Genomic DNA, 98,073 nt, shown 5'->3' on the forward strand with positions numbered 1-98,073 from the left:
CGGGCGACGCGCCCGCGCACCGACGGAACCGGCGCCGGAGGCGGCCCGGCGCGCGCGCATCGGGGCCCCGCGCGCGCTGCGCGCGGGGTGGCACGGTTCTCGCTGAACCGTCCTCCGTCGCCTTCGCCATTTCACGAAGGGCCAACCAGAAAGGACGCCTCATGAGACGCACTCCGCTCCTCTTCACGCTGGGCGCGGCCGCCCTGCTCGCCGCCGCCGTCGCCCCTGCCCCCGCCGCCGCCGCCGGGCGCGGCGGCGGGACGATCAAGGTGGGCGTGCTCCACTCGCTGTCGGGCACGATGGCGATCTCCGAGACGGCGCTGAAGGACGTGGCGCTCATGGCCATCGAGGAGATCAACGCCGCGGGCGGCGTCGGCGGGAAGAAGCTCGAGCCGGTCGTGGTGGATCCCGCGTCCAACTGGCCGCTGTTCGCGGAGAAGGCGCGCCAGCTCGTCGCGCAGGACAAGGTCGCGGTCGTGTTCGGCTGCTGGACGTCGGTGTCCCGCAAGTCCGTCCTGCCCGTGTTCAAGGAGCTGAACGGGCTCCTCTTCTACCCGGTGCAGTACGAAGGCGAGGAGCTCGAGAAGAACGTCTTCTACACGGGCGCCGCGCCGAACCAGCAGGCGATCCCCGCGGTCGAGTACCTGATGAGCGCCGACGGCGGCGGGGCGAAGCGCTTCTTCCTGCTCGGCACCGACTACGTCTACCCGCGCACCACCAACAAGATCCTCCGCGCGTTCCTCCACTCGCGGGGTGTCAAGGATCGCGACATCGAGGAGGTCTACACGCCCTTCGGCCACGCCGACTACCAGACCATCGTCGCGCGCATCAAGAAGTTCGCGGCGGGCGGGAAGACGGCGGTGATCTCCACCATCAACGGCGACTCCAACGTGCCCTTCTACAAGGAGCTCGGGAACGCCGGGCTGAAGGCGACCGACGTGCCGGTGGTGGCGTTCTCGGTCGGCGAGGAGGAGCTGCGCGGCATCGACACGAAGCCGCTCGTCGGCCACCTCGCCGCCTGGAACTACTTCATGTCGCTCAAGAACCCGACCAACGACGCGTTCACGAAGAAGTTCCGCGCGTACGCGAAGCGCAAGGGGCTGCCGAACGCCGACCACGTGGTGACGAACGATCCGATGGAGGCCACCTACGTCGGCATCTACATGTGGAAGCAGGCCGTCGAGAAGGCGAAGAGCACCGACACGGACAAGGTCATCGCCGCGATGGCGGGCCAGACCTTCCGGGCGCCCTCCGGCTTCGTCCTCGAGATGGATCGGACGAACCACCACCTGCACAAGCCGGTCTTCATCGGCGAGATCCGCCCCGACGGCCAGTTCAGCGTCGTCTGGAAGACGAAGGCGCCGATCCGCGCGCAGCCGTGGAGCCCGTTCATCCCCGGGAACGAGGCCAGGCAGAAGCTCTAGCCCACTCACACGGGCGGCCGGCCCACGAGGCCGGCCGCCGGAGGTCGCCATGCGCTCGCCGTCCGTCGTCGCCACCGCGCTCTGTGCCCTCGCGCTCCCCGCGCTCGCCGCCGCCCTCGATCCGGCGGCGGTGCGCCGGCTCGGCGCGGAGGGCTCGGAGGAGAAGCTCGCCGCGGTCCGGCAGCTCGTCGCCGACGGCGATCCCGCGGCGACGCCGGTCCTCCAGGCGCTCTCGGAGGGGACCCTGGCGCTCGCCGGCGAGCGCGTGGTGCGCCCCGTCGAGGGCCGGACGGTGGACGCCGCCACCGGCGAGGCGATCGATCCGCCGCCGGCGGACGCCGCGACCATCGACGTGAACAACCGGGTGCGCCGCGAGGTCGAGACCGGGCTCGCGGCGCTCCGGCTCCTCGATCCGGCGCGCGAGGTGCGCCGCGCCGCGGCCGAGGAGCTCGCCGGCGCGGCCTCCCCCGAGCTCGCGCCGCTCCTCGGGCGGGCGCTCGCGCGCGAGAGGGATCCCGCCACGCGCGCGCTCCTCGCGCTCGCCCACGCCCGGGCGAGCCTCGAGAGCCCCGATCCCGCGGCGCGGGCCGCGGCCGCGACGGACCTCGGCGCGAGCGCGAGCTCGGCGGTGCGCGCGCTGCTCGCCCGGCACGCGGGGGAGGAGGAGCCGGACGCCGCCGTCCGGCGCGCCGCCGCCGCCTCGCTCGCCGCCGTCGATCGGCGCCTCGCCCTCGGCGAGTACGCCGGCCGCCTCTTCTCCGGGATCTCGCTCGCCAGCATCCTCCTCCTCGCCGCGCTCGGCCTCGCCATCACCTACGGCGTCATGGGCGTCATCAACATGGCGCACGGCGAGCTCCTCATGATCGGCGCGTACGCGACGTTCGCCGTGCAGTCGGTGTTCGCGCGGCGCTTCCCCGGCGCGCTCGACTGGTACGTCGCGGCGGCGATCCCGGTCGCCTTCCTCGCCGCGGCGGTCGTCGGGATGGCGATGGAGCGCACCGTGATCCGCTTCCTCTATGGGCGGCCGCTCGAGACGCTCCTCGCGACCTGGGGGCTGAGCCTCGTGCTCATCCAGGCGGTGCGGAGCCTGTTCGGCCCGCAGAACGTGGCGGTGGCGAACCCCTCGTGGATGTCGGGCGGGTTCGAGCTCATGCCGGACGTGGTGCTGCCCTGGAACCGCATCGCGATCGTCGGCTTCTCGGCGTGCGTGCTCGCGCTGGTATGGCTCTTCATCGGCCGCACCCGGCTCGGAATGTTCGTGCGGGCGGTGACGCAGGACCGCGTCATGGCGGGCTGCACCGGCGTCCCCACCGGGCGCGTCGACACCCTCGCGTTCGGCCTCGGCGCCGGGATCGCGGGGCTCGGGGGCGTCGCACTCTCGCAGATCGCCAACGTCGGGCCGGAGATGGGGCAGGCCTACTGCGTGGACTCCTTCCTCGTGGTGGTGCTGGGCGGCGTCGGGCAGCTGGCCGGCGCGGTCTGGGCGGCGCTCGGGCTCGGGCTCGTCACGAAGCTCCTCGAGGGCTGGTCCGGCGCGGTGATCGCCAAGATCGCGGTGCTCGTCCTGGTGGTGGTGTTCATCCAGAAGCGGCCGCAGGGGATCTTCGCCCTGAAGGGCCGGGTCGTGGAGGGCTGACATGACACCCGCGCCCAGGCAGCCGATCGTCCTCCGCCTCCTCGCCGCGACGCCGCGCGCGGGCTGGCTCGCGCTCGGGGCGTTCGCCCTGACCGCCCTCGTCGTGGTGCCCGGCCTGTACCTCTTCACGCCGCCGGGAAGCCCGCTCCACGTCCCGGATCACGTCCTCACCGTCGGCGGCAAGATCATGTGCTACGCGATCGTCGCCGTCGCGATGGATCTGATCTGGGGCTACGCGGGGATCCTCTCCCTCGGCCAGGGGCTCTTCTTCGCGCTGGGCGGCTACGCCTTCGGCATGTACCTGATGCGCGGCATCGGGCGGGACGGCGTGTACCAGTCCGACCTCCCCGACTTCATGGTCTTCCTCGACTGGAAGGCGCTCCCCTGGTTCTGGCGCGGCACCGATCACCTCGCCTGGGCCCTCGCGCTCGTGATCGGGGTCCCGGCGCTCGTCGCCGTCCTCTTCGGCGCGTTCGCCTTCCGGTCGCGCATCAAGGGCGTCTACTTCTCCATCATCACGCAGGCGCTCACCTACGCCGCGATGCTGCTCTTCTTCCGCAACGAGACCGGCTTCGGCGGCAACAACGGGTTCACCGACTTCAAGCGGATCGCCGGGTTCTCCATCGTCGCCCCGGGGACGCGGGCCACCCTCTTCGCGCTCACCGCGGCCGCGCTCGCCGGGACCCTCGTGCTCGTGCGCTTCGTCGTCACGTCGAAGTACGGCCGCGTCCTCGCGGCGATCCGGGACTCGGAGGAGCGGGTGCGGTTCCTCGGCTACGATCCGCTCTGGTACAAGCTCCTCGCCTGGACCCTCGCGGCGGTGCTCTGCGCGATCGCCGGCGCGCTGTACGTCCCGCACGTCGGCATCATCAACCCCTCCGAGATGTCCCCCGCGAGCTCCATCGAGATCGCGATCTGGGTCGCGGTGGGCGGCCGCGGGACCCTGCTCGGGCCGGTGCTCGGGGCGGCGCTCGTGAACCTGGCGAAGAGCTGGTTCACGGTGGCGTTCCCCCAGCTCTGGGTCTTCTTCCTCGGGGCGATCTTCGTCCTGGTGACGCTCTACCTGCCCGACGGCGTCCTCGGCCTCGGGCGGCGCGTGCTGCGCCGGGGGGTGTCCGCGTGACCGCCGCTCCCTCCCTCGCCATGGCCCGCGAGCCCGCACCGCGGGTCCCGGCGCTCGGCGCGCACGGCGCCGCCGACGTCTCGCACCGGGTGATCCTCTACCTCGAGGACGTCACCGTCACGTTCGACGGCTTCCGCGCGCTGAACGCGCTCTCCCTGTACGTGGACGCGGGCGAGCTGCGCTGCATCATCGGCCCGAACGGCGCGGGCAAGACCACGATGATGGACGTCATCACCGGGAAGACCCGCCCCGACTCCGGGACCGCCTTCTTCGGCCAGGCGCTCGATCTCACGCGGCTCAGCGAGGCCGAGATCGCTGCGGCCGGGATCGGCCGCAAGTTCCAGAAGCCGACCGTCTTCGAGCACCACACCGTGTTCGAGAACCTCGAGCTGGCCCTGCGCGCCGATCGCCGCGCGCGGCGGACGCTCTTCGCCACGCTGGACGGCGCGGCGCGCGACCGGATCGCGGAGATCCTGGAGCTCGTCCGGCTCTCCGGCGAGGCGGGGCGGCTGGCCGGCCAGCTCTCGCACGGCCAGAAGCAGTGGCTCGAGATCGGGATGCTGCTCGTCCAGGAGCCGCAGCTCCTCCTCCTCGACGAGCCGGTCGCGGGCATGACCGACGAGGAGACCGAGCGGACCGCCGAGCTGGTGGTCGGCCTCGCGAAGGAGCGCTCGATCGTGGTGGTCGAGCACGACCTCGCGTTCGTGGCGCGGCTCGGCGGGAAGGTGACGGTGCTGCACGAGGGCGCGGTCCTCGCCGAGGGGAAGCTCGACGACGTGAAGGCGGATCCGCGCGTGGTCGAGGTCTACCTGGGGAGGTGACGCGATGCTGAGGCTCGAGGACGTCCACCAGCACTACGGCGGCAGCCACATCCTGCGCGGCGTGTCGCTCGAGGCCGCGCCGGGCGAGGTCACCGCCGTGCTCGGCCGCAACGGCGTCGGGAAGACCACGCTCCTCAAGGCGATCATGGGCGTGGTCCCGATCTCCTCCGGCCGGATCACCTTCCGCGGCGAGGACCTCACGAGGACCCCGCCGCACCGGCGCGCGCGGGCCGGCATCGGGTACGTGCCGCAGGGGCGCGAGATCTTCTCGCGGCTCACCGTGCAGGAGAACCTGCTCATGGGGCTCGCGGCGCGGCCGCGCGGCGCGCGGATCCCCGAGCGCGTCTTCGAGCTCTTCCCGGTGCTCCGGACCATGCTCGGCCGGCGCGGCGGCGATCTCTCCGGCGGCCAGCAGCAGCAGCTCGCCATCGGACGGGCGCTCGCGATGGAGCCCTCGCTCCTCGTCCTGGACGAGCCGACCGAGGGGATCCAGCCGTCGATCATCAAGGAGATCGAGCGCGCGATCCGCGCGCTCGCGGCGGACGGCCGGATGGCGATCCTGCTCGTCGAGCAGTACTACGACTTCGCGAGCAGCCTCGCCGATCGGTACCTCGTCCTGGAGCGCGGCGAGATCGTGAAGCGCGGCGACGGCGCCGCGATGGAGCGCGACGGCGTGCGGGCGCGGCTCGCGGTCTGACGATTGTACGGAGCGAGGGCGCCCCGCCGCCGGAGCCCCAGCCCACCCGAGGCTCACAGTCAGCCGGGTGCGAGGCTCAGCCGTGTGGTGCGGAGACGAGCGCCGGGACGGAGATCCGCACCCGCACGTCCGGCTTCACGCGGATCGCGCCGAGCATGGCCGAGTAGGGGCGGATCCCGAAGTCGGGCTGGTGCAGCGGGACCTCCGCCTCGAGCCGGCCCGCCGCCTCCCGGACCGCGACGACGAGCGGGCGGGAGCGGCCGGCGAGCGCGAGCGTGCCGCGCAGCTCGTAGCCGCCCTGCCGCGGCGCGGCGCCGGTCGAGGTGAACCGGATCTCCGGGTATCGCGCCGCGAGCAGGACCTTCTCCCGGATCGCGCGCTCGATGTCCCGGACGTCGGCGGCGCTCAGGGCGCCGGGGAGAGGGCGCCCGTCGCGCAGCGCCGAGACCACGCGGAGCGACCCGGCGTCGAAGGTGGCCTTCACGGAGACCGCGGCCGGATCGACCTCGATCGCGAACGCCTCGACCCGCAGCACGAGATCGTGCGCGGCCGCGGAGAGCAGCCCCTCGCGGAAGGTGAGGACCTCGCAGGTCGCCATGTCCGGTCCGAAGGTTGGCATCCGTCCTCCCGGCGGCGCGTCCGTGCGTGGCGCGCCCGGGCGATGTCTTAGCGCAAACGTCGGGGCGGGCGCACGGCGAAGGGCTCGTCGCTGCTCGGTCGGAACATCCGGAGGGGGCGGCGAACGGCGAACGGTGAACGCTCGACGTGCACGAGATGGCGCGCCCCCGCCGCAGCTCATCATCGGGTTCGGATCAGGGCCGGTCCCACCGCCGCGCCGAGCTTTCGCTCGACGGCGCGACCCGCGCTTCCGCCGAGCTCGACCTTGGCGCCGATCGAGCGGATCTCGAGCCGAGTCCCGCGGAACCAACCGCGCACGCCTCCGGGGCTGGGCGCCAGGAGCCGAACCTCGCTCCACGGGATGCAGGGCACGCCGGGCCAGAGCAGCGGCCGGAAGGGCCACGACGGGGCGAGGTGGAGCCCGCGCCTTCCGATGCCCACACGGAGCGCGTTTCCGAAGCCCACGCCCCTCATCGAGCCGCTCGCGAAGCGGTGCAGCGCTTCGAGTGGCTCGTCGACGGGCGGGTGGCGGGCGAGCAGGGCCGGGTGGCCGGCGATCGCCGCGAGGAGGTGCGTGAGCGCGATCAACATGCCCGCGACGAACAGCGGGAACCAGGTCGGGGCCATCGCCGTGATTCTATCCGACCGGCGGGGCGGCGGCTTCGCTCGCAGAGTGAGCGCGCGCCGAAGGCGCAGCGTCACCAGGCGCGCTGGGCCCCCTGCGCTGGGCGAGACGCAAGCACGGTCGCACGGTTCAGTGACGAATCGTAAACAGGTTGCGGGTCGATTGCTCGAGCTGCGCGCTTCCGGCGAACCATCGCGCCGACCGGCGAGGTCGCCGTATAACCGCGATCGGAGGTGATCATGGGCGAGCGGGTGGCGCGGATCGTTCGTGTGCTGGAGGAGAACGGCGTGTTCATCGTGGCGTTCGGGGATCATCCAGAGTCGCCGGAGCGATGCATCCTGCTCCAGCGCACGCTGGAGCCGACCGCGGCGGATCGCGAGCTCGGCCACGATCGCGTACACCTCTCGGACGAGAGCGGCGCGGGGATGTACGGGGGGATCGTCGGCGCGTCGCTGTCGCCCGAGGCGTTGACGCTGACGTTGACCGACGCTGCCAAGGAATGCTTCGGTTTCGCGGAGCCGCTCGTGATCGATCTGCATTCGGCGGCGTACGAGCACTCCGCGCTCGCAGAGGCGCTGCGCCGCGTGCTGCAGCCGGTCGAGGTGGAGCTGCGGTGAAAGACGCGCGGGGCGCTGCGCGTCCGCGCCAGGTCGTCGCGCCTTCGTGGTTCACCTGGATCGCGAGTCGAACACGAAGATCGCCGTGGTCCGGACCGACGCGTTCTCCTGCGGCGTCCGGAGTCGCTCGAGGCGCGAGGGGCTCATCGTTCACTGCGTCGTCACGGCGCCGGTCGCCGACCGAGTTGCGGGACGGCTCGTCGCGTTCGCGTCACCACTGAACGGATCGTCAGACCCCCCGGGTAGAACTTCGGGCCGAGGAGCACACCATGCCCGAAGCCGCCCGCCGCGCCGCGCCCCCTCGCGCCCCGACCCTGGTCGAGCGCCTCACCCCGGAGGCCGTGCACGCGGCGTTCTCGGAGGCGGCGATCGTCGAGGGGCGCGACGTGATCGAGGAGGGGCGCGCGTCGCGGCCGGAGATCCGGCCGTCGAGCGTCGAGGCGATCGTGGTCGGGGAGGACCGGATGGCGCGCCGCGTGGCGCTCGCGTGGGGCGATCGCGGGCTCACCACGAGCTGTAGCTGCGGGCGGCCGCGCTGCGCGCACGCCGCGGCCCTCGCGCTGCTCCTCGCCGGCGACGCGCGCCCGGCGGGACCGGACGCGCGCCCCGTGGCGTCGCTCCGCGACGAGGAGCGGCGGCGCCGGCAGGCGCGCGGCGCGAGCGAGCTCTTCGACATCCACCGCGTGGGCGGCTCGCGCCTCCTCGGCCAGTACGAGGTCGCCTCGCCGTCCTCGCAGGCCTACCGCGTGACGCTGCGGTCCCTCGACGCTCCGCACAACGGGTGCACCTGCCCCGACTTCGCGACCAACCTCCTCGGCACCTGCAAGCACGTCGAGGCGGTGCTCCACCACCTCCGCCGCGACGCGCCCCGCCGCCTGGCGCGGGCGGCCGGCGAGGGCGCGCCGGCGAGCTACCTGCACCTCGTCTTCGAGCCGGAGGAGTCGATCGGGCTGCACCAGGCGCCGGAGGCGCCAGCGCGTCGCTTCGCGGCCCGCTACTTCGCGCCGGACGGGCGGCTCCGCGGCGCCGTCGCCGAGGTCTGGCCCGAGCTCTCGCGCGACGCGGTGGAGGCCGGGGTGGAGGTCCCGGCCGAGGTGACCCGGCTCGCCGAGCGCGCGATCGACGCGGCGCGCCGGGAGCGACGGCGGCGGCAGGTCGAGGAGGAGGTCCGCGCCGCCGGCCGGGACCAGCCCGGCCTCCGGCTGCCGCTCTACCCGTACCAGGTGGAGGGCGTCGCCTTCCTCGCCTCGCGCGGGCGGGCGCTCCTCGCCGACGAAATGGGGCTCGGCAAGACCGCCCAGGCCATCGCGGCGATGGCGGTCCTCGCGCGCCGCGGCGAGGTGCGGCGGACGCTGGTGGTCTGCCCGACCTCGCTCAAGCACCAGTGGCTGCGCGAGCTCCGGCAGTTCGCGGACCTCGCCCCGGAGGAGGTCGTGGTCGTCTCCGGCGGGCGGGAGGAGCGGCGGGCCCGCTACGCCGACCCGCCGCGCGTCCTCGTCACGAGCTACGAGCTCGCCCGCGCCGACGAGCGCGAGCTGCTCGACCTCGCCCCGGACCTCCTGGTCCTCGACGAGGCGCAGCGGATCAAGAACTGGCGCACCCGCACCGCCTCGGTCGTGAAGCGGATCCCGAGCCGCTTCGCCTTCGTCCTCACCGGCACCCCGCTCGAGAACCGGCTCGACGACCTCTACAGCCTGATGCAGGTGGTGGACCCGCACCTCTTCGGCCCGCTCTGGCGGTTCAACGAGGAGTTCACCACCCTCGATCCGTCCGGGAAGCCGGCCGGCTACCGGAACCTGGACCGCCTGCGGTCCCGGATCGCGCCGGTGGTGCTGCGCCGCCGCAAGGAGGAGGTGCTCGCGGACCTCCCCGAGCGGCTGGTCTCGCGCCTCGTCGTGCCGCTCTCCCCGGAGCAGCGCGAGATCCACGACGACGCCGAGGCCGGCGCGGCACGGCTGCTCTCCGTGCTCCGCAAGCGCCCCCTCACGCCCGCCGAGGAGCAGCGGCTCATGCGCGCGTTCCAGCGGATGCGGATGGCGTGCGACGCGGCGGCGCTGGTGGACGGGGACACGCCCGGCGCGCCCAAGCTGGACGAGCTCGAGCGGCTCCTCGAGGAGATCTGCGTCGAGGAGGGGCGCAAGGTGGTGGTCTTCTCCGAGTGGGAGAAGATGCAGGCGATGGCCGCCGAGGTCTGCGCGCGGCTCGGCGTCGGCCACGTCCGGCTCCACGGCGGCGTCCCCTCCGAGGCGCGCGGCGCCCTCATCGATCGGTTCCGGGACGATCCCGCGTGCCGGGTGTTCCTCTCCACCGACGCGGGCGGCGTGGGGCTGAACCTCCAGGTCGCGACCCACGTGGTGAACCTCGACCTCCCGTGGAACCCGGCGGTGCTCGCGCAGCGCATCGCGCGGGTGCACCGGCTCGGTCAGCGCGAGCCGGTGAACGTGGTCACCCTCGTCTCCGAGGGGAGCTTCGAGGAGCGGCTCGAGGCGTCGCTCGACTCCAAGCGGGCCCTCTTCGCCGCGGCGGTGGGGGACGATCCGGACACGGTGACCGTGGAGCGGTCCTCGCTGGCGCGGCGGCTCGCCACCGTCCTCGAGGAGAGCCGGCCGGTCTCGAGCGAGCGGCCCGACGGCTCGGCCGAGCCGGACGCGGAGCCGGTGGAGGCGCTCCGGGCGAGGGTGGGCGACGCGCTCGAGCAGGTGGTCCGGCTCGCCGACGGGCGGATCGTAGGGGTCGTCCGGGGCGAGGTCCCGGACGCGGCGCCGCAGGGGGCGGTGCTCCTGCCGGCGCGCGTCGCGGAGGGGATGGCGCCGCTCGGAGGTGCTTCGCCGCTCGCGGGCGCGGAGGTCCTCTACCGCGCCCCCGCCGTCGGTTCCGCCGACGCGCGGGCGGCCGCCCGCCGCGGCCTCGTCGCCGTCGCCGCCCGGAAGCGCGCCGCGGCCGAGGCCCTCGTCGCGGCGGGGCAGCCCGCCGAGGTGCTCGGGCTCTGCCGCGACGCCATCGCCTTCGCGCTGCGCGCCCTCGATCCCCGCGGCGATCCCGGGGAGGACCCGGCCGCGCTCCTCGCCGCGGTGCACGGCCACCTCGTGCCGGCCGGCCTCGTCTCCGAGGGCGAGGCGGGCGCACTCGCGCGGGCGAGCGAGGCGGCGAGGGCGTTCGGGGCGGCCGCCATCCCGCCGCCCGAGCCGCTCGTCGCCGCGGTGGTGGCGGACGCGCGGGCGCTGGTCGGGCGGGCGCGGGCCGCGATCGAGGCCGGGTAGACCTTTGCCTACGGCGGCGCGAACTGCACCGTCCGCAGCCAGGCGGGCAGGTCGGCCACCTTCGCCGAGCGGACGCCCGCGTCGCTGATGGCGTAGACGAAGTCGTCGGCGAGCACGCTGCGCCTCACGGAGGGCGACCAGGCGAAGCTCCAGCCCGGCCCCGAGGCGGTGGCGAACACGTCTGCCATCGAGAGGCGGCCGGCCGGCGTGATCCCTGCGGCCGGGTCCACCTTGAAGAGGCGCAGGTCGCTCACGAAGGCGTCCGCGGCGAGGTCGGTGAAGGGGATGGCGAGGAGCCCGCGCGCCGGGAACCAGGTGAACGCCCTGGGGTCCCAGAGCGACTCCGACCACGACGCCCCCTCTCCCACCAGCACGGTCGAGAGGGGGCTCGGAGCCGCCGGATCGGCGACGTCGAGCAGCTGCACCTTCACCTGCATGGCGCCGCTCGCCGCGAGCTCGCGCCCGACCCCCAGCAGGTGGGTGTCGTCCAACGGGTGGAGGTAGGCGATGAACCCCGGGAGCGTCAGCTCGCCGAGCTTCCGCGGCTGCGCCGGATCGGAGAGGTCGAAGGTGAAGAGCGGGTCGATCTGTCGGGCGGTGATCGCGAAGCCGCGCGATCCCACGAAGCGCGTCCCGAAGAGCCGCTCGCCGTCGCCGAACGGCTCGGTCTTCCCGAGGGTCCGGAGCGCGCCGCCGGAGAGCCCCAGCACCGCGATCTGGTTCGAGAGCTCGATCCGCCCCCAGGGCTGGGTGGGGTCCTCGACGCGGGTGGAGAGCGTGCTCGCCACGCGCAGCGCACCGTCGAGCTCGTCCAGCTGGTACGGATCGTCCAGGGTGCCGTCCACCACGCCGGAGCCCAGGTAGGCGGCGCGGTCGGGATCGCGGAGGTCGAAGGCGTGCAGGTAGGTGGCGTCGCCTTGCCCCGGCATCGGCCACCACCACCAGTGCCCCGCGGCCGCGTAGAGGGTGTCCTTCGAGGCGTACACGACGTCGGCGCGCGCGAGGACCGACGTCCGCGCGGCCAGCGCCTGCCGGTCGAGATCGAGCGTGGCGAGGGTGAGGATCCCGAGGTGGACCGGGGCCGAGCCGATCGCGAAGTCGCCGCAGGCGTAGCCGAGCTCCTCCGTCGAGCCGTCGGGCCGCTCGACCGCGCCGCGGCGCAGCCAGTCGTCGAGGGTCCGCGCACGGATGAGCGCCTCGTTCCGGGTGACGAGGTCGTCGAACGCCCGATCGCGATCGGCCTGGCTCGCGTCGGCGGACAGCTCGGGCCAGAGGGCCACGCCGTCCGGGAACGGGAGCTCGTCCCTCATCACCAGGCGGACCCGGGTGCCGATGCGGCGGGCGGCGAGATAGCTCCCCGGCAGGTAGATCTCGGAGGTGACCCGGGGGGCGGAGAGCGCGGACACGTCCACCGTGGTGACCTTGGTGACGTTGCTCGCCTGGTACCCGCACCACATCGAGCCCGGCGCCGTGCCGGCGCCGGCGAGCGGCTCGGCGCAGATCGGCTGAGTCCCCTCCAGCGCGCGCGGGACGTAGACGGTGCTGAAGACCACCACCTGGTCGCCGGACAGGAAGAGATCGCGGGGCCAGCCCTCGATCGCGAGCGAGGCGGTCTCCGTCATGGCGTCCGCCGGCCAGCTGCTCACGAGGTGCAGGCGGCCGTCGGCCAGGGCGGCGATGCGGGTGCCGTCGTTCTGGACGAAGTCGGCCTCGTCCACCCCGGCCACCTGCGCGTTGGTCGTGGTGAAGCTCTCCGGCCCGGCCGCGCCCGCGTAGTTCGCCCAGCCGCCGACCACCGGGACGGCCACCCCCCATCCCTCCCGGAGCTGCTCGACCCGGCTCTTCATCTCGAGGACGAGCGCATCCTCGATCGCGCCCTCGAGCTCTCCGCAGCTCGCCGCGTAGGTGAGGCTGGGGCTGCGATCGACCCCGATCGGCGCCGGGAGCCTCGACGAGGTGCTCCGGTTGCAGGCGACGGTGGAGGCGAGCGTCAGGACCGCGAGGGTGCGCAGAAACGTCATGGGGGCCGCTCCTTGGCAGCCCCTCTGTATCAGGGCCTGCCGAGCTCGAGGAGCACGCAAGTCGTCGCACGGCGCCCCCGGCGCCCCCCCGGCCCACCGGCCCACCGGTCCACCCCGGATCGTCCCCATGAGGGCCGCCTCGTCCAGCTCGTCCGCGCTGCGCAACGCGCGCCCCGCCCGTTACGGAGATCGGCGTGACCGGCGAGCCCGGTCGCGGGCGTTTGGAGCAGCACGCGGCCAGCCGAGGAGCGAGCCGTGTGGAGCGAGCAGATGGCGCGGCGAACGCGTCGGGTCGGCCGATGGGCGGCGGCGGCCTTGCTGGGCGGCGCGAGCCTCGGCTGCCGATCCGACGCGGGCGCGCTCGAGGAGAGGGCGCGCCCGGTCCGGGGCGAGGAGACCGCGAACATGTCCGGGTTCACGAAGCCGTCCGACGAGGCGCTCCAGGAGCGCCTCACGCCCGAGCAGTACCGGGTCACGCAGCTCGCGGGGACCGAGCCGCCGTTCGAAAACGCGTACTGGGACCAGCACGCGCCCGGCGTCTACGTCGACGTGGTCTCCGGCGAGCCGCTCTTCAGCTCGCTCGACAAGTTCGACTCCGGGACCGGCTGGCCCAGCTTCACCCGCCCCCTCGACCCGAGCCACGTCACCACCCGCGAGGATCGCGCCCTCTTCTTCGAGCGCACCGAGGTCCGCTCGCGGCTCGCCGGCTCGCACCTCGGCCACGTCTTCCACGACGGGCCGCCGCCGACGGGCCTGCGCTACTGCATCAACTCCGCGGCGCTTCGCTTCGTCCCGGCGGCGCGGCTCGCGGCGGAGGGCTACGGCGACCTCCTTCCGCTCTTCGAGAAGGGCGAGCACGCCTCTCCCCCGGGCGGCGCGAGCCCATGATGCTGAGGGGCCGGCCGGCCACCCGGCTCATACTCCCGCGAACCACTCGTATCCCTGGTCCTCCCAGTACCCGCCCGTCCTCACCGGGAGGAAGCTCACTGCGGTGAGGTACTTCACCATCTTGTAGCCGAGCTTCACCGCCGAGTAGAGGCGGACCGGCGCGCCGTGCTCCGGCCCGAGCGGCGTGCCGTTCATGGCGAGGGCGAGGATCGTCTGCGGGTGAAGCGCGCTCGCGAGGTCCCAGGAGGACCAGTAGCCCGAGTCGAACGAGCGGAACTCGACGTAGCGCGCCCGCGGGTCCACGCCCGCGAGGCGGGCGAGCTCGGAGAGCCGCACGCCGTCCCAGGACGCGACCGCCGACCACCCCTCGACGCAGTGGTGCCGGACCCGGGTGCGCGTCTGCGGGAGGCGCCGGAGGTCCGCGAGCGAGAGGGTCAGGGGGCGCGCGACGAGGCCGCCCACGGCGAGCGCCCAGCCGGCGGGGGCGAGCGGGATCCGCTTCGAGATCCGGTAGGCCGGGAAGGCGTCCGGGGGGCTCTCGTCCTCCGGGGGGAGCTCGGGGGCGAGCCGCGAGGGGTCGAACGTCGCCCGCTGGAACCGCTCGTTCACGCGCTCCATGAGCCCCAGGAAGCCGGCGTGCGGCCGGTCGCTGTCGCAGGCGAGCCCGCCGAGGCCGAGGAGCGCCGTCGCGCGGACGCCGGTGGCGAGGAAGCGGCGTCGGGTCGAGCCGGTCACGCCCTCTCCTCCGGCCGCTCGTCGCGGCCGACGGTCATGTCCGCGAGCGTCCGCGGGTGGAGCAGCACCTGGATCACGTGGACCGCGGTGAAGAGCGCGAGCGCGGCGAGCGCCAGGAGGTGGATCGCGCGCGCCGCGTCGTAGCCGCCGAGCAGCGCGGTGAGGCGCGGGAGCTGGACCGGCTTGTACATCGCGAGCCCCGAGAGGACGAGCAGCGGCGCCGTCGCGAGGACGCCGGTGTACGCGAGGCGCTGCATCCCGTTGTACAGGCCGACGGGCGCCGGGGCTTCCTCGCGGAGGCGCAGATCGTGGAGGAGGGTGCCCCAGGCGTTCCGGGCGTCCCGGCGGGGGAGGAACAGCCGTCGCCGCCACTCCCCGCTCGCGAACAGGTAGGCGGCGTACACGAGCGCGTTCGCCACGAACAGCCACGCGAACGCGAAGTGCCAGTGTCGCGCGCCGGCGAGCCATCCCCCGACCGTCAGGGCGGCCGGCGGCCTCGCCCCCTGGAGCGGGTACCACTCGTAGGGCTCGCCCCTCGGGCCGAGGAGCGGATAGGCGACGAGGATCCGGAGGCCGCTCCCGGCCATGATCGTGAAGAGGACGAGGTTCGCCCAGTGCGTCACCCGGACCAGCCACGGCTGTGCAGGGCGCGGCATGCCAGATCAGGCCTCACGGCGCTCAGGTCGCGAGAGCGGCGTGAGCATGACCGTCATATCCTCCGAGCTGCAACGCGTCCCGACATCTTGCTGACCGATCCGCGCGGCCGGCTACCCGTCGCGGCACCACGCGCCCGTCCGCGACCGCGGTGAGGGGGCGGCGCGGCTCGGCTCGACTACCGACCTGACCCGTCGCCCCGGGTCCCCTGCATCGCCGGGAACCCGCCGGGCTCGGAGTCCTCACCGCGGCGCAGGATCGCGAGCCGCCGCCGCATCGCCGCGATCTCGGCGTCCTGGGACGCGATGATCTCGCTGGCGAGCTGCCGCGTGAGCGGGTCCCTACCGTGGACGAGAAGCAGGCGCGCCATCTCCACCGCCCCCTCGTGGTGCGGGATCATCATGGCGAGGAAGTCCACGTCCACGTTCCCCGTGTAGCCGGGGGCGTGCATGTCCCTCATCATCCGATCCATGCCCGCGTCCATCTCTCTCTCGAACGCGCGGAACTCCGGCGAGAACGCGGCGCCGCCGCGCTCCGCGGCGGGAGGATGGGCATGCCCAGCGTGCGCGTCCGGAGCGGCGACTCGCTTCCCGTCTTCCATGGCTTCGCTCCTCAGGGGCGACACCGCTCGCGTCGGGCTGCCGGTATCACGCCGGTCATGGCTCGACGCGACAGGGTGCCCTCAGGCCGTCTGGCTGCGCGCGCCGGGGCGTACGTACACCAGGTTGATGCTCTTCTTGTTGCGGAGCTTCCCCGACGGCAGCGCGAGCTCGCCGAGGGGGATCTGTGCGACGAAGCGCGGGTCCAGCGGATCGCTCACGTCGAACGCGCTGCACACCGTCTGCCCCGCGTTGGGCGTGCCCGGGAGCTCGTCCTGCTCGTGCGCCACGTAGAGGAGCGTGTTCTCGGGGTTCGTCCACAGCCCGTGGGACTCGCGCCCATGGGTGAAGAACGTCTTGATGACCTTCCGATGCCCGGGCGGCGGCGCGCGATCGATCACGGCGAGCTGGCTCGAGGCCACCCCGCCGGGGCCGCCATCGTCCACCCGAGCGAGCGAGGCGTAGATCACCTTGCCGCGCGCGTTCTCGACGAACTCGAGGTGGTTCGGGCGGGCGAGCTTCCCGAGCCGGACGGTATCGAGCGCTCGCGGCTGCGGCTCCACCGACCAGGCGGAGAGGGCATCCGCGAGCTTGTGCGAGAGCCACAGCTCCTTCCCGTCCGGCGTGGTCTTCTGGAACGGCGTGAAGCCGAACGGATCCTGCGCTTTCAGATCGATCACCGCGCGACGTTTCGGCTGGCTCGCGCCGTCGGCCCCGAAGCCCGTCTCCATCACCTCGAGCTGCGAGAGCTTCTGCGAGATCACGAACGCCAGTCGCCCGTCGGCGGAGAACCAGACCTGCGCCGGCCCGTTCAGGCACTCGACATACCTGCGGACGGCGCCCGCCGCGACCCCGCCGGCCTCGCGGATCGCGGCGGCGACGTCGAGGATCGCGATCCGGCTCTCGCCGCGGATCGTCACCCACAGCTCCTTGCCGTCGCGGCTGAAGGTGGGCTCGTGCGGCTCCCGGCCCACGAGGATGCCGCTGGTGAGCCGCTCCGGGTTCGTCTGGCTCCCGGCCTGGGGGTTCGGCGCGTTCCCGACGGGCTTCAGCGTCACGAGATCCACGAGGTAGACGTTGCTCGAGCCGCGGCCGGTGCACGCGAGCAGCCGGTTGTCGGGCGAGGGCGCTGCGCCGTGGACGTACACGGCGCCATGGTAGAGGGGCTTGTTCATCATCGCCGCGTGGGTGGGCGTGACGCCGCCCGTCACCAGCCGGAAGGGCGGACGGGGATCCTCGTCGAACGAGGTCAGGTTGATCGTCGTCGAGACGGTGTTCGTCCCCGGATCGATCACGGAGAGCGTATCCGAGTCCTCGTTGCAGAGGATCACCCGGTCGCCCGCGCGCGACGCGCGCTGCGGCTGGGCGCCGCCGCGGTCGAGGGGCAGCGTCGCGGCGATCGCCGCGACGCCGGTCCGGACGACGAACTCGCGCCGAGTCCACCTCATGGCCTCGCTCCCTTCGCAGCTCCCCGCGTGTCTATTCGTCCGCGCGGCCGCGATCCGAGCCCGGTCGGGGAAACGCCCGCAGGAGCGTGGCTCGGCCCGGGAGGCGCTCTTTGGACGAAGCTCGCTCGCCGGGAGCGGGGCGGAGCGCCAGCCCCCGCGGCGCTCGCCCGTTCCCCCGACTCACGCCGCTACTCGTTCCCGTGCTGGAAGTCGATCCGGCCGAAGAGGCCGTCCGACTCGTCGTTCGGCCCGGCGGCGAAGAAGAGCACGTCGCTCGGCCCGGCCGCGGCGTCGTTCCCGAAGCCGAGCCCCCAGAGGCCGTCGATGGTGATCCGGCCGCCCTTGCCGGTCAGGTAGGCGCCGCCGTCGCCCTGTCGCTGCTCCTCCTCGACCGCGTAGCCGACGATGTGGCCGTCGCCGAAGTTGCCGACGAGGAGCTTGCCGCTGAAGCGCCCGAAGCCGGAGGCGGGGGCCATCGCCAGCCCCCACGGCGAGTCGAGCTTCCCGCCCGACGCGATCCGCGCGAGGAGCACTCCGTCGGGGGTGAAGGCGTTCACGAAGCCGTGGTGCTTGCCGGCGACGTCGTCGTGCTTCGCCGCGTCCTGCAGGGCGTAGGTGACGTAGATCGTGCCGTCGATCGCCCGGATCCCGAACGGCGCGTAGCCGGCCGGGAGGCTCGGGTCGGCGAAGCCGCCCGTCGTGGACACCGGCGCGAAGGTGTCGTCGAACACGTCCACCTTGGCGCCGCGGAAGTCGGTGGCGTAGAGCCGCTCGCCGCTCTCCGCCGAGGCGATGGTGATGCCCTTGTAGACGGCGCCGCCGAGCGGGTTCGGCGAGGAGTTGTCCACCACCACGATCGTCGTCGTGGAGCGGGTGGCAGGCGGGACCGGCGGAGGCACGTTCGGGTTCCAGCCGCTGATCGTCCCGTCCTCGCTCGCGAAGATGAAGAAGGCCGGCCCCTCGGCGCCACCGCTCGACACGACGAACCCCGTGCCGGTGTTGGCGACGACGCCGGTGGGAGCGGCGGGCGCCCCGCCCGCGCCGGTGACGTTCACCACCAGCGGCGGGATCCCGAACTGGGCGACCCCTTCGCCGTCGTACAGGGTCGCGACGCCCGTGCCGTTGTCGGAGACCCACCACGGGCTCGTGCCGCGATGGGTGATGCCCCAGGAGTTCACCAGGTTCGGGTCGAGGTGCTCGGCGAGCCCGGCGACGTTCGACACCAGGTTGCGCTGCACGTAGAGGCCGCCGGTGGTCCCCGCCGCCTCGGAGCGGGCGGCGGCCTGCGCCGCCGCCGTGGCCTGGGTCGTGCTGCTGGCGGACGGGCGATCGGCGCCGCAGCCGGAGAGCGAGAGTGCGCCGGCGGCGAGCGCGCCCGAGAGCAGGACATGTGGCTTCATGCGTTCCTCCCCCCCGGAGCGTGAAAGCCCGCGGCGAGCGGGCGTCGAGCGAGAGCTCACGGGACGCCGGACAAGCTGGTGCTCCGGGGCGCGACCGCCACGGCGCTTCCGGGCGTGTCGTGGGGGCGCCTCGACCTGGGCACGGCGGATGGCCACGCCAGGCGGCGCGCGCCGCGGAAGCTCGACGCGAGTCGGGGGCCGCCGTCAAGCGGCCGGGGCCGGCGCGGCGCGCGGCCCGCGCTGCCGGCGGGTGAAGCGATCGAGGGCGAGGTACACCACCGGGGTGGTGAAGAGCGTGAGGAGCTGCGAGAGGAGGAGCCCGCCCACGATGGTGATCCCGAGCGGCTGGCGCAGCTCGGCGCCGGCGCCGTGACCGAGCGCGAGCGGGAGGCCGCCGAGGAGCGCCGCCATCGTGGTCATCATGATCGGGCGGAACCGGAGCAGGCAAGCCTGGTGGATCGCCTCGCGGGTGGAGAGGCCCTGGGTGCGCTCCGCCTCGATCGCGAAGTCGATCATCATGATCGCGTTCTTCTTCACGATACCGATGAGGAGGATGACGCCGATGAGGGCGATGACGCTGAAGTCGCTCTTGAAGAGCATGAGCGCGAGCAGCGCGCCGACCCCGGCGGAGGGCAGGGTGGAGAGGATCGTGAGGGGGTGGACGAGGCTCTCGTAGAGCACCCCGAGCACGATGTAGACCGCGACGAGCGCGGCGAGGACGAGGAGCGGCTCGCTCGCGAGCGAGTCGATGAACGCCTGCGCGGTGCCCTGGAACGCGGCGTGGACGCCCGCCGGGAGGCCGATCTGCTGCTGCGCCCGGCGCACCGCCTCGAGCGCCTGCCCGAGCGACACGCCGGGCGCGAGGTTGAAGGAGAGGGTGATCGCGGGGAACTGCCCCTGGTGGTTCACCGACAGCGACGTGGCCGACGGCCCCCAGTGCGCGATCGCGGAGAGCGGGACCTGCCCGCCGGTCGGCGTCGAGACGAAGATCTGGCGCAGCCCGTCCGGCGAGCGCTGGAACTCCGGCTTCACCTCCAGGACGACGCGGTACTGGTTCATCGGCCCGTACAGGGTCGCGACCTGCCGCTGCCCGAACGCGTCGTAGAGCGCCTGGTCCACCGCCTGCGGGGTGATCCCGAGGCGCGCGGCGGTGTCGCGATCGATCTCGATGGAGAGCTGCAAGGCCGCGGACTGCTGATCGGTGGCGACGTCGCGGAGCTCCGGGAGCCCCCGGAGCTTCTCGAGGAGGCGCGGCGCCCACTCCTTCAGCTCGTCCAGGTTCGCGTCCTGGAGCGTGTACTGGTACTGGGTGCGCGAGGAGCGGCCGCCCACCCGCACGTCCTGGACCGACTGGAGGTAGAGCGCGATCCCCGGCACCTGGGCCAGCTTCGGGCGCAGCTCGCCGATGACCTGATCCGCGGTCTGCGTGCGCGCCGACGTGGGCTTGAGCGCGATGTACACGTTGCCCGTGTTGAGCGTGCCGCCGCCGATGAAGGACACCATGTGATCCACCGCGGGGTGGGCCATCACCACCTGGTTCACCCGCTCCTGCCGCTCCCGCATCGCCGGGAAGGAGACGTCCTGCGGCGCGTCCGAGATGCCGGCGAGCTGCCCCGTGTCCTGCTGCGGGAAGAGCCCCTTCGGCACGACGACGTACAGGTAGACGGTGAGCGCGGCGGTGCCGGCCGTCACCGCGAGCATGAGCGGGGCGTGGTCGAGGACCCAGCGGAGGCCGCGATCGTACGCACGGAGCATCCCGGCGAAGATCCGCTCCGACGCGCGGTACGCGCGCCCGTGCTCCACGTCGCGCGCGGGCCGGAGCAGGCGAGACGCCATCATCGGGGTGAGGGTGAGGGAGATGATCGCCGAGAGGGCGATCGCGAGGCTCAGGGTGACCGCGAACTCGCGGAAGAGGCGGCCCACGATCCCGCCCATGAGCAGGAGCGGGATGAACACGGCGAGGAGCGACGCCGTGATCGAGACGATGGTGAACCCGATCTGGCGCGCGCCCTTCAACGCCGCGGCCATGGGCGGCTCGCCCGCCTCGATGTAGCGCGTGACGTTCTCGGTGACCACGATGGCGTCGTCCACCACGAAGCCGGTGGAGATCGTGAGCGCCATGAGCGACAGGTTGTCGAGGCTGTAGCCGAACAGGTACATCCCGCCGAACGTCCCCACGATCGCGAGCGGCACGGCGACGCTGGGGATGAGCGTGGCGCGGGCGCTGCGCAGGAACGCGAAGACGACGAGCACCACCAGGAGCACGCTGATCCCGAGCGTCCGCTGGACCTCGTCCACCGAGGCGCGGATGGTCCGACTCCGGTCCATCGCCACCCGGACGTCGATCGCCGGCGAGATCGCCCGGGTGAGCTCGGGCAGCAGCGCCTCCACCCGCCCGATCACGTCGATGATGTTCGCGCCCGGCTGCCGGCGGATGAGCATCACCACGCCGCGCCGGCCGTCGATCCAGCCCGCGACCCGCTCGTTCTCCACGCCGTCGCGGACCGTCGCCACGTCGCCGAGCCGCACCGGCGCGCCGTCCCGGTACGCGAGCACCAGGGGCCGGAACGTCTCGGCGCGCCCGAGCTGGTCGTTCGCGGCGATCACCTGGGTGCGCTCGGCCCCCACGAGCGCGCCCTTCGGCTGATCGAGGGTGCCGCGGGCGAGCACGCTCCGGACGTCCTCCATCCCGAGCCCGGTCCCAGCGAGCGCGACCGGGTCCACCTGCACGCGGACCGCGGGCTGCTGGCCGCCGCCCACGAACACCTGCCCGACGCCGGGCACCTGGGCGATCTTCTGGGCGAGGATCGTGTTGGCGGTGTCGTAGACCTGGGAGAGCGGCAGGGAGTCCGAGGTGACCGACAGGATGAGGATCGGCGCGTCCGCCGGGTTCACCTTCCGGTAGGAGGGGCGCGTGGGGAGGTTCGGGGGGAGGTCGCCCGCCGCGGCGTTGATCGCCGCCTGCACGTCGCGCGCGGCCGCGTCCACGTCGCGGTCGAGGGCGAACTGGAGGGTGAGGCTCGTCGAGCCGAGCGAGCTCACCGAGGTGATCTCGGAGAGGCCGGCGATCCGGCCGAAGCGCCGCTCGAGCGGCGTCGCCACCGCCGAGGCCATCGTCTCCGGGCTCGCGCCCGGCAGGCCGGCGCTCACGTTGATGGTCGGGAAGTCCACCCGGGGGAGCGGCGCGACCGGGAGCTGCGTGTAGGCGGCCGCCCCGCCGAGCAGGATCGCGGCGGCGAGGAGGGTGGTGGCGACCGGGCGCCGGATGAACGGCTCGGAGAGGGTCATCGCCCGCTCGCGGCAGCCCGCGGGGGCGCGCCGGCCTCGCGCGGAGGCTCGCGCCGCCGGCGCCGCAGGAGGCGGCCGAGGCGCTCCATGTAGAGGTAGACGACGGGCGTCGTGTACAGGGTGAGGAGCTGGGACACGAGCAGCCCGCCCACGATGCTGATCCCGAGCGGACGCCGCAGCTCCGAGCCCGTCCCGGAGCCGAGGGCGAGCGGGAGGCCGCCGAGGAGCGCGGCCATCGTCGTCATCATGATGGGCCGGTAGCGGAGCAGGCAAGCCTGGAAGATCGCGTCGCGCGGCGCGAGCCCCTGCTCGCGCTCCGCCTCGAGGGCGAAGTCGATCATCATGATCGCGTTCTTCTTCACGATCCCGATGAGCAGGATGATCCCGATGAGCGCGATGATCGTGAACTCGGTCCGGGTGAGGAGGAGCGCGAGCAGCGCGCCGACGCCCGCCGAGGGGAGCGTGGAGAGGATCGTCACGGGGTGGATGTAGCTCTCGTAGAGCACGCCCAGGACGATGTAGACGGTGACGAGCGCGGCCAGGATGAGGAGCGGCTCGCTCGCGAGCGACTCCTGGAACGCCTGCGCCGCTCCGGAGAACCCGGCCCGCATCCCGGCCGGGAGCGCGAGCTCCGCCTCCGCGCGGCGGATGGCGCCGACCGCCTCGCCGAGCGAGGCGCCGGGGGCGGTGTCGAAGGAGATCGTCACCGACGGGAACTGGCCCTCGTGGCTGATCGCCAGCGGGGCGGTCCGGGTCTCGAACCGGGTGAAGGCGGAGAGCGGGACGAGGTCGCCCGTCTGCGACCGCACGTAGAGGTGCGCGAGCGCGTCGGGGCTCTGCTGGAACTCCGGCTTCACCTCCAGCACGACGCGGTACTGGTTGAGCTGGGTGAAGATGGTCGAGACCTGGCGCTGCCCGAAGGCGTCGTAGAGCACGTCGTCGATGGCCTGGGCCTGGATCCCGAGCCGCGCGGCGGTGTCGCGGTCGATGGTGAGCGCGAGCTGGAGCCCGCCGGCCTGCTGGTCGCTCGCGACGTCGCGGAGCTCGGGGAGGCCCTCGAGCTTCGCGACCACCCGCGGCGCCCAGGCGGAGAGCTCCTGGAGGTCCGGATCCTCGAGCGTGTACTGGTACTGCGTGCGGCTCACACGGGCGTCGATCTGGAGGTCCTGGACCGGCTGCAGGTACAGGGAGATCCCGGGCACTGCCGCGGCGCGCTCCTTCAGGCGGGCGACGATCTCGGCGGCGCTCGCGTCGCGGGCGTTGCGGGGCTTGAGCGCGATGGAGAGCCGGCCGGTGGTGGGGGTGGCGTTGGTCCCGTCCGCCCCGATGAAGGAGGCGACCGTGACGACGTCGGGGTCGCCCATGACCGCCTCGGCGAGCGCCTGCTGCCGCGCCATGACGCTCGGGAACGACGCGTCCGCGGGGGCCTCCGTCACGCCCACGACGAGGCCCGTGTCCTGCACCGGGAAGAAGCCCTTCGGCACGACGACCGCCAGCGCCACCGTCAGCGCCAGCGTGGCGAGGGTGATCGCGAGCGTCAGCGGCTGGTGGTCGAAGACCCAGCGCAGCGTCCGCTCGTAGAGCGCCACCGTGCGGTCGAAGCCGCGCTCGAACGCGCGCGTGACCGGGCCGGGCCGGGGGGGCTTCCCGAGGAGGAACGCGCACATCATCGCGGTGAGCGTGAGCGACAGGAGGGCGGACACGCCGATCGCGATCGCGAGCGTCACGGCGAACTCGCGGAAGAGCCGCCCGATGATCCCGCCCATGAAGAGGAGCGGGATGAGCACCGCGACGAGCGAGACGGTGAGGGAGACGATCGTGAACCCGATCTGCTTCGACCCCTTCAGCGCCGCCTGGAGCGGCGACTCGCCCTGCTCCACGTAGCGGGCGATGTTCTCGATCATGACGATGGCGTCGTCCACCACGAACCCGGTGGAGATGGTGAGCGCCATGAGCGAGAGGTTGTTGAGGCTGTAGCCGAACAGGTACATCACCCCGAACGTGCCGACGAGCGAGAGCGGCACCGCGACGCCGGGGATGATCGTCGCGCGCAGGCTGCGCAGGAAGACGTAGATCACCGCCACGACCAGGACGACGGAGAGGACGAGGGTGAACTGCACGTCGTCCACCGAGGCGCGGACCGTCTCGGTGCGGTCGCTCAGGACCTTCACCTCGAGCCCCTGCGGGAGCGCCGAGGAGAGCTTGGGGATGAGCGCCTTCACGCGCTCCGCCACCTCGATGACGTTCGCGCCGGGCTGGCGCTGGACGTTCAGGATGATCGCGCGGTCCCGGCCCGCCCAGCCGGCGAGCTGCGCGTTCTCGACGCCGTCGATCGCGGTGGCGACGTCGGCGAGGCGCACGGGGGCGCCGTTGCGGTACGCGAGCACGAGCGATCGGAAGCTCTCCGCCCGGTAGAGCTGGTCGTTCGTCGCGAGCGTGTAGTCCTGCCGCGGGCCGTCGAGGTTGCCCTTCGGCTGGTTCACGTTCGCCGCGACGAGCACCTGGCGCACGTCGTCGAGGGTGAGGCCGGCCCCGGCGAGGGCGGCGGGGTCCACCTGGACGCGCACGGCCGGCTTCTGCCCGCCGTTGATGGTGACGAGCCCCACCCCCGACACCTGGGAGATCTTCTGGGCGAGGATCGAGTCGGCGAAGTCGTCCACCTGGTCGAGCGGGAGCGTCTTCGAGCTCACCGCGAAGGTGAGGATGGGCGTGTCGGCCGGGTTGCTCTTCGCGTAGGTCGGCGGGGCGGGCAGGGTGCGGGGGAGGAGGTTCGAGGCGGCGTTGATGGCCGCCTGGACGTCCTGCTCCGCGGCGTCGATGTCGCGGTCGAGCGTGAACTGGAGCGTGATCTGCGAGGTGCCGAAGCTCGACACCGAGGTCATCTGCGCGAGCGACGGCATCTGCCCGAACTGCCGCTCGAGGGGCGTGGTGACGGCGGACGCCATCGTCTCGGCGCTCGCGCCGGGGAGCGCCGTCGAGACCACGATCGTCGGGTAGTCCACCTGCGGGAGCGCCGAGACCGGGAGCTGCCGGTACCCGGCCACGCCGGCGAGGAGGAGCCCGACCGTGAGGAGCGCGGTGCCGACCGGCCGGCGGATGAACGGCTCCGAGATGCTCATCGCGCCCCGTCCGCCGCCCCGCGCCCGCCGCCGTCACGCGCGACCGGGGCGCCCGCCTTCTGCTGGGCCGCCCCGCGGACGACGACCCGCGCGCCGGGCCGGAGCTGGTTCTGCCCCTCCACCACCACCCGCTCCCCCTCCTCCACCCCCTTCGCGACGACGGCGAGATCGCCCTGCGTCGCCTCGAGCACGACCGGCCGGAGGGCGACGGTGTCGTCGCGGCCGACCACGTACACGTAGGGGCCGCTCGGCCCGCGCTGCACCGCGAGCGTCGGCACGACGAGCGCGCCCTTGCGCGTGCGGAGGTGCAGGCGCGCGTTCACGAACTGGTTCGGCCAGAGCACGCGGCGGGGGTTGGGCAGGAGCGCCTTGAGCCGGATGGTGGCGGTGGCCTGGTTGATCTGGTTGTCGATGAGGGCGAGCTCGCCGGTGCCGAGCAGCGTGGAGCCGTCCCGGCTGTACGCGTCCAGCGCGAGCCGGCCGCCGGCGAGGGCCTCGGCGACCGGACCGAGCTCGTCCTGCGGGAGCGTGAACAGGACCGCGATCGGATCGAGCTGGGTCACGACGACGATGCCGTTCTGGTCGGTCTGGCGCACCACGTTGCCGGGGTCCACGACGCGGATGCCGGTCACGCCGTCGATCGGCGAGGTGATCCGCGAGTACTCGACGTTGAGGCGGGCGGTCTCGATCGCCGCCTGGTCCATCCGCACGGCGCCCTCGAGCTGCCCCTGGGCCGCGAGGTCCGTGTCGAGCTGCTGCTGGGCGATGAGGCTCTGGGCCACGAGCTGCCGGTCGCGTTCGACGTTGAGCCGGGCGTTCTGGAGCTGGGCCCGGTCGCGGGCGAGCGCGCCCTCGGCCTGGTGGAGCTGGGCCTGGAACGCCCGCGGATCGATCTGCGCGAGGACGTCGCCCCGGCGCACCGCCTGGCCCTCCCGGAACAGGACGGCCTCGAGCCGCCCGTCCACCTGCGGCCGCACTGTGACCGTCTTGTTGGCGACGACCGTCCCCAGCCCCTCGAGGAAGATCGGCACGTCGCGCCGCGCGGCGGTGGCCACCGCGACCGGGATCGCGCGCGCGGGCTGCCGCGCGCCCGCCGCCGACCCGGCGCCCGCCGGCCGCACCTCGCTGCGCCGGTGGACGCCCCAGAGCACGCCCGCGATCGCCAGGGCGCCCACCGCGGCCATCACCCACCGCCTCCGCGTCATCGTCCCGTCCTCTCGCCGCGGCGCGCGATCGCCGCGTGCCCGTTCCGGCGCCGCACCTCGGTCTGCCTCGCCGCCGCACCGCCGCCGCGCGCCGCCACGAACCGCAGCGCTCCGCGGCGCTCCCTCGCGCCCGCGCGCCGCGCCGGCGCGGCGGTCGTGAGGCCACCCGTGGAGCCCGGGCTCCCCGCTTCGCGCGCGAGGCGATCCTCGACGTTCGCGATCACGCGCCGCAGCCCGCGGCGCAGCCGGTCCACGTCCGGCGCGGACATGCCCTCGGTCGCGGCGTCGCGGATCTCCCGCGCGCTCGGCGCGAGCCCGGCGGCGAGCTGCGCGCCGTCCGCGGTGAGGGCGAGCAGCGTGCGGCGGCGGTCGCGCGGATCCGCCTCCGTCCGCACCAGCCCCTGCCCGGAGAGCGCCGTCACGAGCCGCGACACGGTGGGCGCGTCGTGATGGAGCCAGGCGCACAGCTCCGCCTGGGACGCGCCGGGATGCTCCGCGACCGCGACGAGGAACCAGAACTGTGGCATCGAGAGCTGGTGCTGCGCCGCGCGCGCCACGGCGAGCTTCTCGAGCCGGCGCCGCGCGATCGCGATGAGCAGCCCGACGTGCTCCTCCATCGAGGACCTCCTCGCCCCCCGGTGGGGGCGCGCGGATCTTGTGCGGGCAACCATTGAGAGCGCAAGCAATTCCGACGGCGGGCAGGCCCGCGCCCCGCATCGGCCGTCCCGGGCGGCGGACGCCGGGCCCGGCCGACCCGGGGGCCGGCGTGGGGGGGAAGGTCCTTTCGAAAGGATCTTGTGACACGGCGCCGCGCCCGCCAGGGCGGCGGCTCGGCGGGCCCCGCATCCGGCCTGTTCCGCGGGGGCGGGGGCAGGTACGACTCTGGCACCAGGGTTGCTGGGTGCGCGCGCGATGTGTCGGGTCCAGTCGCTCGCAGCCGCGATGCTGCTCGCCTCCGCCGGCCTGCCCGGCCCGGCGGGAGCGTTGCCGGAGGTCCCCCCTCCGCTCGAGCTGCCGCCGCGGCTCGATCTCGACCGCGCGCTCGCGCTGGTCCGCGAGCGCGGGCTCGACCTCCTGGTGGCCGAGGCCGCGGTGCACGGCGCGGAGGGCGACCTCGCGGCGGCCGGCGCCATCCCGAACCCGACGCTGGGGCTCGGCTACGGTCGGTCCTTCCTCACCGGGCGCTGCACGAACGAGGTCGGGGCGGAGGTGGCGTGCCCTTCCTACCCACCCGCCTACTCGGCCTCGCTCTCCGACGGCGGGGCGGTCTTCGACAGCCTGACCGGCAAGCGCGGGCTGCGGACCCGGGTGGCGCGCGAGGCGCTCGCCGCCGCGCGGCTCTCTCGCGACGACGCCCTGCGGAGCCTCGCGGCGCAGGTCGAGCAGCGGTTCGTCGAAGCGGTCCTCGGTACGCAGAGCCTCCAGTTCGCGCGCGAGGTGGCGGCCGCCCAGGCGCGGACCGTGGAGCTCACGCAGGCCCGGTACGACGCCGGCGCGATCTCCGAGGCGGACCTGGCGCGCGTCCAGACCGCACGCCTGGAGGCGGATCAGGCCGTCGACCGGGCGCAGGCCGATCTCCGGACGGCGCGGGTGGCGCTCGCGTTCCTGCTGGGCGTGCGCGGGCCGGTCCCCGACTTCGAGGTGGTCCCCGGAGAGCTGGGGCGCTCGACGGCGCCGGCGCGGCTCGCGGCGGAGACGCGGGAGTCGCTGATCGCCCGGGCCCTGCAATCCCGGCCGGACGTGCTGGCCGCGCGGCGGCAGACGGAGCGCGCCCGCGCGGCGGTCGACCTGGCGCGCCGGCTGCGGTTCCCCGACGTGACGCTCTCCGCCTCGTACGCGCAGGAGGGGAACACGCCCACCGCGGTCACGCCGCCCACCTGGAGCGTCGGGGTCTCGGTGCCGCTGCCGATCTTCTACCGGCAGCGGGGCGAGATCGAGAAGGCCGAGGCCGACCGGCTCACGCAGTCACTCACGGTCGCGAAGGCCGAGGGCACCGCGGTCTCCGACGTCGAATCCGCCTGGGCGGCCTACGAGGCCTCGCGTGCGCTCGTGCAACGGATGGAGAAGGGCGGGCTCCTCGAGCGCTCCAGGACCGCCTTCGACCTCGTGACCATCCAGTACCGGAAGGGCGCCGCGTCGCTGCTGGACCTCCTCGACGCCCAGCGGACCTGGATCGCGACGCGGCTCGAGTACCTGCAGGACATGGCCGGCTACTGGCAAGCGATCTTCCGCCTCGAGCAGGCCACCGGAGCGTCGCTGCGATGAAGGGCTCGAGGGCGGTGGCGGCCCTGGTCATCGGGGCCGCGGGGCTCGCGGGTCTCGCGGGTCTCGCGGGGCTCTCGGCGTGCGCGCGCCAGGGCGGCGGGCCCGCGGGGCCGCCGGAGGACGAGCTCTGGGTGGCCGCGGACTCGGTGGAGGGCGGGCCCACCATCGCGCGGGCGGAGCGCGCCGAGCTGCAGGAGCGGGTGGCGGCCGGCGGCCGAATCGCGTTCCACGACCTGCACGTCACGCACGTGTTCTCGCCGGTCACCGGCCGGGTCACGCGGGTGCTCGCGCAGCCGGGCCAGAGCGTCCGGAAGGGCTCGCCGCTCGTCGCGATCCAGTCCCCCGACGTGGGCAGCGCGTTCTCGGACGTGGTGAAGGCCCGGGCGGACCTGCAGCAGGCCGAGGCGGAGCTCGGGCGCCAGCGGCGGCTCGCGCGCGTGGAGGCCGCGACGCAGCGCGAGCTCGAGGCCGCCGAGGACGCCGCTCGCCGGGCGGAGGCGGAGTACCACCGCACGCAGCAGAAGGCGGCGCTCCTCCGGTCCGGCGGCCTCGACGCGGTGACCCAGGAGTACACGCTGAAGAGCTTCATCGACGGGGAGGTCATCGCGCGGCAGGTGAACCCCGGGGCGGAGGTGCAGGGGCAGTACTCCGGCGGCCAGGCGGTGGAGCTGTTCACCATCGGCGACATCCGCCGGGTGTGGGTCCTCGCCGACGTGGCCGAGGCCGACCTCCCGCGCGTCGCGATCGGCGCCGACGTCACGGCCGAGGTGGCCGCCTACCCGGGGCGCGTCTTCCGCGGGCGGGTGGACTGGATCGCGCCGGCGCTCGACCCGGCCCTCCGGACGGCCCGGGTGCGGGCCGAGATCGCCAACGACGACGAGGCGCTCAAGCCCGAGATGTACGCGCAGGTCTCCATCGCCGCCGCGCCGCGGCGCGCCCTCGCGATCCCCCGCGGCGCGATCACCCGCATCGGGACGGCGGCCTTCGCCTACGTGGACGTCGGGGTGGCGCCCGGACGCCGCCGGGCGATGAAGCGCCGGCTGATCCGGATCGCCGATCACGGCGGGCCGCTCGTCGAGGTGACCGGCGGCCTCTCGGAGGGGGACGCGGTGCTCGTGGAGCGCGACGGACCGTCGAAGCAGGAGGGCGGCGACCGCGTGGAGCTGTCGGACGAGCAGTTCACCGCGGCGGGCCTGGAGGTGAAGGCGCTCGCGGCGTCGGATGTCCCCGACGCGGTGGAGCTGGGGGGCCGCCTGACCTTCGACGACCTCAGGGTGACCCACGTCTTCTCGCCGGTCACCGGCCGCGTCACGCGGGTGCTGGCACGGCCCGGGCAGAAGGTGCGCCGGGGGACGCCGCTCGCCGCCATCCTCTCGCCGGACGTGGGCGGCGCCGTCGCCGACGTGGTCAAGGCGGAGGCCGACCTCGCGCAGGCGAGCCACGAGCTGCAGCGCCAGCAGGAGCTGTACGAGGCGCGGGCGGGCGCGCGCCGCGACCTGGAGGCGGCGCAGGCGACCTTCCAGAAGGCCCGGGCCGAGCTGGAGCGGGCCCGCGCGAAGGCCCGCCTGCTGCGCGAGGGCTCGGTCGATCGCGTGACGCAGGAGTACCTGCTGGCGAGCCCCATCGACGGCGAGGTGGTCGCCCGCAACGTGAACCCCGGCATGGAGGTGCAGGGCCAGTACGCGAGCGCGGCGAACCCCGTGGAGCTCTTCACGGTGGGAGATCCCGGCCGGCTGCTCGTGCTGGCCGACGCCTACGAGGTGGATCTCCCGCGCCTCCGCGCCGGCGCCCCGGTGTCCGTCCGCGCCGCCGCGACCCCGGGGCGGGCCGCCGCGGGGAAGATCGAGTGGGTCTCCGACGTCGTGGATCCCCAGCTGCGGACCGTGAAGGTCCGCTGCTCGGTGGACAACCGGGAGCGGCTCCTCCGGCCCGAGATGTACGAGCCGGTCCGGATCGAGGTCCCCGGCGCGCGCCTGCTCGCGGTGCCCCGCGAGGCGCTCCTCCGGGTCGGCGACGAGACGGTGGTGTTCGTCGAGCGGAGCGCCGCCGGCGGGAAGCACGTGCTCGAGCGCCGGCGCGTCACGGCGGACGAGGGGCGCGCGGGCGGGCTGGTCCCGATCTCGGGCGCGGTGAGGCCGGGCGACCGCGTGGTGACGCGCGGCGCGATCTTCGTCCTCGGGATGCTCTAGGTCCAGGAGGCGCCGTCCAGCATGGTCCAGCGGATCGTCACCTTCGCGCTGCGGTACCGCGCGCTCGTCGCCGTCCTCTCGCTGCTCCTGGTGGCCCTCGGGCTCTTCGCCTTCCGCCGCCTGCCGGTCGAGGCCTACCCGAACCCGGTGCCGCCCCTCGTCGAGGTCATCGTCCAGCCGCCCGGCTGGAGCGCGGAGGAGGCCGAGCGGTACGTCACCATCCCGCTGGAGGTGGGGCTCGCCGGGATGCCCGGGCTGGATCACCTCCGGTCACAGTCGCTCTACGGCCTCTCCGACGTGAAGTGCTACTTCAAGTGGAGCATCGACTACACCGCGGCGCGCCAGGAGGTGATCAACCGGCTGCAGTTCATCCAGCTCCCCGCCGGCGTGCAGGCGCAGATCTCCCCCTGGAACGCCATCGGCGAGGTGTTCCGGTACGACGTCCGGGGGAAGGGCTACTCGACGCAGGAGCTCAAGACCGCCGCCGACTGGATCCTGGAGCGGCAGTTCAAGCAGGTCCCCGGCGTCATCGACGTCACCACCTTCGGCGGCGAGACGCGCGAGTACCACGTCGAGGTCGATCCCATCCGGCTCCGGGCCCGCGGCGTGACCCTCGCGCAGCTCACCGCAGCGATCGCCAACGCCAACCGGAACGTGGGCGGCCAGCGGATCACCGTCGGCGCGCAGTCGTACACCGTCCGCGGGGTCGGCCTGATCGCCACCGAGGAGGACGTGAGCGACGTGGTGGTGCTCGAGAAGGGCGGCGTGCCGGTGCGCGTGCGCGACGTGGCCGACGTCTCGATCGGGCACACGCCGCGCCTCGGCGTCGTGGGGCGTGACCGCGACGACGACGTGGTGCAGGGGACCGTGCTGATGCGCTACGGGGCGGAGACCTCGTCCACGCTCCAGGGGATCTACGACCGCGTGGAGTACATCCGGCGCAACCACCTGCTCCCGCCGGGCATGGAGCTCGTGCCGTACTACGACCGCTCCACGCTGATCCACCTCACCACGCGCACGGTGCTCGAGAACCTCCTCGTCGGCATGGGGCTCGTCACCCTGGTCCTCCTCGCCTTCCTCGGGAGCGCGCGGGCCGCGGTGGTCACCGCCCTCAACATCCCGCTCGCCCTGCTCGCGGCGTTCATCGGGATGGTGGCCACCGGGACCTCCGCCAACCTGATCTCGCTCGGGGCGGTGGACTTCGGGATCGTGGTGGACTCGACCGTGATCATGGTCGAGAACGTCTTCCGGCACCTCGGGCGCGCCGCGCACGGCAACGTGTTCCACGCCATCCGGGCCGCCGCCGCGGAGGTGGGGCGGCCCATGGCCTTCTCCACCCTCATCATCGCGGTGGCCTTCCTGCCGCTCTTCACCATGACCGGCGTGTCGGGCGTGATCTTCGGCCCGATGGCCCTCACCTACGCCTTCGCCATCGGGGGCGCCATCGCGCTCGCGCTCACGCTCACGCCGGTCGCGGCCTCGCGCGTCCTCTCCGCCGACACCGAGGAGAAGGACACCGCGCTCATGCGGCTCCTGCACCGGATCTACGATCCGCTCTTCGACCTCGCGCTGCGCCACCCGCGCCTCGCGCCCATCCCCCCGCTCGTCTTCATCCTCCTCACGATCGTGATCTTCCCGCTCCTCGGGTCGGAGTACATGCCCAAGCTCGAGGAGGGCAACTTCTGGATCCGGGCCACCCTCCCGAAGTCGGTCTCCCTCGAGGAGTCGGCCCGGCACGTCGGCCGGATGCGCGCCATCCTCCAGGCGCACCCCGAGATCACCACCGTCGTCTCGCAGCTCGGTCGGCCGGACGACGGCACCGACGTCGCGGGCTTCAACAACATCGAGCTGTTCGCGCCGCTCCGGCCGTACGGGGAGTGGCCCCGCGGCCTCACGAAGGAGAGGCTCACCGACGAGCTGAACGGCGAGCTCACGCGGAGCTTCCCGGGCGTGGTCTTCAACTTCTCGCAGTACCTCTCCGACAACGTCGAGGAGGCGATCTCGGGGGTGAAGGGCGAGAACAGCGTCAAGGTGGTCGGCCCCGACCTGACGAAGAACGAGGCGACCGCCGACGCGATCGTGGACGTCATGTCCAGGATCCGGGGGGTGAAGGACCTCGGGCTGTTCAGCTCGATGGGCCAGCCCTCCATCCGGATCGTGCCGGACCGCGTCGCGTGCGCCCGGTACGGGCTCAACACCGGCGACGTCGCGGCGGTGATCCAGGCGGCCATCGGCGGGCAGGCCGTGACCCAGGTGTTCGAGGGTGAGCGGAGCTTCGCGCTCACGATCCGCTGGCTCCCGGCGTACCGCGACAGCATCGCGGCCATCCGCTCCATCGGCGTCGCGACGCCCGGCGGCGGCCAGGTCCCGCTCTCGCAGATCGCGAGCATCGATCTCGAGGAGGGGCCCTCGGTCGTCTACCGGGAGGACGGGAGCCGCTACGCGCCCGTGAAGTTCTCCGTGCGCGGCCGCGACCTCGGCTCGACCATCGACGAGGCGCGCCGCGCCATCGCCGAGAAGGTGCGCCTGCCGCCCGAGACGCACCTCGAGTGGGCGGGGCAGATCAACGAGCTGCGCGAGGCCATGGGCCGGCTCGCCTGGATCATCCCCCTCTCCATCTTCCTCATCGCCTTCCTGGTCTACGCCGCGGTCCGGAGCTGGGTGGACACGGTGCTGGTCCTGCTCTCGATCCCGGTGGCCTGCACCGGCGGGCTCATCGCGCTGATGGTCGCCCGCGAGCCGTTCTCGGTGTCGGCGGCGATGGGCTTCGTCTCGATCTTCGGCATCGCCATCCAGGACTCGATCCTGGTCGTCACCTACGCCCAGCGGAAGTGGGAGGAGGGGCTCGGGCTGGTCGAGGGCGCCCGGGCGGCGGCGCGCCAGCGGTTCCGCGCGGGCCTCATGACCACGCTCGTGGCGCTCATCGGGCTCCTCCCGGCGGCCCTCTCGACGGGGATCGGCGCGCAGGCCCAGAAGCCGCTCGCCATCGTCGTCATCGGCGGCGCGCTCGCGCTCGCGCTGCTCACCCGCCTCATGCAGCCGCCGCTCCTGGTGCTGGCGCACCAGCGGCACGGGGTCGAGCAGCTCCCGGACGTCCCCCGGTGAGCGAACCCCGGGCACGGGCCCCAGGCGGGAGGAGCCCGCGCCCGCCGCCGCGCGGGCGGCCCCCGGCGGAGCGGCCGCGCGTCGCGCCTCCCGAAGGCGGCGGCGTCGCCGGTCGCGGCGTGATACGGACGGGGACGGCGGGGATCGCGGACGGGGCGGTGTTCTCGGGGGCGGCCCTTCGATGAGACCGGACACGAGACCGCTCGGCGCGCTGCTCGGGATCCTCCTCTGCGCGAGCGCCCGGGCAGGCGGAGGCGCCGGCGGACCACCGGCCGGGGCGTACCTCGCCGCGCAGGCGGACGAGGCGCCGGCGGAGGCCGCGCCGCCGGAGGAGCGAGCGAGCCTGCACTTCCAGGCGACGATCGCCACCCAGGGGCACCCCGCGTTCGGCGCGCGCTACTCCGGCCCGAACAGCCTGCGGTCCTCCCATGAGTCGGCCACGTCCGTCGTGACGGACCTCTTCGGCGGGCTCCGGCTCTGGCGCGGCGCGGAGGCGTACCTCCAGCCGGAGCTCGCCGGCGGGCGCGGGCTCGGCTCGACGCTGGGCGTCGCGGCGTTCCCGAGCGGCGAGGTCTATCGGGTCGGCAACCCGGCCCCGGCCGTCATCGTCGGGAAGCTGTTCCTGCGTCAACGCTTCGGGCTCGGCGGTGGGCGCGTGGCGATCGAGGGGGGACCGACCCAGCTCGCCGGCACCCGCGACCGGGACGTGCTCACCCTGACGGTCGGCAAGGTCTCGACCCCGGACTTCGTGGACTCGAACCCGGTCTCGAACGATCCGCACACTGGGTTCATGAGCTGGGGCCTGTTCGCCGCCGGCGCCTACGACTACCCGGCCGACACGAAGGGGTACACCTGGGGTGCCGCCGCGGACCTGTCCGTCGAGCGGTGGTCCGCGCGCGCCGGGATCTTCCTCGAGCCGAAGGTCGCCAACCAGATGCAGCTCGAGTGGCGCCTCGACCGGGCGCGCGCCTGGGTCGTCGAGGTCGAGCGCCGCTACGCCGTGGCCGGGCGGGAGGGGGCGGCGCGCGTGCTGTTCTTCCTGAACGAGGCCCACATGGGCAGCTACGCGCGGGCGCTGGAGGAGCCCCGGCCCGACGTGACCACGACCCGCGCGTATGGCCGGACCAAGCTCGGGGTCGCGGCGAGCGCGAACCAGGACCTCGGCCACGGGCTCGCCGCCTTCGCGCGCGTGAGCTGGAACGACGGGGAGAACGAGAGCTGGGCCTTCACCGAGATCGATCGCTCGTTCGCCGCCGGCGCGGTCCAGTCCGGCGCGCGCTGGGGGCGCCCGAACGACGAGGCGGGGGCGGCGGTGGTGGTGAGCGGCCTCTCCTCCCTGCACCGCCGCTACCTCGCCGCGGGCGGGCTCGGCTTCATCCTCGGCGACGGGGCGCTCCGCTACGGGCCGGAGGTGCTGGGCGAGGTCTACTATCGGGCGGGCCTCACGCGGGAGATCTCGCTCGGGGCGAACTACCAGCCGATCGTGAACCCGGGCTACAACCGCGACCGCGGGCCCGTCCACGTGCTCACGGGCCGGGTCCACGTGGCGCTCTAGCGCGAGGAAGAGGATGGAGCCGCGCTCCGCAGCCGCGAGCTCGCCGGAAGGCGCAGGGCCGGGCGGCCTCTCCGAGGCCGAGGCGCGGCGCAGGCTCCGCGCGTTCGGCCCGAACCGCCTCGTCGAGCGCCATCGCTGGGAGTGGCTGCGGGATCTCCTGCGGCTGGTGAGCGACCCGATGGCGATCATGCTCGCCATCGCCGGGGCGGTCTACCTGCTCCTCGGCGAGGTGAAGGACGGCGTGATCCTCCTCGCCGCCATCGCGCCGGTCCTCGGGGTGGACGTCCTCCTCGAGGCGCGCTCGCGGGCCGCCCTGAAGAAGCTCGCCGCCGCCGTGAGCCTTCGCGCCCGGGTGCTCCGCGACGGCGCCGAGCGCGAGATCCCGCGCGAGGAGATCGTGCCCGGCGACCTGCTGCTCCTGCGCGAGGGCGATCTCCTGCACGCCGACGGCGTGGTGCGCCGCGCCGCCAACCTCACCCTCGACGAGTCGCAGCTCACCGGCGAGTCCGAGCCGGTCCGCAAGGAGGCGGTCCCCGCGGGCGCGCCCCCGGAGCCGGCCGACGCCGGGCACGCGTTCTTCGCCGGCTCCCTGGTCCTGACCGGCCAGGGGATCGGCGAGGTGACGCGCACCGGGCCGCGCACGCGCTTCGGGCGGATCGCCCACCTCGTCGCCGAGGCCGTCCCCGCCGCGACGCCTCTGCAGCGCAAGACGAGGCGGATGTTCCGCGTCCTCGGCCTCGCCGCGGTGGCGGTCGCGGTGCTGGTCTTCCTGCTCGGCCTGTGGCGCGGGGGCGACGTGTACCACGCGCTGCTCACGGCGCTGTCCGTCGCGATCGCGTCCGTCCCGGAGGAGTTCCCGCTCGTCTTCACCATCTTCCTGTCGATGGGGGCGTTCCGCCTCTCGCGGCGCGGCGTCCTGGTGCGGCGCCTCGCGGCCGTCGAGACCCTCGGCTCGACGACCGTCATCTGCACCGACAAGACCGGCACCCTCACCGCGGGCCGCTTCGCCCTCGACGCCCACGAGGTGCTCTCCCCGCGCGCGTCGGAGGACGCGCTGCTCGAGGCCGCGGTCCTGGCCTGCGAGCCGGAGCCGGCCGACACGATGGAGCGCGCGATCGCGGCACACTGCGGCGAGCACGGCCTGCGGCTCGCTCCGCTCCTCGCCGCGTGGCAGCTCGTCCACGACCACGACTTCGACGCCGTCGGCAAGCACATGTCGCACGTCTGGCGGCGCGCCGAGGGCGGGGCGGAACCATGGCGCCTGTGCGCCAAGGGGGCGCTCGAGGGGATCCTCGAGCACTGCCGCCTGGCCGCCGGCGAGCGCGCCCGCGCCGAGGCGGCGAACGCCGCGCTGGCGGCCAAGGGGATGCGGGTGCTCGCCGTGGCGGAGCGGCGGAGCGCGCACATGACGGGGGTGCGCCAGGAGGACGAGGCGGGGCTGGAGCTGCTCGGGCTGCTCGGCTTCCGGGATCCGCTCCGGCCGGAGGTGCCCGCCGCGGTGGAGGAGTGCGGCCGGGCGGGGATCCGGGTGAAGCTGGTCACCGGCGACCACCCGCTCACGGCCCACGCCATCGCCGACGCGGCCGGGATCCCCCACGCGGACCAGGGCGTCGTCACCGGGGACGAGCTCGACGCGCTCCCTCCTGACGCGCGCGCGGAGCGCATCCGCACCTGCGCGATCTTCGCCCGCGTCCGCCCGGAGCAGAAGCACGCCATCGTGGAGGCGCTCTCGCGCGCCGGCGAGGTCGTCGCCATGACGGGCGACGGCCTGAACGACGCGCCCGCGCTCCGCCGCGCCGACATCGGCGTCTCCTTCGGGATCCGCGGCACGCCGGTGGCCCGCGCCGCGGCCGATCTCGTCCTGCTCGACGACGACTTCGCCGCGCTCGTGGCGACCGTGCGCGAGGGGCGGGCGATCTACGCCAACATCCAGCGCGCGTTCCTCTACCTGCTCTCGTTCAAGCTGCGGGTCGCGGGGCTCGCGCTGCTGGTGCCGCTCGTCGGGCTGCCCGCGCTGTTCCAGCCGGTCCACCTCGTCTGGCTGGAGCTCATCGTCCACCCGGTCTCGGCGCTGGTCTTCGAGGCCGAGCCGCCGCCCCCCGACCTCATGCGCCGCGCGCCGCGCGATCCGCGCGCGCCGCTCGTGCCGGGGCGGCTCGCGGCGCGGTCGCTCGCCTCCGGGGCGATCCTCATGATCGCGGCGCTGTGGGCCTACGCGGCTCACCTCTCGCAGGGGGTCGCCTACGCGCGCAGCCTGGGGGTCGCGGTGGTGATCGCCGGGAGCCTGCTCCAGGTCTGGGCGGAGCGGGCCGGAGACGGGCCGCCGTGGTCGGCGCCGCTCCCGCGGACCTGGCGGTTCTGGGGGGTGTGGGGCGGCGTGGCGCTCTCGCTGCCGCTGTTCATGCACGTGCCGGCCATCGCCGGGATCTTCCAGATCGTGCCGCTCCAGGCGTCGGACTGGGCGCTCGTGCTGGCCGTCTCCGCCGCCTCGGTGGCGTGGCGGGCGCTGCCGCGGCGCAGGCGGTGAGCCGGTCGCCGCGGTCACCCCCCGGCGCCTCGCCGCCGGAGCGCGGCGACGGACGCCGCGAGCACCAGCATCGCGGCGAGCGCCGCCGGCCAGTCGCCCGCCGCGGCGTACGGCGTCGGGACCTGGGCGGAGGGGACCGTCGCGAGGAGGACGTGGTCGTTCCGCTCGCGGGCGGGGAGGCTCGCCCGCACGCGGCCGAGCGGGTCGAACGCCATCGAGGTCGCCGCCCGCACGGGACGCACCACGGACAGGCCGCCCTCGATCGCCCGCACGCGCGCCATGAGCGCGTGCTGCGGATCGATCCCGCGCCAGTCCGAGGAGGGCAGGACGACCAGCCCCGCGCCGCCCCGCGCGTGCGCTCGTGCGAGCGGCGGCGAGTCGTAGTCGTAGCAGATCGCCCCCGCGGCCCGGCCCCACGGCCGGTCGTGCACGGCGAGCGGCGCGCGGCTCCGGAGCGACGGCTCTCCCGGCGGCAGGAAGTGCTTGCCGTAGGTCTCGATCTCCTCGCCGCGCGCGCCGAGCCACCGGTAGACGTTCGCGATCCGGAGGGGCGCCCGGGACACGACGACGCCGTAGGCCATCACGAGATCCACCCGGTGCGCCCGCGCGAACGCGGCGCCGCGCGCGACGAGCGCGGGCTCCTCCTCGCGCTCGACGACCGTCGCGACCTCGTTCCAGGCGACGAGCTGCGCGCCGGCCTCGGCGGCCAGCGCGGACCGCGCGAAGAGCGCGTCCACGTTCCCGCGCAGGTCCGCGATGCTCGTCATGCGTGCCGGGAAGTCCACCGTCACCCCGGCGACGCGCACCGTCGGCGCGCCGTCGTCCCCCGCCGCGAGCCGCAGCGCGCCCCACCCGTGCGCGAGCAGCACCGCCGCGGCGGCCGCGAGCGCGTGCGCCCAGGGCCGCCGCCCCGGCGGGGCGACGAGGAGCGACACGGCGCCGCCGATCGGCCACGCCATCACGAAGCCGACGAGCGCGAGCCCGCCCAGCGAGGCGACCTGGAGCAGCGGCAGGTTCTCGACCTGGCTCGCGGTGGAGATCGCCCACGCGCCGAGGGGCGAGCGCGCGCCGGCGAGGTCGGCGAGGGCGGTCAGCGCGGCGAAGGCGTGGACGCCCCACGCCGGGCCGGCCCGGCGCCGGATCGCGTCCCACAGGACGAGGGTGAGCCAGGTGACGGTTCCCATCGGGACGCCGAAGGCGGCGGCGAACCCCGGGCCGATGGGGGGAGTCACGATCTTGAGGGCCTGCAGCGTGCTGCCGGCCACGCAGGCGGCCCAGAGGAGCGACCGGCCGCGGGCCCCTCGCCACCGCGTGGCGAGGAGCGCGAGGGGCACCGGCGCGAGCCAGCCCGCGAGCGCCACGCCCGCGCGGTTCGCCGCGAGGGCGGTGAGGAGGACGCCCGCCGCGGCGAGGGCCCAGGTGGGGGCGCGATCGGCGAGCGGGCGCGGCGTGCCCTGGGCGGGCGCGGAGCGAGCCCGATCGTGCGCGAGAGTGGTCGGGGTCGTCGGGGGCATGGCGAGCTCCTCCTGCGCCGCAGCAGCTCGATGCGAGCGGGTGCCGACACGGAGGAACCTACGCGCGCCGGGCCCTGCGAGCCTCGCCCCGGGACGCCAATCGTTCGCCCGCCCGCGCCAGCGACACGGCGCGGCCGCGACGCAGGCTCACGTCGAGCGGGGCGGCGGCGCGATAAGCTGCGAAGCGTGGCCGCCACCGTCCTCCCCGTCGCCACCCGCGCGCTCGTCGAGGCGTGCGGGCGCCTCGGGCTCGATCCCGACCGACTGCTCGCCCGCGCCGGGATCGAGCGCGCGCGGCTCGAGGACCCGGACTCCCGCCTCGAGGCCGGGCAGGCGGACGCGGTCTGGCGGGAGGCCCTCCTCGCGAGCGGGGACCCGGCCCTCGCGCTCCGCGCCGCCGAGCAGACGCCCTTCGGCGCCTTCCGTGTCCTCGATTACCTCGGCGCGAGCGGCGCCACCGTCGGCGAGGGTCTCCGGCGCGTCGCGGCCTACTTCCCGCTCGTCGATCCCCGGGCGGCGCTCGCGGTCGAGGAGGAGGCGGGCGGTGCGGTGAGTCTCGTGTTCCGGGCCGTGGGGGGCGGCGCGCTTCCGCCGCAGGCGCAGGAGTACACGCTGGCGATCCTCGCCTCGCGCGTGCGGCAGGTGACGCGCGCGCCCAGGCCGGAGCTCGGCTTCCGCTTCACGTTCTCGCGGCCGGCCCACGCCGCGGAGCACGCGCGGGTTCTCGGCGTCGAGCCCGCGTACGGCGCGCCCGTCGCGGCGCTGGTCCTCTCGCGCGCCACCTGGGACGCGCCGACCTCCGGGGGCGACCCGCGGCTGCTCGCGGCGCTCGACGAGCACGCGCGGGCGCTCCTCGGCCGCGCGTCGGGCGGGGACGGCGCGGCGCGGACGCGTGCCGCCATTTGGGCGGAGCTGACGGGGCGCGAGCCGTCCCTCGCCGCCGTGGCACGGCGCCTCGGGACCTCGCCGCGGACGCTGCAGCGGCGCCTCGAGGAGGAGGGGACGCGCTTCGCAGCGGAGGTGGATCGCGTCCGGCGGGAGCGGGCCGAGTCGCTCCTGACGGCCCCAGACGTCGCGATCGCGGAGGTGAGCTGGCTCGTCGGGTTCGCGGAGCAGAGCGCGTTCACGCGGGCGTTCCGGCGCTGGACCGGGACGTCGCCCAGCGCGTGGCGACGTGAGCACGCCGGCTCGGTGCCGGGGCGTGCCACGCGCCCTCGGTGAAGCCGCGGCCTCGAGCCGGCTGATGCTTCGGCGCGCGCGCCGGCGTCAGCGACGCCGCTTCTGGTACGTCCCCATGAGCTCGACGCGCTCGAGGACGTGCCCCGCCATCGCTTGCTCGAGCTTCGCCTTGGTGGGCGTGCCGAGGTCCCCGAGCGTCCGGTCGAGGGCGTGGAGCTTGAAGAAGTACCGGTGGCGGCCGATGGGCGGGCACGGGCCGCCGTAGCCGGTCCGCTTCCAGTCGTTCAGCCCCTCGCGCGTGCCCGGCGGGAGGCGCGTCAGGGCCTCGGCGAGGCCGGTGGCGCTCGGCGGGATGTCGTAGAGCACCCAGTGGACGTAGGTCATCCTGGGCGCCTTCGGATCCGGCGCGTCCGGATCGTCCACGATGAGCGCGAGGCTCTTCGTGCCGGCCGGGAGGCCCGACCACTCGAGCGCGGGCGAGGCGTCCTTCCCCTCGCAGGTGTGTACGGCCGGGATCTCGCCGCCGGGCGCGAAGGCCGGCGACTTCAGCGTGAGCGCCATGGCTCCTCCTCCCGCCACGCCTCCCCGCGGAACGGCACCGAGGAGGACGGCGCCGAGGGCGACCCCCACGGGCAGGACGCGACACATGCTCTCCATCCTAGCGCTCGCGGGAGGGTGCGGCGCGATCCGACCGTGGCCTCGCCCGCGGGCATTCGCCGGCGGGCTCGATCCCTCGTGTCGCTCCGGAGCGGCTCACCCTTGGAGGCCCCCCAACAGGCTCCCTCTCGTTCGCATGCCCTGCGCTACGGTTGCGGGCGACGAACGGTGAAGCCCCCGGAGGCTCTCGGAGATGCCTCGTGTGCTGCGCGTCGCTGCAGCCGTCGTAGGCGCGCTCTCGGTGGTGTCCGGGTGCGCCACCGGGCGAGCGCGAGACGCGAACACCGCCACGCCCTCGGCGGCGACGCGGGCAGGAGGCCTCATGCACCTGGACGAGTCCGCCTCCGGCACCGAGCTGCGGCTCCGCGCCGGGGACACGCTCGAGGTGACGCTCGCCGAGACGCCCACGACCGGCTACCGCTGGCGGCTGGTCTCGGACGGGGCACCCGCATGCCGCGCCGGCTCGGATCGGTTCGAGCCGCCCTCGTCGATGACGCCGGGAGCTCCGGGCCGCCACACGTTCACGTTCACGACCGTCCAGCGCGGCGCCGGGGAGATCGTGCTCGTGTCCGTGCGGTCGTTCAGCGGGGCCGAGCCCGCGCGCCGATTCAGCGTGCACGCCGTCGTCGAGTGACGGCGGCGCGCCCGCGCCCGCGGGAGCGGTGCCGCCTATTCGCTCTGACGCACGGCTCGTTGTAGTAGATGAACAGCCTGGACGGGATGAAGCCCGGGCTCTTCTTCTCCTTGCTCCGCACGTACTGCACCGCGGCCGCGATGGCGTTGCCGGTACAGCTGCCGAGATCGTCCTGATCGTACGCGTCGGGGAACAAGTTCGTGTCGCGGAGGTCCATCTTGGACGGGAGTGTCTGCAGGTTGACGATCGGGGCCGCGTACATCAGGTCGCGGTGATCCGGGAGGTCCCGGATCCAGCCATATCGCTGAACCTTGTACGTCCGGAGCTGCTGGGGCATGGCGTCCTCCTTCGGGTCGGCGGATGCATACCCGGACCCAACGTCGGATCCACCGCCGGTGGGAGCCACGCTTCCGGTGGATCCTGCTCCGGGGATGAGCGTCGCTCCGGCGTCGAGGTCGCCGACCGACCCACGGACGGCGAGGCGGGCGCGCACGAATCGGCGCGCGCGGGCTGCGTCCCGTCGAACACCAGGAGTGCCACCCAGAGGCCTTCAGGGGAGCAGACGATCGTCCTGCTCTGGACCGCTCGGTTGCCGTCGTCAGGGGCTCCTCGTAGGCTGACGCCTCCAGACCGGCGCGCGAGCCGGCCCTCCCGCGGAGATCCCATGGCCACCGAAGACGAACTCAGGTCGGAGCTCGAGCGCCTCAAGGCGGAGAACGCGACGCTCAAGGCGCGCGGCAGCAAGGGCATCTCGATGAAGGTGAGCGAGAAAGGGGCCGTCTCCGTGTACGGCCTCGGCCGCTTCCCGGTGACGCTCTACCAGGAGCAGTGGCTGAAGCTCCTCGACATCGCGGACGACATCCGCGCGTTCGTGAAGGAGCACGAGAAGGAGCTCAAGAAGAAGGAGTGAGCGGGCGCGCACCGCCGTGCACGCCGGACGGCCTCGACTAGATCGTAAGCCGGGCCGGTCGGGACCTTTGGGAGCGAGGCGGCACGCGATCCGAACGCTCGGGTGACCGTCCGGCGAGGGGGCTCGACATGCCACGCGCGAAGGCACTCGTGATCCGGGTCGAGGACCGCCCGGGGATGCTCGGCGAGATCGCGTCCGCTCTCGGAGCGGCCAAGGTGAACCTCCGGGCCGTGCACGGGGGCAAGGAGGGCGATCAGGGGGTGGTCCGCCTGGTGGTGGACAAGGCCGCGACGGCGAGGCGGGTGCTCGCCGCCCACGGCTGGATGCCCGAGGTGGAGGAGATCCTCGAGGTGGAGCTCGCCGACAAGCCGGGCACGCTCGGCGAGGTGGCGAGGCTGCTCGGCGACGCCAAGGTGAACATCCAGTATGTGTTCGTGAGCACCACCGGCGGGCGGAAGGCGACCGCGTTCCTCGCGGTGTCCGACCTGAAGGCGGCGCTGAAGGCGCTCAGGTGACGGCCCGATCCGGAGGCGGCCGCCGCCAGGGTCGGCGTCCGCCTCTTCAATCGGTCCCGCGCCGCGTCCGCTGACTACGCGTCAGTGAACGGGCGGCGGCGCCGCGGCCTCGCGGCCCTGCGCCGGGGCCCGGAGTCCAAGCTGCGACAGGAGCGTCGCGGCGTCGAAGTACATCCGCGACTCGGTGATCTTCCCGCTGCGGAGCTTGAACACCTGCACGCACGGCACCTCGACCTTGCGCCCGGTCGGCGCGAGATCGCCGGTCGGCCCCTTGAGCAGGCCGGTGTGCGTACCGCGGCCCGTGAACTCCGCGATCACGCAGTCGCCCTGCCCGATGAGGCTCGTCAGCTCGCAGGTCGCGTCAGGGAACGCCCTGATCCACATCTCCGCGTCCTCGCGGAAGCCGAGCTTCACGTCGTACGGCACGTTCAGGGTCTTCGCGTCCGGATATGCACAGGAAGCGAGCTTGTCCAGGTCCTTCGCGTTGAAGGCGTCGATCACGTCCCGGACGATCGCCGTGAGATCCAAGGTAGCCATACCTTCCCCCTTTCTCGATCGACCTTCATCGATCGATCCGGATCAATCCTAGGGACGAAGGCCGGGATTGCACGTACACGTACAGTACGGCTCTCGCCGAGCGGGAGCGCGGCGGCCGGCGCGTGACGCGGGCGCCGCGCGTGGCGCCACGGCGGTTGCCGCGCGCACGGGCCGGCGCGCGTGCTCCCTGCCGCCCCGCCGGCCTGCCTCCTCACTGGCGCGCCGCTGACGCCTTCGCGAAGCGTCCACGGCGAGGTGCGAGCGAGCGGATCGGCGGGCGCCTCTGCGGGCGCCGGAGCCGCGTGGCGCCCCCGGAACGACGCGCGGGCCGGGGCCCGGCGCGCTCGAGCGCTTGCGGCCGGGGCGCGAAGGCGCCCTGAGCGCGATCTAGCTCACGCGCCAGCGCCGGACCCACTCGGGGAGGAGCGGGGTCGACAGCTCCCACTCGACCGTGATCGGCCGCTCGCCGCGGTGAGCGCGCGGCTCGACCGCGCCGAGGAACCGGAACGCGCTGGTCACGCCGCGGGAGTCCTTCTTGGACTCGCGGACGAACAGGAGCGGCGTGACGCCGACCTCGGCCGGGCGCAGGTGGCGCTGGCCGTCTTCGCTGTCCTCCCGGGTGCGCGACTGCGACTGCCACTGGAAGCGCGTCTCGCTCAACGGGAAGTCGGCGTACTGGAGGTGCTCGTGCTTCTGGTCCCCCTTGTCGAGGGTGACGAGGAGCAGGTCGTAGCGGCCGCCGCAGACCGGCTCGACGCCCGTGTAGAAGTTCTTGTAGCGCCCCTCGCCGCGGGTGATCGCCTCGAACGCGGCGCTCAGCTCCACGTCGAGGTAGCGGCCGTGGACGACGAGCGGGATCTCCGGAGGGAGCGCCGCGGGGTGGGGCCTCGAGTCGGCGCGCCGCTCGAGGACAGGGAGGAGCTGCCGCAGCTCCTCCCGCAGCGTGGCGTGCGACCGCCACTCGGCGAGCAGGTCGTCGAGCCGGGAGGCCTCGAACCGGCCATGGAGCACGACGAACAGCATCGCCGCGATCCTGCGCTCGAGCGCGGAGCGCGGCGGCTCGAGCGCGACGAGCCGCTTCCAGACCGACAGCCGGAGGGGATCGCTCGCGTGCAGGAGCTTCTGGACGTTCGCCAGCGCCTCGCGCTCCGCCGTTCCCGCAGGGAGCTGCGCGAGCCCGACGTCCGCCCGGAGCGACGTCCACGACCGGCCGCCCCGGTACAGGTCGAGCGGATCCACCTCGGTCTCCCGGAGGAAGGCCTCCAGATCCCAGCCCCGCTCGCGGTGCGCGCCAAGGAGTGCGCGCAGCCCGTCCAGGCTCGACGGGATGGCGCGCTTCACGCGCTCGAGGACGTCCCGCTGCGCCCGCTCCTCGAACTGGAGCACGCAGCCGGACGGCAGCCGGCCGAAGCCCTTCTCGAGGAACTCGCGCAGCTCCCGAGGCGTGTGGCCGAGGAGCTCGCGGAGGTGCCGGTCGAAGCGGAACCTCGGGTGCTGGAGGCCGGTCACGTCGAGGACGGTGAGGATGTCCTTGTCCCGCGTGCGCCGGAGCCCCCGTCCGAGCTGCTGCAGGAAGACGGTGGTGCTCTCGGTCGGCCGGAAGAAGAAGAGCGTGTTCACGTCGGGGATGTCCACGCCCTCGTTGAAGAGGTCCACCACGCAGAGCACCTGGACCCTCCCGCTCGTCAGGTCCCCCTTGGCCCGGTCGCGCTCCTCGCGCGGGGTGTCGGCGGTGAGCGGCCGCGCGGCGAGCCCGAGCGCGGAGAGGCGGTCCGCCACGACGCGCGCGTGGGCCTTGTCCACGCAGAACGCGAGCGCGCGGATCTGCTCGGGTCGCGCGACGCGCTCGCGGATGGCGCGCGTGACGGCCCGCACCCAGAGCTCCTGGGCGTCGATGAGGCGCCGCGACAGGTCGGACTCGACGTACCCGCCGTCCCACCTCACGTCCGACAGGTCGAGCCCGTCCACGTCGAGCACGAAGTAACGGAATGGGACGAGGATCTGCTGCTGGATGGCGTCCCAGACGCGGAGGTTGCCGACGTACGGACGAGGGAAGTGCTCCTCGTAGAGGCGCGCGTCCGCCCGCTCCGGCGTGGCGGTGAGCCCGACGAGCTGCTTCGGGCGGAGCCGATCCAGGAGCTCGGCGTAGCTCGGCGCCGCCGCGTGGTGCACCTCGTCCACGATCACGTGGTCGAACGCGGTGGGGTCGAGCGCGGTCGCCTGGGCCAGCGCCTGGATGGACGCGAACACGTGTCGCCCCGCCTCGGGGCGCTGCCCGTCCACCCAGAGCTCCCCGAAGTGCTGGCGCCGCAGCACGTGCCGGAAGACGCGCATCGACTGCTCCAGGATCTCCTTGCGGTGCGCGACGAAGAGGAGGGAGTCGACCTGCCCCGCGCGGAGGAGCTGCTCGTAGTCGAACGCGGCGACGAGCGTCTTGCCGGTCCCGGTCGCGGCGACGACCAGGTTGCGCGTCCGCCCCGCCGCGCGCGCGTCCTGCAGCTCGCGGAGAATGGGCTTCTGCCACTCCTTGGGCTCGAGATCGAAGGCGAAGAAGTCGGTCGTGCGCTCCGCCTCGGAGAGGGCCCGGACGAGCCGGCGCGTCGCGGCGTCCGTCCCGTCGAACGGCTCGAAGCGGTCGGCGTCCACCCAGTAGCTCTCGAAGACGTCCCGCATCTCCTCGAAGAGGGCGGGCTGGTCGGCCTGGGCGAGCCGGACGTTCCACTCGAGCCCCTCGGTCTGCGCGGCGTGCGAGAGGTTCGAGGAGCCCACGTAGGCCGTCGAGTACTCGCTGCTCCGGTGGAAGAGCCACGCCTTCGCGTGCAGGCGGGTCGTGGTGTCGTCGTACGAGACGCGCACCTCGGCGCCGAGGCGGTGCAGCAGCTCGATCGCCTTCACCTCCGTCGCCCGCATGTAGGTGGTCGTGAGGACGCGGAGGGGACGGCCGAGCGCGCGGTGGCGCTCGATGAGGGGGCGGAACTTGTCGAGCCCGCTCAGCTTGATGAAGGAGCAGAGGAGGTCGATCCGGTCCGCGCTCGCGAACTCGCTCGCCAGGTGCGAGAGCACGCTCTCACCGTGCGCGTTCGTGAGGAGCCCGGAGGAGAGCAGCGAGCCGCGAGGGGGCCTGCTCGACGTCGGCCCACGCCCGGGGGCTCGCTCCGCGATCCCGTGCAGGATCCGGTCGCGAAGGACGGTCTCCCCAGGCCGGAACGGTCCCCCGTCGCCGACGCGCTCGAGGATCGCGCGGGCGACGGCGATCTTCTCGAGCGCGTTGCTCTTCGCCTCGATGGCGATGCGTGCGGCGTCGCGCACCAGCGTGACGAGCTGCTCGTCCACGTCGGAGTCCTTCCCGACAGTCGCGATCTCGATCGCGTGGGTCTCCTCGAGCCTCGCGAGGCGAGCCTCGAGCGCCTCGGAGACCACCTCGTCGTAGACCCCGACAGGGAGCTCGGCGTGCGAGCGGCGCCAGATGGACACGGTTCGTGCTCCGGATCTTCGTGAGAAGGGGCTCGAGCCTACCCGGAGACGGACACGCGCGGGAGAGGCGCCTGCGCCTCGTCTTCGGTGGGCTCAACCGTGCGTCACCCACCTCACGGTCCCCTCCGCCGTGAACAGCAGCCCCGCCTCGATCTCGCCCTCCCTCGCGACGCCGAGGGCGACGAGCATCCGCGCGTAGCTCCGGACCTGCTCGACGTACGCGGCGTGCGTCGCGTGCACGTCACCGGCGGGCGGGGCGTCGGTCTTGAAGTCCACCACGGCGATCCGGCCGCCGCGCGTGCCGAGGAGGTCCACGTAGCCCTGCACGAGCTTGCCGTCCGCCGCGAGCGCGACCGGGTACTCGAGCTGGAGATCCGCGCCGGGCGGGCGGCGGAGCCCCGCGGCCGCGAGCGCGGCGAGCGCCCGCCTGACGTCCTCGATCGCCTCGGCGTGCCGCTCGGCGAGGCCGCTCGCGGAGGCCGCGCGCGCGACGGCGGCGGCGGGTGAGAGCGCCGCGTCGCGGAGCGCGAGGCCGATCGCCGCGTGGACCGTCTCGCCGAACACCGGGCCGAAGCGGCTCCTCCGCTCGGGGCGCGGCAGGCCGGCCTCGCCCGGGCGCTCGGCGGCCTCGATCCTCGCGTGCGCCTCGGCCGTGACCGCGCCCGGCGTGAACCGCGGCCGCGCCGCGTCCGCCACGGCCGCCTTCCACGCGGCGTGGACCTCGGCCGCGAGATCGGAGGCGTCGCCGGTCGGGCGCGTCGCGGGGGCCGGGAGCGCGCTCGCCCACGCCGGCTCGGCGTCGAGCGCGTAGGGCTCGAGCGCCTCCATCAGCGCCGGCGGCGCGCCCGCGACCAGGCGGCCGGTGACGCGGCGCGGGTCGGGCTCGCCCGCCACGGGCAGGACGAGCAGATCGCGCGCGCGGGTCGCGGCCACGTAGACGAGCCGGAGCCGCTCGGCGTCGAGGTACCGCTGCTCGCGCGCCGCGACCTCGCCGTCCGCGGGCTCGTCCCAGACGAGGCCGTCGAGCGCGATCCCCCAGGACCGGCCGGTCCGATCGATCACGAACGGGCTCCGGACGGCGCGCGCCGCGAGGTCGGCGCACGCGTCCCAGAGCACGACGATGGGGAACTCGAGCCCCTTCGCCTGGTGGACGGTGAGGATCTGCACCGCCTCGCTCGCGACCGGCCGCGGGGGATCGAGGGGCACGGGATCTTCCACCCACGCCCTGAGCCGCGCCGTGGCGGCGTCGAAGTCGAGCCCCTCGGCCGCGAGGGCGTCGAGCGCGAGGCAGAGCTCCCGGAGCGCCTCGAGCCGCTGCGCCCCGTTCGGCCCGAGGGCGGCGGCGCGGCCGAACGCGGTCCGCTCGAGGAGGTCGCGGGCGGTCGCGCCCGGCGAGCGCGCGAGCCGCTCCCGGCGGAGCTCGCCGACGAGCTCGAGCGCGGCGCGGGCCCTGAGCACGCCGGGGTGGGTCGAGGTCTCCTCCGCGGCGCGAGCGCGCGCGAGGTCATCCAGGTCCAGCGCGAAGAACGGCGGCCGGAGCAGCGCGGCCTGGGCGACGCCGTCGTCCCGGTCGGCGAGGGCCCGGAGCCCGAGCAGGAACTGCTGGTGGAGCGGATCGCCGAGGAAGAGCGAGCCGCCGCGCGCGGCGTACGGCACGCCGAGCCGGTCCAGCTCGGGGAAGAGGAGCGGCAGGTTGCTCGTGGCGGTGACGAGGATCGCGACGTCGCCGAAGCCGGCCGGACGTGGCGCGCCGGTCGCGGGATCGACGATGGCCCGCCTCTCCCCGTCGACGAGCCAGCGGAGCCACGCCGCGAGGGCCTTCGCCTCGGTGGCGCGGAAGACCGGCTTCCGCCCGTCCTCGGCGGCGAGCGGCAGGAGCTGGACCGCGGTGGCGGCGTGGCCCTCGCGCCCGGCGAGGAGCGGCTCGTTCGCGACCGTCCCGGCGTCGGGATCGAAGACGGGCTTCCCCTCGACCGGGCGGCCCAGCAGGTCATCGAAGCGCGCGTCGAGCCACTCGACCAGCGCGGGCTCGCTCCGGAAGTTGGCCTGGAGCTTCGCGACGACCGGTCGTGGCTCGCCTCGCTCGATGATCGCCCGCACGGCCGCGTACACCCCGATGTCGGCGCGGCGGAAGCGGTAGATCGACTGCTTCGGGTCGCCCACGATGGTGAGCTTCCCCGGCGCGAGCGCGACGTCGCTCCAGTCCGCCGCGATCGCGCCACGCTCGCACAGGTAAAGGACGATCTCGGCCTGGAGCGGGTCGGTGTCCTGGAACTCGTCCACCATCACGTGGTCGAACAGCGCCTGGTAGCCGGCGCGGACGGCGAGGTCGTCGCGCAGCAGGTCCCGGAGCTCGATGAGCAGATCGAGCTGATCGACCGCGCGGTGACGCGCCTTCACCTGGCCGTACATCGCCACGACCGCGGGCGCGGCGGCGACGAGGCGGCGCGCGAGCCAGCCCGCGAGCGGGCGGAGGAGGTCCTCGTGCAGCGAGCCCTCGCGGAGCGCCTTCTTCCCGTCGTCGCCGAGGAACGCCTTGTAGAGGGCCCACCCGGCGTCGTCGTCGGGGAAGTCCGCCTTCTTGCCGAGCTTGTCCGGCGGGCCGCAGCGCAGCAGCTCCTTCAGGACGAGGACCGGATCCTCCTCTTCGCGGACGCGCTCCAGCCGGCGCCCGGTCGCCGCGATCCAGCGCGAGCCGCGCCCGTCCCCCCTCGACGCCTTCGCGTGGCCGACGAACTCGTCCACGAGGTCGCGGACCTTGCCGAGGTCGGGCCGCCGTGCGGGCGGGACCACCGGCGGGACGTCGCGCGTCCGCACCAGCGCCTCGACCAGGCAGTCGAGCCCGGCGATCTCGCCGTGGTCGTGCACGCGCCGCTCGGCGCGGACGCCGGCGCGGAGCGCGTCCAGGAAGGCGGACTGCGCGGCCTCGGCGACCTCCGCGTCCACGCGGCCGGCGAGCTCCGCCGCGAGCGTCCCCGCCTCCACGGCGTGCAGGAGGGCCGCGAACGCCTCCGCGACGAGCGGCCCCTCGTCCTCCACGACGTCGTAGGACGGCGAGAGCCGCGCCTCGACGGGCCGCAGCCGGAGGAGGCGATCGGCGAACGAGTGGATGGTCCCGACCGGCGCGGTGTCGAGCGCCGCGAGCGCGCCGGCGAGCCGCTCGCGCCGGACGTCGGTCAGGTCCGGGCGGGCCAGCTCGCGGAGGAGGGCCTCGCGGATCCGGAGCCGCAGCTCGCCCGCCGCCTTCCGGGTGAACGTGATCGCCGCGACCCGGCCCAGGGCGAGCGCCGGGCCGTCGTCGGCCGGGGCGACGAGCTCGACGAGGCGGGCCACGAGCAGCGTCGTCTTGCCTGTCCCCGCGCCCGCGTCGGCGATGACGTTCACGCCGCGCGCGTGGACGGCGGCGTCGCGATCCTGCTGGTCGGGTGCGGGCCTCCGCGTGCTCATCCCTCGTCCTCCTCGCCGACCCGCTTGAGCGCGCCGAACCGCGCGAGCGGCCCGTCCTCCACCTCCGCGAGCGCCTCCCGGGCGCGCGCGGCGGCGCCGTCGCCGCAGAGCACGTGGAACGGACAGTACGCACAGTCGTCCTCGTCGGCGGACGGCGGGAACGCCCGCGCGTGGAGGAGGTGCGCCGCGGTGGCGAGCCACTCGCTCGTCGCCTTCTCGAGCGCCGCCGCGTCGGCGCGGAACGCCCGCTCCATCACCTCGCCCCGGCCGTCCGCGTACGCGTAGGCGACCGCGACCTTCGCGGGCGTCCCCCACTGCTTCGCGAGCTTCCGAGCTGCGAGCTGGTAGAGGCCGAGCTGGATGTCCCGGAGCGGCGTGGGGCCGGCCTCGGCCTTCACCCGCGGGTGCGCCTTGCCGGACTTGAGGTCGCGCACGACGGCCACGCCGTCCTCGACGTCCACGCGATCGATGTACCCGTGCACGTGGAGCGTCGCCCCGCCGGCGGCGACCGCGAGCGGCGCGGGGGTGCCGAAGGGGAGCTCCACGCCGACGAAGCGGCGCCCGGCGCCCTCCCAGTCGTACCGGAGGAACGCCCCCACCGCGTCGTGGAGCCGGTCGCGCTCCTTGCGGCGCACGCCCTCCCCGACGAGCGGGTACTCGCAGAGGAACGCGTCGAGCTCGCGATCCGCCACCGCGTCGGCGAGCTTCAGCCACTTCTTCGCCGTCCCCTCGCGCCGCGAGAACGCGGGCCCGTGCTCCCGGTAGAAGACCTCGACCACCCGGTGGAGGAGGCTCCCGAACGCGGTCGCGTCGAGCTCGCGGAGCGACGGCGCGCCGGCGGGCTCCTCCCAGCCGAGGATGCGGCGCATGAGGAACATGCGCGGACACTGGAGGAGCTGCTGGAGCGCGGAGGCGGAGATGGGCCGCTCCGGGACGACGCCCGGGATCGGCGGGAAATGGTCGCCGGCCCCGAGCACGCCGTCCCCTGGGCCGAGCGGGCCCGCGGGGGCGCGGAGCGCGGCGACGCGGCCGAGATCGAGGAGCGGCGCGCCGGTCCACTCCGGAGGGAGGGCCGGATCGACCCGCGCCACGCGGTCGAGCCAGCTCGCGTCCGTGACCGGGTGCGCCGCGCGGAAGGCGGCGGCGGCGCGCGCCGCGGGGCGGAAGTGGTCCCGGCGGAGGGCGGCGCCGTCCGGCACCGGGTCGGCGGGCCTCCCGGTGTCCGCCCGTGGGCGCGCGAGCGCGGCCGCCGCGTCGATGAAGATCGAGCTCGGCTCGCGCTCGGTCCGGGCGAGATCCACGCGCGGCGCCGAGAGGGCGATCGCCTCGCGGCCGCCCTGGACGGCGGCGACGAGCGCGTGCACCTGGGCCGAGACGCGGTCCTCGGCGCGCGCGATCACGCGCCCGGCCGCCGCCCGCTCGAGCGCCTCGCGGAGGGCGGCAGGTACGACCGGATCCTCTCGCGGCCGCGACGGGAGCACGCCCTCGCACAGGCCGATCACCCGCACGGCGGCGAAGTCGAGCCCCGCCGCGCCGGCCACCGTGCCGACGTACACCGCCGGCTCGCCGAACCGGCCCCGCGGGATGCGCAGCGCGAGCAGGTGATCCTCGATCACCTCGAGCGCGTCCTCGCCCGCGAGCGCCTTCCCGAGGCGGCCGGCGCAGGCCGGCGCGATCGCCTCGAGGAGGCGCGCTGGAAGGGCGGCACCGTCGCCGGGCGCGAGCAGCCAGCGCGCGAGGAAGCCGCCGAAGACGTCGGCGACGGCCGCGAGCGACGCCTCGTCCACGACGGCGCGGGCGACGCCGACGAGTGCGTCGAGGGCGGGGCGGATCGCGCGGAGGTTGCGGAGGGTGCGCTCGAGGCGCCAGCCCTCCCGCGCCGCGGAGTCCTCGTCCGTCCGGGCGCGGGCCAGCGCCGCCTCGAGCTCGAGCGCGCGCGCCGCGGCCCGCTCCTGCCACGCGAGCGCGCCCTGCGGGTGAGCCGCGTTGCCGCCGACGGTGCCGAGGCCGAAGGCGAGCTCCATCGCCTCGCCATGGGTGAGGTGGGTGCGGCCCCCGTCGCCGTCGAGCCGGAGCGCGGGGAGGACCGGCGCGAGCGCGTCGGCGGAGAGGTGCGAGCGGAGCGCGCGCAGCACCGCGAGGACACGCGCGCCCGCCGTCGTCGAGATCGCCGGCAGCCCGCCCGCCACGTACACCGGGAGCGGTCCGCCCTCGAAGGGGAGGCGCGCCAGGCGATCCGCCACGAGCTGCGCGAGCGGATCCTGGGCGGGGACGAGGACGGCGAGCTCCTCGAGCGGCCGGCGCGCCTCGAGGACCTGGCGCGTCACCCAGAGCGCGGTCGCATCGAGCTCCGCCTCCACGCCCGCGTGCTCCTCGAGCTCGACGGTCCCGTCCGGGCCGCGGCTCCGCGGGCGGTCCGGAGCCGCGAGGACCGCGGCGTCGGCGAAGAGGTAGGTCGCGAGGAGGTCGCGCTCGATCGGCGCGGCCGGTTCGGCCGGCGGTGCCGCGGCGGCCCGGGTCGCCGTGGCCGCCGCCGTTCGCGGGTCGGGCGCCGCTTCGCCGGTGGTGGCCGGACCCGTCGTCGGTCGCCCTGAGCCCGAAGGGCGATTTGGGAGGGAAGCGAGCGCTCTCATCGCCTCGGCGCCGTAGAGCGTCTCGAGGCGACGGGCGTGCCGCGCCGAGAGGGGCCGCAAGGCCCGGAGCGCGAGCGTGAGCTCCGGGATCGCCGAGAGGAACCGTGCGTGGACCGCGTCCTCGTGGCCGGTGGCGAGCGCGAGCGTCGATCCGGCGAAGGGCCAGGCGCGCCCGTCGCGCTGGAGGAGGGCCGTCGCCTCGCGGTACAGGCGCGCCGTGCTCCAGGACGTCCCCGCTTCGGCGAAGACGCGCTCCCAGACGCGCGCGAGATCACGCGTCGGCGCCGCGTCGGCCGGGAGGTCGTCCGGGCCGAGCCCCGCGGCCTCGAGCTCGGCGATCGCGGCGGCGAAGGCGTCGTCCCATCCGCGCGTCGTGCGGAGGAGGTCGAGGTCGAAGTGCTCGAGCGGGAGATCCTCGTGGAAGAGCGCGAGGAGGCGCGCCGGCCGGAGCCCGTCCTCGCCCGGCGAGAAGGGCACGCCCGCCGTCCGGAGCACCTCGAGAGCCGCAGAGAGCGGCCCCAGGAAGCGCGTCCCCGCGAGCACCCCGCCGCGCCCCGACCGCGCCAACGCGCGGCGGAGGGCGTGCGCGTGCCGCTCAGACGGGACGAGGACCAACCGCGAGGGGAGCGGCCCCGGCGCCGGCAGCGCCGCGATGGCGTTGGCCCAGGAGGCGAGGGGGTCGATGACGGTGAGCTTCATGCTGGAGAGGAGATGCTACGTCGGGGACGGACACGGACGGCGGACGTCACGCTGGCCGGCGCCCGGCGAGCCATCGCCACCCGCCAGCGTCGAGCGTCGCGAGGCACAGGATGCCCGTCGCGGAGCGGGGGCACACGACGACCGAGCAGCGCAGGAGAAGTCTGCCTCGCGGGAACACCGGCTGGCCGTGGTCACCCGTCGATCGCGGCCTTGACGAGCCGCATGAACTGCTCGCCCTGCGCGGACTGCGCCTTCGGGATCTTGAACGAGAGCGGCTTGTTGTGCGGGATCCCGTTCACGATCTCGGTGTTGCCGTCCACGCCGATCTTGATGTCCGCGTCGATGTCGAGCGTGCCCGCCGTCTCGAACGAGACGTACTTGAGCCCCCTCAACGGAAAGTACTTGTACTCCTTCTTCTTCCCGGTGAGGCCCTGGACGTCCACGACGTAGATCCCACGGTTCGTCACGACGATCTCGTCGCGCACGAAGCGGAACGCCGCCACGACCTGTTCGCCCTCCCCGAAGAACCGCTCGACGTCGTTCGAGGACGCACCGCTCACATCCGCGTGACCGATCAGCCGATCCATCAATCCCATGTCGTGCACTCCTGGTGGCAAGCCAAAGCGTTTTGCGTGAGGGTCCGCACGCGCAAGGACAGGATATCAGCGTCCCGGACACGGACCGTTGATCGCGTTCGTCGGGCAACCCCAGGGCAGGGGATCCCTGCGGTTCATCGTCACGTTCGTGGAACGACCAACCCGACCTGGTGGAACAGCAGCATCCGCCCCCGCCCATCCGCCCCCGCCGATGTGCTGGATTGACGCGCCTTCCGTGATGTGGGGGCCGACGTCGGCGAGGCGCGGGCGCTCGCTCACACCGGTCCCGGCGGCGTACATCGCAGGCCGTCGCCGGGCACACTCCGCTCGTTGAGATGGGGTATGTACACGCATGATGCGTGAAGGCGTGCGCGGGGTCCGGGGGGACCGCACGACGAGGTTCCTCACTGGGGATCTGCACATGCTCGCCAACCTGAAGATCCGGACCAAGCTGGCCTTCCTCGTCGCCGTGGGCTCCCTCGCGCTCCTCGCCGTGGCATCCGCCGCGCTGGTGCAGGGGCGCGAGAGCGACGCGACCATCGCCCGCATGGCGGGGGACGACCTCGATCTCCTGGTCGGCTTCGAGTCGATGTACTCGGCGGGGCTGCAGACCGGGCAGGCGACGCGCAACGTCCTGCTCAACCCGGACGACGGGACGGCGAAGAAGAACTACCGGGAGGCGCACGAGGCGTTCCTGAAGACCCTCGAGCGCGCGACCGAGATCGCGCCGCCGGAGCTGAAGGCCCGGCTGCAGACCGTGGACCGCCTCTGGGCCGAGGACCACACGCTCAAGCAGGAGGTGATGAACCTCTCCGAGGCCGGCAACCGCGACGAGGCCGTCGCGGTCCTCGTGAGCAAGGAGACCCCGGTGTGGCGCGAGGTGAAGCAGGTCATCCTCGATCTCCGCGACGAGCAGCGGCGCGCCTTCGCGAGGAGCGAGGAGTCCGCCCTCCAGGCGACGGGCGTCGTCAGGCAGGTCGTGATCGCCACGATCCTCGTGGCCGCCGCGGGCTTCGTGCTCCTCTCCTTGCTGCTCGCGCGGAGCATCACCGCTCCGCTCCAGGAGGCGATCCAGGTCGCGGCCGCCATCTCGCGCGGCGACCTGACCCGGAGCGTCGCCGCCGACCGTCACGACGAGGTCGGTCAGCTCCAGGCGGAGCTGGCGATCATGGCGCGGAAGCTCGCCCAGGTGATCGGCGAGGTCCGGAGCGGCGCCGAGGCGCTCGCCGGCGCCTCGCAGCAGGTCTCCGCGACGTCCCAGGTCCTGTCGCAGGGCACCGGCGAGCAGGCCAGCAGCGTGGAGGAGACGACCGCGTCGCTCGAGGAGATGAGCGCGTCGATCACCCAGAACGCGGAGAGCTCCCGGGTGACGGAGACGGTGTCGAACGAGAGCGCCGCGAACGCGGAGGAGAGCGGGAAGTCGGTCCGCCAGACCGTCGGCGCGATGAAGGCCATCGCGGAGAAGATCTCGATCATCGAGGAGATCGCCTACCAGACGAACCTGCTCGCGTTGAACGCGGCCATCGAGGCCGCGCGGGCCGGAGAGCACGGCAGGGGCTTCGCGGTGGTGGCGACCGAGGTCCGGAAGCTCGCGGAGCGCTCGCAGAAGGCCGCGCAGGACATCGGCGGTCTGGCCGGGTCGAGCGTCGCGGCCGCCGAGCGCTCGGGCGAGCTCATCGAGACGCTCGTGCCGGCGATCCGCAAGACGGCGGGGCTGGTCCACGAGGTGGCGGCGGCCTCGCGGGAGCAGTCCTCGGGCGTGGCGCAGGTCTCGAAGGCCATGGGGCTCGTCGATCAGGTCACGCAGCGGAACGCGTCCGCCGCCGAGGAGCTCAGCTCGACGGCGGAGGAGATGGCCACGCAGGCGGAGGCGCTGCAGCAGCTCATCGCGTTCTTCCAGGTGAAGAGCCAGGGCGCTCGCGTCGCGTTCCCCGCGCAGGCGGCGCACGCTCCGGGCGCGCCCGCTCGGCGCTCAGCTCCGGCTCCGGTGAAGGCGGCGATCAAGAACGGAAAGGGCGCGGGCACCGGGTACCGGCCGTTCTAGGCTCAGGGTCGGGCCGACCGAGCTCCAAGGGCTGGTATGCGGGGACCATGAGGTCCCACAAATGTCCGCCGGCGATCGTCGCGGGCTGGGCCGAGGTGCCGGCCACCGCGGGGGCGGGGCCGGCTCTGGGCCGCCGCGGTCGTGGACTGCGATCCGCTCTCCGCGAGCGTGACGGCTCCTCGACAGGCTGATCGAGGATCTCGGAGCCTCGTGACCGGCCCCGCTCGGCCGCAGCACCCTGCTCCCCCGCCGTCGAGGCCAAGACGAACACCACGCCTGGGTTCAGGCTCCTCGGCCGAAGGCTCGCTACGTTTGGTAGGGCATTCGGAGAAGGGGAACACGCATGCGCAAACGCGTCCTGAGCGCGATCACCGCCGCGGGCCTCCTTGGTACGGGCGGGCCATTCCTGGGTTGCGCCTCCACCCGCACCCGCGAGAGCGCCGGCGAGTACGTCGATGACTCTGCGATCACCGCCAAGGTCAAGGCCGCGATCCTCCAGGATCCGGCGTTGAAGTCGCTGCAGATCAGCGTCAAGACGTACAAAGGAGTGGTTCAGCTGAGCGGGTTCGTGGATTCGAAGGACATGGTCGAGAAAGCCGGGAAGGTCGCGGGCCAGGTCTCCGGTGTCCGCGACGTGAAAAACAGTCTGACCGTGAAGTAGCAGGGGTCGCCCTGGAGCGCCCCGTCGCGTACGGCGTCAAGCTGCTACGGAAGACGTCGAGGAGCGGAAGCTTCGGGGACGAGCATCCCGAGGCTCGGCGCTGGACGTGACCAGCGCTCGGAGCAGGGCCTCGGCGCGCAGCGCGGCACGAATCGCTCGCCGGCCGAGAACAGGGGCGAGCACAGCCGAGCCCGCGATCAGCTCGGGTTCCACGACACGCTGGCGAAGAACGCCGCCCCGGCGCGCTGATCGCCCTCGAGCCGCTGGAAGATCGGGACCACCGCGCGGACGCGCGCCTGCAGACCGGGGGCGAGCCCCACGGACATCGACGCGGTCCCCGAGCCGATGAACCCGCCGGTGTTCGAGACCGTCGCGCCGCTCAGCAGGTCCTGCGCCGCCCACCTGACGTCCGCGCCGACCCCGATCGAGAGACGCGTGAACAGGTCGTGCTGCACGTCGAGGCCGGCGAGGACCGCGTTCCCGAACCGGTACCCGAACGCGTTCGGGGTTCGCAGCCGCGCGGTGGCGCTCACCGCGAACGCCCAGGGCTCTCGCGAGAGCTGGTAGAGCAAGCCGGCGTAGGGACCCCACCCGCCGGTTCCGATCTGCGCGTGCTCCTCCAGGCGGAGGCCGTCGCGGCGGGCGTCGTCCTCGCCGGTCGGCAGGCTCGTCCCGGCGGACAGCGCCAGCGCCTGCACCCGCGTCACCGCGATGCGCTCCGGATCCTGGACGAACTCGACCCGTCGCCACACCGCCAGCCGCGCGCCGAGGTCCACGTCGCCGAGGCCGGTGAGCACCACGCGCTCGTCGTTCATGCCGTCCCCGGTCAGCCGCCACTCGCGGCGGACGAGCGGGAGGGCGGCGACGAGGTTCAGCCGCTCGACCGGGCTGTACACGACGACGGTCCGGACCGTGGCCTGCCGGACGTGCTCGACCATGGCCATCCCGGCGGCCATCCCGTCGCCCGACTGCATCGCGGCCGTGGACGAGAGCGTCTCGGTCTCGACCGCGAGCCGGAGCGCGCCGCTCCGCGCCGCGACGTCGCCGATCGCGAGGAGCGGATCCTCGAAGATGCAGCAGGAACCGTAGGCGGTCGGGGGGCCGAGGAGGAGCGCGACCGCACCCGCCGCGAGCGCGCCGCGCACGCCGCGCAGCGCGGCGCGCCCGCCGGAGCCGCTCGGGCGGGCGGCGTTCATCGCGAGGCGTGCTTCGCGAACGGGTTGAACTCGTTCGTGTAGACGTCCGTCGCCACGATCTGCCCGGGCCTGAGCTTCTTCTCCCGCACGAGCAGGTCGATCCACCACTGCACCTGGGCCGGGCCGGGGACGAGCCCGTGCTCGTAGTACTGCCAGCTCCCGGCGTACTTCGGATCGAGGCCGCGGCGGCGCGCGAAGATCTGGCCGGCCTCTTCGTGGTGCGCGTTGGTCCAGTCGGAGGCGCGGACCAGCACCTTCACGAACTTGCGAACGACGTCCGGGTGCTTCCGGAGGAAGTCCTCGTTCGTGAAGTAGGGGAGCATCCCGGAGAGCCCGTCGTCCACCACGAAGTCGTTGAAGATCTCGCGCGCGGCGCCGGTCTTCACCACCTTCTCGTAATAGGGGGAGTGGAGGACGCCGACGTCGATGAGCCCCTGGGCGAGCGCCTGCTCCTGGTTGGGATCCGGGATCACCTGGAACTCGATGTTCTTCTCGAGCCCGTTGCGACGGAGGTACTCCTTCAGCACGTACTCGGAGCACGCGCCGAAGCTGTTGATGCCGATCTTCTTGCCGCGCAGGTCCTTCACCGACCGGATCGGGCTCCCGGGCGCGACCAGGTACTTCATGTGCGGCCGGTCCGGGGTGGTCTGCGCGCCGGCGGCGATGATCTTGACCTTCGCGCCGCCCGCGCGCGCCGTGAGGACGAGCGGCGTGTGGCGGTTCGCAAAGTCCACGCTCCCGGCGGCGACGGCGGGGACGAGCTGGGCCGCGGGGATCTCCCCCACCCACTTGATCTGGAGCCCCTCCTCCGCGAACCAGCCCTTCTCGTCGGCCACGTACACCGGGTCGAACCACTGGACGTTGGGATATTTGATGACGAACGGCTCGGCCGCCGACGCCTGCTGCGGGGCGGCGGTGAGCGCGAGGAGCGAGGCCAAGACCACTGCGAGCTCGAACGGCTTCATGCGTTCCCTCCACGTCTGTTGGCCCGGCCGCGCCGGGCGGGGTCGAGCTTCAGGTTCCGGCGGCTTCCCGCCACGCGGTGGCGCGCCGCTCCGCGGCGAGCAGGACCGCGTTCACCGCGAGGCCGAAGGCCGCCAGCGCCACGATGGCCGCGTACATGCGCGGGATCGCGAAGACCTCCTGCGAGTTGAGCACCAGGAAGCCGAGCCCGGCGTTCGCGCCGATCATCTCGGCGGCGACGAGGACCATGAACGCGTAGGCGGCCCCCAGGCGCACGCCGGTGAAGATCGACGGGGCCGCGGCGGGGAGGATGACCTTGCGGAAGAGCGTCCCGCGCCGCGCCCCCATCGACCGCGCCGACCGGACGAGCACCGGGTCCACGCCCTTCACGCCCGCGACCGTGCTCAGCAGGACCGGCCACAGCGACGCCCAGAAGATGATCATCACCTTCGACAGCTCGCCGATCCCGAAGAACAGGATGAACACCGGGAACAGGGCGATCGCCGAGATCTGGCGGCCGGCCTGGAGGGGAGCGTCCACCGCACGCTCGAAGCCGCGGAACGCCCCCATCCCGAGGCCGAGCGGCACGCCCAGCACGATCGCGAGCCCGAGCCCTTCGAGGATCCGGACCAGGCTCACGCGCGCGTGGACCGCGAGCTCCCCGCTGGTGAAGAGCTCCCAGATCGTCCGCGCGACCTCGGACGCCGGGGTGAGGAACACCGGGTTCACGACTCCGCTTCGGGGGAGGAGCTCCCAGGCCGCGACGATGAGCGCCGCGAGGGCGACCCGGGTGAGCAGCGTGCGGGTCATGCCGCCCTCCGCGAGAACGCCCGCGCGAACGCGCCGAGGAGGCCGCGCCGGGGCGGCGTCGCGACCGCCGGCGCCGCGCTCGCCTCGCCGGAGGCGCGCGTCACCTCCTCGGAGAGGAGCTCCCACAGGGCGTGGCGGCAGGCCGTGAACTCGGGGGTCGAGCGGACGTCGCGCGCGTGGCGCGGCGAGGGCAGCTCGACGTCGAGCACCTCCTTCACCCGGCCCGGGCGCGCCGTGATCACCGCGACGCGCTGGGCGAGGAACACCGCCTCGTCGATGCTGTGCGTCACGAACACGATGGTCTTGCCGGTCCGCTCCCAGACGCGGAGCAGCTCGATCTGCAGGAGCTCTCGCGTCTGCGCGTCGAGCGCCGCGAAGGGCTCGTCCATGAGGAGGACGTCGGGGTCGAAGGCGAGGGCGCGGGCGAGCGCGACCCGCTGCTTCATCCCGCCGGAGAGCTGGGACGGGTAGCGGTCCTCGAACGCGGAGAGCCCGACGAGCCGGAGCTGCTCGCGCGCGATCCGGCTCCGCTCCGGCGCGGGCAGGCCCTTCATCTCGAGCCCGAAGGCGACGTTGGCGAGCACGGTCCGCCAGGGGAAGAGGGCGTAGTCCTGGAACACGATCCCGCGGTCGAGCCCGGGCCCGCGGACGGGCGCGCCGTTCACCACGACCTGTCCCTCGGCCTGGACGAGCCCGCCGATCACGTGGAGCAGGGTGGACTTTCCGCAGCCGCTCGGGCCGAGCAGCGCGAGGAGCTCCCCCCTCCTCACGTCGAGGGAGACGTCGTCGAGGGCGAGGAGGCCTGGCGCCGCGCCGGCGCCGCGGTAGGACTTGGTGACGTGCGCGACGCGGATCGCGGGTCGCGTCGAGAGTGGAGTGGTCATCACGCGATCCGATCGCCGCGCGAGCCGTGGCGGCGGAGGTGGACGAGGGCGCGGTAGCGCGGGTCGTCGGGGTTCCGCGCGATCGCCGTCCGCTCCTCGCGGTAGGCGCGCGCGTCGAGACCCTGGAACACCTTCCGGTCTGCGCCGATCGGGCAGACCTTCACGCAGACGCCGCACGGCCAGCGCTTCTCGTCGCGGAGCACCATGTGGTGACGCGTGCACGCGTCCTTGTCGAGGTGACCCACCACCTCGCCGTCCGCGCGGCGGAGCGCGCCGGCGGGGCAGAGCCGCTCGCAGAGGCGGCAGCCGTTGCAGAGCTCCTCCGTGATGCCCCCGTCGCCGGGGAGCTCCGCGGCCGTGAAGATCGACCCCAGCCGCACGCGCGGCCCGTACTCCGGCGTGATGAGGCTGTGGTGGAGGCCGATGGTGCCGAGCCCGGCGTACTTCCCGGCCATCGCGTGGCTGAACGAGCCGAAGGGGTTCTCGAGGAGGACCTCGAGGCTCCCGTAGCCGTCGCGCGGGAGGAAGACGGACGCGTGGCCGCGATCCGAGAGCCACACCGCGAGCCGGTAGCCGAGGTCGTCGAGCAGCCGGTTCGACGCGTCGTACATCTCCTGGTAGTTGATGGAGGGCGTCGAGTCGATCACCGGCAGCAGCATCGGGACGCCGAACGTCACGACGGTGCGCGCCGCCGGCCACAGCGCCGTGGGCCGGTACGCCTCCGGCACCTCTCCCGCCTCCGCCCAGCGCGCCACCGGCGCGAACCCGACCAGGCTCGCGCCGAGCGCCCGCGCGCGCCGCTCGATCTGCGCCGCGAGCCGCGCCCCCGGCCGCGCCGCGTGCGCCTCACGCGCTCGCGCCCCCGGCGCGTTCGCGACCCGGGCCGCCTCGCGCGATCGCCGCTGCCGACGTTCCGACGACCTCATCTCTCGTGTCCCTCGCGCGGGCCGGCAACAGGCCGGTGCCGCGATAACGTCGGCACGTCCTGTATAACGGATCATGAACGCGCGTCAACGATCACGGATGTACGTCCGTCATCGTGGATGACGAAAGCGGCGGGGACTCGTTCACTCGACGGCTGACGAGATCGGCACCTTCGCACTTTCCGCCGAGCCAGGGTCGGCGCGAGGGCTTGACTCTCCCCCAGGGGCAGGCTGGACAGTCATGCGCGAGGAGGAGACATGAGGAACCTCGTCCCCATCGGGCGGTTCTCGACCATCTGCCGGCTGTCGCCCAAGGCGCTGCGGCTCTACGACGAGATGGGGCTCCTCGTGCCCGCCCTCGTCGACCCTGCGTCCGGCTACCGGTACTACAGCGTGTCGCAGGCGCTCGAGGCGGAGCGGATCCGGCTCCTCCGGTCGCTCGAGGTTCCCCTCGAGGAGATCGGGCAATACGTGCGCGCCAGCGGCCCAGCCGCCGCCCGCGAGGTCCTGGAGCGGCACCGCGCACGCCTCGAGGCGCGCGTCGAGCAATACCGCGCGATGCTCGCCGAGCTCGAGCAGCTCGCGAGCCGGCCGGCGAGCGCGTACGAGGTGAGGACGAAGGCGCTCGCCCCCCAGCAGGTGCTCTCGACCCGGATGCGCGCCCGCCTCGCCGACCTCGGCGACGCGGGCCCGCGCGCCTTCGGTGAGCTGATCGCTCACCTCGGTCGCGCGCAGGCCCAGCCCGCCGGCCCGCTGTTCGCGCTGTATCACGGGCCCGAGTTCGACGAGGAGGCGGTGGACGTCGAGTGGTGCGTGCCCGTGGACCGCCCCGTCTCCGGCCAGGGCCACGGGGGCGGGCGCGAGCTGCCGGGCGGGACGGTGGCCTACACGCTCCACGCCGGCTCGTACGACGCGCTCGGCCCGGCCGCCTACGCCGCCTTGCAGAGCTGGATGCAGGAGCACGGGCACGAGAGCGACGGCCCGCCGCGCGAGGTCTACCTGGTCGGAGCGTGCCAGGCGCGCGAGCCCGCCGCGTACCGGACCGAGCTGCAGTGGCCGATCCGTTGAGCTTCGAGATGGTCCGGGAGGACGGCATGGGCGCGAGGAATCGCGGGTGGCTCGTGGTGGCCGCGCTGGCCGCGACGGGGTGCGGGGGCGGCTCGATGTACGAACCGGGCGCGGTGCGGAGCGGCGCGAACCTCCGCGCAGGGTTGGACGCGCCGGCGCAGGTGGACCGGGAGTTCTGGCGCGTCGAGCCGGACGTGAAGCTCTTTCACTTCACGCAGGGGAGCGGGCGGACGGCGCTGGTGCTGCACGGCGGCCCGGCGATCCCGCCGGACGAGCCGTGGGCGGGATTGCGCGGTGTGGACGGCTTCGCGTTCCACTACTTCCACCAGCGCGGCTGCGGGCGCTCGACGCGCCCCTTCGACCGGTTCGGCGGGGGCTCCTGGCTCTCGACCTGGAAGAACCTGAAGGAGCTCGAGCGTACGCTCGGCCTCGGCGCGCAGATCGCCGACGTGGAGCGCGTGCGGCGGCTCCTGGGCGAGGAGCGGCTCGTCGTGGTCGGGCACTCGTTCGGAGCGCTCATCGCGGCGCTCTACGCGGCGGAGTTTCCCGAGCACGTCGCGGCGCTCGTGCTCGAGTCGCCGCCCGAGCTCCTCGTCGTGCCGTCGCCGACGGGCGGGCTCTTCGCCGAGGTGAACGCGCGCCTCGCGGCGACCGAACGCATCGCTTTCCAGAAGTACCTCGAGCGCTACCTCGACTTTGCGCACCTCTTCGAGAAGAGTGAGGCCCAGCTCGCGGCGCTCCACGCCGAGTTCGGTCCCTACTACGCGGCCGCGCTGCGAGGGAACGGGGCGGCGATAGCCGGATCGCCGTCGCTCGTGCCGGCGCCGACCGAGGTCGGAGGCTTCATGCCGCAGGCGGTCTACCTCAGCATGGGTCGCAAGCACGACTGGCGCGCCGCGCTCGTCCGCGTCCGCGCCCCCGTGCTCGTCCTCCACGGCGAGCGCGATCTCCAGCCGCTCTCCGCCACCCGGGCGTTCGCCGCCGCGTTCCCGGTCGCCGAGCTGCGCGTCATCGCGGGCGCGAGCCACTACGCGCACCTGGAGCAGCCGGAGGCGTTCGCCCGCCAGGTGCGCGCGTTTCTCGCGACGAACCTTCTCATGGAAGGTACGGATACAGGTACGAAGCGTGAACCGTGAGCCGCCTCGAGCACGCCGAGGCCGGAGGGAGGCGCATGCATCGAGGACGACGCCCTGCGCGAGCGCGCGAGGCGGCTCCGCGAACGCGTCGCCGCGGAGGACGGCGTCGCGACGGCGGTGGCGGCTCGGCGGCGGCGCCCGGGAGCAGCGGCTCGGGCGCCGGCTCGCCGCCGGGCGCTCGCGCTGACGCGGCGAGCGCCGCCCGGGCGCGGCGCCGCGGCGGCGCTCAGCGCACCTCCGGCACGAGCGTCCGCTTCCCGGCGTAGGCCCGCGGGTCGAGGCCGTAGCGGAAAGCGATGCTGATGCGCGGGCGGGCGCGCGCGACCTTCGGGACGGAGTGCTCCCAGGCCCGGTGCGTCGCGCCCCCGGTGACGAGCAGGTCTCCGCGGCCGAGCGGGAAGGCGCGCGAGCGGCCGCCGCCCTTCGGCCGCACGAGGAACTTTCGCGGCTCGCCGAGCGAGACGATCGGGATGATCGGGTCCTCGATCTCCTCGCGGATCTTGTCGCCGTGCCACGCCACGCTGTCGGCGCCGTCGCGGTAGAGGTTGAACCCGGCGGAGTCGAAGACCACGCCGTACCGCGCGCCGAGGCAGCGGCGCATCTCCTCCAGGATGGGCGGCTCGAGCGGCTCGCCCGAGTCGAGGCTCCAGCCCGAGGTGAGGCGCGGCTCGCGGACGCGGCGGTCGTACATCCAGCGCGTGCGCTCGCCCCAGCGGCGCGACCCCAGGATCTCCGCGAACAGGCGATCGGAGCCGCTCACCCAGCCGGGCGCGAGGTCCAGCCAGCTCGCCTCGTCGAGCGCGATCCGGACGAGCTGCCGGAAGGCCGCGTCGAACGAGGGTGTGTCGGTGTCGAAGAGCGTCGGCTGGAACGGGAGCGGGTACGGGTCCATCGCCATCCCATGACGGCGAACCACCTTCTCCGCACCGCGGCCGTCGCGCTCAGCCGCCGGCCGGGCGCTCGCTCGCGAGGAGCTCCTCGATCACCTGCTCCATCCGGCGGTGATGCGTGCCCGCCCAGTAGACGCGTCCACACGACGGGCACCGGCGGAACCGCTCGTGCCGCTCGCGGACGCGCGGCGGCAGGTGGTCCAGGACGTCCTCCTTGCGGACGTCCTCGAGCAGCGCGTTGCAGCAGAGGCAGCGCCGGAAGGGGGCGATCCCGCGGACCAGGTCGAGGCGGCGGACGACCTCCGCGAGCTGGCGCCGCGGGTCGGCCTCGCGCACGAGGTAGCCGTGCGTCACGATCCGCCGCTTGAGCAGGCCGGCGTCGCGCGTGAGGACGATCCGGTGCTCGGTCGCCGCGGCGCGCGCGATCTCCTCGTCGCCCGCGTCGTTCCGCCAGCGCGCGTCGAACCCGAGCATCCGGAGGTATCGCGCGAGGCGGCCGAGGTGGACATCGAGGACGAACCGCACCTCGCGCAGCGGCGCGGGGCGGACGCGCGCGAGCGGCGCGACGTCGATCGACTCGAACACGGGGTAGACGCTCACCCGCGCGCCGTCGCGGAGGATCCACGCGAAGTCCACCGACTCGCCGTCGGCCAGCACGAGGTCCACCTCGGTGTGCGGCACGCCGAGCGACTCGATGACGTCCTTCACCGACGGCCCGCCGCGGAACTCGTGGGTGAACTCGAGGAAGCGCCGCTCCGGCGGGAGGAAGTCGTTCAGCTCCGCGTAGAACCTGAACCGCGCGCGGCTCATCGGTGGCCCGCTCGAGCCAGCCCGCCGCCGCGCCGGGCGGCGGCGCGGGGCGGGCGCGGCTCACGATCAGAACTGGACGGCGCCGGTTCGGATCAGGAACGCGAACTGCTTGCGCTGCTCCGGGGCGAGGACGGCGTGGATGCGCCCGAGCGCCTTCACGACCGCGTCGCGGAGGCGCTCGGCGCTGCGCACGCGGGACGCGCCGGCCTCGCCGAGCCTCGCGGCGTCGAGGGCGTCGCCCTCGAGCGCGTCCGCGAACGCGGACACGGCCCGCCGCTCGTCGACCGCGACCTGGGCGCGCTCCGTCTTGAGCTCGTCGATGATGCGGGCGATCGCCTCCGTCTGCTTCTCGTCGAGCTCGAGGCGGTAGGCGAGGAAGCGGAGCGGGCGGCGAACGCCGAAGGGGCCTCCCTCGTCGCCGTGACCTCCGCCGTGCATCATGCCGAATCCGTGGCCGTGCCCGACCCCTTCACCGCAGCCGCGGCCGTGCGCGTGCCAGCACCCACCACCCATCATGTGCGGGAACATCGCTGCTCTCCTTTCGCCGGGGCTGGTCGCTCCCGGCGGGACGTGACGCGCGGGCCCGATGCCTCGCGCACCGGATCACCTAGCCCGGCCAGGGTGGCCTCGCAACCGCTCGCGGAGGCGCCCCAGCCGAGCCGCCGCGCCGAGCCCAGCCACGAGCCGCGCGGGCGAAGTCGCTCGCGAACCGCTCCTCCAGCGGCGGTCGAAGCGGCGCGGACCGGGGGGCTGCCGGTGAAGGTCCGTTTCTCGCCGACGGCTCGGCAGCAGATCGACCTGGGTGATGGTCGCGTGGAGCGGAACGCCCGGCGCGGGCGCAGGAGCTGCTCTGAGCACGGCTGCGCGCCGCGTCGCGCTCGCATCGCGCGGCGGCTGTAGTTCCCGGCCCCTACGTTCTGATAACCTGCAGCACGTGAGCTTCGTGCATCGAGCCGGCGTATTCGTGGTCCGCTACGACACCCCCGAGGCGCTCTCGCCGGCGGCGCAGGGTGACCTGGTAGCGGCGCTCCGGAAGACCTCCCTGCTCCAGCCGCTCGGGATCATGTTCGTCGTGTCCCCGTCCGTGCAGTGGGTCTCGCACGAGGTCCCCAGCTACTGGACCGAGCTGACCAAGGACCGCACGATGCGGATCGCCGCGATCGCGGTCGTCACGACGAACCCCGCCGTCGTCGTCGCCACCCGCGGGTTCAGCACCTCGCAGATCCTCGGGAACACGTCGGTGACCGTGAGGCCGTTCTCGGACGAGACGGAAGCGGTCGCGTGGGTCACCGCGGCCGTGGTCGCCGCGAGGAGCCAGCCGGGGCCGGGCGGGGCGCGGTAGCTGCGACGCTGGTCGCTCCGCCGCGAGATTCCCTCGGCAGCCCAGTCGTCGGCGGCGACGAGCTTCGAGCCGGCCCGCAGCATCGAAAGCCTGCCCGCGCCGGCGCTCACGAGCCCATCCTCGGCGATGGCGGAAGCCTCGGCCATGCGGGCATATCGTGAGCGCGCGTACTGACCGTGGGCGGATGAGACCACCGGGCTGGTTCACTCCGGCCACCCATGCTAGCGGGCGAGCAGCGCCTCGAGGAGCGGCTTCAGCGCTGGGACATCCGCGGTGGCTGTCTGCCAGACGGTGCCGAGGTCGAGCCCGAAGTACTCATGGGCGGCGATGTTTCGCATGGCCTTCATCTTCCGCCACGGGATTTGCTGCGCGGTGGCCTGCACTTCGTCGGGCACGTGCGCTGCCGCCTCGCCGATGACGACCAGCGCGAAGCAAACCGCCTCCACCGTCCGCTCGTCGCGCTCGAAGGCGGCGCGGTCGAGGCCGGTGGTGTAGCGCCCGATCCGCTCGACGGCGGCCAGGATGTCCATGACCCGCGGTCGCCACTCCCTAGGCGGCACGGACCGCCTCGGCCAGGATGGCTTGCTTGAGCTCCGGCCTGAGGCCGCCGGGGGTCACGAGATCGACCCTGCAACCCAGGAGGGCCTCGAGCTGCTCCTGCACGTCGAACAGGTGGAAGAAGCCGACCGGTCGATCGAACTCCACGAGGACGTCGACGTCGCTCCCGGCGGTCGCCTCGTCGCGCGCGACGGAACCGAAGATCGAGAGGGCCCGCACGCCGAGTGCGCGCAACTCTGCCTCATGCAAGGCAATGACCCGGAGAGCATCGGAGCGCCGCACGGGAGGCATGATAGGGGAGGCGAAGGTCACTGCCAAACCCCACGAGCATCCCGGCTCGGAGGCGTCGTCGGTATTATGCGTGGTCCTACCCGGCAGGGGGCACCAGGTATCGAGGAGGGGATCGTTCGTTCGCTGGGTGACTCCGGCCGGAGCCCCGCACGCGTCCCCGGACGATCAGGCGTAGAGCCGCCGCAGCTCCTCCACCCGCGCCCGGAGCTGCGCCGCCACGTCGTCCGGCGCCTCGACCGTGCACGCGCCGCCGTACCCGAGCACCACGCCGAGCAGGTAGTTCCCCGGCGTCACCTTCAGCGACACGCTGACCGTGCCGTCCGCGTTCTCGCGCACGCGGGCCCCGAACCGCTCGCGCGCCAGCCGGACGGCGCCGTCCCGGAAGCGGAGCGTCACGTCGCGCTCCGCGCCGGACTCGAAGTAGAGGCTCCCCTTCCCGTAGCGCGCGACGGGCGGCCCCTTGTGCTCGCCGAAGACGCGCGCGCCGGGCTCGACGGTGACGATCCGATCGAGCCGGAACAGGTGCTCCGCCTCCTTCGCGACGTTCCAGGCGGCGAGGTACCACCGGCCCTCCCGCTGGAAGAGGAGCCGCGGCTCGACGACGCGCTTCTCGGCAGCGGCGTCCCCGACGGCCTGGTACTCGATCGCCGTCTCGAGGCGCCGGTCGATCGCCTCCTGGAGGACGCCGCTCCACGGCTCCGGCGGCGCCGAGGCGACGTCGAGCCCGGTCGCGAGCCGGTCCGCCGCGGGCCGGAGCGGCTCCGGGATCGCCCGGCGGAGCTTCCGCGCCGCGGTGCGTGCCGGCTTGCCCGCGCCCTCCTCGAAGGGCGCGAGCGCGGCGAGGAGGACCGCGCCCTCGGCGAGGGACAGCGCGGGGGGCCTGCCGAACGCCTGGGCGTACGTCGCCTGGATCTCGCCGTCGTCCAGGTACACGTCCACGAGCGACTCGCCTTCGCCCGGCGCGACCCAGAGTGACTGGAGCGCGTCCACGTCCTCCTTCACCTGATCCGCCGAGCGCGCCCCGGTGAGCCGGACCGCCTCGGCGAGCGGGACGCCGCGGTTGCTCCGCGCCGCGCGAGCCGCCGCCGGGAGGAGGAGGAGCAGGCGCCGGAGGCGCCGGAGATCGTAGGCGCCGGTCACGGCGTCCCCCCGGTGCCGGCCTCGACCAGCGACACGAGGACCTCGCGGGCCGCCTCGCGCGCGCTCGCGGGCTCGGTCACCTCCGCGTCCGGCCCCCACGCGAGCGCCTGGCGCACCAGCCCGCGGAGGTTCCGGACCTCGAGCCGGGCGACGCGCGCGCCCGTCCCGTCGGTCTCGACGCGCGCGCCCGGGAGGAGCTGGCGCGCGATCCCCGCGAGCGATCCGCGGAACCGCACCGTCGCGGCGACCGGCGGGTGGACGTCGTAGTCCCAGATCTGCTGCCGGGACCAGCGCCGGATGTCGAACGACTCCGGCACGTCGTAGTCCCCGTCCTTCCCGCGCTGCGACCGCTGTTGCGCCGCGCCCTTCGGGAGCCCGACCTTCCGCAGCGCCCGGACCCGCGACAGATAGAAGATGCGGACCGCGTCCCGGAGGTGGTCGTGGCCGACGAAGATCCATTCGCCGCGCCGCCGCGCCCAGCCGTACACGTCCACCTCGCGCTCGACCACCTCGCCGGTCGCCGCGCGCCAGTACGAGATCCGGAGCCGGCGCCGCTTCTCCCACGCGTCCACCAGGCCGCGGAGGAGCTTGCCGTCCTCCGCGCCCGTCGCCGCGTCGAGCTCCTCGGCGGCCGCCGCGCGCGGCGGGAGCGACCGTGTCCCCACCACGAGCTTGCGCAGCGCGCTCTCGAGCTCGGCCTGGAGCGGGTGCCGGGAGAGCCGGAGCGCCCCCACGCCGGCCGTCCACGCCGCCGCGGCCTCCTCGGCGGTGAGCTCGATCGGCGGCAGCAGCGACGCGCGCGCGTCGATGGCATAGCCGTCCGCGCCCCCGAGCTCCACGGTCTCGACGAGGAACCCGAGTCGCTTCAGCGCGTCCTTGTCGCGCGTGAACATCTTCTCCGCGGCCCCGGGCTTCCCTTTGTACTCGGGGAAGCGGGCGTAGATCTCGGCGCGGGGGACCGGCTCGGGCTGCGAGAGGATCCAGGCGGCGAGGCGGAGGAGGCGCGCCTCGTGAGACTTCTGCTTCGCGGGGGCCTTGGCCATCGGAGTGACGCTGAGTCTACTCCACGGGCCGGGGAGGAGGGATTGCGCGAGCGCTCCCACGATCTCGGGACGTGATGCTTTCACGCGCAGCAGGACCGCGCCGCCTGGAGCGCGCGCGAGCTCGCACGCCGGGAAGAGCGCCCGCGCGACCGCGGCCCAGGGCGGGCCGAGGCGGACGGTCGTCCGGACGGGCGGGCCGGCGCCCGGGTCGAGGAACCCGCGGACCGCGAAGAACACCGGATCGAAGGCTTCCGGCGGACGCCCGGCGCGGCGGCGCCCCGGCGAAACTCCCAGGACCCGCGCCACGTCGAGGACCCGGAGCGACCGGGACTCGCGCCTCCAGGTCGCCACGACCCACCGCGGCGGCTCGAACGAGAGCGCGAGCACGTCCACGAGCCGGCGCGCGGTGGACCGCTCCGTGTCGCGAAAGCGGATGCGGACCGAGCGCGAGCGCAGGCAGGCGCGGGCGAGGTCGAGGAGCGCGCGCTGGTCGCGGGGCCGGAGCATGCCGGCATCGTCCTGCGTCCGCGGACACGGAGTTGCTCCGGGCGGAGGGTGCCGCTCGACGCCGACCGCCGAGAAGCCGAGCCGCCTCCGCGGTCGCGGCGCTCCACGCTCCACCCTGGCGCGGCGTCCCTCGCGTCGCCGCACCCGGGCGGGCTCTCGCCGGAGGACGACGGCGCGCCGAGGGCGGCGAACCGAGCCTGCTCCGGCTCCGGCGCGCGGCCCGGCGGCGCCTCCGATCGGCCGGGACGTGTCCGCCCGGCGGGTAGGGTCGAGGCCATGAAGACCACCGCCCAGCTCACGTTCGAGAACGTCCGCTTCGACGACGCGAAGGACGTCCACCTCGTCGTCTCCCTCGCCTCGCCGCACGGGAACGCGCTTGCCACCCGGCAGCCGGTCTGCGTCATCCCCGTGCTCGACGTCTCCGGCTCGATGGAGGGCCCGAAGCTCCACTACGCCAAGCAGTCGATCCTGAAGCTCGTGGACCACCTCGCGCCCGGGGACTTCTGCGGCGTGGTGGTGTTCTCGACCGAGGTCGAGACGCTCGCCGCGCCCGCGGAGATGACGCAGGAGCGGAAGGACGCGCTGAAGGCGGCGATCGGGCGGCTCGGAGCGCGCCGGAACACCAACCTCGGCGGCGGGCTCCTCGCCGGGCTCGACCACGCGAAGGTGACGAGGCTCCCCGAGGGCATGCTCGTGCGGGTGATCCTCTTCACCGACGGCCACGCGAACGAGGGGCCGGCGAAGACGCCGGCCGAGCTCCGCCGCCTGCTCGAGGCGAACCTGGGCGCGGCGACCGTGTCCGCCTTCGGCTACGGCGACGACGTCGATCACGAGCTGCTCCGCGAGCTGGCGACGCTCGGGAGGGGCAACTACGCCTCCGTGCGGAGCCCCGAGGACGCGCTCACCGCGTTCGCGCGCGAGCTGGGCGGCCTCCTCTCCACGTACGCGCAGGCCATCGAGGTGCGGGTGACGCCGCGCGAGGGCGGCGCGCTCACGGACGTGGTGAGCGACGTGGACGCCCGGGAGGAGGCGGGGAGCGCGGTGATCCGGGTGCCGGACCTGCTCGCGGACGAGGTGCGCCACCTCGTGCTCGCCGCCCGGCTCGCGCCGCGACCCGTGCCGCTCGACGCGCCGGTGGCGGTCGCGGACGTGGAGGTCGCGTTCGAGCGGCTCGAGGACGGGCGGCTCGTGAAGGAGCGGCGCGCATGCAAGGCGACCGCGCGCTTCGTCGCCGCCGCGGACGCCCAGGCGGCGCCCGCGCCCGACGTGGACGCGATCGTCGCCGTCGCGCAGCTCGTCCGGGCGCAGATCGAGGCGGAGGAGGCCGCGCGGCAGGGGCGCTACGGGGAGGCGCGGGAGGTGATGGTGCTCTTCCAGCACGCCATCGCCGACCGCGGGCACGGCGCCGTCGCCGCCGCCGCCGGGAAGCTCGCCGGCAAGGTCGGGACCCGCGACGCGTACGAGGCCTCGGCGGCGTATCGCTCGGGCATGCGGCGAGGCTCGACCCGGGACGTCTCGTCGCTCTACGACGCCGCCGCCGACGCGGACCTCCGGTCGATGGGGCGCGCCGGGAAGACCGCCGCGCAGGACCGGATGGAGGAGGCGTTCGGGGCGCCGCTGAAGATGAAGCGGGAGGGGGCGAAGCGCGGGGGGATCGCGAGGAGGCGGTCGGGGAGGTGGTGAGGGGAGAGGGCCGGCGCCGCCTTTCCCGGGGAGAAGGCGGCCCGGGAACGGCGCCGGTCGCCATCACGCAAGGTGTTGCGAGCGTGGACGGGTGCTCGCGCGCACCGACTTCCGCGGTACTCGAGGGTCAACGAGCGCTAGCAGACCGGTCCCCGCGGCGCGGTGAACGCGTCGGGCTCCCTGCCAATCGTGGTCGTCGAGCATCCGGCCCGCGCGCTGGCTCTCCCAAACCAGCTCGCGAATCCTCAGGTCCGGAAAGGTCCTCATCCGTCTCCTCATTGCTGCTGAGCCTACCCGAGGAACGGGCACGCTCCGGCAACTCGCCCGCGGGCGCGTGTCCGGCGCGGGCGTACGGTGAGAGACATGAAGGATCTCGAGCACGCAGCGGAGCGGTCTCACGCGGAAGCGCTCAGAGCGGTGGTGACCGGCTGGGGCTCGTGGCGGGGGACGGAGCCGGATCGGGGCGGTCGGGGGCCGCTCCGATCCGTGCTCCGCGTTGCGCGCACGCGTCGGAGCTGCCGAGCCGAGGCCGTTCAGTCGAGCGCGAGCGCCTCGCCGAAGGTGGCCCGGCCGTCGCGGAGCCGCAGCGAGTGCCAGGCGTACCAGCCGGCGGGAGCCTGTCGCGGAGCGCCTTCCAGACCTTCCGCTCGGAGACGGTGCTGATCGGGCGGAGCAGATCGCGGGGGGTAAACGCTGGGTGCGGGTCGCACGAGCCCAACTTGCCACGGAGGGCTCGGGCGGCGACACCTCACGCTGGACGGGACAGGCGCGGCAGTTCCGAGACGCGGCGCCGGTAGGTCTCGACCAGCGCTTGACTGGCTTTCTATGTCACGCTGAACGCGCGACGCGAGCGCCAGCGTAGGCTCGCGTGTTTTCCTCGATTTGCACTTGGCATAGAGCTATCTGGGCTTGCAAGCGAAGCGCGAAGGCTCTGGCCTGGCCGGCGCTGTACCCGAGGAGCGCGCCGAGTATCACAACCAGCAATACCGCCGCCAGAATGCCCGGCGTTGTCGCGGACGTGGCCAGGGCCATGCCAGCGGCTAGGCCAATAAGTAGCCCGACCAGTGTGAATATGACCAGTACACGGCAGCTTGAGCGTACAGCCGATCTGCGAACTGCTGTATGACTGCGCGGTCGTACTGAATCATTCGGCTCCTTCGAGTTGTGATGTCGATCGTTCAGCAGATATCACTAAACGTGAGCTGAGTGGTGTCGCGCGAAGACGGGACAGCGACCCCCTGAGCATGGTCGGCTTCGCATGGTGGCCTTGCGCTAAGCTCGGCTACAATTACGTTCCATGAGGGGCTTCGTCGCCAACACCGACTTCGACTGGTTCGCGTTTCTCGCGGCACGTCAGCCGCTTGAGGAGGTGAACTTCTGGCAGCCCTCGGGCGGCGACGCGTTCCGTGCGCTCGCTCCTGGCGAGCCCTTCTTCTTCAGGCTGAAGAAGCCGTACTATACAATCGCTGGGTTCGGCCTCTTCGCGCGGCACGAGGTTGTGTCCGCGAAGCTCGCTTGGGAAGCCTTCGGCGAGCGAAACGGTGCGCCAAACTTCGCGGGAATGTGCGAGCGAATCGAGAAGTACAGGCGCGGTCAATCCGCGGATCCGGCGAAGCAGTACAAGGTCGGCTGTCTGATGATCTCGCAGCCGGTGTTCTTCGCGGAACAGGATTGGGTCCCCGAGCCTGCTGACTTCTCGAGGAACATCGTCCGGGGCGCGGGCTACGACGTTTTCGAGGGAGAAGGGCGGCGCATCTGGGAAGCGTGTCTGGAGCGCGTGCGTGCCCACCGCGTCCCCCTCGCAGCCGAAGAAGAGGCGCAATGGGCGGAGGTTGCGGAGGGACCGCGTTACGGGGCGCCACAGATCGTCCGCCCACGTCTCGGCCAGGGGACCTTCCGCGTGGCAGTGACGCAGGCCTATCACGGTGCGTGCGCTGTCAGCGGCGAACATTCGCTTCCGGTCTTGGACGTGGCCCACATCCGCGGCTACGCAGAGGGCGGGCCGCACGATGTTCGGAACGGGCTCCTATTGCGCGCGGACATCCACCGGCTGTTCGACCGCGGCTACGTGACGGTGACCCCGGATTTCAGGTTCGAGGTCAGCGGACGCCTTCGAGAGGAGTTCGAGAACGGCAAGACGTACTACGCGTTGCAAGGTCGCGTGATCCAATTGCCGGATCGGACGATCGATCGACCCGATCAGGCGCTGCTACAGTGGCACAACGAGCAGGTGTTCGAGCGGGGTGCAGCATGACGCACGCGGCTCAAGCCGCGTCGTGCACGGGCGCTCTGACGCCTTCAAGGCAGTTGCGCGGGCTCACCAACCCGGCGGACGCGGCCGTATCAACCTCCGCGGCGGCGCACCAAGGATTGTCAGACGACGTCTCTCCCTGCTCCCCCCGCGTCCCTCTCCCGGCTATACTTCCGTCTCCTCTCGACTCGGAACGCCACCACTCATGACCACGCAGCAGACCGGCGGCGCCGCTTGGTTCGTTGGCGCCAGCTATGGCGGCACCGAAGACCAGACCGCGCGCTTCGTTGCCGAGGGCATCTGGGAGAATGGTTACGAGGACCGGTACCTCGACCTTGTCCGCTCGATCCGCCCTGGTGACCGTATTGCCATCAAGGCCGCCTACACGAGGAAGCGCGACCTGCCCTTCGACGCGCGCGCCAACACCGTGTCCGTGATGGCCATCAAGGCGATCGGCGTCGTCACGAAGAATCTGAACGATGGCCGTCGCCTCGAGGTCCGCTGGACACCCGTCTCGCCGCCGCGCGAGTGGTACTTCTTCACTGGCCGCACCACGGTTTGGCGCGTCCTCCCAGGCGAGTGGGCGGCAGACGCGCTCCTCGCCTTCGCCTTCGAGGGCGCGCCGCAGGACCTCGCGCGCTTTCGGAACGCTCCATACTGGCGCGAGCGGTTCGGTGATACCGCGCCGGCTGACCGCCGGTTCCTTTGGACGCGCTTCTACGAGGCACTGGCCGACCGGCTCGCGGCATTCCACGATCGGCGCGGCGAGTTGTTGGGGTTGCTGGCCGAGATCTCGAAGCAGGGCGACGTCCCCGTGCAGCTCGAGGATCGCTTCTCTGATGGCACCACGGGGTTCGTGCGCGACATCGACCCCTTCACCTTCCTCGGCCTATTCAACCGCGGCATTACCACCGAGAACCGCCGCACGATCGCCGGTGCTCTCGCCGCGAAGCTGGGGGTGACCGAACCGGTCCCCGCCGACTTCGACGGCATTCCGGTGCTTCACAACCAAAAGTCCTGGTTCTTTGGATTCGAAAAGGAGCGCGACCCCGAGGACATCCCTGCACTCTGGCGCGTCCTCCGTGCCGCGCTCGCCTTTGCGGACTCGGACGGCGACGACACAGCCCGGGCCGAGTTCATAGCTGCCTACGACCATGCCAACGGTCGCGCCGGAGTCGCTTGGAACCTCACCATCGGGCTTTACTGGATTCGCCCCTGGAAATTTCTCGGTCTCGACGCGAAGAGCCGCGAGTACCTCGAGAACAAGCTCAAGATCGCGATCGGGCGGAGCGGGCCGAAGCGGCGCTGCAGCGCGCAGGACTATCTCGCGGCGATGGAGGTGCTCGAAACGCGCTTCCAGGAGCCGTCCTTTCCCGTGCACTCGTACCCCGAGACCTCACTCGAGGCGTGGCTACACCGGGAGCCAGCCGAGTCGCCCAGCGAGAGTGAGCCGGGCGAGAACGCGGCCGAGGGCGAGCACGGAAGTCCCACTGCGACGGACGCTAGCCCTACAGTCCAGCCCGCCGCGCCGCTAGTGCCGTACTCCCTCGACCAGATTGTCGCCGACGGATGCTTTCTCGAACGCGCGGTGCTGGAGCGAATGCTCGCAAAGCTTCGCACGAAGAAGAACATGGTCCTCCAGGGGCCGCCTGGCACAGGGAAGACCTGGCTCGCGAAGCGGCTGGCGTACGCGCTCGTCGGCCAGCGCGACGAGAGCCGCGTGCGGGCCGTCCAGTTCCACGCCGGCCTCTCCTACGAAGACTTCGTGCGGGGGCTTCGGCCGAACGCCGACGGGAAGCTCGTCCTCGTAGACGGCCTCTTCATGGAGGCCGTGAAGGCGGCCATCGCGACGCCGGCCGTTCCGTTCGTCGTTGTGATCGAGGAGCTGAACCGCGGGAACCCGGCGCAGATTCTCGGCGAGATGCTGACCTTGCTCGAGGCCGACAAGCGGACGCCCGATGAGGCGCTGGTGCTCTGCCATGCCCGGCCCGGCGAACGGGTCTACATCCCGTCAAACCTATACGTAATCGCCACGATGAACATCGCCGATCGGTCCCTCGCGCTCGTGGACCTCGCATTGCGTCGGAGGTTCGCGTTCATGGACTTGGAGCCGCAGCTCGGGCCTGCGTGGCGGGCGTGGGTAGTGGAGCGATGCGGGATGACCGACGAATTCGCCAACGAGGTGCAGCACCGGATGCGGGCGTTGAACGAGACCATCGCTGGCGACCCGTCGCTGGGCGCCCAGTTCCGTGTCGGCCACAGCTTTGTTACGCCGCCACCGAGCTTCGAAGCTCCCATCACCCGCGAGTGGTTTCGCGGGGTCGTAGAGAGCGAGATCGGCCCGCTGCTCGACGAGTACTGGTTCGACGCTCGTGAACGTGCTCTCGCTGCGCGGGGCGCGCTCGTCGAAGGGCTGTAGGAACTGGGATGATCGGCGCGCTCACCCCATCCGCGGCAGCCGCGAACGGCAGTGCCGGACTGGTGGGCAGGGTCGGAAGGATCCCCGTTCGGAACCTATGGCTCCTGATGTTCTATGCGTCGGACCTCTTCCGGCAAGCCGGAGTCGCATCGATCGCGATCGAGGAGGCGCCCGACGACACCGCCGAGCTCGTGGCGGAGATTCTCGCCTACGCCGTGGAGCAGCGGCTCAGGACCCCACTCACTCGCGGCTACGAACCCGATACAGCCGAGCTCTCGCGCGTACGCGGCCGCATCGACCTCCTCGCGTCGGCGCGGCGCGATACGTGGAGCCGTGGCAAGGTTTCGTGCCGGTTCGAGACGCTGACGATCAATACGCCACGGAACCGGCTCGTGAGAGCCGCACTCGCCGCGATGGCGCGAATCGTGGAGGACGACAGCCTGCGGCACCGCTGCAGCGCGCTCGAGCGGACGCTCGTCCAAGCCGGCGTGGGGTGCGAGGTCCCGGCGCGTGCGTCGGTCGCCATAGGCCAGTTCGGCAGGCACGACGTCGCCGACCGGCTCATGGTAGATGCGGCGCGGCTCGCGCTCGAGCTGGCGTTGCCGACCGAGGACGCCGGCGTGCACCGGCTCCTCGCGCCCGGCCGCGACGAGGTCTGGGCCCGCCGGCTCTTCGAGCGAGCCGTGGGCGGTTTTTACGAGCGGGTGCTCCGCGCACACGGCTGGAGCGTCAATCGCGGGAAGCCGATCCACTGGCCCATTGAGCGGCCGACCGCCGGGCTTGAAGCACTCCTGCCGTCGATGAAGCTCGACATCCTGCTCGACCACCCCGAGAGCGGGCGGCGGATCGTCATCGACACGAAGTTCACGTCGATCGTGACGAGCGGCTGGTATCGCGAGGAGAGCTTCAAGAGCGGGTACCTGTACCAGCTTTACGCGTATCTGCGCTCGCAGGAACGGGCGGGGGACGAGGCATCCGAGCGATGTGAGGGGATCCTGCTCCACCCGAGCGTCGATGGGGAGGTCGACGAAATGGTGGAGATCCAGGGGCACCCTATGCGATTCGCAACCGTGGACTTGGCGGGGACGCCGAGGGGGATTTTGGCGAGGTTGGAAGAGGTGGTGGGGAGTGCACCGACAGTGCGAGCGGCGCTCGCGGAGTAGAGCCGGCGCTGACGACGTCGCGGAACGACCATGACGACCGCGCCGCAAGGCTGACGTCGTAGCAGACCAGGGTCGCGATCAGTGCCGGGCAGCCGCGAGTCCGACCGGCCCCCGCTGATGCCGCTCGCGCAGGCCGTTGCCGCAAGGCCGAGTGCCGCACCCTCGCCGCGGGAGGCCGTGAACATTCTCGGGAAGGCGTGTCAGCCGGAGCCTCAGCCGAACATGGCTCCCGTTGCTGATACCTTGCTGACGACCCCGGCGGCTTCAAAAGAAGAGGCCGGACCGTCCGCAGGAAATCCCTTGGAAGATCCGGCCCCTATGTTGGTGCGCCCTAGAGGATTTGAACCTCTGGCCTTCGGATTCGTAGTCCGACGCTCTATCCAACTGAGCTAAGGGCGCAAACCCTGTGCTGCGACTGCAAGCTTACTGGCGGAAAGGGAGGGATTCGAACCCTCGATACAGGTCACCCCGTATACTGGTTTAGCAAACCAGCGCCTTCGGCCTCTCGGCCACCTTTCCAGATCCTTTCCTCGTCGCTCCCTCTTCAACCTGGCGGAGGAGGAAGGATTCGAACCTTCGGAGGGCGTGAACCCTCTGCGGTTTTCAAGACCGCCGCCTTAAACCGCTCGGCCACTCCTCCGAATCCGTCGTCCTCTGTTGCCTGCTGCTACCTGCTGCTCCAGCATCACCCGGCCGGGCCGCCCGGCCGTTGGAGTTCGCCCATATACGGCACGGCGGGCCGGGGATCAAGCGGAGAACGCTACGACTTCTTCGGACCCTCGAACCCGGGCGCTCCTCGAGTCCAGGGCACCTGGTGAACGGTCTCCGGACCGCGCCCTTCGACCCGCGGCAGCCGTTCGGCCGCGGAGCCTGTCCGGAGCCTGGCGGAGTCGAAGGGGGGCTCAGCGCGAACGGGGTGGGGGGACGAACGTCCGCGGGCGGGCCTGCGGCTCCGCGCGGCCTTCGACTCCGTGACCCTGCGCGGGAGAGCTCCGTCAGGGCGAGCGGCTTCTGCGCGGCGACCGGCGGGGACGGGGCGGGGACAGGGCAGGGCGAGCTGTCATGTGGCCGGCACCCCTTCCGGGCGCCCGCCCGCTCGCCACCCGAGGAGCCGCTTCTCCAGGCCTCTCCACACTTTCCACCAGCCGGCCCACACTACGAGCGGAGTGCACCGGAGAATCGGCGCGCCACCTGGGCGCAGCACGCCCTGAACGCGTACCGGACGCGCCCCGGAGCGGCTCCCTCGAAAACGGCTCGAGAGCCTAGAAGAGGCTACCGCTCGACCCCGCGGGGGAACTTCTGCGCGGTGATGCGCTCGAGGCCGCCGAGGTAGGGGCGGAGGACCTCGGGCACCACGACGGTGCCGTCGGCCTGCTGGTACTGCTCGAGGATCGCGACCACGGTACGGCCGACGGCGACGCCGGAGCCGTTCAGGGTGTGCGCGAGGCGGGGCTTCCCGTTCTCGCCGCGGTACCGCACCCGGATCCGCCGCGCCTGGAAGTCCTCGCAGTTCGAGACGGAGCTGATCTCGCGGTACGCGCCCTGGCCGGGGCACCACACCTCGATGTCGTACGTCTTGGCGGCCGAGAACCCCATGTCGCCGGTGCAGAGGAGCGACACCCGGTAGTGGAGGCCGAGCCGGCGGAGCACCTCGCACGCGTCGTCGAGCATCTTCTCGTGCTCGGCGTAGCTGTCCTCGGCCTTCGCGAACTTCACCAGCTCGACCTTGTGGAACTGGTGCTGCCGCATGATCCCGCGGGTGTCGCGCCCGGCGCTCCCGGCCTCGGCCCGGAAGCAGGGGCTGAACGCGCAGTACGAGACAGGCAGGGCGTCCGCCTCGAAGATCTCGTCCCGGTGCATGTTCGTCACCGGGACCTCGGCGGTGGGGATGAGGTAGAGCGGCGGGTTGTTCGTCGTCTTGAAGAGGTCCTCCTCGAACTTGGGGAGCTGACCGGTGCCGGTCATGGTCTCGCCGGTGACGAGGTAGGGCGGGATCACCTCGACGTAGCCGCGCGACCCGTGGACGTCGGCGAAGAACGAGATGATCGCGCGCTCGAGCCGCGCGCCGGCGCCCTTCAGGATGGTGAAGCGCGAGCCGGAGAGCTTCGCGGCCTGCTGCCACTCGAGGATCCCGAGCGCCTCGCCGACCTCCCAGTGGGGCTTGGGCTCGAAGCCGTACGCCTTCTTCTCGCCCCAGGTCTTCACCACGACGTTGTCGTGCTCGTCCTTCCCGGTGGGCACCGACTCGTGCGGGACGTTCGGGACGGTGAGGAGGAGCCGCTCGAGCTCGGCCTCGACCTCGCCGAGCTCGGCCTCGGTCTTCTTCGCGGCGTCGCCGAGGGCGCGGAGGCCGGCGCGGGCGGCCTCCATCGCGGCCTTGTCGCCCTTGGCGAGGGCGCGCATGGACGCGTTCGCGTCGGCCTGCTCCTTCTTCTGCTTCTCGAGGAGCACGTTCAGCTCGCGGCGGCGCGCGGCGAGCGGCTTCACCGGCGCGAGCGCCGCGGCGGCGGCCTCGCCGCGGCGGGCGAGCCGCTTCTCGTAGGTGTCGAAGTCGGCGGCGACGGCCTTGAGGTCGAGCATCGGTCCCTTCGGTCCCTTCCCACGCTGTCGCAGCCCGGAAAGACGGGCCTGGAAGGCGGTGTGCAGGATTAGTCTTTAACCTCCAGGCGGGCAAGGGGTCAGGAACAGGCGTGACCCCGGGGATCCACATCATGGCGGACGACACCGACCAGGGCAGGCGACCCGCGCTGCGGGTGGTCGCGGGCGGGGCGGGCGCCGGGCGTGCCCCCTCGGGCGGCGCCCCGCGCGGCGAGCCGGTCGCGGCGGCGGAGACGCCGCGCATCCGCCCGGTGGACGAGGGGCTCCTCGCGGCCTTCCTGGTGGGGGACGACGAGGCGTTCGGGGAGCTGTTCCGTCGCCACGAGGGGCTGGTCCTCGCGATCGTGCGCCGCTACGCCCGGAACGCCGAGGACGCCCGCGATCTGGCCCAGCGCACCTTCCTGCGCGCCTTCGAGGCCTCGCGCCGGACCCTCCGGTTCGGCCGCCAGGTCCCGTTCCGGCGCTGGCTCGTCCGGATCGCGGCGAACCTCGCGAAGAACCACCTGCGCGACGAGGGGCGCTTCGCCCGGGCGCCGCTCGACGACCTGGGCGCGGCGGAGGCGTCGCCGGCCGAGGCGGCCCCGGCGGCGCTCGAGCGGGCGGAGCAGGCGGCGCGGGTCCGGCGCGCGGTGCTCGAGCTCCCGCGGCGGCAGCGCGAGGTGCTGACCCTCCGGCTCGACGCCGAGCTGCCCTTCTCCGAGATCGCCCTCGCCCTCGGCATCACCGAGAACGCCGCGAAGGTGAACTTCCACCACGCCACCCGGCGCCTGCGGGCGCTCGTCGAGGAGGACCATCCGTGAGCCCGGCCTGCGCCGACCTTCAGGTGCTGCTCTCGCTCCGCGCCGCCGGCGCGCTCGAGCCCGCCGAGGAGGCGATCGTCGAGCGCCACCTCGCGGGCTGCCCGGCGTGCCGGGGCGAGGCGGCGCGCGACGCGGAGGTCCTCGGGCTCGCCCGGCTCCCCCCGGTCACCGAGCACGAGCGGCGCGTGATCGCTGGCGTGCCGTCGGCCCTGGTCGCCTCGGTGCGGCGGTCCGGGGCGCGGCGCTTCGCGTGGAGGCGCGCGGCGGCGGTGGCCGGGGCGATCGCGGCGGCGGCGGCGATCGTGGCCGCGCCGGCGCTCCTGAGGCCGCGGCCGCCCGAGGCGCCGGCGAAGGCCGCCGCGGCGGCGGCGACCTGGCAGACCCCGGACCTCGACCAGCTCTGGAGCGACACCGAGGTGCTGGAGCTGGAGCCGATCGCGTCTGTGGACGGCGCGAGCGGCGAGGGGGCCTCCGACGCGGCGGTCGCCGCGCTGGACGAGGGCTACGACGGCGAGGGCGACTACTGAGTCCGGGCGCGCCTCGCGAGAGCCGTTGACTGACAGAGAAGGAGGAACGGAGATGAGGAAGATCCTCGTTGCGCTGATGGTGTATCCCCTGATGGCGTTCGCGCAGGGGCCGCAGGGGCAGCCGCAAGGGCAGCCGCAGGGCGGCGCCCAGGGCCCGGGGGCCGGCTTCGGGCCGGGCCGCGGTGATCCGGCGCGGATGGAGAAGCGGATGCGGCTCGCCCGGACGCTCGGCCTCGCCGAGGCGCTCGATCTCGACCCGCAGCAGGCGCTCAAGCTCGGCGACACGCTGAAGAGGTTCGACGACCGGCGGCTGGCGGCGCGCCGGCAGCTCCACGACGCGCGCCAGGTGCTCTTCAAGGCGGCCTCCGGCGAGAAGGCGACCACCGCCGAGGTGGACGCGGCGATCCAGCGGATCTTCGACGCGCGCGCCCAGCTCCAGGCGTCGGACCGCGAGATGCTCCAGGCGATCGCGAAGGACCTGCCGGCCGAGAAGCGGGCCCGCGCGGCGCTCTTCCTCGGGCGCTTCGGCGAGCGGATCGAGCCCCGGGGAATGAGGCACGGGCCGGGCGCGATGCGGGGTGGCCGGATGGGCATGGGGCCGGGCCCCGGGATGGGCATGGGCCCCGGCGGCCGCGGGATGGGCTGGGCCGGGGGTGACGACGACGACTGCCCGCGCGGCGGCGACTGCCCGATGGAGAATGACGACTAGATAGGAATCGCGCGGGGTGGCGCCATCAAGGACGGCGTCGCCGAGGTGTGGCGGCGCCGCCCCTGGTTTTTTCGGGCTCCGCAACGGTGCCCGTCACCGTGCCCGTGACCGATCACCCGTGCCCGCCTCCCGTGTCCACTGGCCCGTCCTCCGTCTCCGACCCGTTCGCTGTCGGAGCACGGGGATGGGCCACGGGCCACGGGATCGGGGTCACGGATCACGGAGAAGCCGGTGACGGTGACGGGCACGGTCACGGCGATGAGTCATGCATCATCAGTGGAGCGTCTCCCGGTGCTCGGCCGCGGGCTGCGCCCGGGCGGCGGCTCTCGTGACCTTCCGTCCGGCCTGCCGGACGCGCCGGGCAGCCTCCTCGCCGCGGCGCCCGCCCTGCTCGAGCGCGGGGCCGGCGCGGACGCCGGCCTCCTCGATGGCGCGGGCCCGACCCCTCCGGACGGCCTCCCGCCCGCGCTGCGCGGCCTCCCCGAGCACCTCACGGCTCCGCGCCTCGGCGCGGCCCATCGTGAAGCGGGCCACCTGCGCGCCCTGCTGCCCGGCGCGACCGACGAGCATCCGCATCACGCCCATCGCGTCGCGGACCAGGTCGCGGGCGCGATCCACGAACGCCGCCAGGGCGTTCGCGACCACGTTGCCGGGCGGCGTGTCGGGCGCCTGCGGGTGCGGGCGCGTCGGCGCGGCCCGCTTCGCGTCGGCGAGCGCGCTGCCGAGGTTCCGGTACCGCTCGGGATCGAGGGCGCGCCGGAGCCGGGGCAGCAGCTCGCGCTCCTCCCGCTCGACGTGGTTCCGCACCTCGGCCGCGAGCACCCGGACCTTGGCCTCGAACCGCTCCGCGTTGGGTCCGAGCGTGTCGAGCTCGAAGAGCGTGAGCTTCGTCGCGTGGTGCTCCTCGAGGGCGCGCAGGACGTCGTCCTCGACCCCCGCCGCGCGGAGCGCGGGGTACACGAGCTCCTCCTCCATGGCGCCGTGCATCGAGAGCTCGCGGACGAGCTCGTGCACGATCCGCCCCTCCTCGCCGTCCTGGCCGTCGCGCGCCGCGCGCTCGAAGGCCCGGAAGAGCGCCTCCACCGCGCGGTGGTCCTTCTGGATGAGCTGGATGGGATCCACGTCCGTCTCCTCGTGGCCAGAAGGCTCGACACGACGCCGCCGCGCGTCAACGACGCCGTTGAGCCCCCGCGGTGGCGGGCGCGCGCCGAGCCGGCAGGTCGCGCCCGATCGAGGAATCCCCGGTCGCTCGCCACCGGGCCTCCGCACGCAGCGCACCTCGGTCGAGCGCCTGGCGTCGCTCACCGGGGCGCCCGCCGCCCGCGCACGCTAGACTCCCCGCCCATGACGACCGCCCCGCCGCGCGTCCCCCGCCTCGCCGTCGTCACCGGCGCCTCCGCCGGGATCGGCCGGGCCCTCGCCCTGGAGCTCGCCCGCCGTGGGCGCCCGGTCCTGGCGGTGGCCCGCCGGGCGGAGCGGCTCGAGGCCCTCTCCGCCGCGGCCCGCGACGCGGGCGCCGCGCCGGTCCATCCGCTCCCGCTCGACGTCACCTCGCCCGGCGCCCCGGAGGCGATCCGCGAGCGGGCCCGCGCGCTCGGCGGCGCGGAGTGGCTGGTGAACGACGCCGGCTTCGGCCTGTACGGCCGGTTCGAGGCGGCCGACCCGGCCCGGCTCGTGGAGATGCTCCGCGTGAACTGCGAGGCGCTGGTGCTGCTCTGCCGCGCGTTCCTCCCGGACCTCCGCTCGGGCGGCGGGGGCGCGATCCTGAACGTCGCCTCGGCGGCGGCGTTCCAGCCGACGCCGTTCATGACGGTCTACGGAGCGACCAAGGCGTTCGTGCTCTCCTTCAGCGAGGGGCTCGCGGAGGAGCTGCGGGGGAGCGGCGTGCGCGTCGGCGCCTTCTGCCCCGGCCCGGTCGCGACCGAGTTCGGCGCGGTGGCGGGCACCGGGGACCGCTTCGCCCGGACGCCGGGAGTCCTCACCGCGGAGACGGCCGCCCGCGAGGCGCTCCGGCAGCTCGAGTCCGGCGAGGTGGTGCGCGTGCCGCACCCGATCTACAAGCTCACCACGGCGGCCGTGCGCCTCGCCCCGCGCGCGATCATCCGCCGCGCGTCGGGCCGGGCCCACCGGCCCGCGGAGGACCCATGAGCCGCAGGCGAGGGAAGAGCGACGAGGCGACGCCGGGGATCGTCCCGACCTACGAGGGCCCCGAGGTGCTCGGGGCGCTGCTCCGCGAGGTGGGCTCCCCGAGCGGAGCCGACGACGTCGTGGCGAGGTTCCAGAGGGCGCAGGCGGCGGGCGAGCCGCGCTCGGCGGTGATCCCCTCGCTCTTCCCGGAGGAGCCGCACTTCGCGACGCCGGACGACGCCCGGCGCCTCTACGCGAACCTGTTCGGCCTGTGGGCGCGGCTCGCGGCCGGGATCGGCGCGCACGACGACGCGCCGGAGGCGGTGCCCGAGCCGTCCGAGCCGCCGCCGCTCCCGCCGCGCGGCGCCGAGGTCGGGCCGGCGCTGCCGGCGGACCTGGTGGACGCGGTGTGGAGGAACCTCGCCGCAGCGCCGCCGCGCGAGGTCCAGCGCCGGCGGGATCGGTTCGGGAACGCGCAGCCGGATCTCGCGGCGTGGCTCGACGCGGTGCCCCTCCCGGAGTGCGGCACGCTCGCGGCGCAGGACCTCGCGTTCGAGGCGTGGGTGATGTTCGACCTCGCCTTCGGCGAGCGGCTCGGGCCGGTGGAGTGGCGCGCGCTCGCGGCGCTCGAGCAGGAGCCGCCGCCGCTCGAGGAGGCGCAGCCGGCCTTCGCCGCGTACGTGGCGGAGCAGCTCGACGTGCTCGAGGGCGAGGACCCGACCTTCGGCCCCGCGGAGCGCGCCCAGGTCGAGCGCGCCGTCGCGACGGTCGGGGCCGCCCTCGAGCGGGCCGTGCGGGAGCCGTCGTAGGCGCCCGAGCGGCGCAGACGCGGGGGCGCCCCGTCGCGCCCTACGCCGGCAGCTTGTCGAGGAACGGCACCACCGCCGCGCCGAACGCGACGGGGTTCTCGATGTTGGAGAGGTGACCGGCGTCGGGGATCTTCACGAGCGCGGCGCCCTTCACCGCCTTCGTCATCGCCTCCGCCTCCGCGGGCGGGGTGAGCCCGTCCTGCTCGCCGACCACGACGAGCGTCGGGCAGGCGATGGTCGCGAGCGTGGCGGTGGAGTCGGGGCGGCGCGCCATCCCGCGCTGCGCCGCGGCGACGCCGGCGGGCGTGCCGCCGGCGACGAGGTGGCGGACCTCCTTCACGACGGCGGGATCCGGCGACGGGCGGAGGAGCTTGGGCACCTGCTCGTCCGCGACCCAGCCGAGCCCGCGCTCGAGGGCCGTCCGCGCGAACTTCTCGCGCATGGCCTTCCCCTCGGCGGTGTCGGCGGCCGCCTTGGTGTCGCAGAGCACGAGGCCGCGGAAGATCCCGGGGGCCGCCCGGTAGAGCTCGAAGGCGACGTACCCGCCCATCGAGAGGCCGACGAACGCCGCCCGCTCGACGCGCAGGTGCGCGAGCAGCGCGCGGACGTCCTCGGCGATGACGTCCATCGTGGTCGCCTCGGGCGGCGTGCCGCTCTTGCCGAGCCCGCGGTAGTCGAGGGCGATCACGCGGTGGCGCTTCTCCAGCGTCGCGATCTGGCGAACCCACATCCCCGAGTGCAGCGGGAACGCGTGGAGCAGGACGATCGCGTCCTTCGCGGACCCCGCGTCCCGAAAGTGAAGCTCCGTTCCGTTCAGGTGGGCGACGGGCATGCCGGTAGCATGCAGCAGTTCCGCTCGCCCGTCACCCGCGCGCCCCCTGGCCCTGGAGGGGAGGGAGGGCGGCCGCGCGCCCTTCGCCGCAGGTGGTGGGGGCGGGGACCTCCGGTTCGCGTTAAGAAGGGGAGGCCGCGCCCTCCGGCTGCGGGCGGGCTTCACGGCAGGGGTGCACATGACGGGACAGGAAGCGGGGCGCGCGGGCGGGCCGCGCGAGGGGATCGGCTACTTCGCGCGCTTCGGCGTGACGGAGCGGATGATCGCGGAGACGCTCGCGGCGGCGCTGTCGCGGGGCGCCGACCACGCCGACGTGTTCTTCCAGCACCGGGTCGGCTCCGACCTCGGCCTGGAGGACGGCGCGGTGAACCGGGCCTACGCGTCGGTCGAGCTCGGCGTCGGCGTCCGGGCGGTGAAGGGCGACCAGACCGGCTACGGCTACACCGAGGACCTCTCGCTCCCCGCCCTGCTCGAGTGCGCCCGGACCGCCGCGGCCATCGCCGACGGGCCGGCGCGCTCCGGCCCGACCCGGCTCCACATCCGCGCCGACCTGCCCGATCGCTACCCGCTCGTCCGGCCGTGGGAGGACGTCCGCCCGGACGAGAAGCTCCCGCTCGTCGCCGCCCTGAACGAGCGGGCGTTCGCCGCGGACCCGCGGGTGAAGAAGGTGAGCGTCTTCCTCCGGGACGAGTCCGGGGCGGTGCTCGTCGCCGACTCCTCGGGCCGGATCGCCGAGGACCTCCAGCCGATGACGCTGCTCTACCTCTCGGTCCTCGCCGAGGACGGCGGGCGGCGCGAGCAGAACGGCTACAACGTCGCCGGCCGGGCCGGGTTCGAGTTCTACACGCCGGAGCGGCTCGACCGCGTGGTGAAGGAGGCGGTGGCCCGCACCGCGATCCTGTTCGAGGCGGGCGCGCCGCCGGCGGGCGAGCTGCCGGTGGTGCTCGCCGCCGGCTCCTCCGGGATCCTCCTCCACGAGGCGATCGGCCACGGCATGGAGGCGGACTTCAACCGGAAGGGCGTCTCGATCTACGCGGACAAGATCGGCAAGGCCGTCGCGCGGCCGTTCGTGAACATCGTGGACGACGCGGCGAACCCGGGCGCCCGCGGCGCCATCAACGTGGACGACGAGGGGAACGCGGCGGGGACCACCCGGCTCGTCGAGAACGGCGTCCTCGCGACCTACCTGCACGACGGGATCTCGGCGCACCACTACGGCGTCGCGCCCACGGGCAACGGCCGGCGCGAGAGCTACCGCTACCCGCCGCTCCCGCGCATGCGCTCGACCTACATGCTGCCCGGGCCGCACGCGAAGGACGAGATCATCCGCTCGGTGAAGCGGGGCATCTACTGCGTGAACTTCTCGAACGGCCAGGTCAACATCGGCGCCGGCGACTTCACGTTCTACGTGAAGAACGGCTGGCTCATCGAGGACGGGAAGCTCACCCGGCCGGTGAAGGACGTGAACATCATCGGCAACGGGCCCAAGGCGCTCGAGCAGGTGGACATGGTGTCCGACGACCTCGCCATCGACGAGGGCGGCTGGACCTGCGGGAAGGACGGGCAGAGCGTGCCCGTGTCGCAGGGGCTGCCCACGGTGCGGGTCGCGAAGATGACGGTCGGGGGGAGGGGGTGACCATGGGCTCGGCGGAGGCGAAGGGCGCGGTGGCGGACGCGGGGTCGAGGTCGCTCCTGGAGGTCACCCGCCGCGCGGCGGACCTCGCGCTGAAGAAGGGGGCGCGCGAGGCGGCGGCGGGGGCGTACCGCGCCCGGCACGTCGAGGTGGCCTGGCGCGACGGCCAGGTCGAGAAGGTCACGGAGGCGACCACCCGCGGCCTGGGGCTCGATCTCTACGTGGACGGTCGGTACACCTCGGTCTCCACGAGCGACCTCCGGCCGGAGGCGCTCGAGCGGTTCGTCGAGGACGCGATCGTGCTCGCGCGGACGCTCGCCCCCGACCCGCACCGCAGCCTCCCGGACCCGGCGCTGTACCGGGGCCAGTCGAAGGTGGACCTCGATCTCGAGGACCCGACCCACGGCGCGCTCGACGCGAGCGAGCGCCGCCGGCAGGCCGAGGCGCTCGAGGCGGCAGCCCGGGCGGTGCCGGGCGCCGGGGCGATCCTCTCGGTCACCACCAGCGTCTCCGACTCGCTCGGGGAGGGCGTCCTCGTCGCGACGAACGGGTTCGAGGGCTCGCGCCGCTCGACCGACTTCTGGATCGGCGCCGAGGTGACGGTGAAGGATCCCGACGGACGCCGCCCCGAGGAGTACGCCTCGTCGGGCGCGCGCCACCGGGCCGACGTGGAGTCGCCGGAGGAGGTCGGCCGCCGCGCCGGGGAGCGGGCGCTCTCCCGGATCGGCTCCCGCAAGGGCGAGTCGGGCGTGCTCACCGTGGCGGTGGACGCGCGCGCGGCCGGACGGATGGTGGGCTCGCTCTTCGGCCCCCTCGCCGCCGCCTCTCTCCAGCAGCGCCGGTCGTTCCTCGAGGGGAAGCTCGGCGTCGCGATCGGGAGCCCGCTCCTCGACGTCTCCGACGACCCGCTCGTCCCGCGCGGGCTCGGCTCGCGCCGCTACGACGGCGAGGGGCTCGCGGCCCGGCCCTTCCCGGTGTTCGAGGGCGGGGCGCTGCGGAGCTACTACGTGGACACCTACTACGGCCGGAAGCTCGGGATGGCCCCCACCACCGGCCGCGCCTCGAACCTGGCCTGGCGCCTCGGCGACCGCTCCCCGGCGGAGCTCCTCGCGGCGATGGGCGAGGGGATCCTCGTCACCGGCTTCCTGGGCGGGAACTCCAACGGCACCACCGGGGACTTCTCCCTCGGTGTCCGCGGGTTCCGCGTCCGCGGCGGCCAGCTCGCCGAGCCCATCGGCGAGATGAACGTCTCCGGCAACCACCTCGAGCTGTGGAAGCGCCTCGCCGCGGTAGGGAATGACCCGTACCGGTACTCGGCGATGCGGACGCCGACCCTGGTGTTCGAGGGGGTCCAGGTGGCGGGGACGTAGACGCGAAGCGTCAGGACGCGAACTCTCTGACGCGTTTTCAACGGCCGCCCGCGCGCCTGCCCGCCTGTTTCGCTGACCGCCCCACGTTCGCCGCGGCCGCGAAATTGCTCCTCGCGCTGCAAGGACTTAACTGTAGTAGTCATGGGCACCGTGCTCATCGTCGATGACGAGTCGGACATCCGGCAGGCGGTCGCCGAGGTGCTCGCCGACGAGGGGTACCAGGTCTTCTCTGCGGGTGACGGGGCGGAGGGGCTGGCGCAGGCTCGCGCGCACCACCCGCAGGTGGTCCTGCTCGACCTCATGATGCCGGGGATGAGCGGCTGGGAGTTCCGGCGCCGGCAGCAGTCGGACCCGGACCTCTCGAGCATCCCGGTGGTCGTGCTGTCGGCGCTCGGCCGGGACGGCGCGATCGAGGCGAACGCGTACCTCCAGAAGCCCTTCGGCCTCGACGATCTCCTCAGCGCGGTCCGGCACTACGCCGCCTGAACGGCGAGCGCCACGCGAGCCGCAGCACGCCCGGCGGCGCCTCGTCCCGGATCCGCTCGAGCCCGTGCCGCGCCGCCTCGACTGCCCGGGCGGCCGCGTCCACCACCTCCGGCGAGGCCCGGAGCGCGTCGCACGCCGCGGCCAGGACCTCGCCGAGGATCCGCCACTCCGCCCGGAGCTCCTCCTCCGCCTCCCCCTCTGCCGCCGGGTCGAGCCGCACCACGCCGTCGAGGCGCGCCCAGGCCTCCTCGGCGGGCCGGCCGTGGACGAGCGCCTCGCCGAGGCCGCCGACGAACCGCTCCACGAGCCCGTCGCTCGCGCCGGGGAACACGCCCGGCCTCGCCTGGGCCCGGGCCGCGCGCCAGATGCGCGTGAGCTCGGCCGCCGCGGCGGCGATCGCCTCGCCCGCCTCGCGCGGTCCGGCGCTCACGCGGCCCCGACCTCGGCGAGGAGCCACGCCAGGGCGGCCTCCGCCTCGCGCTGCAGCGCCGGCAGCGCCTCGGTGAACAGGTGCGTCGCCCCCGGCACCGTCGCGAGCCGGCGCGGCCCCGCGGAGTCGGCGAGGGCCGCTCTCACCTCGGCCGGCGCGCCGAACGCGTCGCCGGCGGCCTGGATCACCGCGAGCGGCTTCGCGATCGCGCGCACGTCGGCGCCGTCGCGCACGAGGTCCCGGTCCGCGGCGCGCAGGGCGAGCCCGGCGAGGAGCAGCCCCCGGACCGCCGGGTCGGCGTGCCCGGCCCGCGCGGCCATCCAGGCGCCGAAGGAGAAGCCGCACGCGAGGAGCGGGACGTCCGGGCGGGAGGCCCGGAGCCAGGCGAGGGCGGCGCGGGTGTCCTCGACCTCGCCGCGGCCGCCGTCGTAGGCGCCGGCGCTCCGCCCGACCCCGCGGTAGTTGAAGCGGAGTGAGGCGCCGCCCGCGGTCCGGACCGCCTTCGCGAGCCGGTAGGTGGCGTGGTTATGGAGGGTGCCGCCGAAGCGCGGGTGGGGGTGGCAGACGACCGCCGCGAAGCGTGCGCCGGGATCGCCCTCGAGGAGCGCCTCCAGCCGGCCCACCGGCCCCTGGACGTCGATCTGCTGCACGCGGCTACAGCCTATATCGGCCTGGAGGGCGACGCGCCGCCGCTCGCCGCTCGACTCCCGGCCGAGCTCGATTCACGCCGCGAAGAGGGCCTCGAACAGCCGCTTCCCGTCGTCCCGGCCGAGGATCGCCTCGCTCGCGCGCTCCGGGTGCGGCATGAGCCCCACCACGTTCCGGCGCGGACCGGCCGAGATCCCGGCGATGTCGCGCGCGGCGCCGTTCGGGGCGCCGCCGACGTACCGGAACACCACGTTCCCCTCGCCCTCGAGGCGATCGAGCGTGGCCGGGTCGGCGAAGTAGTTCCCGTCGCCGTGGGCGATCGGCATGGTGAGCGTCCGCCCGATCAGGCCGCGGGTCACCGGCGTCTCCTGCCCGTCCACCTTCAGCGTGACGTCCCGGCAGATGTACTTGAGGGACGCGTTCCGGAGCAGGACGCCGGGGAGGAGCCCGGCCTCGCACAGGATCTGGAAGCCGTTGCAGATCCCGAGGACCGGGCCGCCCGCCTTCGCGAACGCCGCCACGTCCTCCATCACCGGCGAGAACCGCGCGAGCGCGCCGCAGCGGAGGTAGTCGCCGTAGCTGAAGCCGCCCGGGATGACGACGGCGCCCAGCTTCTCGGGGAGCCGATCCTTGTGCCAGACGTAGACGGGGTCCGCGCCGCAGACGTGCTTCACCACGTGGTAGACGTCGTGGTCGCAGTTCGAGCCGGGGAAGGTGAGGACGCCGACGCGCATCTAGAGCTCGATCCGGAAGTCCTCGATGACGGTGTTCGCGAGGAGCTTCCGGCACATCTCCTCGAGCCGCTTCCGCTCGTCCGCCTCGGGCCGCCGCTCGTCCACCGTGACCTCGATGAACTTGCCGAGCCGGACGTCCGAGACCTCGCCGTAGCCCATCGCGTGCAGGGCGCGGTTCACCGCCGAGCCCTGCGGGTCGAGGACCCCGCGCTTGAGCGTGACGTACACGCGCGCCTTCTTCGCCATGCGCGGCTTCATAACACGATTCGCCGCTCGCGCATCCCGCGGAGTTTGCTAGGGTAGCGGGTGAATGTCGGACGGGGCGAGCGCGGAGGTGCTGGGCGTCCTCGCGGCGCTCGCCGCGCTGCTCGGGATGCGGGCGGTGACCGCCGCCCTCGAGGCGGCGCTGGTGGCGGTCGGGGTGCCGCGCGCCGAGGAGCTCGCCGCGGCGCCGGACGCCCGGCCGCGCGATCGGGCGCTCGCCGCGCTGCTCGGCGAGCCGGAGGCGACCGCGTTCACGCTGCGGGCCGCCTCCACCTTCTCGATCCTGCTCGTCGGGCTCCTCGCCGGGGTCGAGGGCGCGCGCCTGGCCGGCGCTGGCGCCCGCTGGGCGGCCGGTCCCGCCGCCGCCCTCGCGGCCGGGCTCCTCTCCCTGCCGATCGCCGCCCTCGCCCGCGGCGCAGGCGCCGCGCACGGGGAGACGGTCGCGCTCGCCCTGGCGGGGCCGTTCCGGGCCGCCCGGGAGGTGCTCCGGCCGCTCGCGGCGCTCGCGCTCCTCGTCACCCGCGGCAAGGGGCGCTTCTCGCTCCCGCGCCCGCCGCTCGACGAGATGGAGCGCGCGCTCGCGGAGTACGCGAAGGGGCACGGCGCCGGCGCCGCCACGAGCGAGCTCATCCACAACGTCTTCGAGTTCCGGGAGAAGGTCGCCCGGGACGTGATGGTCCCCCGCACCGAGGTCGTCGCGGTGGACCTCGAGACGCCGGTGCCGGAGATCATCCGGATCCTCGCCGAGGAGGGGCACTCGCGGATGCCGGTCTACCGCGGGAGCCTCGACCAGATCGCGGGGATCCTCCACGCGCGCGACCTCGTCCCGCTCCTCGCGCACCCGGAGCTGATCGTCCTCGCGGACCTGCTCCGCCCGGCGCACTTCGTCCCGTGGTCGAAGCCGGTGGAGCAGCTCCTCCGCGAGATGCAGAAGCGGAAGCTGCACATGGCGTTCGTCGTGGACGAGTTCGGCGGCGTGATGGGCATCTGCACCATCGAGGACGTCCTCGAGGAGATCGTCGGCGAGATCCAGGACGAGTTCGAGGAGGACGCGGAGGTCAAGGCGGTCGAGGCGCACGCCGACGGGACCTTCACCGTGCAGGGGCAGACCCCCATCGCCGAGCTCAACGCCGCGACCGGCGCGGACGTGCCGGAGGATCAGGGCTTCGAGACGGTGGCGGGGTTCATCAACTCCATCGCCGGGGCGATCCCCTCGCGCGGGGACCGGTTCCTCTGGCACGGGTGGGCCTTCACGGTGGCGGAGGCGGATCCGCGCAAGGTCACGAAGGTGCGGGCGGCGCGGGTGAAGCGGGGATAGGAGACGCCCATGTTCCCCCCGCGCCTGGAAGGCCCGCGGCTCCTCCTGCGGCCCCTCGTCGCCGCGGACGCGCCGCGCCTCACCGCGATCCTGGACGACCCGGCGGTCCACCGGAACCTGCGCCTCGAGCGGCCCATCTCGCTCGCCGCCGAGCGTGAGTTCATCACCGCCCTCGCCCGCGCGACGGAGGAGGTGGTGGTGGGGATCGCGGCGCGGGACGACGGCCGGCTCCTCGGCGTGACGGGGCTCCACCAGCTCGCCGATCCGGCTCGCCAGGCGGAGTTCGGGATCTTCATCGGCGGCCCCGAGGAGTGGGGGAAGGGGCATGGCCAGGAGGCGACCCGGCTCATCGTCGGGTACGGCTTCGACGCCCTCCGCCTGAACCGCGTCTGGCTGCACGTGCACGCCGACAACGCCCGCGGGATCCACGCGTACGAGCGGGTCGGCTTCCGCAGGGAGGGCGTGCTCCGGCAGGCGGCGCTCCGCGGCGATCGCTTCGTGGACGTGATCGCGATGGCGGTGCTGCGCGAGGAGTGGCGGGCGCGCCGGTAGCGCCCGAGCGGTGGGCGAGGCGGCGCCGACACGGCGGCGGGCGACCGGCGGGCGAGCCGTCGCGATCCCGGCGAGCGGCCCGGCCGGGGAGATCCCCGTGCCGGCCGTGCCCCGGCAAGGCCCCCTCTCCATCGTCCATTTGATCATGATGGCGAGACCCTCGCGAACCGAGCGCCCGCGATGAGAGATCGTTCGACACGTGAGCGGAACGGCGTCCGGCTCGGGCAGCCGGTGCGGGACCTGGACGGCAAGCGGCTCGGCCGCGTCGCCGATCTGTACGACTGGGGCTTCGCCGTGCAGAAGGGGTTCCGGTTCGGCTTCCGGCAGGACTGCGTGATCCTGTACTACGAGGTGCGCGGGGAGCGCGACGGGGCCCTGGTGGTGGCGCGGAGCGACCGGGCGCTCGACGAGCTGGCGGCGGGCGAGCTGCCGGAGATCTGGCGCATCCCGACGCCGCCGCAGTTCCCGTCCGCCGCGACCCCGCCGGAGGCGCGGGGCGTCTTCGAGGAGCTCGCCGCCGAGCATCCGCGGGCGGGTGCGCCCCCGGGGCGGGCGGGCGCGCCCCCGGGGGCCCCCGGGCCGGCACCGCAGGAGAGGCCTGCCCCGGTCGGCGAGAAGGAGGAGCGCGAGGAGGAGCGCTCGCGCGGCGAGGCGCTCCCGCCCGCGCCGCCGTGATCCGATTCCGATGAGGAGGGCCGGCCGCGGGTCGCGAGGCCGGCCGCGCCGCCCCGCGCGTTGTGGGGCGCGCCGGTGCGGGGCTATGGTCCGCCGCCATGACCGAAGCCGCCCAGGAGCCCGCTCGCCCCGAGCCGCCGCGGGCCGCGCGCTGGCTCGTGCTCCTCGCCTGCAGCCTGGCGATGTTCGGCAACTACTACGTCTTCGACGCGCTCTACCCGGTGACGCCGCTCCTCGAGCGCACGTTCGGGTTCACCGGGGAGCAGATCGGCGCGCTCGACACCGCCTACAACGTCGCGGCGCTCCTCACGCTCGTCGCGGGCGGCGTCCTCATCGACCGGCTCGGGACCGCGCGCTCCTCGGTGCTCTTCGCGGCGGTGGGCGCGCTCGGGAGCGTGCTCATCGCGGTGCTGCCGGCCGAGCTCCCATCGGCGCCGTGGCGCGCGATGATGGCCGGCCGGTTCGTGCTCGGGGTCGGGTCGGAGCTGTTCATCGTGGCGGCGACCACGGTGGTCGGGCGCTGGTTCAAGGGGAAGGAGATCGCGTTCGCGCTGGCGCTCCAGCTCCTCATCGCCCGGCTCGGGTCCTTCGCGGCCGACCGGTCGCCGAGCCTCGCGGCGGGGCTGTTCCGCTCGTGGCAGCCGCCGCTCCTCCTCGCCGCGGGCGCCGGGGTGGTCTGGCTCGTCTTCGCGATCGTCTACGCCGCGCTCGAGGCGGGCTCGGCGCGGCGCTACGGCGTGGCCGCCCCGGGCGCGACCGACAAGCTCGTCCTGGGGGATCTCGTCCGCTTCGACCGCGCCTACTGGTGGGTGGTGGGGCTGTGCGTGGCCTTCTACGCGACGATCTTCCCGTTCCGGACCTTCGCGAACCTGTACCTCACCCAGGCGCGCGGGCTCTCGGGCGCGGCCGCCGGCGACCTGAAGAGCATCCTCCCCATGCTCTCGATGATCGGGATGCCGCTGTTCGGGCTGCTCGCGGACCGGATCGGGAAGCGCGCGCTGCTCATGGCGGCGGGCTCGGCGATCCTCGTCCCGCCCTTCCTGCTCCTGCCCTTCTGGCGCAGCGGCGTGGAGCTCCCCGGGATCGCCCTGCCGTGGGTGGGGACGATCGTCTCGGCGGGGACGCCGCTCGACGCGGTGGTCTCGATGGCGATGCTCGGGCTCGCCTTCGCCCTCGTCCCGGCGGTGCTCTGGCCGGCCGTGACGTACCTCGTCCCCGGCGAGCGGCTCGGCTCGGCGTACGCCCTCATGACCTTCTGCCAGCAGGTGGGCTGGGCGGCGATGAGCTGGGGGATGGGCAAGGTGAAGGACGCGGCGCGGGCGAGCGCGGCCAACCCGGCGGGCTGGACGGCGGTGATGGGGATGCTCGCCGCCCTCGCGACCGCCGGGTTCGTGTTCTCGTTCCTGCTCTGGCGCAGCGAGCGCGGCGCGCACCCGCACGGCCTCGAGCGCGTGGCGCCGGGGTCCGGCACCGTGTGAAGCGGCCGAGCGGTGCGAGACTCACGTTCGCCCTGAGCGCAGCGCCGGTCCTCCCGTTTGCACTGAGCGTAGCCCCGCGCCCCCGCTCGCCCTGAGCGTAGCGCAGCGTCCTAATCCGTTCGCCCTGAGCGTAGCCCCGCGCCCCCCTCCCGTTCGCCCTGAGCGTAGCGCCGCGCCGGGGCGCGGCGCGGAGTCGAAGGGCGCGGGTCGGCGGGCGCCGAGTCGAAGGGGGCGGAGTCGAAGGGCGCGGAGTCGAAGGGCGCGCCGCCTCACCGAGCGTCACGCGCGGGATCACCGGCGCGGCGCCCGCGTCAACTTATTTGCCATCGGGATCCCGACACCGTATGCTGCGATATCGGCGCAAGATCCCGTGATCAGGCGGGATCCGTACGGGGAAACGCCGGGTGCGGTCGGGGGTCCACGGGGCGGCCCCGCGGTGAACGGGCGGCGGGTGATGGCGGACGGGACGGAGGCGACGGGCGCGGGGGCGATCGATCCGGAGGGGCTCCTCCGGAGCGCCCTCGAGAAGATCGTCTACTTCGAGTGCCGCGTCTCCCAGCTCGAGTCGGAGCTCCAGGCGGCCCGCGCCGTCGCGGAGCGCGCGCGCGCGGACGCGGCGCAGGCGCGCCGGCGCGAGGTCGAGCTCGAGCAGCTCGCCTCGGCCGAGCGCGGCGCGCGCGGCGACGCCGAGGCGAGCGCCGCCGACCTCTCCGAGCGCGTGCGGCTCCTCGAGAGCGAGCGCGAGCGGCTCCTCGGCGGACTCGTCGAGCGCGCCCGGCTGGCGGGCGCCCCGGGATCGGACGGCGCGCCGGGGCCGGAGGAGGGCGGCGCCGACCTGGCCGGCTTCATCGCCGAGCTGCGCGCCGAGATCGAGTCGCTCCGGGCGTGGAAGGCGGCGGCGGAGGCGCAGGGCTTCCGCGGCGACACGCCGGCCGCCTCCGTCGCGGCGGCCACCTCGGCGACCACGGGCTCGAGGGGCTCGATGGGCACCGCGGCAGGTGCGCCCCAGGCGACGGCCACCTCGCGCACGGTCACGGCGGGCACCGCGACCGTGACGGCCATTGCGGCGGCCACCGCGGCGGCGGGCACGGCCGGCAGCGGGGGCACCACCCCGGGCACCGCGCCCGCCCCGGCGCTCGCGGCCCGGGCCGCGGCCGAGCCGGTGGCGCGCCTCGCGGGCCGCTTCGAGGCGGACGGGCGGATGGGGCTCTCCGGCAGCGACGCGGGCCGGCTGAAGAGCCTCCTCGCCACCCGCGCGGACCGCGTCCTCTACGAGCGCTCGATGGACGACCTCCGGGCCGCCGACGCCGCGACCCGGCTCCGGGCGGTGCGCGCCCTCGAGGCGCTCGGGTCGAAGGCGGCGGCGCCGCTCCTCGCCGCCGCGCTGGGCCGCGAGCCGGAGGGCGAGGTGAAGGGCGCCATCCTCTCGGCGCTCGCCCGGCTCCAGGAGCCGTTCGCCGCCGAGCTCGCCGAGCGCGAGCTCCAGGATCCGCGCCCCGCCGTCCGGGTCGCCGCCCTCGACGCCCTCGCCGCGGTCGCCGCGGGCGCCGCGGAGGAGCGGCTCGCCGGCGCGCTCTCCGACGCGAGCCCCCTCGTCCGCCGCCGCGCGGTGCTGCTCCTCGGCTTCGCCCGGGGCGAGCGGGCCGAGGCCGCGCGCGCCGCGGCGCTCGGCGACCCGGACCGCGGC

General features: G+C 73.8%; 78 protein-coding genes and 3 tRNA genes. 39 read left to right on the top strand and 42 right to left on the bottom strand.

What is annotated here, in order from left to right; all coding sequences use genetic code 11:
* The first annotated feature begins 161 nt into the window (after nucleotides 1–161).
* From urtA to urtE, 5 genes are read left to right on the top strand one after another with little or no spacing between them, the layout of a single operon-like run.
* Nucleotides 162–1,424 carry an urea ABC transporter substrate-binding protein gene (gene urtA, locus MNZ27_RS06570; RefSeq protein WP_242393242.1) on the top strand — a complete coding sequence of 421 codons (1,263 nt, stop codon included), beginning with the start codon at nucleotides 162–164 and terminating at the stop codon, nucleotides 1,422–1,424.
* Nucleotides 1,425–1,473: 49 nt separating this feature from the next.
* Nucleotides 1,474–3,060 (top strand): urea ABC transporter permease subunit UrtB, encoded by a 1,587-nt coding sequence (gene urtB / locus MNZ27_RS06575; protein WP_242393243.1) that lies wholly within the window; start codon nucleotides 1,474–1,476, stop codon nucleotides 3,058–3,060.
* Nucleotide 3,061: 1 nt separating this feature from the next.
* A complete protein-coding gene (gene urtC / locus MNZ27_RS06580) occupies nucleotides 3,062–4,183 on the top strand; it encodes an urea ABC transporter permease subunit UrtC (protein ID WP_242393244.1) in 1,122 nt (373 codons plus the stop codon).
* The gene (urtD, locus tag MNZ27_RS06585) at nucleotides 4,180–5,004 is read left to right on the top strand and encodes an urea ABC transporter ATP-binding protein UrtD (RefSeq protein ID WP_242393245.1); all 825 of its coding nucleotides are present in this window, start codon (nucleotides 4,180–4,182) and stop codon (nucleotides 5,002–5,004) included. Before urtC ends, urtD begins: the two co-directional genes overlap by 4 nt.
* A gap of 4 nt (nucleotides 5,005–5,008) precedes the next feature.
* A complete protein-coding gene (gene urtE / locus MNZ27_RS06590; protein WP_242393246.1) occupies nucleotides 5,009–5,701 on the top strand; it encodes an urea ABC transporter ATP-binding subunit UrtE in 693 nt (230 codons plus the stop codon).
* 76 nt (nucleotides 5,702–5,777) lie between these two features.
* On the opposite strand, the gene MNZ27_RS06595 is transcribed toward urtE, so the two are convergent.
* Together MNZ27_RS06595 and MNZ27_RS06600 are read right to left on the bottom strand one after the other, a co-directional pair.
* The gene (locus MNZ27_RS06595) at nucleotides 5,778–6,320 is read right to left on the bottom strand and encodes a YceI family protein (RefSeq protein ID WP_242393247.1); all 543 of its coding nucleotides are present in this window, start codon (nucleotides 6,318–6,320) and stop codon (nucleotides 5,778–5,780) included.
* A 179-nt stretch (nucleotides 6,321–6,499) separates the two neighbouring features.
* Nucleotides 6,500–6,946 (bottom strand): hypothetical protein, encoded by a 447-nt coding sequence (locus MNZ27_RS06600; RefSeq protein WP_242393248.1) that lies wholly within the window; start codon nucleotides 6,944–6,946, stop codon nucleotides 6,500–6,502.
* Between the two features lie 237 nt (nucleotides 6,947–7,183).
* Here MNZ27_RS06600 and MNZ27_RS06605 point away from each other — a divergent pair, with 237 nt between their 5' ends.
* Complete coding sequence (locus tag MNZ27_RS06605) at nucleotides 7,184–7,561, top strand: Imm10 family immunity protein (RefSeq protein WP_242393249.1); 378 nt, start codon at nucleotides 7,184–7,186, stop codon at nucleotides 7,559–7,561.
* Nucleotides 7,562–7,830: 269 nt separating this feature from the next.
* Nucleotides 7,831–10,821 (top strand): DEAD/DEAH box helicase, encoded by a 2,991-nt coding sequence (locus MNZ27_RS06610; protein WP_242393250.1) that lies wholly within the window; start codon nucleotides 7,831–7,833, stop codon nucleotides 10,819–10,821.
* A gap of 8 nt (nucleotides 10,822–10,829) precedes the next feature.
* On the opposite strand, the gene MNZ27_RS06615 is transcribed toward MNZ27_RS06610, so the two are convergent.
* Entirely contained in the window at nucleotides 10,830–12,842 is a 2,013-nt protein-coding gene (locus tag MNZ27_RS06615) for a beta-propeller domain-containing protein (RefSeq protein WP_242393251.1), read from the bottom strand.
* A 255-nt stretch (nucleotides 12,843–13,097) separates the two neighbouring features.
* On the opposite strand from MNZ27_RS06615, the gene msrB reads away from it, so the two are divergent.
* Nucleotides 13,098–13,730: a peptide-methionine (R)-S-oxide reductase MsrB gene (msrB, locus tag MNZ27_RS06620; protein ID WP_242393252.1), complete on the top strand. Its 633-nt coding sequence runs from the start codon at nucleotides 13,098–13,100 to the stop codon at nucleotides 13,728–13,730.
* A gap of 27 nt (nucleotides 13,731–13,757) precedes the next feature.
* On the opposite strand, the gene MNZ27_RS06625 is transcribed toward msrB, so the two are convergent.
* The 9 genes from MNZ27_RS06625 to MNZ27_RS06665 form a co-directional block, all read right to left on the bottom strand.
* On the bottom strand, nucleotides 13,758–14,465 hold the full coding sequence (locus tag MNZ27_RS06625; RefSeq protein WP_242393253.1) for a molybdopterin-dependent oxidoreductase: 708 nt from the start codon (nucleotides 14,463–14,465) through the stop codon (nucleotides 13,758–13,760).
* On the bottom strand, nucleotides 14,462–15,121 hold the full coding sequence (locus tag MNZ27_RS06630) for a cytochrome b/b6 domain-containing protein (RefSeq protein WP_242393254.1): 660 nt from the start codon (nucleotides 15,119–15,121) through the stop codon (nucleotides 14,462–14,464). The genes MNZ27_RS06625 and MNZ27_RS06630 overlap by 4 nt, the downstream gene beginning before the upstream one ends.
* Before the next feature lie 176 nt (nucleotides 15,122–15,297).
* The gene (locus MNZ27_RS06635) at nucleotides 15,298–15,720 is read right to left on the bottom strand and encodes a DUF305 domain-containing protein (protein ID WP_242393255.1); all 423 of its coding nucleotides are present in this window, start codon (nucleotides 15,718–15,720) and stop codon (nucleotides 15,298–15,300) included.
* Nucleotides 15,721–15,801: 81 nt separating this feature from the next.
* Nucleotides 15,802–17,166: a YncE family protein gene (locus MNZ27_RS06640; protein WP_242393256.1), complete on the bottom strand. Its 1,365-nt coding sequence runs from the start codon at nucleotides 17,164–17,166 to the stop codon at nucleotides 15,802–15,804.
* 188 nt (nucleotides 17,167–17,354) lie between these two features.
* Complete coding sequence (locus MNZ27_RS06645) at nucleotides 17,355–18,566, bottom strand: TIGR03118 family protein (protein ID WP_242393257.1); 1,212 nt, start codon at nucleotides 18,564–18,566, stop codon at nucleotides 17,355–17,357.
* Nucleotides 18,567–18,770: 204 nt separating this feature from the next.
* Complete coding sequence (locus MNZ27_RS06650) at nucleotides 18,771–21,854, bottom strand: multidrug efflux RND transporter permease subunit (RefSeq protein WP_242393258.1); 3,084 nt, start codon at nucleotides 21,852–21,854, stop codon at nucleotides 18,771–18,773.
* On the bottom strand, nucleotides 21,851–24,973 hold the full coding sequence (locus tag MNZ27_RS06655) for a multidrug efflux RND transporter permease subunit (protein ID WP_242393259.1): 3,123 nt from the start codon (nucleotides 24,971–24,973) through the stop codon (nucleotides 21,851–21,853). Before MNZ27_RS06655 ends, MNZ27_RS06650 begins: the two co-directional genes overlap by 4 nt.
* Nucleotides 24,970–26,178: an efflux RND transporter periplasmic adaptor subunit gene (locus MNZ27_RS06660; protein WP_242393260.1), complete on the bottom strand. Its 1,209-nt coding sequence runs from the start codon at nucleotides 26,176–26,178 to the stop codon at nucleotides 24,970–24,972. Before MNZ27_RS06660 ends, MNZ27_RS06655 begins: the two co-directional genes overlap by 4 nt.
* The gene (locus MNZ27_RS06665; protein WP_242393261.1) at nucleotides 26,175–26,795 is read right to left on the bottom strand and encodes a MarR family winged helix-turn-helix transcriptional regulator; all 621 of its coding nucleotides are present in this window, start codon (nucleotides 26,793–26,795) and stop codon (nucleotides 26,175–26,177) included. Before MNZ27_RS06665 ends, MNZ27_RS06660 begins: the two co-directional genes overlap by 4 nt.
* A 295-nt stretch (nucleotides 26,796–27,090) precedes the next feature.
* Here MNZ27_RS06665 and MNZ27_RS06670 point away from each other — a divergent pair, with 295 nt between their 5' ends.
* The 5 genes from MNZ27_RS06670 (at nucleotide 27,091) to MNZ27_RS06690 (ending at nucleotide 37,819) form a co-directional block, all read left to right on the top strand.
* Entirely contained in the window at nucleotides 27,091–28,443 is a 1,353-nt protein-coding gene (locus MNZ27_RS06670; RefSeq protein WP_242393262.1) for a TolC family protein, read from the top strand.
* Nucleotides 28,440–30,632: an efflux RND transporter periplasmic adaptor subunit gene (locus tag MNZ27_RS06675; protein WP_242393263.1), complete on the top strand. Its 2,193-nt coding sequence runs from the start codon at nucleotides 28,440–28,442 to the stop codon at nucleotides 30,630–30,632. Before MNZ27_RS06670 ends, MNZ27_RS06675 begins: the two co-directional genes overlap by 4 nt.
* Nucleotides 30,633–30,653: 21 nt before the next feature.
* A complete protein-coding gene (locus tag MNZ27_RS06680) occupies nucleotides 30,654–33,737 on the top strand; it encodes an efflux RND transporter permease subunit (protein WP_242393264.1) in 3,084 nt (1,027 codons plus the stop codon).
* A 181-nt stretch (nucleotides 33,738–33,918) separates the two neighbouring features.
* Nucleotides 33,919–35,292, top strand: a complete 1,374-nt coding sequence (locus tag MNZ27_RS06685; RefSeq protein ID WP_242393265.1) for a carbohydrate porin — start codon at nucleotides 33,919–33,921, stop codon at nucleotides 35,290–35,292.
* A 13-nt stretch (nucleotides 35,293–35,305) separates the two neighbouring features.
* Nucleotides 35,306–37,819 (top strand): cation-translocating P-type ATPase, encoded by a 2,514-nt coding sequence (locus tag MNZ27_RS06690; protein ID WP_242393266.1) that lies wholly within the window; start codon nucleotides 35,306–35,308, stop codon nucleotides 37,817–37,819.
* A 14-nt stretch (nucleotides 37,820–37,833) separates the two neighbouring features.
* On the opposite strand, the gene MNZ27_RS06695 is transcribed toward MNZ27_RS06690, so the two are convergent.
* Complete coding sequence (locus MNZ27_RS06695; protein ID WP_242393267.1) at nucleotides 37,834–39,333, bottom strand: nitrilase-related carbon-nitrogen hydrolase; 1,500 nt, start codon at nucleotides 39,331–39,333, stop codon at nucleotides 37,834–37,836.
* A 186-nt stretch (nucleotides 39,334–39,519) separates the two neighbouring features.
* Between MNZ27_RS06695 and MNZ27_RS06700 the strand changes: the two genes are divergently transcribed.
* Nucleotides 39,520–40,554: an AraC family transcriptional regulator gene (locus MNZ27_RS06700; protein ID WP_242393268.1), complete on the top strand. Its 1,035-nt coding sequence runs from the start codon at nucleotides 39,520–39,522 to the stop codon at nucleotides 40,552–40,554.
* A gap of 45 nt (nucleotides 40,555–40,599) precedes the next feature.
* Here the strand turns inward: MNZ27_RS06700 and MNZ27_RS06705 are convergent, their stop codons facing one another.
* On the bottom strand, nucleotides 40,600–41,073 hold the full coding sequence (locus MNZ27_RS06705; protein WP_242393269.1) for a YbhB/YbcL family Raf kinase inhibitor-like protein: 474 nt from the start codon (nucleotides 41,071–41,073) through the stop codon (nucleotides 40,600–40,602).
* A 418-nt stretch (nucleotides 41,074–41,491) separates the two neighbouring features.
* Between MNZ27_RS06705 and MNZ27_RS06710 the strand changes: the two genes are divergently transcribed.
* On the top strand, nucleotides 41,492–41,803 hold the full coding sequence (locus tag MNZ27_RS06710; protein WP_242393270.1) for a protease inhibitor I42 family protein: 312 nt from the start codon (nucleotides 41,492–41,494) through the stop codon (nucleotides 41,801–41,803).
* Here the strand turns inward: MNZ27_RS06710 and MNZ27_RS06715 are convergent.
* Entirely contained in the window at nucleotides 41,778–42,140 is a 363-nt protein-coding gene (locus MNZ27_RS06715) for a C1 family peptidase (RefSeq protein ID WP_242393271.1), read from the bottom strand. The two genes, MNZ27_RS06710 and MNZ27_RS06715, sit on opposite strands and share 26 nt — an antisense overlap.
* Nucleotides 42,141–42,467: 327 nt before the next feature.
* On the opposite strand from MNZ27_RS06715, the gene MNZ27_RS06720 reads away from it, so the two are divergent.
* Entirely contained in the window at nucleotides 42,468–42,713 is a 246-nt protein-coding gene (locus MNZ27_RS06720) for a hypothetical protein (protein WP_242393272.1), read from the top strand.
* Nucleotides 42,714–42,841: 128 nt separating this feature from the next.
* The gene (locus MNZ27_RS06725; RefSeq protein WP_242393273.1) at nucleotides 42,842–43,228 is read left to right on the top strand and encodes an ACT domain-containing protein; all 387 of its coding nucleotides are present in this window, start codon (nucleotides 42,842–42,844) and stop codon (nucleotides 43,226–43,228) included.
* A gap of 81 nt (nucleotides 43,229–43,309) precedes the next feature.
* Here the strand turns inward: MNZ27_RS06725 and MNZ27_RS06730 are convergent, their stop codons facing one another.
* The 5 genes from MNZ27_RS06730 to MNZ27_RS06750 form a co-directional block, all read right to left on the bottom strand.
* Nucleotides 43,310–43,765: an ester cyclase gene (locus MNZ27_RS06730; protein WP_242393274.1), complete on the bottom strand. Its 456-nt coding sequence runs from the start codon at nucleotides 43,763–43,765 to the stop codon at nucleotides 43,310–43,312.
* 387 nt (nucleotides 43,766–44,152) lie between these two features.
* Nucleotides 44,153–47,239 carry a DUF3427 domain-containing protein gene (locus tag MNZ27_RS06735; RefSeq protein ID WP_242393275.1) on the bottom strand — a complete coding sequence of 1,029 codons (3,087 nt, stop codon included), beginning with the start codon at nucleotides 47,237–47,239 and terminating at the stop codon, nucleotides 44,153–44,155.
* A gap of 93 nt (nucleotides 47,240–47,332) precedes the next feature.
* Nucleotides 47,333–50,686, bottom strand: a complete 3,354-nt coding sequence (locus MNZ27_RS06740; RefSeq protein WP_242393276.1) for a UvrD-helicase domain-containing protein — start codon at nucleotides 50,684–50,686, stop codon at nucleotides 47,333–47,335.
* Entirely contained in the window at nucleotides 50,683–54,018 is a 3,336-nt protein-coding gene (locus MNZ27_RS06745) for a PD-(D/E)XK nuclease family protein (protein WP_242393277.1), read from the bottom strand. Before MNZ27_RS06745 ends, MNZ27_RS06740 begins: the two co-directional genes overlap by 4 nt.
* A gap of 191 nt (nucleotides 54,019–54,209) precedes the next feature.
* Nucleotides 54,210–54,605 carry a PH domain-containing protein gene (locus MNZ27_RS06750; protein WP_242393278.1) on the bottom strand — a complete coding sequence of 132 codons (396 nt, stop codon included), beginning with the start codon at nucleotides 54,603–54,605 and terminating at the stop codon, nucleotides 54,210–54,212.
* 430 nt (nucleotides 54,606–55,035) lie between these two features.
* Between MNZ27_RS06750 and MNZ27_RS06755 the strand changes: the two genes are divergently transcribed.
* Both MNZ27_RS06755 and MNZ27_RS06760 read left to right on the top strand, forming a co-directional pair.
* Nucleotides 55,036–56,658, top strand: coding sequence for a methyl-accepting chemotaxis protein (locus tag MNZ27_RS06755; RefSeq protein WP_242393279.1), 1,623 nt, complete (start codon nucleotides 55,036–55,038; stop codon nucleotides 56,656–56,658).
* A 343-nt stretch (nucleotides 56,659–57,001) separates the two neighbouring features.
* Nucleotides 57,002–57,319, top strand: a complete 318-nt coding sequence (locus MNZ27_RS06760) for a BON domain-containing protein (RefSeq protein WP_242393280.1) — start codon at nucleotides 57,002–57,004, stop codon at nucleotides 57,317–57,319.
* A 197-nt stretch (nucleotides 57,320–57,516) separates the two neighbouring features.
* Here the strand turns inward: MNZ27_RS06760 and MNZ27_RS06765 are convergent, their stop codons facing one another.
* Genes MNZ27_RS06765 through MNZ27_RS06785 form a run of 5 tightly spaced genes read right to left on the bottom strand, consistent with a single transcriptional unit; the run spans nucleotide 57,517 to nucleotide 62,098 of the window.
* Nucleotides 57,517–58,515, bottom strand: a complete 999-nt coding sequence (locus tag MNZ27_RS06765; protein ID WP_242393281.1) for a transporter — start codon at nucleotides 58,513–58,515, stop codon at nucleotides 57,517–57,519.
* Complete coding sequence (locus MNZ27_RS06770; RefSeq protein ID WP_242393282.1) at nucleotides 58,512–59,480, bottom strand: ABC transporter substrate-binding protein; 969 nt, start codon at nucleotides 59,478–59,480, stop codon at nucleotides 58,512–58,514. Before MNZ27_RS06770 ends, MNZ27_RS06765 begins: the two co-directional genes overlap by 4 nt.
* Before the next feature lie 49 nt (nucleotides 59,481–59,529).
* Nucleotides 59,530–60,288 carry an ABC transporter permease gene (locus tag MNZ27_RS06775; RefSeq protein WP_242393283.1) on the bottom strand — a complete coding sequence of 253 codons (759 nt, stop codon included), beginning with the start codon at nucleotides 60,286–60,288 and terminating at the stop codon, nucleotides 59,530–59,532.
* On the bottom strand, nucleotides 60,285–61,172 hold the full coding sequence (locus MNZ27_RS06780) for an ABC transporter ATP-binding protein (protein WP_242393284.1): 888 nt from the start codon (nucleotides 61,170–61,172) through the stop codon (nucleotides 60,285–60,287). The genes MNZ27_RS06775 and MNZ27_RS06780 overlap by 4 nt, the downstream gene beginning before the upstream one ends.
* Nucleotides 61,172–62,098 (bottom strand): 4Fe-4S binding protein, encoded by a 927-nt coding sequence (locus MNZ27_RS06785; protein WP_242393285.1) that lies wholly within the window; start codon nucleotides 62,096–62,098, stop codon nucleotides 61,172–61,174. Before MNZ27_RS06785 ends, MNZ27_RS06780 begins: the two co-directional genes overlap by 1 nt.
* 255 nt (nucleotides 62,099–62,353) lie before the next feature.
* Between MNZ27_RS06785 and MNZ27_RS06790 the strand changes: the two genes are divergently transcribed.
* Nucleotides 62,354–63,163: a MerR family transcriptional regulator gene (locus tag MNZ27_RS06790; RefSeq protein WP_242393286.1), complete on the top strand. Its 810-nt coding sequence runs from the start codon at nucleotides 62,354–62,356 to the stop codon at nucleotides 63,161–63,163.
* Nucleotides 63,148–64,299, top strand: coding sequence for an alpha/beta fold hydrolase (locus MNZ27_RS06795; protein WP_242393287.1), 1,152 nt, complete (start codon nucleotides 63,148–63,150; stop codon nucleotides 64,297–64,299). Before MNZ27_RS06790 ends, MNZ27_RS06795 begins: the two co-directional genes overlap by 16 nt.
* Before the next feature lie 226 nt (nucleotides 64,300–64,525).
* On the opposite strand, the gene MNZ27_RS06800 is transcribed toward MNZ27_RS06795, so the two are convergent.
* The 3 genes from MNZ27_RS06800 to MNZ27_RS06810 all read right to left on the bottom strand — a co-directional run bounded on the left by MNZ27_RS06800 (nucleotide 64,526) and on the right by MNZ27_RS06810 (nucleotide 66,527).
* Nucleotides 64,526–65,191 (bottom strand): alpha-ketoglutarate-dependent dioxygenase AlkB, encoded by a 666-nt coding sequence (locus MNZ27_RS06800; protein ID WP_242393288.1) that lies wholly within the window; start codon nucleotides 65,189–65,191, stop codon nucleotides 64,526–64,528.
* 49 nt (nucleotides 65,192–65,240) lie between these two features.
* On the bottom strand, nucleotides 65,241–65,999 hold the full coding sequence (locus tag MNZ27_RS06805) for a Mut7-C ubiquitin/RNAse domain-containing protein (RefSeq protein ID WP_242393289.1): 759 nt from the start codon (nucleotides 65,997–65,999) through the stop codon (nucleotides 65,241–65,243).
* A gap of 66 nt (nucleotides 66,000–66,065) precedes the next feature.
* Complete coding sequence (locus MNZ27_RS06810; RefSeq protein ID WP_242393290.1) at nucleotides 66,066–66,527, bottom strand: Spy/CpxP family protein refolding chaperone; 462 nt, start codon at nucleotides 66,525–66,527, stop codon at nucleotides 66,066–66,068.
* Nucleotides 66,528–66,933: 406 nt separating this feature from the next.
* Here MNZ27_RS06810 and MNZ27_RS06815 point away from each other — a divergent pair, with 406 nt between their 5' ends.
* Entirely contained in the window at nucleotides 66,934–67,341 is a 408-nt protein-coding gene (locus MNZ27_RS06815) for a hypothetical protein (RefSeq protein WP_242393291.1), read from the top strand.
* Between the two features lie 221 nt (nucleotides 67,342–67,562).
* Here MNZ27_RS06815 and MNZ27_RS06820 read toward each other — a convergent pair whose 3' ends face one another.
* The 4 genes from MNZ27_RS06820 to MNZ27_RS06835 all read right to left on the bottom strand — a co-directional run bounded on the left by MNZ27_RS06820 (nucleotide 67,563) and on the right by MNZ27_RS06835 (nucleotide 70,880).
* Entirely contained in the window at nucleotides 67,563–67,871 is a 309-nt protein-coding gene (locus tag MNZ27_RS06820) for a HepT-like ribonuclease domain-containing protein (protein WP_242393292.1), read from the bottom strand.
* A 19-nt stretch (nucleotides 67,872–67,890) separates the two neighbouring features.
* A complete protein-coding gene (locus tag MNZ27_RS06825; protein WP_242393293.1) occupies nucleotides 67,891–68,133 on the bottom strand; it encodes a nucleotidyltransferase family protein in 243 nt (80 codons plus the stop codon).
* Nucleotides 68,134–68,355: 222 nt separating this feature from the next.
* On the bottom strand, nucleotides 68,356–69,330 hold the full coding sequence (locus MNZ27_RS06830) for a helix-turn-helix transcriptional regulator (RefSeq protein WP_242393294.1): 975 nt from the start codon (nucleotides 69,328–69,330) through the stop codon (nucleotides 68,356–68,358).
* Entirely contained in the window at nucleotides 69,327–70,880 is a 1,554-nt protein-coding gene (locus MNZ27_RS06835) for a helix-turn-helix transcriptional regulator (protein ID WP_242393295.1), read from the bottom strand. The genes MNZ27_RS06830 and MNZ27_RS06835 overlap by 4 nt, the downstream gene beginning before the upstream one ends.
* A gap of 276 nt (nucleotides 70,881–71,156) precedes the next feature.
* Between MNZ27_RS06835 and MNZ27_RS06840 the strand changes: the two genes are divergently transcribed.
* From MNZ27_RS06840 to mcrC, 4 genes are all read left to right on the top strand, one after another.
* Nucleotides 71,157–72,563 carry a vWA domain-containing protein gene (locus MNZ27_RS06840; RefSeq protein WP_242393296.1) on the top strand — a complete coding sequence of 469 codons (1,407 nt, stop codon included), beginning with the start codon at nucleotides 71,157–71,159 and terminating at the stop codon, nucleotides 72,561–72,563.
* A 1,297-nt stretch (nucleotides 72,564–73,860) separates the two neighbouring features.
* Nucleotides 73,861–74,817, top strand: a complete 957-nt coding sequence (locus tag MNZ27_RS06845) for an HNH endonuclease (RefSeq protein WP_242393297.1) — start codon at nucleotides 73,861–73,863, stop codon at nucleotides 74,815–74,817.
* Nucleotides 74,818–75,019: 202 nt separating this feature from the next.
* Entirely contained in the window at nucleotides 75,020–77,233 is a 2,214-nt protein-coding gene (locus tag MNZ27_RS06850; protein WP_242393298.1) for an McrB family protein, read from the top strand.
* 8 nt (nucleotides 77,234–77,241) lie between these two features.
* A complete protein-coding gene (gene mcrC / locus MNZ27_RS06855) occupies nucleotides 77,242–78,396 on the top strand; it encodes a 5-methylcytosine-specific restriction endonuclease system specificity protein McrC (RefSeq protein WP_242393299.1) in 1,155 nt (384 codons plus the stop codon).
* A gap of 322 nt (nucleotides 78,397–78,718) precedes the next feature.
* Here the strand turns inward: mcrC and MNZ27_RS06860 are convergent.
* From MNZ27_RS06860 to serS, 4 genes are all read right to left on the bottom strand, one after another.
* A tRNA-Arg gene (locus MNZ27_RS06860) sits at nucleotides 78,719–78,795 on the bottom strand.
* Between the two features lie 28 nt (nucleotides 78,796–78,823).
* Nucleotides 78,824–78,915: transfer RNA gene (locus MNZ27_RS06865), tRNA-Ser, on the bottom strand.
* 31 nt (nucleotides 78,916–78,946) lie between these two features.
* Nucleotides 78,947–79,036 (bottom strand) — tRNA-Ser (locus MNZ27_RS06870).
* A gap of 632 nt (nucleotides 79,037–79,668) precedes the next feature.
* The gene (gene serS, locus MNZ27_RS06875; RefSeq protein WP_242393300.1) at nucleotides 79,669–80,976 is read right to left on the bottom strand and encodes a serine--tRNA ligase; all 1,308 of its coding nucleotides are present in this window, start codon (nucleotides 80,974–80,976) and stop codon (nucleotides 79,669–79,671) included.
* A gap of 131 nt (nucleotides 80,977–81,107) precedes the next feature.
* Between serS and MNZ27_RS06880 the strand changes: the two genes are divergently transcribed.
* Genes MNZ27_RS06880 through MNZ27_RS06890 form a run of 3 tightly spaced genes read left to right on the top strand, consistent with a single transcriptional unit; the run spans nucleotide 81,108 to nucleotide 83,030 of the window.
* Nucleotides 81,108–81,794 carry an RNA polymerase sigma factor gene (locus MNZ27_RS06880; protein WP_242393318.1) on the top strand — a complete coding sequence of 229 codons (687 nt, stop codon included), beginning with the start codon at nucleotides 81,108–81,110 and terminating at the stop codon, nucleotides 81,792–81,794.
* Nucleotides 81,791–82,321 carry a zf-HC2 domain-containing protein gene (locus tag MNZ27_RS06885; protein ID WP_242393301.1) on the top strand — a complete coding sequence of 177 codons (531 nt, stop codon included), beginning with the start codon at nucleotides 81,791–81,793 and terminating at the stop codon, nucleotides 82,319–82,321. The genes MNZ27_RS06880 and MNZ27_RS06885 overlap by 4 nt, the downstream gene beginning before the upstream one ends.
* Nucleotides 82,322–82,373: 52 nt before the next feature.
* Nucleotides 82,374–83,030, top strand: coding sequence for a Spy/CpxP family protein refolding chaperone (locus MNZ27_RS06890; protein WP_242393302.1), 657 nt, complete (start codon nucleotides 82,374–82,376; stop codon nucleotides 83,028–83,030).
* Nucleotides 83,031–83,303: 273 nt separating this feature from the next.
* Here MNZ27_RS06890 and MNZ27_RS06895 read toward each other — a convergent pair whose 3' ends face one another.
* On the bottom strand, nucleotides 83,304–84,152 hold the full coding sequence (locus MNZ27_RS06895; RefSeq protein ID WP_242393303.1) for a hemerythrin domain-containing protein: 849 nt from the start codon (nucleotides 84,150–84,152) through the stop codon (nucleotides 83,304–83,306).
* A 222-nt stretch (nucleotides 84,153–84,374) separates the two neighbouring features.
* Here MNZ27_RS06895 and MNZ27_RS06900 point away from each other — a divergent pair, with 222 nt between their 5' ends.
* Both MNZ27_RS06900 and MNZ27_RS06905 read left to right on the top strand, forming a co-directional pair.
* Nucleotides 84,375–85,178 (top strand): SDR family NAD(P)-dependent oxidoreductase, encoded by an 804-nt coding sequence (locus tag MNZ27_RS06900; RefSeq protein WP_242393304.1) that lies wholly within the window; start codon nucleotides 84,375–84,377, stop codon nucleotides 85,176–85,178.
* Nucleotides 85,175–85,966, top strand: coding sequence for a hypothetical protein (locus tag MNZ27_RS06905; RefSeq protein WP_242393305.1), 792 nt, complete (start codon nucleotides 85,175–85,177; stop codon nucleotides 85,964–85,966). The genes MNZ27_RS06900 and MNZ27_RS06905 overlap by 4 nt, the downstream gene beginning before the upstream one ends.
* Nucleotides 85,967–86,006: 40 nt before the next feature.
* On the opposite strand, the gene MNZ27_RS06910 is transcribed toward MNZ27_RS06905, so the two are convergent.
* Nucleotides 86,007–86,798: an alpha/beta fold hydrolase gene (locus tag MNZ27_RS06910; RefSeq protein WP_242393306.1), complete on the bottom strand. Its 792-nt coding sequence runs from the start codon at nucleotides 86,796–86,798 to the stop codon at nucleotides 86,007–86,009.
* A 178-nt stretch (nucleotides 86,799–86,976) separates the two neighbouring features.
* Here MNZ27_RS06910 and MNZ27_RS06915 point away from each other — a divergent pair, with 178 nt between their 5' ends.
* The 3 genes from MNZ27_RS06915 (at nucleotide 86,977) to MNZ27_RS06925 (ending at nucleotide 90,287) form a co-directional block, all read left to right on the top strand.
* On the top strand, nucleotides 86,977–88,434 hold the full coding sequence (locus MNZ27_RS06915) for a TldD/PmbA family protein (protein ID WP_242393307.1): 1,458 nt from the start codon (nucleotides 86,977–86,979) through the stop codon (nucleotides 88,432–88,434).
* Nucleotides 88,435–88,436: 2 nt separating this feature from the next.
* The gene (locus tag MNZ27_RS06920; RefSeq protein ID WP_242393308.1) at nucleotides 88,437–89,801 is read left to right on the top strand and encodes a TldD/PmbA family protein; all 1,365 of its coding nucleotides are present in this window, start codon (nucleotides 88,437–88,439) and stop codon (nucleotides 89,799–89,801) included.
* A gap of 141 nt (nucleotides 89,802–89,942) precedes the next feature.
* Nucleotides 89,943–90,287 carry a response regulator gene (locus MNZ27_RS06925; protein ID WP_242393309.1) on the top strand — a complete coding sequence of 115 codons (345 nt, stop codon included), beginning with the start codon at nucleotides 89,943–89,945 and terminating at the stop codon, nucleotides 90,285–90,287.
* Here MNZ27_RS06925 and MNZ27_RS06930 read toward each other — a convergent pair.
* The 4 genes from MNZ27_RS06930 to purS all read right to left on the bottom strand — a co-directional run bounded on the left by MNZ27_RS06930 (nucleotide 90,259) and on the right by purS (nucleotide 92,345).
* Nucleotides 90,259–90,717 (bottom strand): hypothetical protein, encoded by a 459-nt coding sequence (locus MNZ27_RS06930; protein ID WP_242393310.1) that lies wholly within the window; start codon nucleotides 90,715–90,717, stop codon nucleotides 90,259–90,261. The two genes, MNZ27_RS06925 and MNZ27_RS06930, sit on opposite strands and share 29 nt — an antisense overlap.
* On the bottom strand, nucleotides 90,714–91,367 hold the full coding sequence (locus MNZ27_RS06935; RefSeq protein WP_242393311.1) for an alpha/beta hydrolase: 654 nt from the start codon (nucleotides 91,365–91,367) through the stop codon (nucleotides 90,714–90,716). The genes MNZ27_RS06930 and MNZ27_RS06935 overlap by 4 nt, the downstream gene beginning before the upstream one ends.
* Before the next feature lie 72 nt (nucleotides 91,368–91,439).
* Nucleotides 91,440–92,099 carry a phosphoribosylformylglycinamidine synthase subunit PurQ gene (gene purQ / locus MNZ27_RS06940; RefSeq protein ID WP_242393312.1) on the bottom strand — a complete coding sequence of 220 codons (660 nt, stop codon included), beginning with the start codon at nucleotides 92,097–92,099 and terminating at the stop codon, nucleotides 91,440–91,442.
* On the bottom strand, nucleotides 92,100–92,345 hold the full coding sequence (gene purS, locus MNZ27_RS06945) for a phosphoribosylformylglycinamidine synthase subunit PurS (RefSeq protein WP_242393313.1): 246 nt from the start codon (nucleotides 92,343–92,345) through the stop codon (nucleotides 92,100–92,102).
* A 64-nt stretch (nucleotides 92,346–92,409) separates the two neighbouring features.
* Between purS and MNZ27_RS06950 the strand changes: the two genes are divergently transcribed.
* The 5 genes from MNZ27_RS06950 to MNZ27_RS06970 all read left to right on the top strand — a co-directional run.
* A complete protein-coding gene (locus MNZ27_RS06950) occupies nucleotides 92,410–93,681 on the top strand; it encodes a hemolysin family protein (protein WP_242393314.1) in 1,272 nt (423 codons plus the stop codon).
* A 9-nt stretch (nucleotides 93,682–93,690) separates the two neighbouring features.
* Nucleotides 93,691–94,233: a GNAT family N-acetyltransferase gene (locus MNZ27_RS06955; RefSeq protein ID WP_242393315.1), complete on the top strand. Its 543-nt coding sequence runs from the start codon at nucleotides 93,691–93,693 to the stop codon at nucleotides 94,231–94,233.
* 180 nt (nucleotides 94,234–94,413) lie between these two features.
* Nucleotides 94,414–94,908, top strand: a complete 495-nt coding sequence (locus MNZ27_RS06960; RefSeq protein ID WP_242393316.1) for a hypothetical protein — start codon at nucleotides 94,414–94,416, stop codon at nucleotides 94,906–94,908.
* A gap of 98 nt (nucleotides 94,909–95,006) precedes the next feature.
* Complete coding sequence (locus tag MNZ27_RS06965; RefSeq protein WP_242393317.1) at nucleotides 95,007–96,386, top strand: MFS transporter; 1,380 nt, start codon at nucleotides 95,007–95,009, stop codon at nucleotides 96,384–96,386.
* 454 nt (nucleotides 96,387–96,840) lie between these two features.
* Nucleotides 96,841–98,073, top strand: a 1,233-nt coding sequence (locus tag MNZ27_RS06970; protein ID WP_408629682.1) for a HEAT repeat domain-containing protein, incomplete at its 3' end; no start/stop codon positions are given.

This window comes from Anaeromyxobacter oryzisoli (assembly GCF_022690765.1).
Taxonomy (GTDB): domain Bacteria; phylum Myxococcota; class Myxococcia; order Myxococcales; family Anaeromyxobacteraceae; genus Anaeromyxobacter; species Anaeromyxobacter oryzisoli.

Bases quoted from the DNA above. Each gene is read 5' to 3' on its own strand.
- urtA (WP_242393242.1), top strand. From the start codon at position 162: ATGAGACGCACTCCGCTCCTCTTCACGCTGGGCGCGGCCGCCCTGCTC.
- urtB (WP_242393243.1), top strand. From the start codon at position 1,474: ATGCGCTCGCCGTCCGTCGTCGCCACCGCGCTCTGTGCCCTCGCGCTC.
- urtC (WP_242393244.1), top strand. From the start codon at position 3,062: ATGACACCCGCGCCCAGGCAGCCGATCGTCCTCCGCCTCCTCGCCGCG.
- urtE (WP_242393246.1), top strand. From the start codon at position 5,009: ATGCTGAGGCTCGAGGACGTCCACCAGCACTACGGCGGCAGCCACATC.
- MNZ27_RS06595 (WP_242393247.1), bottom strand. From the start codon at position 6,320: ATGCCAACCTTCGGACCGGACATGGCGACCTGCGAGGTCCTCACCTTC.
- MNZ27_RS06600 (WP_242393248.1), bottom strand. From the start codon at position 6,946: ATGGCCCCGACCTGGTTCCCGCTGTTCGTCGCGGGCATGTTGATCGCG.
- MNZ27_RS06605 (WP_242393249.1), top strand. From the start codon at position 7,184: ATGGGCGAGCGGGTGGCGCGGATCGTTCGTGTGCTGGAGGAGAACGGC.
- MNZ27_RS06610 (WP_242393250.1), top strand. From the start codon at position 7,831: ATGCCCGAAGCCGCCCGCCGCGCCGCGCCCCCTCGCGCCCCGACCCTG.
- MNZ27_RS06615 (WP_242393251.1), bottom strand. From the start codon at position 12,842: ATGACGTTTCTGCGCACCCTCGCGGTCCTGACGCTCGCCTCCACCGTC.
- MNZ27_RS06630 (WP_242393254.1), bottom strand. From the start codon at position 15,121: ATGCCGCGCCCTGCACAGCCGTGGCTGGTCCGGGTGACGCACTGGGCG.
- MNZ27_RS06635 (WP_242393255.1), bottom strand. From the start codon at position 15,720: ATGGAAGACGGGAAGCGAGTCGCCGCTCCGGACGCGCACGCTGGGCAT.
- MNZ27_RS06640 (WP_242393256.1), bottom strand. From the start codon at position 17,166: ATGAGGTGGACTCGGCGCGAGTTCGTCGTCCGGACCGGCGTCGCGGCG.
- MNZ27_RS06645 (WP_242393257.1), bottom strand. From the start codon at position 18,566: ATGAAGCCACATGTCCTGCTCTCGGGCGCGCTCGCCGCCGGCGCACTC.
- MNZ27_RS06650 (WP_242393258.1), bottom strand. From the start codon at position 21,854: ATGACCCTCTCCGAGCCGTTCATCCGGCGCCCGGTCGCCACCACCCTC.
- MNZ27_RS06655 (WP_242393259.1), bottom strand. From the start codon at position 24,973: ATGAGCATCTCGGAGCCGTTCATCCGCCGGCCGGTCGGCACCGCGCTC.
- MNZ27_RS06660 (WP_242393260.1), bottom strand. From the start codon at position 26,178: ATGACGCGGAGGCGGTGGGTGATGGCCGCGGTGGGCGCCCTGGCGATC.
- MNZ27_RS06665 (WP_242393261.1), bottom strand. From the start codon at position 26,795: ATGGAGGAGCACGTCGGGCTGCTCATCGCGATCGCGCGGCGCCGGCTC.
- MNZ27_RS06670 (WP_242393262.1), top strand. From the start codon at position 27,091: ATGTGTCGGGTCCAGTCGCTCGCAGCCGCGATGCTGCTCGCCTCCGCC.
- MNZ27_RS06675 (WP_242393263.1), top strand. From the start codon at position 28,440: ATGAAGGGCTCGAGGGCGGTGGCGGCCCTGGTCATCGGGGCCGCGGGG.
- MNZ27_RS06680 (WP_242393264.1), top strand. From the start codon at position 30,654: ATGGTCCAGCGGATCGTCACCTTCGCGCTGCGGTACCGCGCGCTCGTC.
- MNZ27_RS06685 (WP_242393265.1), top strand. From the start codon at position 33,919: ATGAGACCGGACACGAGACCGCTCGGCGCGCTGCTCGGGATCCTCCTC.
- MNZ27_RS06690 (WP_242393266.1), top strand. From the start codon at position 35,306: ATGGAGCCGCGCTCCGCAGCCGCGAGCTCGCCGGAAGGCGCAGGGCCG.
- MNZ27_RS06695 (WP_242393267.1), bottom strand. From the start codon at position 39,333: ATGCCCCCGACGACCCCGACCACTCTCGCGCACGATCGGGCTCGCTCC.
- MNZ27_RS06705 (WP_242393269.1), bottom strand. From the start codon at position 41,073: ATGGCGCTCACGCTGAAGTCGCCGGCCTTCGCGCCCGGCGGCGAGATC.
- MNZ27_RS06710 (WP_242393270.1), top strand. From the start codon at position 41,492: ATGCACCTGGACGAGTCCGCCTCCGGCACCGAGCTGCGGCTCCGCGCC.
- MNZ27_RS06715 (WP_242393271.1), bottom strand. From the start codon at position 42,140: ATGCCCCAGCAGCTCCGGACGTACAAGGTTCAGCGATATGGCTGGATC.
- MNZ27_RS06720 (WP_242393272.1), top strand. From the start codon at position 42,468: ATGGCCACCGAAGACGAACTCAGGTCGGAGCTCGAGCGCCTCAAGGCG.
- MNZ27_RS06725 (WP_242393273.1), top strand. From the start codon at position 42,842: ATGCCACGCGCGAAGGCACTCGTGATCCGGGTCGAGGACCGCCCGGGG.
- MNZ27_RS06730 (WP_242393274.1), bottom strand. From the start codon at position 43,765: ATGGCTACCTTGGATCTCACGGCGATCGTCCGGGACGTGATCGACGCC.
- MNZ27_RS06740 (WP_242393276.1), bottom strand. From the start codon at position 50,686: ATGAGCACGCGGAGGCCCGCACCCGACCAGCAGGATCGCGACGCCGCC.
- MNZ27_RS06745 (WP_242393277.1), bottom strand. From the start codon at position 54,018: ATGAAGCTCACCGTCATCGACCCCCTCGCCTCCTGGGCCAACGCCATC.
- MNZ27_RS06750 (WP_242393278.1), bottom strand. From the start codon at position 54,605: ATGGATCGGCTGATCGGTCACGCGGATGTGAGCGGTGCGTCCTCGAAC.
- MNZ27_RS06755 (WP_242393279.1), top strand. From the start codon at position 55,036: ATGCTCGCCAACCTGAAGATCCGGACCAAGCTGGCCTTCCTCGTCGCC.
- MNZ27_RS06760 (WP_242393280.1), top strand. From the start codon at position 57,002: ATGCGCAAACGCGTCCTGAGCGCGATCACCGCCGCGGGCCTCCTTGGT.
- MNZ27_RS06765 (WP_242393281.1), bottom strand. From the start codon at position 58,515: ATGAACGCCGCCCGCCCGAGCGGCTCCGGCGGGCGCGCCGCGCTGCGC.
- MNZ27_RS06770 (WP_242393282.1), bottom strand. From the start codon at position 59,480: ATGAAGCCGTTCGAGCTCGCAGTGGTCTTGGCCTCGCTCCTCGCGCTC.
- MNZ27_RS06775 (WP_242393283.1), bottom strand. From the start codon at position 60,288: ATGACCCGCACGCTGCTCACCCGGGTCGCCCTCGCGGCGCTCATCGTC.
- MNZ27_RS06780 (WP_242393284.1), bottom strand. From the start codon at position 61,172: ATGACCACTCCACTCTCGACGCGACCCGCGATCCGCGTCGCGCACGTC.
- MNZ27_RS06785 (WP_242393285.1), bottom strand. From the start codon at position 62,098: ATGAGGTCGTCGGAACGTCGGCAGCGGCGATCGCGCGAGGCGGCCCGG.
- MNZ27_RS06790 (WP_242393286.1), top strand. From the start codon at position 62,354: ATGAGGAACCTCGTCCCCATCGGGCGGTTCTCGACCATCTGCCGGCTG.
- MNZ27_RS06800 (WP_242393288.1), bottom strand. From the start codon at position 65,191: ATGGACCCGTACCCGCTCCCGTTCCAGCCGACGCTCTTCGACACCGAC.
- MNZ27_RS06805 (WP_242393289.1), bottom strand. From the start codon at position 65,999: ATGAGCCGCGCGCGGTTCAGGTTCTACGCGGAGCTGAACGACTTCCTC.
- MNZ27_RS06810 (WP_242393290.1), bottom strand. From the start codon at position 66,527: ATGTTCCCGCACATGATGGGTGGTGGGTGCTGGCACGCGCACGGCCGC.
- MNZ27_RS06820 (WP_242393292.1), bottom strand. From the start codon at position 67,871: ATGGACATCCTGGCCGCCGTCGAGCGGATCGGGCGCTACACCACCGGC.
- MNZ27_RS06835 (WP_242393295.1), bottom strand. From the start codon at position 70,880: ATGCTCCGGCCCCGCGACCAGCGCGCGCTCCTCGACCTCGCCCGCGCC.
- MNZ27_RS06840 (WP_242393296.1), top strand. From the start codon at position 71,157: ATGAAGACCACCGCCCAGCTCACGTTCGAGAACGTCCGCTTCGACGAC.
- MNZ27_RS06845 (WP_242393297.1), top strand. From the start codon at position 73,861: ATGAGGGGCTTCGTCGCCAACACCGACTTCGACTGGTTCGCGTTTCTC.
- MNZ27_RS06850 (WP_242393298.1), top strand. From the start codon at position 75,020: ATGACCACGCAGCAGACCGGCGGCGCCGCTTGGTTCGTTGGCGCCAGC.
- mcrC (WP_242393299.1), top strand. From the start codon at position 77,242: ATGATCGGCGCGCTCACCCCATCCGCGGCAGCCGCGAACGGCAGTGCC.
- serS (WP_242393300.1), bottom strand. From the start codon at position 80,976: ATGCTCGACCTCAAGGCCGTCGCCGCCGACTTCGACACCTACGAGAAG.
- MNZ27_RS06880 (WP_242393318.1), top strand. From the start codon at position 81,108: ATGGCGGACGACACCGACCAGGGCAGGCGACCCGCGCTGCGGGTGGTC.
- MNZ27_RS06890 (WP_242393302.1), top strand. From the start codon at position 82,374: ATGAGGAAGATCCTCGTTGCGCTGATGGTGTATCCCCTGATGGCGTTC.
- MNZ27_RS06900 (WP_242393304.1), top strand. From the start codon at position 84,375: ATGACGACCGCCCCGCCGCGCGTCCCCCGCCTCGCCGTCGTCACCGGC.
- MNZ27_RS06905 (WP_242393305.1), top strand. From the start codon at position 85,175: ATGAGCCGCAGGCGAGGGAAGAGCGACGAGGCGACGCCGGGGATCGTC.
- MNZ27_RS06910 (WP_242393306.1), bottom strand. From the start codon at position 86,798: ATGCCCGTCGCCCACCTGAACGGAACGGAGCTTCACTTTCGGGACGCG.
- MNZ27_RS06915 (WP_242393307.1), top strand. From the start codon at position 86,977: ATGACGGGACAGGAAGCGGGGCGCGCGGGCGGGCCGCGCGAGGGGATC.
- MNZ27_RS06920 (WP_242393308.1), top strand. From the start codon at position 88,437: ATGGGCTCGGCGGAGGCGAAGGGCGCGGTGGCGGACGCGGGGTCGAGG.
- MNZ27_RS06925 (WP_242393309.1), top strand. From the start codon at position 89,943: ATGGGCACCGTGCTCATCGTCGATGACGAGTCGGACATCCGGCAGGCG.
- purQ (WP_242393312.1), bottom strand. From the start codon at position 92,099: ATGCGCGTCGGCGTCCTCACCTTCCCCGGCTCGAACTGCGACCACGAC.
- purS (WP_242393313.1), bottom strand. From the start codon at position 92,345: ATGGCGAAGAAGGCGCGCGTGTACGTCACGCTCAAGCGCGGGGTCCTC.
- MNZ27_RS06950 (WP_242393314.1), top strand. From the start codon at position 92,410: ATGTCGGACGGGGCGAGCGCGGAGGTGCTGGGCGTCCTCGCGGCGCTC.
- MNZ27_RS06955 (WP_242393315.1), top strand. From the start codon at position 93,691: ATGTTCCCCCCGCGCCTGGAAGGCCCGCGGCTCCTCCTGCGGCCCCTC.
- MNZ27_RS06960 (WP_242393316.1), top strand. From the start codon at position 94,414: ATGAGAGATCGTTCGACACGTGAGCGGAACGGCGTCCGGCTCGGGCAG.
- MNZ27_RS06965 (WP_242393317.1), top strand. From the start codon at position 95,007: ATGACCGAAGCCGCCCAGGAGCCCGCTCGCCCCGAGCCGCCGCGGGCC.